This is a genomic window from Sphingobacterium sp. LZ11T8 (assembly GCF_024261425.1).
Lineage (GTDB): Bacteria > Bacteroidota > Bacteroidia > Sphingobacteriales > Sphingobacteriaceae > Sphingobacterium.
This window is the reverse complement of the sequence record NZ_JANBZY010000001.1, coordinates 922,747-1,038,089: the sequence shown is the minus strand read 5'-3', so window position 1 is coordinate 1,038,089 and position 115,343 is coordinate 922,747. Positions and strand designations below refer to the sequence as shown.

Here is a 115,343-nt window from a genome sequence, read left to right as displayed (position 1 = left end):
TATCTGGTAAAATCCAGCAAACATCGGATCGATAAATGTTTTTTCCATTTTGAATATCTTTAGATTATAAAATACAAATTTTCAGCTTGTTACGAAATGCTAAAAGGGCGAAACAACTGTAATCTTAGTTAAAATGACTGTTGTTGGATTAAAGCAGAAATAAATGATGGTTATTAGACTTATGCTATTTTCCTTTTTTCAGCTTCATCATAAATGCGCCTACCGTTTCCGTTAAATCTTTTAATACAGGATTAGGTGTTTTCCGGTTTCTGAGCAAAACTTCACTGAATAATTTCAGTCCGATGAAAAATTCGGTGTTGTCATTCGGGTTTTCAAAAATGGCGCTGCTTTTAGCTATTTCGAGTATTTTAAACAGATCATCGTGATTTTGAAACTCTAAAATCAAGGGCTCGTTTTCAAACGTCTGACCCTGCAGATCTGTCAACCCCTTTATTGTAAGTTGGTAATTGTATGCTTTCTTGTCCATTGTAATTTATTAAAGTGAAACTGCAATAATTTATAGTGCAAAGTTTCAGCATATCGTGATGAAGTAAAAGGGCAGTTCGACCCTAAACTTAGTCGAAGTGTCTGTTCGGGAATGATGCTCTCAAAATGGAATATCTAAATATCATTAAGCCTTGGGATACCGTCTATAAACAAAAACGAGAAAATATTTTGATATATTTGGGGCTTGCAATGAACCTGGAATCTTTGCTTAAATCTTCTTTCGGAATAGTGAAAGCTCCGATGTTTAACAAGGTAAAATCCCCGATGAAGTTATTTAAAGGATATATATGAAATCATACGAAAATTTAAAGGAAACCCTTGCATTTTATGGGGTTAATTGCAACGAGCCTTATTATATTTCCTCAGGTAATTCAATTCTTAAATTCCCAAAGAAATCATTCCGAATAGATTTTTATGCATTTTGTATCTGTCTTGCCGGTAATATTGAACTTGAAATAGATAACAATACATATAATATCAATCAGAATGGCTTCCTCATTTCCGCACCTTCTACTATCATAAAATTTAAAAAAGTAAGCAAGGATTTCAGGATGAAGCTGCTATTTTTTTCAAAAGACTTTCTGCTTAAAAATATTGCCAACCCCTTCATTATTGACAAGATGAATCTGTTTCGGTACGGCTCGTACAATATTCTGGAAGCCGACATACAACAAGCGGTTCCATTGTATGCGTTTTTGGACTATCTGCAAATAAAAACTTCCGTAAAAGGTAAATTTACAGAAGAGATAATTCGCACGATTATCTTTAATCTTTTGCTGGAAATTGCGGAGATAGTTAGTTTAGAAGGAGGCGATTCGAAAGAGAATAAAAAGAAGAAAAAGGAATTGTTTTTGAAGTTTGATGAATTGGTAAAGGAAAATATCCTGCTTTATAAAGATGTCGGTTTTTATGCAAAACAGCTGTGCATATCTGACAAATACCTGATAGAAGTGGTAAAGAAAGCCACCGGCAAAACACCTCATCAAATCATCGATGAAGCGCTGCTGAAAGAAGCGTATGTTATGCTTGGCAATCCTGGATTCAATATTTCCCAGATTGCAGATCTGCTTCAATTCAGTTCCGTTTCAGCTTTCGGTAGGTTTTTCAAAAAATATGCTTCCATTTCTCCTACCGAATATCGTAGGCAGCAGAATATCTCCTAACCCGAATTTCAGAACGACATAACTGAATTTCGGGTTGAAAAAGAATTTGAATATATTTGAATATATACGTCACTTTATTAAAGAGCAAGTATGCAAGAATAGATTTCAAAACGTTTTCTATTAGCATAACAAAAACATTCTTAAAAAGGAAATTATGTATTACAGCAATGGAAATTATGAAGCATTTGCAAATCCCAAAAAACCCGCAAATGTAGACCAAAAATCAGCGTATCTGATTGGTTCAGGATTGGCATCTCTTTCTGCTGCGGCTTTTATGATCCGCGACGGGCAGATGAACGGCAGTAAGATTCATATTTTAGAAGAACTGGCACTTCCAGGCGGCAGTATGGACGGTATCCTGGATGAACAAAAGGGATATATCATTCGCGGCGGCCGTGAGATGGAAGTCCATTTCGAAACCTTGTGGGATCTTTTCCGCAGTATCCCTTCCCTTGATACCGAAGGAGCATCTGTACTGGACGAATTTTACTGGCTGAACAAAGAAGACCCTTCCTTCTCTCATACAAGGGTGATCGTCGATAAAGGAGAACGTCTCTCTACCGATGGACTGCTTACCTTGACACCAAAAGCCATACAGGAATTAATAAAACTGGTTTTGATTCCCGAAGAAAAATTGCAGGATTTGCGGATAGACCAGGTATTCACCGAAGATTTCTTCAATTCCAACTTTTGGTTATACTGGGCAACGATGTTCGCTTTCGAACCCTGGGCCAGTGCATTGGAGATGCGCCGCTATGTGTTGCGTTTCATACCTCACGTAGGCAAAATTGCCGATATGTCTTCGCTTCGTTTTACCAAGTACAACCAGTACGAGTCGTTGATTCTACCGCTTGTCAATTATCTTAAAGAACAGGGGGTTGATTTTCAATACAATACCCAGGTTCAAAATATTATAGTTGATACAAAAGACCATAAGAAAGTAGCACAGCGTATAGAATTGATTCAGGACGGTCAAGAAAAGCAAATCCAATTAACAGAAAATGATTTGGTATTTGTAACGAATGGCTCCATCACGGAAAGCACCACTTATGGCGATAACAATACGCCGGCTCCCGTAACGTCAGATATCGGTGGCAGCTGGAAGCTTTGGAAAAAGCTGGCACGACAAGATGCCAGTTTCGGAAAACCAGAGAAATTCTGCGAAAATATTCCAGAAGCCAACTGGGTCATTTCCGGAACCATTACGTTGACGGACGATAAAGTATTGCCTTATATTGAAAAAATCACGAAAAAAGACCCGAAGAGTGGCAGTATTGTAACCAGCGGGCCTGTAACCATCAAAGATTCCAGCTGGTTATATGGTTTTTCCATCAGCCGCCAGCCCCACTTTAAAAAACAGAAAGACAATGAGGTGATTGTTTGGGTGTATGGATTGTTCTCCGATAAGCCCGGTGATTATGTCAAGAAAAAAATAACCGAATGTTCCGGAGCCGAATTGTGCGAGGAGTTATTATATCATATCGGTGTTCCCGAAAGTGAAATCGCAGCTATTGCCCAAAATTCGGCTAATACCATCCCTTGTCGTATGCCCTATATTACTTCTTATTTTATGCCTCGTGCATTGGGCGACCGTCCTTTGGTCGTTCCGGAAGGTTCGGTCAACCTCGCGTTTATCGGCAATTTTGCTGAGACTGAAAAAGATACGGTATTTACGACAGAATATTCCGTACGTACAGCAATGGAAGCGGTTTATACGTTGTTAGATGTAGACCGGGGCGTTCCTGAAGTTTTTGCTTCCTCTTTCGACATCAGGGTTCTATTAGAATCCATTTATTTTCTGAATGATAAAAAGAACCTCAAAGAACTGGATCTTCCCTGGCTTTTATCCATTGTAGAAAAATATGGGCTTAAAAAAATTGAAGGAACATACGCTGAAGAAATATTGCGTGAAGCAAAGCTTTTGTAACCAACCAATTCCGGCAACCGAGTACAATAATTTTTCAACCGGCTGCCGGTTTTCAATTTTTATATAATTATAAAATACAACTAGGAAATACTTGTTGTTGATCTAAAATTTATTAAAAATATGAGCACAAACAATTCAGAAAAACACGCCTATTTCGTCGGAGGCGGATTGGCCAGCCTGGCAGGAGCCGTTTATCTATTGGAAGACGGTGGATTCAAAGGAGAAAACATCCACATTATAGAAGCCTTGCCCATTTTGGGCGGAAGCAACGACGGGGCAGGCAGCAAGGAAAAAGGCTTCATCTGCCGTGGCGGAAGGATGCTAAACGAAGAAACTTACGAGAATTTCTGGGATCTTTCCAGCCGCATTCCCTCTCTGGAAGTTCCTAATATTTCTGTTAAGGATGAAATATTGGCTTTCGACCACGCCAATCCTACGAATGCCCAAGCCCGTCTGATTGATAAGGACGGTAATAGATTGCCCGTTACCGATATGCAGTTCGATACCAAGGATCGTATGAAAATGGTAAAGCTGTTTTTTACCGATGAAGATGAACTGGATAATGTAACGATCCGCGATTGGTTCGATGACCATTTCTTCACCACCAATTTCTGGTATATGTGGCAGACCACCTTCGCCTGGCAGGAATGGAGCAGCATCTTCGAATTTCAACGCTATATGAAAAGGATGCTGTTGGAATTTTCCCGTATAAATACATTGGAAGGCGTGACTAGAACGCCCTATAACCAATATGAATCGGTCATTTTACCCATCAAAAAATACCTGGACAAATACAATGTGGACTTTTCACTTCGTAAAACGGTTACAGACCTTCATTTTAAGGACAACGATAACATCACCGTTTCTGAAGTAGAATGTGTCAATGCTGAAGGAAATACGGAAATAATTGCCGTAAACGAAGATGATTTGGTCTTCTTTACGAATGGATGTATCACCGATAATTCCAACAATGGCGATTATAAAACGCCTGCCAGATATTTACCCGGCAATCCGCCAAGTTTTGCCCTATGGCGCAAAATAGCAGATAAGAAACCGGGAAGATTGGGCAATCCCGATCCTTTCTTTACCAAACCGGACGAAACCAAATGGTATTCTTTCACGCCGACCTTCAAGGGCAACAAGATGCTGAAGCTCATTGAGGAATATTCCGGAAATAAACCAGGAAGCGGAGCCCTGATGACTTTCAAGGACTCTTCGTGGCGGATGTCCATCGTTGTGGCGGCACAACCGCATTTCAAGGCACAAGGTGATGATACCACCATACTTTGGGGTTATGGATTATACCCTGATGCTATCGGCGATTTTGTCAAAAAACCGATGATAGACTGTACAGGCGAAGAATTGCTCACTGAATTAATTCACCACCTGCATTTTGAGCAGCACGAAGCCGACATCAAGGAAAGCGTCATCAACGTTATCCCTTGTATGATGCCTTATATCGATGCCCTTTTCCAGCCGAGAGCCAAGGCCGATCGCCCTGCCGTGGTACCTGAAGGTTCTACCAATCTCGCCCTGATCAGCCAGTTCGTGGAAATACCGGAAGATATGGTGTTTACCGAAGAGTATTCCGTTCGCGCGGCAAGGTGGGCAGTATATACGTTGCTTGGATTGGACAAAAAAGTAGCACCTGTAACCGAATACTGGAAACGACCTGATGTATTGGCTAAAGCCATTCATACTTCGTACAGATCATAAAAACAAAAAGATTATGAATTTTAAAAATGTAACAGTCGCCGGAAGTGGCGTATTAGGATATCAGATTGCTTTTCAAACCGCATTTCACGGATTCAATGTAACCGTGTACGACATTAATGATGAAGTTTTGGAAAAAGCAAAAACTAAGTTCCAAATCCTGAGCGAAGCCTTTAAAAAAGATTTAGGAGCTACGCAGGAACAATTAGATGCTACCAAAAGCCGGTTGTCTTACCACTCGGATTTGGCGGAAGCAGTAAAGGATGCCGACCTGTTGATAGAAGCAGTACCGGAAAATCCGCAGATTAAAATTGACTTCTACCAGAAACTAGCCAAGGTAGCACCTGAAAAAACGGTCTTTGCGACCAACTCGTCTACACTCTTGCCAAGCCAATTTGCCGAGTTTACTGGAAGACCGGAAAAATTTGTTGCCCTGCATTTTGCGAATGAAATCTGGAAACACAATACCGGAGAAGTGATGAGGCACCCGGGCACTTCGGATGAGGTTTTTGAAAGCCTTCTCGTATTCGCAAAAGAGATTGGGATGGTACCGTTGGCTATTCATAAAGAGCAGCCGGGGTATATTGTCAATTCCCTATTGGTACCTTTATTAGGAGCTGGTCTGGGATTGTTGGTAAATGGTATCGCGGACGTGGAAACCATAGACAAAACCTGGATGGTGGCTACCGGAGCACCGGTGGGTCCGTTTGGGATATTGGATGTAGTTGGGGTTACTACTGCTTACAACATCAACAAAATGGCAGCTGAAGCTACAAAAGACCCCGTTAAGCAAAAAGTGGTGGAATACCTGAAAGAAAATTTCATCGACAAGGGTAAACTGGGGATTGCAACCGGCGAAGGATTTTATACATATCCTGATCCGGCTTATAAGGACAAAGACTTTTTGAAGTAAAAATATCCCTTACCATTTAGTACTTTCTCCCGATGAAATAGAAATTTCATCGGGAGGAGTTTTTACAATATTGTGCCGGAAATAAAAATTGAAATGACAGACCAGCTAAAATTAACAAATCAGGGATGTTTTCCGGTCTATGCATTGGCCAAAGAAATCGTAAACCACTACAGGCCCTATCTGGAAAAGCTGGATTTGACCTATCCTCAATATTTGGTGATGTTGGTATTGTTGGAAGAAAATGAACAGACCGTTACCCAATTGGGAGAAAAACTGAAACTGGACAGCGGTACTCTGACCCCGCTGCTGAAAAGAATGCAGCAAAAGGAACTGATTTTCAGAAAACGGAGCCATGCGGACGAACGTGTCGTAAATATATCCGTAACCGAAAAGGGGCAGCAACTAAAAATGTAAGCTCCCCCGAAAACAAGACTGTTAGAGAATAGAAAAAAGAGTGCTAACTTTAACAGTTAATTATGAAAGGGAAACGATTCAAACCGGAGCAGATCAGTAAGATCTTAAAAGAATTTGAAGCAGGCAAAAGTGTTCAGGAGCTCACACGGGAATACGGGGTGAGTTCAGCCACGTTTTATAAATGGCGTCAGCGGTATGGGGGTATGGAGAGCAGTGAACTGAAGCGGATGAAGGAGCTGGAGGAAGAGAACCGGAAGCTGAAGCGTATGTATGCTGATCTGGCATTAGACCTGGAGGCGGCAAAGGAGGTGATAAAAAAGCTTTGAAGCCCTGCCAGCGCAGACAGGTTGCTCAGGAATTGGTGGATTTGGGCAAAGGCATCAGCAGGGCGTGCCGCACAGTGGGATTGAGCAAGACCTGTTATTATTATGTATCGGATCGCGATGATAGTGAGGTGGAGAAAGCCTTGCGCATCAAGGCCGAACAGTTCCCCCGGGAGGGTTTCTGGAAAGCCTACGGCCGCTTGCGCCGGGAAGGTCATTTATGGAACCATAAGCGGGTACACCGCGTTTATAAGCTGATCGGGCTGAATATCCGCAGGAAAATGAAAAGACGTCTGCCCCAGCGAGTAAAACAACCATGGATCATTCCGCTCTCGGCCAACGACACCTGGAGCATGGATTTTATGAGTGACGCGCTCAGCAATGGGCGCAAATTCCGTTCCTTCAATGTGATGGACGATTTCAACAGGGAGGCGCTGCATATCGAGGTGGATTATTCCATGCGCAGCTCACGGGTGGTGTGGGTGCTGAACCACCTGATCAAACGTAGGGGAAAACCCAAGAAAATCTGGATGGATAACGGTCCGGAGTTTATTTCACAGATATTGACCGAATGGAGCCAGGTTAATGGTATCGAGTTTCTGTACATCCAGCCAGGAAGGCCTATGCAGAACGGACTGGTGGAAAGATTGAACGGTACTTACCGCGATCATGTGCTGGACAGCTACCTTTTCGACACGATAGACGAAGTCAGGGAAGTGACATGGAAATGGATGGACGATTACAATAATTACCGACCCCATGATAGTCTCGGTGATCTTGCTCCTGTAGAGTATGCCGCTTCCACGATTGCCTACAATCACTTATTAAAGAACGGGGATAAATACAAAGTACAGCCAAAATTTTATGTGATAAATTTTGACGACCCTCGCAAGAGCCACCGTTGCAACCCACTCAATCCCGACTTTATGACCTACATCAGCGACGCCTATGAAGCAGCATAAACCATAATGTTAAACCTCAACAGGTCGTGGATACAGAAGCAAGGAGATTTCTTCGTGGAAAGCCCGATTATTCTATTAGCAGCTATTATTTGGTATTTAAAAATCTATGATAACGGAAAGTATTGTACCTTTCCACACGGCATTGAGTTACTGAATAAAAAGTACGCAGACGTATTTACGATTTTAACTTCTTATCCTGATTTAGAGAACTATTTATCTCCCTTTATGGATGCTTGGCAGGGAGGCGCACAAGACCAATTACAGGGACAGATTGCATCAGCTAAAATACCTTTGTCAAGAATGATTAGCCCACAGTTGTATTGGGTAATGACAGGCGATGATTTTTCATTAGACATAAATAACCCACGTGAGCCTAAAATCCTTTGTGTAGGAAACAACCCCGACAGGCAAAATATTTATTCGGCGGCTTTGGGTTTGTACAATTCCCGAATTGTCAAACTCATTAATAAAAAAGGACAATTAAAGAGTTCTGTCATTATAGACGAGTTACCGACAATTTATTTTAGAGGCTTGGACAATCTTATTGCAACGGCGAGAAGTAATAAGGTAGCGGTTTGCTTAGGCTTTCAGGATTTTTCCCAATTAATTCGTGACTATGGAGATAAGGAAGCTAAGGTAATTCAGAACACGGTCGGTAATATTTTTAGCGGTCAGGTCGTGGGCGAAACGGCAAAGAGCCTGTCAGAACGCTTTGGGAAAGTATTACAGAAACGCCAAAGTATGACGATTAACCGAAATGACAAATCAACTTCAATTTCTACCCAATTAGACAGTCTTATTCCAGCTTCAAAAATCAGTACACTTACACAAGGTATGTTTGTCGGTTCAGTGTCCGATAACTTTGACGAACGTATAGAACAAAAGATATTTCACGCAGAAATTGTAGTAGATAACGAGAAAGTTGCTGCCGAAACAAAAGCGTACCAGAAGATACCGGAAATTTTATCCTTTGTCGATGAAAGCGGAGAAGATAATATGAAACGGGATATTGAGAACAATTATCGTCAGATAAAATTAGACATTGTTCATATCGTGGAAAGTGAAATGGAGCGTATAAAGAACGACCCGAATTTACAGCATTTGATACAGGAGGGATAATATTGAATTTTTAAATCATTTATTTTGAAATATTTTAAATTACAGCGTCTTATAAAAGAGAGCAGACTTTTTTATTAACTTTGTTAAGTGAAAAAAATGTTTTCAATATTATTATTGTCTGTGTATTTAATTTCGACAACTGAATTAGGTCAGTTATTGAAGTTTCCTATACTTATAGAGCATTATTTCGATCACAAAGAAAAAAATCCGGAGGTTACTGTTTTGCAATTTTTGGAAGTTCATTACGCCGGGAGCCATCTGGAAAACCATCCACACGATGACGATTATGAACAAGACAAACAATTACCGTTTATCGTACATATCGATGTTTTGAATATCAGTTTTGTACTTGTCCCCCCTTTTAGTTTTGATATAGAAACCAAAAAACTTGTAGGCAAAGAACCCAAAACCTTGCCTTTGGACGATACATTTTCTGATAACAATTACCGTTCTGCCATCTGGCAACCTCCGAAATTCTGTTAATCTTTTTTGATTTCCACGATGAATCCTTTCATCGTGCATTTGCTGTTTGATAATACTTTCATTCGGGCAGTCGGTGTATTTTGTGTCCGCCTGTAGGATTGATCATGTATTGGAAACGTCAAATCTCTTTATTTATCATTTACGATTAACAGAATAAATTATGCTTACAAAAATCATTGAGTTTTCTGTAAAGAACAAACTCATTATAGCATTATTGGTTCTTGGTTTAATCGGCATTGGCTCTTATCAGGTAAGCAAATTACCGATTGATGCTGTGCCGGACATTACCAATAATCAGGTGCAGGTTATTACAATCGCTCCGTCTTTTGGGGCAACCGATATCGAACGTCTGGTTACTTTCCCAATTGAACAGGCGAACTCCAATATTTCCGGACTCAAAGAAATCCGCAGTTTCTCCCGTTTCGGATTGTCCTTGGTTACCATTGTTTTTGATGATGGTATTGATGTGTATTGGGCAAGACAACAAGTGGCAGAGCGGCTGCAACAGGTTCAGAATGAAATTCCGCAAGGTATCGGAACACCGCAATTAGGGCCGATTTCTACCGGTTTGGGCGAAATCTATCAATATGTCGTTCGTCCTAAAGAAGGTTTTGAACAAAAATACGACGTTACGGAACTCCGTACCATTCAGGATTGGATTGTGCGTCGACAGCTACTTCAGGTCAAAGGCGTAGCGGAAGTCAGCAGTTTTGGCGGTAAATTGAAGCAATACGAGATTGCCGTGAATCCCGACCGACTTAATGCTTACGGCATTACCATCAATGATGTTTTTGATGCACTGAATGCCAATAACCAGAACACCGGCGGTGCTTATATCGAAAAAGGGCCAACCGTTCTCTACATTCGGAGCGAAGGTTTGGTGGGCAATATTGAGGATATTCAAAACATTTCCATTACCAATAAAAACAACGATGTACCGCTGTTTATCCAAGATGTAGCTGATGTCAAAATTGGTTTTGCCACCCGTTACGGAGCGATGACTTACAACGATCAGGGCGAAGTTTCGGGTGCGGTGGTGATGATGCTGAAAGGTGCCAACAGTAGTCAGGTCATCAGAGATGTAAAAGCCAAAGTGGCTCAAATCCAGAAAACCCTGCCCGAAGGCGTGGTGATAGAACCCTTTCTTGACCGTACCAAAATGGTGAATAATGCCATCAGCACGGTAGAGAGAAACCTTATGGAAGGTGCTTTAATCGTGGTATTTGTCCTCGTTTTATTTCTCGGAAATTTCAGAGCCGGCTTACTCGTGGCTTCGGTGATTCCACTAGCAATGCTTTTTGCCATTTGTATGATGAACCTTTTCGGGGTGAGCGGCAATCTGATGAGTTTGGGTGCACTGGATTTTGGATTAATCATCGACGGAGCGGTCATTATTGTAGAAGCCGTCCTGCATCAGTTATCCCTCAATCCTAAGTTCAAGAGCCTGCTGAAAATTCCGTCCAATGATATGGATAGTGTAGTTACAGAATCTGCCGGAAGAATGATGAACAGTGCAGTTTTCGGACAAATTATCATCTTCATTGTGTACATTCCGATCCTAACATTGCAGGGGATTGAAGGGAAAATGTTCCGCCCGATGGCAGAAACGGTGGCGTTTGCATTATTAGGTGCATTTCTGCTTTCCCTAACCTACATTCCGATGATGAGTTCGGTTTTGTTGAAGAAAAGAAGTTTAAAACCTTCGTGGTCGGACAGGGTAATGAAGAAAGTAGAAGCGCTTTATTTGAAAACCTTGCTGAAAGTTTTACGCATTCCGAAAACCATTTTTACCATAATCGGGATATTGTTCATCACGGCAATAATTCTGCTAAGCAGAATGGGCGGCGAATTTATTCCGTCTTTGGAAGAAGGTGATTTTGCGGTGGATACCCGCGTTTTACCGGGCAGCAACCTTACCACCACGATTGAAAGTACGCAAAAAGCAGCCCATATCTTAAAAACCCGTTTCCCCGAAGTGGAAAAAGTGGTCACCAAGATAGGAAGTGGAGAAGTGCCTACCGATCCGATGCCAATGGATGCTTCGGATATGATGGTCATTCTGAAAGACAAAAAAGAATGGACTTCCGCCAAAACGTTTTCCGAATTATCAGAAAAAATGAGCAAAGCACTGGAAGATGTGCCCGGTATTACAGTTGGTTTTCAGTATCCGGTAGCGATGCGTTTTAATGAACTGATGACTGGTGCAAGACAGGATGTGGTCATCAAAATCTTTGGCGATAATCTGGATTCTTTGGTGCAAAATGCCAACCAACTCGGTAAAATCATTGAAACGGTAAAAGGTACACAAAACCTTTATATAGAACCGGTTTCCGGGCTTCCGCAGGTGGTGGTAAAATACAATCGTCCCGTGATTGCTCAGTATCATCTTTCTGTTGCAGATGTCAATCGGGTGATTAATACCGCATTTGCCGGACAGAGTACAGGTTTGGTTTTTGAAGGCGAAAAACGCTTTGATATGGTAGTACGCCTGAATGCCAGTGACCGAAAAAACATCAATGATATTCAAAATCTATTGGTTCCAACACCTGCAGGCAATCAGATCCCGCTCAATCAGCTGGCAACCGTAGATGTGGTGGAAGGTCCCAATCAAATTCAACGTGAAAATGCACAACGCCGTATTGTCGTCGGCTTCAACATCAAAGACCGTGATGTGCAAAGCATTGTGGAAGAATTGCAGGGTAAAGTGGACAAACAGATTAAACTTCCGGCCGGCTATTCTATTACGTATGGCGGTTCTTTTGAAAATCTGAACAACGCCAAACAACGGTTGATGATTGCCGTTCCGCTGGCATTGGCATTGATATTTGTCCTGTTGTTTATGGCGTTCAAGTCGATTAAAGAAAGTCTTCTGATTTACACCGCCATTCCGTTGTCGGTCATCGGAGGTGTATTTATGTTGAATTTACGCGGAATGCCTTTCAGCATCAGTGCTGCCGTTGGTTTTATCGCTCTTTTTGGCGTAGCGGTTTTGAACGGTATTGTATTGATTTCAGAATTTAACCGACTGCATAAAAACGGCATTAGAAATATCGTCAGAATTGTGATTGATGGCGGCGAAAGCCGATTGCGTCCGGTATTGATGACCGCAGCCGTTGCCTCCCTCGGCTTTATCCCGATGGCAATAAGCACAGGTGCTGGAGCAGAAGTGCAGCGACCTTTGGCGACCGTGGTAATTGGCGGACTGATATTGGCCACTTTGCTCACCCTTTTTGTCCTACCGCTTTTATATGTCAATATCGAAAATGGATTTAAAATGAAAAAACCAAAATCCAAACATGTCGCCTCTGTTCTGTTGATTTTTATGCTGTTTTCAGGAATAAAAATGAAGGCACAAACCATAATTTCTTTAGATGAAGCCGTGCAAACAGCGTTGCAAAACAATCGCAACCTGAAAAATGAAAAACTGCGTTCGGATTATGCCAAAGCATTGATTAAAACTTCTAATGCCGATATTCCGCAAACCGCAGTTACAGCAGATTACGGACAAATAAATAGTGCATACAACGATATGAAATTCGGGATTTCACAGAGCATCGCTTTTCCAACTGTGTATCAGAAACAGAAAAATTTGCATTCCGAAGAATGGAAAAAAAGCCAGTTGAATGTTTCGCTTAAAGAATTTGAACTGAAAAAAGCCGTCAGCCAAAGTTATTTCCAGATAGTGTATTGGAAAGATAAGGAAAAATTGCTGAATGAAACGTTGCAACTGTACACCCAATTTTTAGACAAAGCCAGTTTGCGTTTAAAAGCTGGAGAAAGCAATATTCTGGAAAAAACAACGGCTTCCAACCAAAAATCGGCGATTGAGATTCAGTTGAAACAAGTGCAGCAGGAAATAAAAACCTTGCAGTTGCAGTTCAGTTGGTTGCTCAATTCCGAAACGGAATATCTTCCTTTGGAAAATTCCAGACCGGTTCTTTTGCTTCAGGAAAATGCTTCGCATCCCTTGTTACATGTATTGGAACAGCAAAAAACGGTTGCCGGCAAACAAACCGAAGTGGAAAAATCCAGACTTCTTCCGGGTTTGCAAATCGGTTATAATCTCAATTCGTTCAAAGGTATGGGACCTGATGATAAACTGTATTCTGCTACACCACAGTTTCATTCGGTGATGGTAGGTGTTGGCATTCCAATATTTTCAGGCGGACAAAAGGCAAGAATTCACGCTTCTAAAGTGGCGGAAAGCATTGCGGAAAACGATTGGCATAATACGGAATTTGCATTAGAGAAAAAACAGAAACAGCTCAAGCAAATGTATCAAACGAATCTCGAAATCATCAACCGTTACGAAACTGATGAACTGAAAAATGCAGACATCATTACCAAAACAGCACAGCAACAATTCATTAACGGAGAAATCAATTATCTGGAATTTGTAATGCTCGTCAATCAGGCAGTTTTGCTCAAAAGCAATTATGCAGATGCCCTATTGAAACTAAACGAAAGCGTGGTTGAACTGAATTATATCACGATTCAGTAGTTGATGAACAGGATATTTTAAACAGTAAACAGAATTTTTCAAATCAATATATAATTAGACAAGAAAATGAAAATATTAAAATTATACGGTTCTTATTTTTTGGTCTTGATAGTACTGCTTTCCGCAGTTCAATGTCAACAAAAACAAGAAACCACCGCCACCAAAACTGCAAATCCGAAAGACGAAAACACGGTTATTTTCACCGATGCACAGTTACACAATACCCCCATTGAAACCGCGGAACTGTCGATGCAGCATATTTCCACCGTATTGAAACTCAACGGTAAAATTGATGTACCACCGCAAAATCTGGTTTCCGTAAGTACACCGCTGGGCGGCTATCTGAAAAGCACCCGCCTTTTGCCAGGGATGAAAGTAGTTAAAGGTCAGGTAATTGCCGTTATTGAAAATCCGCAGTTTGTACAGTTGCAGCAGGATTATCTGATGGCAAAATCCAAATACCACTTTGCCCAACTGGATTATAACCGACAAACTAAGCTCAACCAAAGCCAGGCAAGTAGTGATAAAGTGATGCAGCAGGCACAATCCATTATGAGCGATCAGAAAATTCTGATGAATTCCATTGCCCAGCAACTGAAGTTGGTCAACATAAATCCGGCTAAGATATCTGCCGGAAATATTCAGCAGAGCGTACCTGTCTATAGTACCATCAACGGTTTTGTGAGCAAGGTGAATGTGAATGTAGGCAAATATGTAACGTCTTCGGATGTGCTGTTTAAACTCATCAATCCTTCTGATATTCACCTCAATTTAAAAGTGTATGAAAAGGATTTGGAAATGCTGAAAACCGGGCAACAGATTGTGGCTTATACCAATGTAGATCCTTCAAAAAAATATGCCGGTGAAATTTTGCTGACGAGTAAAGACGTGGACGGAAGCGGCATGGCTGAGGTTAATTGTCATTTTGAAAAATACGATCCTGCACTCATTCCCGGAATGTATATGAATGCCGAAGTGAAAACAGAAAATTCTTTTGCCAATGCTATTCCGGAAGAAAGCGTGGTGGATTTTGAAGGGAAAAGTTATGTCTTTACAGAAACCGGGAAACAGACCTGGAAGATGGTCCCGGTCACATTGGGAATTTCCGAAAATGGCTTTGTTGAAATCCTCAACTTTGCTGATTTTCAAGGTAAGAAAATCGTGGTCAAAAACGCCTATACCATATTGATGAAGTTGAAAAATACCAGTGAAGATGAAGATTAATAGTCAGATAAAATCTCATATAAATATTTAAAAAAATGGAAATTATAAAAACAATCATTCCCCTATTACTGATTTTGCTGATTGGCATCCAGTTCTTTGGGGTAACGCCCAATACTTCTGCAATAGTGCCTGAAAGTGCCATAGAAAACCATTACAGCATTCCCTCAAATGTGCAGCAAATCCTGAAAACCAGTTGTTACGACTGCCATTCCAATAACACGGTTTATCCATCTTACAACAAGTTGCAACCCATCAAATGGTGGCTGGCAGAACATATCGCGGATGGAAAAAAACATCTGAATTTTGATGAATTTAATGCATATGCTACAGATCAGAAATTACGTAAGCTGGCTGAGATTGAGGAAACCGTAAATGCAGGAGAAATGCCATTGAAAAGTTATACCCTTATCCATAACAATGCAAAATTGTCGGATGAGCAGAAGCAGCAACTCCGGGATTGGGTCATTGCCACAAAAAAGGTAATCAATCGTAAAGCTATTAACCGATGAAGAGGGTTATTGTATTAATCCTGTTGTGCTTATCCCAATGGAGTGTGGCTCAAAGTGGGTTGCAGAACATTGCCCAAAAGCCGGCATCAGATTCTGTATCGGTATATCAATTCAAATATAAAAAGCTGATAGTACCATCTGTTTTTATTGGATATGGAATCCTAAGTCTGACTTCTGATGACCTGAAACAGCTGAACCGTTCCACCCAATATGAAATTGGGGAGCATCAGCCGGATAAAATAAAACTGGATAATTATACCCAATACGTACCTGCAATATTGGTTTATGGATTAAATGCTATTGGACTTAAAGGAAAACATAATTTGAAAGACCGAAGTATTATTTTAGGCACATCGTTGCTGATTTCAAGTGCTGTCGTATTACCTACCAAGCATTTGGTGAGAGAAGAACGACCAGATGGTTCTAATAATTTGTCGTTTCCTTCGGGACATACTACAACTGCTTTTACAACAGCACATTTTATGTTCCGTGAATATCAGGATGAAAATATTTGGTTAAGTTTGTCTGGTTATCCAATTGCTGTTTTTACGGGAGTTTATCGCATTTTGAATGATAAACATTGGGTGGGTGATGTGGTTGCAGGTGCCGGTATTGGAATTCTCTCCACAGAAGTTGCCTATTGGTTGTTCCCAAAAGTCAGTCAATTATTTTCAAAAGATCATAGCAAAAATAGTGCTCTTGTATATCCGTTTTATCAAAATAAAACAATGGGATTAGGTTTGTCTTTAAACTTTTAAATTTATAAAAATGAAAAATATATATAAATTCATTATCGTTCTCAGCATTGCCTTAGTGGCACTTGTTCTGGAATTTATCCTGAAAGAACCGCATTATGCTAAAATCTTAATTACGGCAACCGGCATTTTGATGTCCATTGTTCTTCTGAAAGGAATGATCGACGTGCTTCGTTCCGGGAATTTTGGCGTGGATATTTTGGCGATTTCTGCCATTGCTGCAACCTTAGCTGTTGGTAATTATTGGGCGGCACTCATTATCCTCATTATGATTACCGGAGGTGATTCGTTGGAAGATTATGCCCAGAAAAAAGCCCGGAAAGATTTAAAATCATTGCTTGATAATACACCCCGAATTGCTCATAAAAAAACAGGAAACGATTTACATGATGTTCCTGTGGAGGATATTAAAATCGGTGACATCATCATCGTAAAACCCAAGGAAATTATTCCCGTGGACGGAATTTTACTGAGTGCAGAGGTGCTGCTGGACGAATCTTCGCTCACGGGCGAATCCAAACCCGTCAACAAAACCAAAGGCAACAGCTTATGGTCGGGTTCGGTGAATGGTTCGGGAGCCATTACCATTCAGGTTTCCAAACTCGCCAAAGACAGCCAGTACCAGCAACTCGTGCAATTGGTGCATAATTCCGAAAAAGAGCCGGCACATTTTGTGCGAATGGCGGATCGGTACGCTTTGCCTTTTACCATCGTTGCTTTTTTAATTGCCGGAATTGCTTATTTGATTACCAAAGATCCCAACCGCATTGCCGAAGTGTTGGTGGTGGCTTCGCCCTGCCCGCTGATTCTGGCGGCTCCCATTGCCCTGATAGCCGGAATGAGCCGTTCCAGCAGAAATGGGGTGGTGATAAAATCCGGGACTGTCATCGAAAAACTGGACAGAATGAAAGCCATCGCCTTCGATAAAACCGGAACCTTAACCAAAGGCGATCTTACTGTGGACGACATCATCCCGGAAAATTCTTATTCGCAAGACGAACTGATTGATTTTGTAGCCAGCGTAGAACAGCAGTCTTCCCACGTTTTGGCGGTTTCGGTGATGAAATATATCGGGGATAAACCGATTCCTCTGGCAACAGATTTAAAGGAAATAGAAGGAAATGGTATTGAAGGAAAAGTAAACGGCAAACTGGTGAAAGTGGGTAAACTGAATTTTGTAACGACCGAACCCATTTCAATTAAAACGGAAAAAACCTCGTTATTTGTTTCGGTGAATGACAAATATGCAGGGGAAATCACCTTTACCGATGAAGTGCGCCCCGAAGCCCGGCAAACCATTGCCCAATTAATAAAAATGGGTATCCAAAAAATTATGATGATTTCCGGCGACAAGCAAAGTATTTCTGAAAACATTGCCAAAGAAATTGGCATTACGGAAGTGCACGGTGGCTGTTTGCCGGAAGACAAACTGAAAATCCTGAAAAGTATGCCCGACGAATTTCGCCCGGTTGTAATGGTGGGTGATGGCGTGAACGATGCACCGTCGTTAACCGTTGCCGATGTAGGCATTGCGATGGGTGCTAAAGGATCGAGTGCCGCCAGCGATTCGGCAGATGTGGTGATTTTAAGAGACAATCTGCAAAAAGTGAGTGATACTATTCTCATTTCCAAAGAAACGATGAAGATTGCCCGTCAATCCGTTTTCATTGGCATTGCCGTTTGTACCGTGCTGATGCTGATTGCAGCCTTCGGTGTTTTACCGGCATTGATTGGTGCAGGATTGCAGGAAGTGGTGGATCTGATTTCCATTACCTCGGCATTAAGGGCTTTGAAGGACAGAACGTAACCACAACATTTGTTAATTGTCAGGAAAACCTTCAAAGGTCGCTGTTCAAGTAAAATAAAAACGTCCATAAAGACCGAAGGGCAAAACATCTATTATCTGGGTTACATCAGCGTCGATAATGACCTGTTGAAAGGCATAAAGGGTTGTTAAAAAGAATCGCTTCTAATTAAGCAATTTTAAAAGGGGATTGTCTCACAAGGACAGCCCCTTTTGTTTTGGTTTAGCGTGCTGTTTTCATAGCCTTACAGTTTTATCGGAATACCACTGTTACAAACGGCATCCACTAATCCAAGTATAAAATTCCTACTATCAAATGAGAACTTTTCACAGGTAAAACCCAAGCTGTGAAAGATTTATTTCCATTTCTGTTTGCCGGATAAATTTTATTCTTTAATTTTACATAACCAATTATGTAAATAGTTATTTAATCCGTTTATGATATGCAACAAATTGAAAGGAGGAAACTAACACCAGAACACGAACAAAGAATAAGGGTAGGTATTCCAAAACAGGTACTAATGAAAATGTACAATGCAAGTGCTGAAAGCGTTGCAGAGGGCTACGTCCAAATTGCCGTGCCACATCAGGAAAGTTTGGTAAGAAAAGGCGGAATTTTTTACGGTGGTGTACTATCAGCATTGGCAGATACAGCCGCCTATTTTTCGGCTGCATCATTACACGATGCAGATGCTTACTTCCTTACCGTAGAACTCAAAATAAACTATCTAAACCCAGCAATAGGCGAAAAAGTTTTTGCCACGGGGGAAGTAGTGAAAAATGGTAAAACATTGAATATCTGTAAATCTGATATTTATGTAGTTACAGGCAATGAAAGAAAATTAGCTTGTACTTCCCTTGTTACTTTAATGCAGACAAAAAGAAAATAATATGGAAATCACATCTGTAAAATCATTTATTGATTACTACGAAAAAATTAGAGAGCGTACCAATCGTATAATAGCAATCATACTGCCCGAACATATTGACTTTGCTTACAAGCAGGGAAAATACACCATAGGCGACCAAATACGTCACATAGCCACCATTGAAAGGTATATGTATGCCGAAACCATTTCGGGCAGAAAAAGTGCTTATCAAGGTTGGGGAAAAGAACTTGCCGACGGCTACGAAAATATTATAGATTTTTTTAACCGTTTACACAAAGAAACAATAGACATCATTAGTCAGTTTTCCGATGAAGATTTAAACCGAAAATGTTTAACACCTGCCAATTCTGAAATCATTATTTGGAAATGGCTTCGGGCAATGGTGGAACACGAAATACACCACAGAGGCGAATTATACATTTACCTCAATTTGCTTGGAGTGGAAACAAAACCACTTTACGGATTTACAGCAGAAACGGTACAGGAAGTTAGTGTACAATTACCTAAATAGAAAATATTATGTCAATCCATACAGAAGATAGAAAAAAGTGACCACGCTTCAGCTAAAAAAGATGAAGCAGAACAGCGAAAAAATAAGCGTATTAACGGCTTATGATTACACTACGGCAAGGATTTTAGACGGAGCAGGTATTGATGTGATACTTGTAGGCGATAGTGCGTCTAATACAATGGTAGGCAATCCCACAACAGTAGGCATTACGCTTGACCAAATGATTTACTATTCCAAATCAGTAGTAAACGGAACAAAGAAAGCATTGGTTATTGCCGATATGCCATTTGGTACGGTATCCGGCAATCCTATAAAATCCCTCGAAGCCTCAATCCGTATGATGCAGGAAACAGGAGTTGATGCAATCAAAGTAGAGGGTGGAGCAGAAATAAAAGAAGATGTCAAAAAAATAATTGATGCAGGTATTCCCGTTATGGCACATTTGGGCTTAATGCCACAATCCATAAACAAATACGGAACGTATGCCATTCGTGGTAAAGAAGAAGCCGAAGCAAAGAAACTCATTGAAGATTGCCTTTTAATGGAAGAATTGGGAGCATTCGGCATATTGCTTGAAAAAATCCCTGCAAAACTTGCAACCGAGATTTCCGAAAAAATAGCAATCCCTACAATCGGTATCGGTGCAGGTGTCGGAACAGACGGACAAGTATTGGTTATACAGGACGTAATGGGAATGAACAAAGATTTTTCGCCTAAATTTTTAAGATGTTATGCAGACCTGCAAACCATAATGACCGAAGCAACACAGCATTATATCAGTGATGTAAAGTCACAGAATTTCCCGAACGAAAATGAGAGTTATTAAACCGTAAAAAATTAAAAATCAATTTAAAGATATTCAAAGCTATGTTTAAGATTAAATCAGCATTTCTGTTAGCAATGTCCGCAGTTCTTTTAGTTTCGTGCGGCATCAACAAATCAGCCCAAACAAATACTGTTAAGGCAGATTGTAAAGAAATTTCGGGTAAAACCAATATCAGAATAAAAAATAACAGTCAATACACTTTGGAAAATGTTACTGTTACGCCTTCCGAACAAAAAATCAATTTCGGTAAGTTGGAAAAAGGCACATACTCTTGTTACCACTCATTTGAAAAAGCGTATAGATATGCTTATGTCAAAGTAACGATTGAGGGTAAAGAATACGAATTAACCCCGATTGATTATGTAGGGGAAAAAGAATTGGGAGCAGGTTCATTTACTTACGTTTTAGAAGTAGATAAATCAAATGAATATGCCCCATTAAAAATAAAATTGGAAAACTAAATAAACGTATTACAATGGACATCTTCAACAAAACAGGTAAAATGGCATTAGGTAGCAGGTTGCGTTTGCTAACTGCAAAAGTAACCGATGATGCAGCAAGAATTTACGAACTGTACGATGTGGATTTTTCGCCAAAATGGTTTCCTGTATTTTTTGTGTTGTATGACGAGGGAGCAAAAACCATTACAGAAATAGCCGAACAAATCGGACATTCTCAACCGTCCGTTACCAAGATTGTAAAAGAAATGGCAAATGCAGGATTGGTAAAAGATAACCTTAAATCAAACGACAAACGCAGAAATGTTGTAGGATTGACAGAGCAAGGTGCAGTAGTTGCCGATAAAATGATAAACGTACAATGTGCCGATATTGATATTGCCATAGACGGAATTATTGCAGAAGCCACACACAACCTTTGGGAAGCATTGGCAGAATGGGAGTTTTTATTGGAACAAAAATCAATCTACAAACGAGTAGTAGAACAAAAGAAATTGCGTGAAAGTAAAAATGTTCAGATTGTAGAATATGAACCGCAATACCATTCTGCATTCAAAGCATTAAACGAAGAATGGCTTACTACCTATTTTGAGATAGAAGATAGCGACCGTATTTCATTAGCTGACCCCAAGACATATATTTTAGACAAAGGCGGAAAAATATATGTCGCACTATACAAAGGCGAGCCTTTGGGGGTTTGTGCCTTGATGAAAATGGACGACCCCGATTATGATTTTGAATTAGCTAAAATGGCAGTTTCTCCAAAAGCACAGGGTAAGAATATGGGCTATTTATTAGCCGAAAAAATTATCAGCACAGCCAAAGAATTGGGAGCGACAAAACTGTTTTTAGAAAGCAACACCTCTTTGAAACCTGCAATAAACCTATATCAGAAATTGGGGTTTCAAAAAATCACGGGACGTATCTCGCCTTACAAACGTGCCAATATTCAAATGGAACTTGATTTAACAAAGTAAAACTAAATATGAAAGTAGTCCTTTTAGATAAGAAATATTTCCTGTCAGAATTTCCCGTAAACGAATTAGGTGTTGAATGGGAAGAATACGACAGCACACCAAAAGATAAAATGCTATCACGGTTGCAAGATGCCGATATTGTATTGACACACGGAGTTGTTTTTGACAGAGAAACCATACGACAGTTACCCAAGCTTAAAATGATTTCTGTAAATAGTACAGGATATGAAAGAATAGACATAACAGCTTGCAGAGAATTTGGGATAACGGTTTGCAATGTCAAAGATTGGTGTACCAACTCGGTAGTAGAACATATCATATCCTTTATGTTTTCGCTCAACCGTTCCCTGCCGTCCTATCACGATTTTGTACAAAGCGGAAATTGGAAAGGAACGCCCTACGAAATGGCCTATAAACCTGCAAAAGAAATCAGAGGTTCTGTAGTGGGAATTATCGGTTACGGAACATGAGGAAAACATTTGGCGGAAGTCTGCAAAGCATTAGGCATAGACGTATTGATTGCCGAACACAAGCACAGCACAGACATACGGCAAGGTTACACCCCATTTGATGATGTCATAAAACAAAGTGATTTCATTGTAGTACAAGCCCCGTTAAATGAACAAACCAAGCACATTATTTCTTATCCCGAATTGGAAATGATGAAACCGGATGCTTATCTCATTAACTGCGGACGTGGCGGTTTGGTAAATGAAACAGCGTTATTGGAAGCATTGGAGCAAAAGGAAATTGCAGGTGCAGGGTTAGATGTGATAGAAGCCGAAAGTTTTAAGAATGCTCAACTTCTCAACTATGTAGGACACAATCTAATTCTTTCGCCACACATCGCATTTACAAGTCAGCAATCCATAGCCAACAATACGATGATGGTTGCCGAAAATGTGAAACAGTTCATTAACGAAACCCCCATAAACGTAGTGAGTTAATAATATAACGGATAGAATTTTGAACAATGAAAACAGACCGAATTACCGATTTCAAAATTATCAATACCAATGCACAGGATTGGGAAATGGTCATCGACCTGTTCAATAAAGCCAACGGACAGCAAGGGCAGGACGGATATAAGGTATGGGGCGAGGAAATGGACAGAACCGTAATAGAAAAAGATATATAAAGCGGTCGCCATTACAAAATCGCCACGGGCAATGATGTGCTGTGCATCTTTAGTGTGCAATATACAGACCCCGTGATATGGCGTGAGAAAGACAAAAACGATGCTCTTTACCTCCATAGGGTTGTAGTCAATCCCGTTTACAAAGGACAGAAACAATTTATGAAAGTCCTGAATTGGGCAAAGGAACACGCCCTGCAAAAAGGCTTAAAGTTTATCCGAATGGACACTTGGGCTGAAAACACAAAACTCACAGACTATTACAAGTCTTATGGTTTTGAAGTAGCTGAATATTATACCACCCCTAATGAAGCAGGAATACCCATTCAATATCGAAATGTAGAGGTTGTACTTTTTGAAATGGAATTATAAAACAATAAAACAAGGAATATGAAAAATGTGGTAAAAAAAGAAAACGGCGTACCGAGACAGTTTTTAGGCGTTGATTTCGTCGTGCTGTCAATCGGTAAAGATACAATGGTATCAAAGATGCTTTACAAAGCAACTGATAATGTACCGTTCCACAAGCACCCGACCGAGCAGAGCGGTTATGTAGTTTCGGGAAAGTACAAATTGAAGTTTGACGGGAACGAGTATCTATTATCAGAGGGCGACACCTATTCCATTCCTGCCGATGTGGACCATTCCATTGAGATTTTGGAAGCAGGCGAAGTCGTGGACGTGTTCAGCCCGATAAGACAGGATTACCTTTAAAACACTCCCCATATGTACAGTTTTAAGAATGACTATGCCGAGGGTACACATCCCGATATATTACAGAAATTGCTCGAAACCAATCTGGTGCAACATACGGGATATGGTGAGGACGCCTATTGCTCAGAAGCCAAAGAACTTTTAAAAAGTAAGGTGGCAAACCCTGATGCCAACGTAACAACAAGGTCAAAAATCTTTATTTCCTGCTTGCTAGAGCAATTTATGAACAATTTTTGACTATTCAAAATTTGTAGCTGTGACGTATTTGTGACGGTTTTTTTGTTTAATGGATTTATGATTGGGAAAGTCACTTCCTATATTCCTCCATTTTATTCATATAGATGAGCAGAAAGTAATTGGCATGCAAATATGTTATTGACCAATAACTTCATTATCAGACAAGGCTTGTTGACAGCCCGACATTATTGTCGTTCTCATGTCTCTGGGCAATGATCCTTGTATACAAATCCTTAAGTAGTCTCAAACGGACAGCGGAAAAGACTTCATATTCTGTTTGGCTCAATTCATCCTTATTCTCTTCCAACAAACGATCAATGGTCCGAATATCAACTTGTTGATAAATGGATTGAGCCGTGGAAAAATATTCCGTGTTTATCTGCCCAGATCTCACATTACCCATAGTATCGTTTCTTTAGCCAAAGACTGGCCTTTACAAGTAATATCAATACAGGTACCTCAACTAAGGGCCCGATAACGCCAACAAATGCTTGCGGAGAGTTGATACCAAATACTGCGATGGCGACTGCAATTGCCAGTTCAAAATTGTTTCCTGTGGCCGTGAACGCTATGGATGCGTTTTTATCATATGGAACCTTCATTGATCTGTTTACAAAGAAGCTCACGAAAAACATTAGGACAAAATAGATGACCAGTGGAATTGCTACTTTTACCACATCCATCGGAAGCTCCACTATTTTTTCACCTTTTAAGCTGAACATTAAGACGATCGTAAATAATAAAGCGTACAATGTTATAGGCGATATTGTGGGTACAAATTTTCTATTGTACCATTCTATACCTTTTGATTTAACTAAGATATATCTGCTTAGGAAGCCTGCCAGAAAAGGAATACCCAAATAGATAAGAACACTTTCAGTGACGTCCGTCATTGAAACACTGACATTGAAGTTGGCTAGTCCTAATTTACCGGGCAGTACATTGATAAATAACCATACAAAGAAGCTATAGGTAAATACCTGAAAGATACTGTTTAAGGCGACTAATAAGGCTGCGTATTCTCGGTTTCCTTTAGCGAGATCATTCCATACAATCACCATTGCAATACATCTGGCCAAACCAATAAGAATTAATCCGATCATATAGTCCGGCTCATCTCTTAAAAACAAAATGGCAAGAACAAACATTAAAATTGGTCCTATCACCCAATTTAATAATAATGATATACTGATTACTTTTTTATCCCTAAAAGCAGTAGGTAAAAGAGAATAGTCAACTTTAGCGAGTGGGGGGTACATCATTAAGATTAGTCCAATAGCTAACGGAACGTTAGTTGTACCTACGGATAGGGAATCCATAACTTTTGAAGTCCCGGGAAATAAGAAGCCCAAGCCCACTCCAACTGCCATAGCAAGAAATATCCATAAGGTCAGGTATCTGTCAAGAAATTTTAATTTTGGCTGCATACTATTTTAATTTATTCCTATTGTTTTACTTCTTCTTTCCATAATAATCGTGTCGCGCCAGGTATCTCCCAGTTTTCCTATTTTCTCACGGAAACCGACAATTCTAAAACCAAAGCGTTGATGAAGCGCTACTGTTGCTTCATTTTCAGGAAACATTCCGCTTTGAAGCGTCCAAATTCCATAAGCTTCGCTTTCTTCAATTAGCCTGGCCATCAAGGTCTTTCCGACGCCTTTTCCTTTATGAGAATTAGAAACATAAATACTTACTTCTGTAACACCTCCGTAAACGCAATGGCCGCTCACTGCCGAAAGGGCTGCCCAGCCAACGATGATACCATCAACTACTGCTGCAAACCTACTGTGTTTTAGTTTCCTTTTATCCCAATCTTCCCACTCTGGGGCAGTTGTTTCAAAAGTGGCATGGCCTGTTTCAATGCCTTCTTTGTATATTCTGGAGATATTTGAATAATGCTCCTTACCGCTTGCTGTTATTTCCATTCTATTTGTTTACCAGTGAAAAAACATAAAACATTTCTGCTGAAATCTGCAAGCTTCTTTCCGCATACACCTCTGTTTGCTGTGGGCTATTGTCCGAGGCTTTGGGATCATCGTATTTTATCGGGAATCTTGCCTCAGCTCCAAAAACCAAAGGACAGCCTTCATCTGCATTGTTACAGGTCATGATGGCACCGAATTCATTTTTAGGATTAAATTCGCTGTTATACTCTTTGGAAAAGCAGATAACCGCGGTCTCATTTTCGGCATATTTAATTGCATAGACAGGATTTTCTGTTCCGCTGAGCTTTTGAATCTGAAACCCCTGATCGCTCAATGTTTCTGCAACTTTGGGGAACATTGCAGTTGCCTCAGTACCACCTGAATAGCAAAACACATTAGTAATCCCAAAATGATAGGCCATTGTCTGAGCCCAGATCTGTGATAAATGGCTACGGCGGCTGTTATGCGTACAGATGAAATTTAAGCGAATTGTCTGGTTTTCTCTTACCTTCCTCTATATGTAGTCTGCCAATGGCTGTAAAACTGTTTTTCTTTCTTCTGAAATACTATTTGTTGAAATGGATTCAATGGTCGTTATAATTTTATGGTTCATTTTTATGATTTAAAATTAATAGCCTCTTCTTAGATTTTCTGCATATTCATTAGGCAGGGGGCTTTCTTCTACCGCCTTTGCTGCTTTTTCAATGTCATAATCAAATCGTATAAACTCGACACCGATGCTTTCTTTGTTCAGCACAGAACTATTTTCATTGATTGTCAGCATGACGTAAGCTCCCCTCACATCGTTATCCTTAGGCTTCCCAACGGAACCGATATTGACCGCATGACGAAAATGAGCCGGGTCTTCGGATCCAGAATTTAAAATGCGATGGTAAGGTTTGTGCGTATGCCCGAAACACATGATATCTGCATCAGCCTGCTCCATAATCCTGAGCATACTTTTTTCTTCACGGTCTTCAAAAAGATATTCATTGATCTTCCTTGGGCTGCCGTGCACCAAAAGCAAATTGAGCTTATCTTCATTTAATTGAAACTCAACTTTGATATGTGCAGGGAGCGTGCGCAAATAGGCACGTTCATTGTCCTTCATGATAGAATTTGTAAAAGAAATGGAGATATTGCCATTGTCTTTTTCACTATTGGTTTTATAGGCACAGCCACATTCATTGCTCATACGTCCGATACCGAAGTCGTAATTTCCTGCAATGGTTGGAATTTTCCGCTTACGGATTTCGTTAATCACTTCGTTTGGCCATATATTGTAACCTACCAGGTCACCCAAACAATAGATACTATCTGGATTTCTTTTACCGACATCTTCAAAGAAAGCTTCCAAAGCGGGTAAATTGGCGTGTATATCGCTGAATAATGCAATTTTCATATTATATTAGTTACTATTTTTTAAAAATTCTTCAATCTCAAGTATTGTTTGTTTTGCTGTTTTATTTACACCTATGATTGTGGCGGATGCATAACCGGTCCAATTGCCGTATCCGACGAGCCACAATCCGGGCATTTCTAATGATTTACTTTCACTGGTCTTTGCAACGCCCTTTTCGTCTATGTGTATCAATGATTTCAGATAAGAAGTATCATAACCGAATCCTGTACACCAAATAATAGCATCAAATTCCTCCTTGTCCCCACTATGCCAAATCACCCCCTTATCATATAACTTATCGAATGTGCCGCTTGACACTAATACGCCTCTGCTTTGGGCCTCTTTAACAGATGGAACCATGACGATATTTCCTAGATTATACTGCGATGCATCGAAGGGTTTGCCTTCTTTTTCGGCCTTGTATCGCGCCGAGGCTACGTTAAACAGATAATATCCGTCTACTTCATCAGGCAAAAATTCAGGTTCCTTTTTGGTTGACCACTTTACAGCGGTAACTTTTGAGACCTCTGCGACAATCTGGGCACCGGAGTTACCTTCGCCTACCACCAGCGTTTTCAGTCCAGTAAAGTCTTTTGGATTTTTATACTTTCCTGAATGAATTTGAAGCCCCTTAAAATCTTCTATTCCTGCTAGCTTTGGAATAGCCGGATTGCCCCATGTCCCAGTTGCCGAAATAACTGTTTTAGCTTTTAAAGCCCCCTGATGGGTAAGGACCTTAAAAACAATCCCATCCTTTTTAATTTCAACAACTTCAACACCCCTCCTCACATTCAGTTGATAATGCTCTTCGTACTTACGCAAATAGTCAATTGCTTCTTGTCTGAGCGGAAACCGATGCTCAGATTTTGGCATCAGCCATCCCGGTAAAGAGCTGTAATCTGCTGGAGAAAATAGGGTCAGGCTATCCCAGCTATGGAGCCAGGCACCACCCGAAATATCCTGTTTATCCAGTATAAGATATTTCAGTTTTGCCCGCCTTAGATAATATCCACATGCTAGCGCACTTTGGCCTCCGCCAATAACAATAACATCAAAGATCTCATCCATTGATTTAGCTTTAATACATGTTATTTAAAAGACATCTGACATTCTACAGCGAATTAGCAACATCCTCCACCCGGTGTACACGAATTATTTTCAGTACCTGTAACTACAGAAAGATTTATCTTTTGCTTTTCGGAAGGTATCCCGCATGCATCCTGTGCAAGACAGGCAGTAGTCTTACTTTTCAATATAAAAGTTCTGCCATTGAATTCCAGATCATATTTCCCAATTGTGTCACTTTGATATTCCACTTCGATCTCGGCATCTTCCATGCCTAATTTTTCCTCCGAAAGGCTGATAATATGTAATAATTTTCCGGGTTTTAATCGGTGTTCATAATCATCGGCGTTCCATAGCTGAAAGTTCACGGCCTTTTCATCACGTATTACACCACCACAGTCAATGAATCTTTTATTGATCTGGCCGACTTCGGTCACATGGAAATGCTCTGGTACAAATGTTCCGTTTTCTAATTGAAATTCAACATTCTTCAATGTTGGAAGGATTTCTTTGATTTCTGATAATTTCATTGTTTTATATTTATAGTTATAATGCAATATTGCGATAAATTCAAGCAAATTTTTTAACAGCACTTTAGCTGTAAAAGCTAAAATACTTACTGAATCTGGGAATGTAAAGCAGCACATGTAAGAGGCTTATGATAATCGCTCCCGGCAGTAGATTTTTAGCTATAATTTGGAAAGTATCATAGCCTGCGCTATGGCTAAACTTATTTACTAACGATATACCGCTAGATTGAAAATTGAGTTTGATCACTAAAAATATGGCAATAGCGGCAAAATGTAAGCCGTTCACCAGCAGATGGATAATATATTCCCAACGGGGAAGTCCACCCATAAATTGTCTGCTGTCTTTTTCCACATAAGCATCCAACAGCAATGTAATGATATCCGCAACAATCAAAAGGCATCCGAATACAAACAGGTTGTTGTTTTCGATATTTATAAATAAAGAGACAAGTATACCTGTAAATAAAAAGGCCCGCATCGTATGAATAAGATGTTCAAAACGGCTTTCCTTATGTTCATAGAGGCGATATTTGTAAAGATGCAAAAATACACCATCAAATACTGCCAATAATGAATAGCTGATCAGTAATACCGAAGATACAATGAAAGCAGTTTCCATCATTAACAACATTTTTGATTGGTTACTGTAGAAATTATTTTTGAAAAATACTCTTTCAATATATTGAATGTATTTTCGTCAATACAGTAGCATACAGATGTTCCCTCAATGCTCCCTTGTATTAATCCCGCATTTTTTAATTCTCTCAAATGCTGTGATACGGTTGGCTGTGCTAGTGGCAGCTCATTGACAATATCTCCGGTGATACAGGTATTGACTTTTAGCAGATATTCTATAATAGCAACCCTTGCAGGATGGCCCAATGCTTTAGCAATAACCGCAATCTGGTTTTGGCGGTCCGTAAAATGATCTGTCTTTGTTGCTCCCATTTTTAAATTATTATATTGCAATATTACGATACTATAATGAAACAAAAAAATAATAAATGCAATTTTATTTTGCCATGATCATAAAACTAGGCCGTATAGAGAAAAATGTTAAAAAATGGAAGACACTTTGGGTCAAAAAATTGTATGAGTTGATTCGTGAGTTTTCGAGATATATACTGTTTATTTTCTACTTTTTTTCCGTGAATGTTTTTGTGCCGTTTTCACCATCTTTTAATACAACATTCAACAGGAATCGAAAGCAAGTGCAATTTTGGCAATGTTGTTTATCATGGACCCACAGATTTTGAGTCTATAGGTCTGCATTCATCAACAAGGGCACAAATGTTTGTTTCCTGCTTGCTATAGCATTTTATGAACATTTTTTCAATATTCAAAATTTGTGCTGTGACGTATTTGTGACGAATTTTTTCAAATATAGTTAAGCGTAACTCACGTTAAAATGGGCAAATTTTTCACTAAGGTCTCTTATTTCCTTGTGGTAGCTTTTAAATTGTTTTTCAACCTTACCTTCTAAGAAGTGATTTTTTATTTAATTCGTGAGTTTTTTTTACTGCAAAATTTGTGGCATAAAAGTTTTCCCGACGTGAACATAATAAATCTAAGTATTATTGAATCCGTTTAATTTTTGAGGACAAGCCGTCTCGGAAAGTTCTGAAAGTAAAGGGGGAGGATTCAATAGTGCGAATAGAATCGATAAAAGTCATTTTTATTATTCAGAAAAACAACTTTCAATTTTATGAGTCCAAACTGGGAACCAGAAGATTATGAGTCTTTCGGCCTGTACCTCTTTACACGGTGCAAAATCGTCGTTTCCGACTTGCAGAAGCAATATATGAACTATTTTTGGAACCGTGAAATTTTTCTTCGTAACACATTTGTAACGGTTTTTATTCTTTTGAACATTACAAATCCGAACGACTACCGTACATCCTTAATAAGATAGCCTTTGCTTTCAAGATTGACATTAAATCTCTTTTTAAAAACAAACCTTTTTAATGCATATCTAATGGTCTTCACAACTTCTTTATCTTCTATTTTATATTCTGGCATCCATTCTTGGATATAACCCATATAACGTTCAAGCAACAAGTAGACTTCTTGTTGTTGGTCAGTAGCATTTTTAGGGATTAAAGTTCTTATGTAGTCGAATTTCTCTATAATACTCAAGAGGATGTTTTTTGCAGCAGGGTTCTTATCAAAATTTTTCATAGCATGGTAAGCAATTGCTTTAATTTCATTGATTACATAAGCATTGAGTTTACTAATTCTATATAGATAATCGAATCCTTTCATTTCAATTTGAAAAGGTATCTGGCTTTGAATTCTGTCAATTTCGTAGGTGGTTGCTGTAGAAAAAGGATAAAATTCCCAAGCGATTTCTACGTCTAATTTAGGGGCAAACTTTTCAAAAGATTTTAAGGCCGATGGGCAGTTAAGCTGTAGCAAATAGACTTTAGTATTCCGTGTATTTTTTGAGTCAATAATCGACAGGTTTGTCGTAGTGTAAAAATTGGATATCTCTTGGTACAAAAAGTATTTCTTATATGTAGCAATTTGATCAAATATCTTTGCAAAGTCATAGTAAGCAGTACTTAGAAAAAAAGAAGTTTTATCATTCGGGAAACGTTCTCCTTTGGGATAATCGTAATTTATGGCGGGCAAATAGACTTTAATGATAGTCTCACACCACCATTCACGTAAATTTTGTATAATTCTTTGACTGACAGTATCTTCATTAGATTGAAGACTTTTTGATAAGAATTGCTCCAAAACGACTTTAAACCTTATGCCATCATATAGATGTTCATCCAAGTTATGTACATTAAAGTCTTTAAAATTTTTCACATAAAATTCCTCAACCTCTTTACAGAGATTTACCATTAAAAGAGCAGCGACGTCATTACGTTCCTTAATAGCAATAGAAAAAAGATTGCGTATCAAATCATCTATCTTATCATAAAAGATGATTGGATGTAATTCTTTGTTTTGTTTATAATCTGCGAACATTTTTTGGAAGTGTTCCAAACAACCACTTTTAATTTCAAGTAGGGTTGTTCTATCAAACTCCTTAATAGCTGATGTTCCTATTTCTATAAGGAGCGTAATTGGATCACGATGATAATGTTCATTCCTATTACCTTGTCGCCAAAGCACGTGGATATGATAGCTTAGTGACCAATCCATGTTAAATTGCTTAATAAGTGACTGAATATTGTTACGGCTTTGGGATGAACGTAGCAGCAAAACAAGTGTAGGAATGATAGACACAACCAATAATAAAGAAATTGCTAATGAAAATAAAAAGAAAGCATCTCCATAAGAAGTACGAGATGCCCCCTCTTTCAAATAGCTACAAGTGTATATAAGTAAGATCATATCACTAACAAACAAAGTGAATATGAATTTTATATAGCGATTTGTGAAAAATTTGATAAAGGTGAACCGTCCAAAATACTTATAAAAAATATTAAAAGACAGTATAATAAAGGAAAACACAATACCCACAAAAATACTGACAGTACGAAGCGTATTTTCGGTAATGTAAACTTGCGTTTCAAGGTTAGGCATACCTATATACAAAGGCTCTTGATAAAAAACGAAAAATATGATGATTACAAAAAGAACTAATAAACTTAATAGTCTAAAGTCGATAGAGATAAGTTCATTGACTCTAGGATTAAAAATAAAATACCTAAAACGATAATAAAGTATTTTTACTAATTCCCATGACTTTTTTGGCAAATGATATAAAGCAGATAATACCTTTTGTATTTTACTTTTATTTGTAGTTTTTGTTTGGTTTGGAGACATATTAGTACTTTTTTACAAGAGAAGAAAAAATATGATTTCACTTTATTTATTTCAAATTAGGAAACCATACTTTAGTTTGGACAACCAGCTTCAATGTCACCCACCATAAGTACATCCCGTATTTTTGAATTTCTAAAGGTTCCATGAGTCCGTGTAACAAGTCGTTTCTAAAATTACGGCTATTCCCATCTACTAAGAAACTAATCATTTCATCGATAAGATCGGAATTGTCAATATGTCGGAGTTTTTCCAAACAGCCACCTAATAAATTTTCATGTTGTTTTTCTTTTTCCCAAGTAGTTACGTTAACTCCACTTTGCACGGCGATATGCCTAAGACTATTTTCAACTTGTGGCATGAGAATATGAGCAGCAGTTATAAAGTCATTGTTAAACCCTTTGGTTATTCCGATGACATAGAGGTATTTGCGGCTGTCTGGAATAAAAGGGCTTGCTATTCTATTCAAGAGCTCGTCTATGAACGATTCAGTAACTTCATCATAGACATCCATTTTATTTTTTATTGCATGGATAAATGCCAAAATTCTTTCTCTGTAAATCGTTCGCACGAAATTAGCGTGGCCTTCTTCGACGCTTTGAGTTGCTACGTGTGCGCCTTTATTATTGACTTTAACTTGTTGAGGAAATGCAGTTGCCAAAAAACTATTTGAATCAAATACATTTGGAACCTGTTTTTCAATCAATTCCTGCGGAATAATTGGAATATTCAGTAACTCACGATAACCATCGTTAAAACTATTTATTTCTAATTCAGCCAAAGCGACACGGAGCTCTTGAAAATCAATGTCTTGAAAAAGATTTACACCTACCGTCTGAACCATTTTAAAATCCTCTTGTTGTTCTTCTGCAACCTTTTTTTCTAACCTTTTTCGTAATTCTTCACAGCTTGGAATAGACGTAAGCAACCTAAGACCTTTAAGATAATTCTGTGAGATTGTGGGATAAAATGTGTTGGGTTGTTTATTTGACACTTGGTGATCTGCTTCAAGTTCATAACTTTCTGCTAACTTAATTCGACATTCATGGGCACTCAAAGATTTGATGGAATGGAGTGTTTCAATCGAAATGCGTACGGCATCGAAATCATGATTTTTATAAAAATCAGAAATCTGTTCATTCAATTTTTGAGAAAATTCCTTTTGGCATTTGGTTAGTCCGAATGCCCCAACCATTTCAATTAAAAGCCTCTTTTGTAAGTACGCAGTTTTTGGATTTATTACAGCTTTTTTCGCTTCTTCAAATAAAACATCGCTGTCTTGCTCAAAGATTTTCTTCGCATATCTTACTAAGGCAACTGAACGCATTAGGTAGATATAATCGCCATTAGTATGATAAATATCCGCGTAAGATGTTCTTACTAATTTGATATTTTCTTTTAGGTATTTTTTATCCAGTGTTAATAGTACATCCAACCATCTGGCAATAACTTCTTTATTTTCAATTATGTTTATGTCGATAGATTTTAATGTGGATAGTTCTCCGTCGTTAAAATCACTTTTTAACTTTTTGGTATCGAAATCCAGTAAATCAACTCTCAAAAGTTTCAAGATTAAGTCTAAGATATTGCTTTGACTGGGGTTAGTGTTTCGATAAACATATATCTTTTGCTTTAGGTCGAACCCATAAGTTCCATCTTCGATTTTAATATGTATTTCTTTCGGATTCATAATTCTTGTTAAAAAAGTTTGTTGAGTATGTCATTGACACCAAATCTGATAGAAGACGGTGGAATAGGATTCTTATCGGCTATTAGCTTCCGTATCCCATAACTAATTAGTGCAATATTTAGATTTTTCAATTCCCAGAAAGATTCCAAAATCATTTTCTTTTTCTCCTTTGTCTTCCCGGGCATATAATCATAAAGCCTATAATGCAAACCACCATGTGCTACTTCATTTCGTATTCGAAAGCTGTTAAGAAGAAGTTGGTCAATTTTTTGTGTGTCTTGCCTGTTATTTGCAATGATAATCGAGGTAACTAACCGCATCATTTCCGTAGATGTGTTTTTGTCAAAAAAACTTTCCAAGGCAAAAACTAAGTCTAAAAAGCTATCAATAGTAATATAATTTGATTGTACTGCTTTTAAGAAACGGTGGAAAGACCATATATTTTTATGCCAAACTTGAGCAATCAAACCCAAATTTGTTGCAAGAATATCGAGCCTCTTTTCTTCCAGCAAAATTGGATATGACATTATATCTGAATGTTCATCCATTATATATCTCCCTCCCTCATGTGTAAACGAAAGTAATCCGCTCGATTGTGGTGGCGTAGACTCGTGATAAGTGGAATGAGTAGGATAAGTAAGATGTAGACCTAATAAAAAAAATGCGCAAATATCATTGGCAACGGAAATAATAGCTGACTTTAAATTTTCAAACTCATCGTTCCAACTGAATATTTTCTCTATATCATATTCCTCCTCTAATTTTAGATTGGGAGAATAAGAAATATCGGCATTCAAAGACATTTGGACTATAATCAATCCCTGCATCCTCCTTAGATTCCCTCTCGACACGATATGTTGATAATCTCCAAATGCTCCTATTTCTTTTTCTACTATTGATTCAGCTTCATTAGTGTTGCTCATAGGAGCACTTGTGAACGGATAAATCTTAATCGTAATATTACTGAACTTTTCTACTAACAAACGATCAAATTGGTAGCTTCTATTAAAATGTATTTCTCTTTCGAAATATAGATCGTTACTAAAAAAGGTTTTACAGTATTTTGTAATATCAAATTCAAAATATTTTTGGTTACTACGTATGGAAGTAGGTAAAAACCATCTAAATATATGTTCCACTTTATGTTTTTATTGTCTTAAACAAAGATAAGAATTCGCTATCGCATTGACTCTTAATATTATCCACACACGATAGGATATGCAAGAGTCAAATCTCGTTTAGGCAAAGTTTTATTGGTTTATTATCTTTGTTAATATATGATAATTTGATTTATGGAAAGATTTTCAAAGCGTAATGGACATTCTTCTGCTGAAAAAGAAATCATTATTAGAGAGGATGCACCTATAGGATTGAGACAATTTATCCCGCAACTTCTGTTTGATTTACGGATGTCACCAAATGAAGTTCGAGCGATTGTTTGCCGAGTGTTAAGGGTGGCTCCTGACACACAACATAATTGGGGAGAACCAAACGTAAGCAATGAAATATATGAATTGCTTGAAAATTGTGAATGGTTTTTTGTCTATGATATTATCGAAAGATTCTATCACGTATTAACCCCTATTAATAGACCAGAATTTGCAGAAGAAATCAATGATTATTTTAAAACGAATGGGATAGGTTGGAAGTTGGAAAATGGTCGTATAGAATTTCGTGGAGACGAATTATTTGAAAATGATTTGGAAAAGGTTGTTAAAGATTTAGGAGATGTCAAGCTACATACTGCCCAGAATGAAATCAGGGAAGCGATTAATGATCTTTCGAGAAGACCAGAACCTGACATTACGGGTGCGATTCAACATGGAGTAGCATGTTTAGAATGTGTTTCGAGGGATGTGGTTGGGAACAACAAAATCACATTAGGTGAGCTCATCAAAAGAAATCGTGAAATAGTGCCCCCTACAATTGATACCAGTGTAGAGAAAATATGGGGGTTTTCTTCGGAACAAGGTAGGCATCTGCGTGAACAAAGAGAACCGTCTTATGAAGAAGCGGAATTGATGTTAGGATTATCCGCTTCGATTTCAACTTACTTGGCCAAAAAAAAGAAGTTACTACAACCACCACCTGATGTATGGAATGATTTTTAAAAAATTCTTATGACGATTAATGAAACCAAAAAAATTGTTAGTTCGTATTTTGAAAAAAATACTACTTGCATAGAATGCAAAAGTGATAAGAAACTTATTGTCAATAGTAATAAATACAGAATCCGTCCAGATGACGCTTTTTATTTTGCCAACAAAGTATTTATTATGGAGTATGAAAATAATTTGCGACCTGTCGAAAGTATCTCAAAATATTTTTGGTTATTCCGACAAACAGACTGGCTAAAAGAAAATATCAAAATTTTGATGCTACTAACAATAAATAATAGCAAAGTATAAAAAGAACACCGTATTAGGGTGGAAAGCGTTCGGGAATTAGGGATGGTACTTAAACAGCTCTATCCAAATAATTTTGATTTCATCCTACTTAATTATTCTGAACTTAATAGCACGAATATAATTGAAAGTCTGGATTCGTTAAGAAGCAAATAATGTTATCGTGTCCGAGGGTCAACCGCAATAATATACATATCGTCTTTCAATATTTGTATTTCGTAATTCTCTCTCGTATCTGGATCAAACCAAAGATTATCTTTTACTTTTGTAAACTTCTCATCTAAATCAATTATAAGTTGTTTGTGAAACCAATCTGTATAATGTAACCTTTGACAATATAAAAAGCCTTTACCACCCGAATATTTAGGGTTTGCTCTTTGATAGTCGATAAAATCCGTAAAGCGACCAATGGAATTTGGGGCTCCGATTAGCAAAATATTGACTTTTTCGTATAAGACTTTGACCTGCAAAAAATCGATTTTTTTCTGACGGTCTATGCTGGCTTTGAGAATATTTCCATCTTTATCTATCTTAGTGGCATAGCGATATGTTTCTGCCGACCGATCCAATATTTCAATCAAGTCGATGAGAAAGTCATAATACTTAGTAAACTCTAATTTCTCATCCTTATCCAACCCGAGTTGCTTATGTAGCCGATAATAATAGATTTTAAATTCATCAGCAAGTTTGTCAAGCTCATGGCTTTTTTCTAAATCTACTAATCTTTCAAAATTTGTTAGACTTACAGTTTGGGCATATTCCATGAAGAAATTTATGTTCTCCTTTAGACCAAGTTCGATGCCATGTGAGATTGTATGTAAAAACGGAATGGAGATTTCATCAAAACGGCGTTTAGTAGTTGGATAACTTTCAAAAAGGTAATCTACGAGACGGTTATATTGCCCCCATATACTTCCATTGTTGTCAGCCCAACCAACATAAGCAATCCAACTATCACGTTCTGCTAAATTCATACTTCAAATTTAAGGTAAATTCATCACTTAATTATGTAATACTAAACAACAAAACCCCTGACCCAATTAAGGATCAGGGGTGCGGGATGGGCTGGCTCAGATTAGCCCGTTTATAAAGGATTGGTAGAACGTTTCAAATGGTGCTTTGGGTTTATGGGTTCTGATACCTGCACGTATGCCGGACAATCTTTCAAAACGGTTCAATGAAAAATCACCAACCGGAATACGGTATCTCTTTTTGTTGCAATAAAATTCGCCATGTTCATCAACAAGGCTGAACCTCGCATTCTTACCGAGTTGCCACGTCGCTACTTTGCAATCGGCTACACGGCCACTTATTCCCCCGTCAAATACCATATGTATTTTGGCATTGGTGAAAAGGGCTTTCAGCCAAGTAAACTGTTCTTTGGTTGGCAACAAACCCAATGAAGCAAATGCACTCGGACAGTGTGGAATAATCCAATTGGGGTAATAATGACAGAAGCACATTATATCACCAGCCGAATGACCAATAAAAAGGTCGGTAACGGACAAAGGCAAGTTGTTCGTCGCCAACCATACACCTTTGCTTACCGGAATACGGATACCGTTTTCACTCCAACGTTCATGGTCTATGATCTGGTTTTTCAATGTATAAGGGAATAGAATATTACCCTCGACCATATCCATATAGGGAGCAAAGAAGTTCCTTACTTCGGCTTTTAATCGGAGAAATACCATTACCTCGAAACGGTACGTCCGTACCCTCTACTTTCTTGTTTATCCCGAAGATTTTGCGCAAGGTCTTGAACGGTTTTCTCGTTCCCTTTTTCCCTTATCTTTTTGTCGGCCATCATCATGTCGGACAACGCACGGTTGTATCCGGCGGTATAACCCTCATCCTGCGGTTCGAGCCTACCTCTTAGGTTATTGATACCACGGAATACCAAGTATGAGATACCGCCGTCCAATAGCACGGATAGGATAAGCCGTTTACTGTCTGAACGAATACCCTTATTGTCCGTTGCCGAGTGCTGGATTTTCGTTCCGTCTTTGAGTTCCACCACTTCACCGTTACGGAAAGCCTCCTGTTGCTTTTCAGAAAGTTCTTCGCCATTTACCCTAATGGGGGTCTGCACTTCTTCGGGCTCATACGCCACAAACTCCTTTGTGAGATCGTCGTATTCAATGATGACTTTCTTCTTTTTGTTTCCACCGATCTCCTGTTCTTTGCTCACTACGTGTTTTTCTCCGGCAATCAATGCTTTTTCTTCGTCGTCGCTCAATAGCGGGTGCCATTGTGGTTCACGATAAATAGGATGTACGTTAAGCTGGACAGTACCGTCCTCACCTCGGCTAAGAGATAGCTTTGCATCCAGTTGGCGGATGGCAAACCCATCGATATTCAGATTGGCCATGCTCAACATATCGGTTCTTCTACCTGCAAGCAGGGCATCGATATTCTCCGGGCTTATGCTAAATCCACCGTTTATGTAAAGCCCTAATTTTTCAAGTTCGTTTAGGGGCATTTCATGTTCGTTGATAGGGTATTTCATGATGTAATTGTTTTTTGGGGTTTTAATAATTTTATCTTCTGATACCGTAGGCGGCGACAACCTCCATTTCAGTATGCGCCGGGCGCTTTAGGTCTGCATCTACCTTGACAGCTTCGGGATGCTGTTTGGCTTGGAGCAGGGAATTATATAGCTGGTCTGTCTTGGATAGGGAAAATACATTTCCGGTTGTCAGGTCTTCCACACGCATACGTCCACGTTTCAGATGGCCTTGCACTTTGTACACCGTATTGTTATAGGCGATTTCATCACCCATAGAAAGGGTAGTTTCTTTCACCTTTTGTGATTGTGTTACGGTGAGTTTTTCGACCGCCACATCGGCGGCGGCTTTGATTTCCCTTTTTTGTTCAAATGCCAATAGGTATTTGAATATTTTTTCAGCATCAGCAGCGGCGGCGTGTATTTCAAAAGGTGTATCGCGCAATATCTGAATCCAATTGTCCACGTAGGCAACGTGTTGGCCGGGATCGTGGCCAATGTGGAGTTCTTGACCTATGAGCATGGATGCAATTTCGGCGCGGAGTTCCTCGCGGGCATACCCCTCTGTTCCAAACTTGTTTATAAGGCTTCTGTCCAGACGGTTTTCGTGTCCTGTCCAATGGCCGAGCTCATGGAGCACGGTGGCATAGTATTTATCCGGTGCATCGAATTGTTCACGGAACGGCATGGTAATACTGTCACGGAGTGGGCTATAAAATGCTTTGTCGCCCGCTCTGTGGGTTATGTTAGCTCCCGAAGCCTGAATGAGGTTTTCTGCCCTTTCGATAGGATCCCATTGGAATTGTTTTACATCAGGTTTAACCAAAGGTTCGATACCGTTGATCTGCTCCGCATTGAACACCCAAGCGGTTGTAATGATCGGTCTGTCCAACCTTACCTGAACCTTAACAGGTTTTCCTTTTTCGTCCAAAATCGGTTTGCACTGCTCGTCTTTCTTAGGCAACAATTGGTGTAGTTTGACATACTGGATAAGGGAAGCCTTTTCACCTTTCCGCACTTGCAAGCCTTTTTCCGATGCTTGCTTAAAGGTCATCCATCGGGGGTCATCACGATCAGCCATCAAGAGGGAAAAAATATTAATCCCTTTATAGCGGTTTCCCGTTGTGGCATTGTATGGGATTTCAAAGGCTGGGCCGTTGTGATTCCACGGTTTTTGCCACGGTGCAGTACCCTCTTCGAGTTTCTTGATGATATTTGCGGCTACTATTTCATGCAGGGATTTTGAATTTTTACTGCTCATATTCATCCACCTCCGGGGATTCGTCATCAGGCCATTCGTCGGCGTATTCCACGCCATAAACGGCGGCTTCCTGTGGGGTTAGACCAATATCCTCACCACTGGCCAGGATACTTAGTTTTTGTTGTAGTGATCTTAAATGATAGTCCATATTATTCGATGTTTAAAGGTTTATCCGATTGTTCTCTTAGCCTGTGCAGGAATTTCAATGGGTCAAGGTATTTCCCTTTGAATTTCACCGAGAAATGCAAATGCTCACCCGTCACCCTGCCCGTTGCTCCCGTAATACCAATGGGTTGCCCCACCGTCACCGTATCACCGGGCGAAACGAGTATTCGGGAAAGATGTCCGTAAATGGTTTCCACGTCTCCGTGAAGTACCCGTACATATTTGCCAAGTGCTTTATGCTTTCCGGTTGCTTTGACCCGACCGTCAAGCACATTGAATACAGGGTCGGAACGGGCGGCAAAATCGGCACCGTTATGGTGCGATGCCTTACCATTTATCGGGTGGATACGGTAGCCGAACGGTGATGTAACCTTTAGCTTGTCCAATGGCGGACTGTAATCGATGCCCTGCCCATAAAGCATAAAGGGTACAAGTAGCAACCACCCCAAAACAAGGCTGGGGATAGTTAATATGTTCCGCTGATAGGCAGAACGTTCTGTGTTGTTCATGATGTTTTGGTTTCGGTTGGAGTGGGAATCTGGGGTGTGTCCTGTGTCGGCATTAACTGCTGGACCATTTCCTGCACTTCCTTGTTGATGCGGAAAAAATTGTCCAATAGGATTTCCTCTTTCCGTCCACCGAAGTCGTAATAGGTCGGCAGTTCCCGATAATTTGCTTCTTCCTTTTTAATGGCTTCCATGTCCAGATTGACACGGCAATTGACCGCCGAGGTCTGGTATTTTCCCGTATAGGTTTCCACAGTATCACGTGCAACGATACCGACGATTTCACCTGTCTTTAGTGATGCTATCTTCCCGGCGGGAATCAACGGTTCGAGTTTTTCATTCAACGATAGCGAGGTTCTTGTACGGTCGATGCTTAGGCTTTCACCCGTTTGCTTGACCTTGCCAAACAGGCGTTCCAACCACTCCAAGGTTTCCTTGCTCCTGACAGAGCCAGACAGTACATTTCCCATGATGGACGTGATGACCTCTGCTGTTTCCTTGCCATATTGCTGGAGTAACATAGGTAACTCCTGAAGCCCCAAAACCACTCCGGAAAAATTGGATCGGGCCTGTGCCACGAGTAGGTCGACACGGTGGATATACAGACTTGGAGCCTCATCCACCACTAAACCGATGGGCAGATTGCCCTTTGTATTGATAAGTTTGGTAACCCGATTAAGCACCACGGACAGGCAGGCGGAATTGATGCTCTGCGTACTCGGGTCGTTAGCAAGCACCAAAATACCGGGGTGCTTGGGGTTACTGACCTGTAGCTCGAAATCATCCGCACCGAAAACCCAGAAAGTTTCTTTGGTTGCCATTCGGCTGATAAAGATTTTGAGCGTTCCGACCTGTCCCTCCAATTGGTCAAATGCCTTTGCTTTGTAGGCAGATAAAAATGGTGATAATAGGGAAGCAAGCTCCCCGTTACTGAACAGCACCGTAAAAATCTGTTCATACGAAAGATTAAGAAAGGCAAGTACATGGGGCAGACTGGAATAACGTCCATCTTCGTACCTACTGAAAAAGTAGATACAGGCGGCAAGGAAATTGACGGCGGACTGCGTAAAGAATTGGTCGCTTCCACCGGACTTGTCGCCTTTTTTCAAGGCTTCAACAAGTGCTTCGGCCGTTTCCGAAGCATCGGCAAGTGTACCCAGATAAGCACGTTTCAAAGGGTTTACCCGTCTGCTCTTTGCAGGGTCGTTGAGATTGATAACGTGGAAACGGTAATCCTTGCACCGACCGTTCTGTTTGGCAAGCAGGTAATGATAATATGCAATTTTGCCGAGATCGGGGTATTTCAGATCGTATAGGCACATGGTGAACGAATTGGCAATCATTTGGCGGATAATCGGCATGATGATCCCAAACGATTTTCCACTGCCCGGCACTCCGCAAACCAAACAGCCCCTAAAAATATTTTCGAGCGGTATATACCCCTTTCGGACTTTTCCCTTGTAATAGAACAAGGTCGGGATGTTGATCGAGTACGGTGTTATCACGGGTTCAGTCGGCTGCATAAAGGATTCTTCCTCAATGTTCCAACGATCCTTTCCCAGATTGGAGCTGATAATCTTGGAAACGTTGTCCATTGCAACGTGTACCAAAACGGCACCCGCAAAAGCACTTGTGATATAGGCAAGGTCATACCAATTGACTTGCCCCCATATCGGAGCCGCTCCACGTCCTTGCAACCACAAGCCCGAAAAAAGAATGAGCATCCCCAATGCCAAAGGGTAACCGATCTGGGTCTTGGGATTGAGGTCTTTTTTCTTTCGGCTTAATGTTCCGATGGAGACCAGACAGATCAGTACAAGCGTAAAGAGTTTGCTGTTTATCAATTCGACATAGAACGGCACCCTCGAAAGCCTCTCCGCAAAGAGTAGCAAACTGTTATTTGCTACCCCTGCCAAGAGGAATCTATCTACATAGAAAAACAAAAAGACTTCGAGGACAACGGATAGGTATATGCCAAATTGCAGGGAGCGGTAAAGCCCCTGTTGCTCTTTGGTTTCTTCCATAAATGTTTGTCTTTGTAAGGTTGGAAGGATGGCGTCGCCGTTCTTCCATGATAATTTGATTTTCAAAGAATGGAAGACTGCCTTACGGCAATCTTCCGTAGCAATTAAACTAAGATTGATTCATAAAAAAAGCCAGCGACTTACGCTGGCTTATATGACCATAAAAAATTTAAAAAAATATAATCCGCTATTCCCCTACGATTTTCAAGATATAATCTTCACCTTCTTCAAAGGCGTTACTTTGGGTAAGTACATGATGTATATTATCCATATCCTCACCAGAGACCGTTGCACTAAATTTCCATGCGCGTAAAAGCATACGGATATATATATTAGTTTCATTCCGTCTTGAAATTGCCCGTAAAGCACCCAAATAATCATCTCTAAAGACTGTCGGAATAATAATCTTACTTTGTTCGGCCCTGACCAACTCGGCATTCATCATCACTCTCGCTAACCTCCCATTGCCATCGAGAAAAGGATGTACTTCGCTAATCAGGAACATCATATAGGCAGCTTTGGCGAAAGGTTCATTGAGTGCCTGATAGAACTCAAACCCTTTAATCAATGTACCCCGAACCAGTTCCACCTCAACAAAATCTGTATTACCTGCTCTATTGTTCCTATCCTTAAATTCGCCCGGGTTTTTGGATGGCCGGGCATTGAGCATAATTTTATGTCTATATTGAAGTATTTCGAGCAAATGATCTGGATTTTCCGGCGTGGTACTCATTTCCTTTCGATTACTGACTATCTGGTATGTACCTAATATATCATGAGAATCTTCATCTCTGGCAGGCATAGGCTTTCCGGTTTCGATGATTTTCAGCGCTTCATCTATTTTGAATTTTGTACCCTCGATATAATTGGAGAAATAGGCCTCAAAAAATGCGAAATTACGGAATGCCGTATTGCTTATGTTTGGGTCTGTAACAGGTGTAAACTCCAACTGTTGCAATGTGATGAAAAGGTTCTCAAAAAGTTCTATCCTCTTGAGATCAAACGGTTGTCCAAATGCTCTCGCCAAGGCAACGGGAGACTTTAGGATGTTAGATGGCTTTGTTGAGAGCATTGCCCCAATAAGCCTGTCCAATTTTTCAAACTCCTTTTCCATATTTATCCCGGAAGCAATTTCCCTCGCCCTATCCCGTAGGGCATTCAACCCATCTTCTCCCTTTGATCTTGCAATTTGTTCAAGTTTCCCCTCTATTTCCGGCAAAGCCATGGTCTTAGACGACGGCCCCGGTCTTCGGGAAGATTGCAGGTTTTCCAAAAATGCTCTTGCTTGTTGTGATACATGCAACCCGTCCACAAATAGATTATCTCCCTCGATAGGCGGTGAACCTTCCAACATATTCAGCGTAACACCGGGCAACTTGATTTTCCGCTCATAGTTATAGGTCAAAAAAATATCTCCACTTGAAGTTGGCCGATACTCGAATGCTGAACGATGGCTGAGCAGAGCACCGGCATATAATTGACCTATGATTTTAAATAGATTTCTCTTGATTATCTCTGCTTCGTTATCATCCAGGTTTGAAGTATATATCCGGGGTGCAATTTTTTTTAGCTTGCCATCCTTTACTAACGCTGATATGGTTCGACTAATCTCCGGATTGCTGGAAGAAAATATTATTTCTTGTAGGTGTAGTGGAATACTCTTGTCCATAAATCTGCAAAAATCTCATGTTAAAAAAGTCTATTGTCAATTATTGCACAAATTTTTCACGTCAAAAACCTTTGTTTTACAAATTTTTCATGTTTATGAACAAAACACTTCATACAAAAATTTTTGCTTAACTGACATAAACATCTGCAATTTACAAATTTTTCAAGGTAAAAACGGTTGTTTTTACAAATTTTTCAAGACAAAAGTCACGAATACTAAAAGGTGTCGGCTTTCAGAATATCTCCGTACCTTATCTTTAGGTTGACCGTACGGCCGGAAATCTGCTTTTCGGTGAGCGTTACCCGAAGTACCTTGTTGCCGGGAAAGGTGGCCTTTTTCAGTACGAACACATTGCGGTGTCTTTTCTTAAATTCCGTCAATGGTTGGTATTGCCACAGGGGTTTGATTTCCACGGTCTGCACGTTCGTTGCCTTGGTGATCTTCTTGTCCTCGATGAAAAACCGGAGTTCGTCTACATTGTAGGAAAGGTTTGAGGTATTGGTAAACGACACGTCAAGAAAGATATAATCGCCCAATGTGCTGATGCTGTTCAGCACAATGCCCACGCCGTAATCCCTCGTGCTTCTTACCGGACGGTGAACGCTTTTAGTAAGCAGGCCAAGTGCAAGGTTTTTCATCTGGCTACGGCTCAATCCGATTTCCGAAATTTCCAAAGGGCGGGTATGTTCCAGTTTGATTTCCAGCATGGCCGGAATGCTCGCATCGTTCATCCACAATGGGGCCGTCAGACGGTATTGCGCCACGAAGTTACCGCCGACAATGGTAACCGTTCCAAGTTCATACCCGTGTTGTTCAGTTTCTGTGGTGTCTTCGTGCAATTTGATACGCAATACGTTTTCAAGGGGTAGGTCGCCGGATACATGGTGCGAAGCGATGTCAACGTATTGTATCGGTTCGGGTGAAAGGATATGCACCGTATGGCCACGGTGCAGGGTAAGTTCGGGAAGTGTTCCCAACCGGGTTTCCGTGGCCTGTTGACTGTGGGCAGAATATCCGATAACACATAAAAGGAAAAGGATTAGAAAATGATGTTTCTTTTTCATGATGGAATCTTAAATGGTTTTACTGTTTGTAATTCTGTTGGCTTTGGCGGAGTGCCTGCGGATCGATGAGGTACACCACCGTATTATATTTCAGTTTGGCCCTGTTCTTCCGTATATGCTTTGATACGGCAGTCGTTGTGGATTGGAACATCCGTTGAATGGCACTCATGACCAACTGGCTGTTGTTTTCGGCCTGTTGCTGCAGGGTAATCCCCTGCGTGGTGTTACCGCCGAGCTCCCGGCTAAACTCCCTGAATGCCGAAGCGGGCACGTACAGTCCAGGGGAACCGTCGTTATCATAGACTTCCAACCGGACAGGTAATATGTTGTTCCCGTGCATAATGGACGTGATGGTAAGCAGCACCCGTTGTCCTGAAAAACCTGAAATTTTTGCAAATACGTGAGCGCCTTTTTTTACCACGTACTGGCCGACCAATAGGTCGTCCATAAGCCGTATCCGCAAGCGGGAATCGGCATACCCTGTTATGTTTTCGTCGATAATGGCCTGTATGAAAGTATTATCGCTTTCGGCACGAATGGTATTGAACGTTCCCTGACCTGTACCGTATTTGGAAACGGACAAAAGGGGCTGGTTTTCGAGTTCCCGTTTCGCTTCTTCGATGCGCTCACGTTCCCTGCGGGCTGCCTGTTCGTCGGGATCGTTAGCCCTTGCCATGCTGTCCGCATAGGCCATCTGCTGGCGGAAAAGTTCCATCGGATCGGCCTTGTCGGGTGTCTCCCTGATCGGTTCGGGTCTTCGCTGTAATGACGAAAGGGCCTGTTGCAAGGCTCTGTCTTGGTCGTCGTTTTCCGAATCTCCATTAGTGGAAACAGGTCGCTCGTTTTTGAGCGCCCGCGCGATGGAATCAAGCCTGCGCTTTTCTTCTTCGTTGTACATTTCATCAAAACGGAATTGTTCGGCCCGTTCTTCCTGTAACTGGCCTATTGCCGTATAGCCGTCACCACGGCGGTACTGCTCACGGTAGGCGGCAAGTTTGTCGGATAGGGCGCGGTTCTTGACGTCTTCCGATACATCGGCAATCTGCCCCTGCAAGGGATCGCCCTCTTGCTGGGGTGCTTCATCCTTTGCAAAACCTGTCTGGTAGACGTAAAAAAACAGGCATAGAAAGGGCAACGCTATGAGGGGTAGCACATAGCGTGGCTGTTTGAAATTGATTTTCATGGTTGTTGGATTGTATTAGGGTGAATTATGCTGTTTGTTTGCTTCGGCCAATCGCTTTTCCAGAACCTGCATCCTGTCGATGGCACGCTCCATCAGCAGGCTGTCGGAGCTATCCAGATTGTCCTTTTGCATGAGTGTATCAAGGACGGTACGGATTTCAAGCAGTTCTTTTAAGGCTGAAACGGTGATGACAATACCGCCCATTCCGTCCATTAAGGGTTGTTGCACGGAAAGTTGTAAGGGCTCTTTTTTCGGTGTTTCCTTTGGGAGAAAAAGAAAGCATCCAACGGAAACGAGGATGCTTGCCACCATTGCAAAAAACACCGTGCGTGGCCGGGCTTCAAGGAACCTTTTGGTACGGTGCGCACCTCCATCGATGTACTTGCCAAACTCCCTGTAAAAAGCTGTCCACACCGTCGTGTCGGGCGGGCGGTTAGAAGTTATTTTTTTGAACATAGCTGATGTCTTTGTTTTCGAGTGTCTTCCATCGGGTTATCAGTACGCCGTGGCCATTGTTCTCCGTGCGCATTTCAAGGTCGCGGAGATAACCCTCCGTGACGAGTGTGCGCACCACCGTGGAGCTTCGCCGATCTATGGTCTGTTTGCCATAGTACCGGAAGTATTTGTTCGCCGGATCGAGATGGATGGAATCCGTCTGGATGGTGAGCACGGAGCTGGACGACAGCACGGAATTGAAAAAACCTTTTTCCCGTAGGTTGTTGTACTGCAGTGCCCCGGATTCATCGATCAGGTACATGGCTTTTTTCATCTGGTATTCGATGAATTTATCGTCCGGTGCGAGGGTGAAAAACAACGAATGGAATAGGTTGATATGTGTACGGTACTCGACTGGTCTGTTCACCTCAACGTCTGTCTGTCGGGCGGAAATGGGTACATTGTTGGCATCGAGTATATACACGGATTTACGTGCATTGCCGACCTGTTTATAGGCAAAAAAAGATACCGCCACTACCATGAGCAGGGCGGCGGTCAGACTTGCCCCCGCAATAAAGGTGGCAAGCCTGATCTTGGTCTCGATATTTTTAATTATCATGAAAAATGGGATATAAGGGTTTTAGAATTTGGCGATCATCCTCCTTGCGGCGCGGCCCATGTTGGATGCCCCGCGACCCATCGTGCTTGCGGCCGAGGTGATACCGCTGGTCGATACGATCCAGGTGCTGATGCTCGGTACGGTTAACATGGTCAATCCTCCGATCAGGAACGTCACGATGACGATGCCGAAACTCAACAGTCCATTGCCCGCAAACCGCGACATTTTTTCCAACGTGTCACCCGTGCTTTCAAGGAGCTGCTGGTAACGGGTGATCTCGGCCTCCATAGCATACTGTTGGAACAGGCTTGCTATGTGCATGACCAGATAGGCAATCCCCGAATACAGGTTTACGCTGATAAACCGGGCTATCCACGTACCAAAGGAATCCCGGAATGCGGGCAGGATCGAGGCGGCAACACTAAAAGGGCCCAAAATGATAAGGATGGTCGAATAGATGATCTGGATGATGAATATGATATACACACATATTCGGAGTATCCAGACCGCCAGCGTTTCCAGCACATAGGTGGCCAGTAGCTGCAACCCGACCTGCATCCGGTTTTTGAGTTCTACTATCGGATTCCATACGGTGGCAAACCCCTCTTTTACGGTAGAGGCCACGGCATCCCACGCCTGCCCGTACCATGTATCCGCTTCTTTTTCGGCGATCTCGGTTTCGGCCTGTATGGTGGTGAGCTGATCGGCGACGTCCACCATGAGTTTTGCCCGTTGCAGGCGCAGGTTGTTCACTTCGATCTGCCCGCTGTCAAACAGGCTTTCCGTCTTGGCGGCCACGATGTCCGTAGGATAGGCGAGTACGCGGGTAAACGTTCCCCACCAGACGATGACCATGACCAGCCCGAACGGGCGTAACAACGGCATGATTTCCATTTTTTTGTCGCCCGCCATCATTTCGTATGATTTGATGGCAAAGAAGATGAGCATGAAAATGGCGGAAAGCGCCTGTGCATCGTATATGAACGTGTCAAAATGCTCCCAAACCGTATTCTTCATCCCTTTGAGGAAGTGCATCACACCCTCCTCATACACGCCATTCCCTTGCAGGAAATTGAATGTTTTCTTAAAGGAGTCCGGCACGTCCACCGGATTGGGATTGGCCTGTAAAATAAAACGGGGCATTAGCCCCGTCATGTTAATAAAATCCATATCGTAATTTTCTTTTTGGTTATCGGCTTCTCTTTAGTATGTCCTCCGCGATCTGTATGTCGGAGCGGCCGCCGGAAAATTCCGGCAGATCGGGGTTGTCACTGTTCAAGCGGTCACGGCTTTGGGCCAATAAAATGAATTTGGCGGCATAGTTCTTTTTGGCTTCCCATGCGGCGAGCAGTTTGCGGTGTTCCCCAAGCAGGCGGTGGTAGGCCAGTATGCGGCTGCCCCGGTCAAGGGTGGTCGTCCGGGCGGCTTCCAGTCGTTCTTTCAGTTCCGCGCGTTCTTCGCTGTACCATTCCAATAGCCCTTTGTTCCTTAGATAATCCCCCACCTCCGGCGAAAGTCCGGCGAGCGGATCGGTGTCCGTGCCGCCCGTCAGGCTTCCAAATTCCCTGCGGTAATACAGGAGCCACAAGGGGTCGGCATCCGTGACCAGACCGGAATAATTGAGGGCTTCGGTGACCGCTACGTTTCGGATGGTGTCCGCATGTTTTTTATAGGCTTCGTCCGTTTGTTGCATGGCCAGTACCATGCCCATGCGCAGGGTCTGCGGACCCGTACCGCTCAACGGTCGGCGGTCTGTCTTGGGGTAATCTGGGTGCCACGCCCAGGTAAGCCAATATTGGTAATTGAGACCGAGAAATCCGCTGGTCGGCGTAAACTTCTTGCGGTTCCATTGCTTGTGCACCATACGTTCCTGTTGGTGCACGATGTGTTTGTCTGTCTGGCGCTTCACGTTCTGTGCCATTGTTCCCCCAAAGGGGAGCAGGAACAGCAGCCAGATTAAAGGGTGTGTTTTCATGTTCAGTCCTTGATTAGATAATAATTCCGTATGATCTCGTCCGCTTTGCGTTTGTCCATATTGATAAAGTTTCTGTATGGATTCGCCGTTTTCAGTACGCCATTGATCTTCGCCCAATACATAGACCTTTCCATGCTGAACACCAATGCCCGTATCACTTTCAATTCCAAAATGATCTTGCGCATGAGGTGGTCTCTTTTTTCGTAGTCCATCAGCACGTTTTTTCCCTCTTGGAGCACGAAATCGGAGACTTCGGCGGCAAGGTTTATTCCCCTGTCCTTTAGCTGACGGGCGACATCCTCGGCAAAGAGCAATAACCACGGTTCGCCTTTTGCAGTTTCCAGCATTTTTGTGCTGTGCGTGGCAATGTCCTGAACGAGCCTTGCGATATGCAGTGCGGAGCGGCCGGACTTCAACGCCCGATCCACTTCGGTCAGTGATCGGTGTATCATGTTCTGCACCAGTACCACGGAAGAAAGGTTGACGTTAATATCGTCGATCCGTCCACGGATGTTGCCCAGCATATTGTTATGTGTCTGCTCGGAAACCAACCTGACCGCACCGTTCTCGTTTACGATGGCAAGGTGCTTGGCATCATAGATGATCGTCACGTAGCTTTGTCCGAAAACCGACGTTGAAAGACAGACAAAAAATAGGATAATGAGTTGCTTCTTCATGGCTTAAAGTCCTCCAATTGCCTTAATATATTATCGACTATGCGCTTGTCCTCGTTGATGTAACCCGAAAACGGATTTAGGGAATCGAGCAGCTTTTTGCGTGTCGAATAGTACATGGTAACCGCAAGCCCCCGCGATGCTCCGGCGATTGCCCGGAGCTCCTGCAGGACGTGACCGTACAATATCCTCCTGTCGCTCGCTTTCATCTGGTTCAGGTCGCCGATACTGATAAAAAGTCCGGTCAGGTAGCGTGCCAATTGCACGGCTTTCTCTGCCATATCCTTTTCCGCATCGATGGCGAGCAATAGAAATTCGGGGTGTTCGGACACGATACCCATGATCCTTTTCTGCTGGTTTATGATCTCGGTTACGATTGGCGCGGATTCAAGCCCCATGCTAAGCCCCTGCAATGCCATACCGAGCGTCTGGAAACGGCTGTGCAACTGCCGGTAACGGGTTTTGAGTTTTGAGGTTTCTTCCCGGTTTACTTCCTCGTTAGCCGTGGTAATGGCCTGCCGGTTCCGTGCGGTGATTTGGCGGTCGTACTCATCTTTGCTGTGTTCGACCAATTGATGGAGCAGTTCAACGTTGAGCTGTGCGTTCGCTCTGGTCAGGGCGATGACCAAAAGCAATAGGGTTAATATAAAGTATCTCATCGTTTGAGCAATCTTGAACTAAAGATAATGTCATCGGCAATCTGTTTGTCGATGTTGATAAAACCTGCGTATGGATTAAGGGAGTTAAGGATACCGCGCTGTTTCGCCCAATACATACTTCGGTGCATCCCAAAGGCTACACCTCGCAGGATGGTCAACTCTGTTCTTATTTGGTTGAGCAACTTCGCCCTTTCTCCCGCATCCATCAGGTTATCCTTTCCACCTTTCAGCACAAAGGCACTGACCTCGGCAGACAGGTTCGTCGCCCGTGTCTTAAATTCCCTTGCGCCCGCTTCGGCAAATAGCAGGAGTACCGGATTTCCCCTTGCGATGTTCATTGCCTTTTCTACGTCGTTAACGATGTCAAGGGAAATGCTGGCAATGTCCTTTACGGTGAGCAGGGAACGGACAACGCCGGACACTTCGCTTAACCCTTTATAAATCTTGTCCTGCAAATCGTTCACGATCAGGAGCTGTCCCGTGACGGCCATTTGTCCACGTTGGATAAGCGTGAGATTGTCGTTCACGTTGTTGAGCTGGCTGTTCATCACTCCGGCATGGACGCCCGTTGCGGCTGCCACGGCGGGGTCAATGTAAATCTGTCCCCTTGCGTAGAAAACAGCAAGGGACAGGATCGTTATTGCAATAATTCGTTTCATGTAAAATCAGGTTTAAAATATTCTCTTTGTGTTTCAATTGGCGCATTGTTCTCGTTTACCCTTTGTACAAAATCGCCCAATAAAAGACCGCTCTTTTCCATATCGGACACGAACGCCGTTAGGGCTTTTGGGTAGCTGCCATGATGTTTGGCGTAAATCTCCACGGCGCTTTTTTCCGGTTTTTCGGTGGTGAACGCCAAATGGTGGTAAATACTTACCTCCACGCCGTACACTTCCCCGACATTTCCCCGACGGATATAGAACTCGTTGAAACGGGCACGTCCGTCCTTGTTGTCAAGACGGTTGATCGTGAAAATCTTCTTCTGTTCGGCCTCGGTGATGGAGAGCAATTCGGCAACCTTTCTAAAATCGGCCTCGTTCTGTTGCAGCAGGATAATGGTATCCGAATTGTTTATGATACTGTCCTTGATAATTGGGTTGCCGATGATGTCATTGATTTCCTGTGTTACCTCGATGATTTCCCCCCAGAACTTCCGTACGGTCTTGTTTAGGTATAAAAGGAAATTTGCCATCATTGGCGAGGAAATGGCCCGCCATGCTTCCTCCAAGATCAGTGTTTTCCGGCGGTTCTTCCTGTGGCGCATCTTTTGCACGAACAGATCCATTATTATCAGCGTTACGATTGGCAGGAGCGTCTTATTATTCTGTATATTGTCAATTTCATAGACTATGAACCGTTCGTTGAATAGTGATTGGTCGGCATCTTCGTTCAGTATCGCTTCGTATTCACCCCCTCTGTAAAACTTCTTTAATACAAACCGAAATTCTTCCACGTCAAAAGCGATGCTTTCTTCGTTCCTTATATCGGGGATTTTCTGAACGGCAAATTCATAAAAGGAATTGAAGTCCAGCCTGTCTACACGGTCTTCGATGGCCTTATCGAAATGATGGGCGTAATAGGCGGAAATGACATTAGAAATTACATCGCGCTCGAGGGTGGTTACCGAACCCTCGGCACCTTTCCAAAGCAGGCAGATCAACGTTATCAAAAAATCCTTTTTCTCGATGTTGTATTCTTCCTCGCTGATCGCAAAGGGGTTCATCGTGATGGGCTTTTCTTCTGAATAGGTTATGTACTTTCCTCCGTATGTACTGCAAAGACCGGAATAGGAATGCCCCACGTCCACAATCACCACGTCCATGTTGTATTGCAGGTACTGTTGGACGATATTATTTATACAATAACTCTTACCCGTACCCGATGCTCCTAACACGAAGCGATTGCGATTTTTTATGCGGCCTGTCCTCATAACGAGGTCCGATGGGTCAATCGCCACGGGCACCCCTTGACGGTCTGTAAACCTTAGCAGAAACTCCGACGGTTCGTCGGTCGGCAACCTTTCCTTGAAAAAGAAACATAGGGCGGCATCGGCCGTCGTTAGGAACCAATCGTACTTTTTCAGTTCCACGCTAACGCCCGGCAAAGCACACCGGAACAGTTCCAATTGGTTGTAGGCATTGCGTGATGGAATAATCCCCTGCTGGAACAGGGCGGCTTCGATAAAATTGGCCGTTTTATCGATCTTGTCCGTATCGGCACATACGATCATGGAATAATGCGCATTTACCAATAGCTGGTTGTCACGTGCCACGTCCACCAATAAACGGTCGATGTCCTCCACGCACATGAGGTTTGCCGGATCGGGTATGCTCGAATGCCTTTTGCGTTTTACTTCAAGTTTGCCCAGCGTGATCTGTTGGTTGGGTATCTCCAATAATTGGTTATAGATAATGGTGCGATAACCGGGAACATGGTGCAGGAAAAACAGGTTGTCCACCGGAAAATCACGCATGCCGTTCGTTTCATTTTTGGTCGTAAAGGTTCCGACTTTTTCGGGCAGGTCAACCGAATCGGTGCCCACCATGCTGATACAGCGGACGGCCCGGTCGCCGATCTGCAACTCACGGTCTCCGCAGCGGAGATTGTCCAATGCGATATTAGGGCTCTCAAACTCCATTCCGAGCACCCTGTTTACAAAACGGTTTATTTCCGCTTCGGTAAGGTATGAGGGGGTAAGTGCAGCGCCGGAAAGCAGGTCAAATACTTTGGCCATGTTCTGCCCGAAAGTGGCCAGCACCTTTTTGTCATAGGTGTAGAATGCCCCTTTTTTGACCAGACGGGTCACGGTCAGGTAGGTTCTGATCTCGGTATATTCCCGACCCGCAAAATGTTCTTGGTATTTCTGTTCCAAGAACTCGGTTGCAGGTTTTGGCTGGTATTTCAGTTTGATGAATACGTCGTGCTTTTGGATGATATGCCCCTCGCCAAGTATCTTGATGACGTTAAGCAATACCTGTTGGAAAGCGGTATAGGCTTCGGGATCGGCACCATACTGTAAGACGGGATTGGTAAGTCGCATCACGACTGAAAAATCGCCACGGTCGCCGTACAGTATGGACATGCCTTGATAATGGTCGATACCCACATAGGGTATTTCAAAGGCTGTCTTTCTCTCTGTTCTCATAACTGATCGATAAATGGACGGGGTGGATAAATACGCCTCGGTGGCGGGTTTTGTCATGGAGACCGTTACCCTGTTTCATGAATGTATAGGCAAGTCCTGCACCCATCAGGGCAAGGGTAGCAAAGCCGCCCAGGATCAGGTTGGTTAGTGCGCCGATAAGTCCACCGATGGCCAGACCACCGATAAGGGAACCTATGCCCCAATAGATAAACTTGCCCTTGAAACCGCGGTAAATAAGGGGCTTTTGCAGCCCCTTATAAATTGGATAACGCCCGTGTGTCATACGCCGAAAAACGCTTTGATGACCACTGACACGAGTACCAAGAACAGGCAGGAACCTCCCCACGACATCAACTCTTTATTGATGTCCTGATCTCCGCTGTTCCACTTGATGTACACCCGTATTCCCCCAATGAGCCCGACGACCGCGCCGATGGCCAGAATGAGCGTCGAAATGGGGTCTACGTAGCTGGTGAGTGAAGATGTGGCGGCATCGATACCCACGGTACCACCTTGTGCGAATGTTGATTGGGCCGCGGAAAGGCAAAGCGTGGCCATTGCAAACAGCTTTTTAGTGTTTACTGTCATAGAAATAATGAATAAAAAGTGAATAAAAAATGATTGGATTGTTAGTTTACCCCGAACAGGGCCTTTAGTGCGGCACCGACGAGCGATAGGAAAAGGCAGGAAAAAAAACATCCCATGACCTGTGCATCGATTTGATGCTTACCGGACTGCCAGTTGCTGTACACACGCAATCCGCCGAGCAGCCCGCACACGGCGCCGATGACAAAGGCAAGGTCAGAGAAGTTGTAATACCACGTATTGACCTCCTTGCGCACTTCCTTAAATTCGGCAAGGCCGGGCTGGGCGGTTGCGTACAGGGCAAAAAAAATGACAGTAAGGAATACTGCCAAAAAGCGGATTGGTCGCATAATGGATTTAATAAGGGATGGCTTTGGTGTACTCGATCACGTTGTTTTGCATGAGCGATACGAGTTGCTTTAAGTTTATGCCTCCGGTGGATTGTAGGGGGCCGGACGAGATAACGGGTTTCCCCTCGGTTACCGTAGGTTCGTTTTCTTTTTTGGATGGTTCGGGGATAACCCTTTCGGGCGGCGAATCTTCATCAAATGTCAATTCGTTTCCTACATCGGCCGCACGCGGAGCACGGTGGTGGATAAACAGATCATACAGTACGTTTAGGGCATAGTAAATGCCATAGACGGCGATAACGCCGAGCAGGAATTGTGTCCAATTCATAGATCAAGGGTTTTAATGTGTTCTTTGATGTATCGGGTGAGTTCGGGATGGGTTTTTAGAAATTGGTGCAGGCTGTAAGATATGATCTTGGTCATGTCGATACCTTTGGCAACTTTCAGTTGTTTGAGCAGAAAAAGGGTCTTGTCGTCCAGACGGATCAGTAATCGTTCACGTCCGGTCAGTTCATGGTTCTGGATACTTTCAAACAGGCGTTCCAGCGTTTCCGTTTTTTTCTTTTGCGTGTCCTTTCGTGGTTCTGCCGAGGGAATTTCATTTGCCTGTGGCGGTTTCCCTTTCCGCATGGAATCCCGGAGCTCGTCGGCAAGGCTTTTTATTCCGCTCATAATGGTTCCTCCTTGGCAATGTACTGTTCATAGATCAGGTCTAAGAGCGGCAGGATAACGGGATCTAGGATGATCGGTGTCTGGAACGTATTTATACGTTGGAAGTCTATTCGGTCTGGCAGACCGGGTGCGACCGTGCCGAAACCGCGCAGGACATTTTCGACTTCCGTCCGTGTTTCGTACTTGACGGTGTTCTTGATACGGTTCGGCACGAAAATGAGGGGCGCCCGTTTGTTGATCCTGCCGATGACCATTGCAAACAGCAATGTGGAGTCCACCGAAAATTCGTCAAAGGCAAACGGACAGATCACCGCATCGGCGGCGGCAAATATGGGGATCAACCCATCGTCGTCCATCTTGCCCGGCAGGTCTATCAGGACGATTTCGTTCCGTGACTTCCCCAATTTCCGTTGCATTGCCGGAAAATGGCTGAGGTCTGCGGGTACGATTTCGTACAACGGTTCATTTTCCAATATTTTTGCTTTCTCGGCTTTGGCGGAAAGTGATTGTTGGTAATCCATGTCAAGTATCGTAACCCGCCGTTCCTGTTGTTGGGTCAGGTAGTTGGCGAGCAGCAGGGTGAGCGTACTTTTTCCCGCCCCGCCTTTTTGGTTTCCTATAAGTATGAGCATAGTGCATGGGTTTAATGGTGTTGTTGATAAAGTGATGTCAGCGGGTATTTGTGCGGGCTTTGCGCTTACGTCTCCGGTTGCGTCCGTGGATCGCCTCGTCGTCGATGTCGTCGGAAATGTCGATCTGGATATTGGGTATCCATTGCTCGGATGTTCCCTGTACATGATCGGTATAGGTGGCTGTTTCTTCGGAAGACGTTTTCTGTTCCTTTTCTTTTTGTTCAGTCCTGTCCGCTTTAGTCTCTACTTTGGCCGATATTTCGGGGGTGTCCTCCGATGGTGTGATAAATTCTGCCAACGGCATAAGGTCTTTTCCCTTGTAGACCATTTTCCTCGAATGGTCGATGACGGTATAACCGTATGGCGGTTTTCCGTCCTTACCGTGAAATATGATCTGTACCCCGAATTTGTCCGATAGCATCTGCGCCATTGCAGACGTGTAGCCCGATGGGGCGGACGGCCTGTTACCGGGAAGCGGGGCCGTAACATGGACTACCGCCGGACCGTACTGGCCACGGTACTTGGCAAAGACAGCACGGAGCTGTGCCAACCGATCAATATCTTTGTCAAAAGTGCCGATTTTGGCGTCCACTTGTTCCAAAGAGACCGCGCCTTGTCTTTTGCCGTAACGGCTGATCTGATATATCCCATCGGTCAGTTTAAGCGAATACCCTTGTGCTTCAAGTATCATCATGAATTGCGCCCGTGTGGAGAAACCATAGCTCAACGCTTTTTCGATATTCTTATCGACCTCTTGTTTTTCGTTCACGCCGACTATACGGTTCAATACTTCGTAGGCACGGATTTTCTCGAAGCTGTCGTTTATCTTTTTGCCGTCCCGGTCTACCCGTGTGGAAACGATATGGATATGGTTGTTCGCCGTGTCCTTATGGAATACCAAGAGGTAAGGTTGTTCGCCGTAGCCCATTCCTTTCAGCCACTGTTCGGCGATGGCTGTAAGTTGTTGCTTGCTATGGGAACGCCCCTTGCAGGAAATGACGGCGTGGAGCTGTGGGTACTTCGTCCGTTTACTTGCTGCGGATTGGGCTTCCAGATAATTGACGTAATCTTCCGGGCGGAGATTTTGCAGGGCCAGCAAGGCACCGAAACCCGATACTTTCATCAGCTCGCCTTTGTCCTTGTCCACTTTGTTCGTATTGTAACGCACCCCTTTGAACGTGGTTGAGGGGTCAAGTATCTTGACGATCATGTCTGCCCCCTTATAAGCCTAATGAGCTGCCGGATAGACTGTTCCAATTCCCTTTGCAACCTGACATATTCGGTAAGCAAAGGGATAAGGTCACGCATAATAGCGGAGTGCAACATTCCCTGTTGTTGCAGGGTATTAGCATGCCTTGCCAATTGGTTGATGTTGTTGCCCGATCGGCCGATCTCCGCACCGATACTGTCCAACAGTTTCATGATTTCGGTGGTATTGACCAGCATCTTTTTGGAATGTTGGAGCACACGGATACGCACGATGTCCGCGCGGCTCAGGCCAAGTGCGTTTTCAAGATCAAGAAACTGCGCACGTTCCGCTTCGCTCAACCGGAGTTCAAAGCGTCGGGTACGCTGTTTATGAGCGACGGTTTTTAGATTTCCTTTTCTGTTCTTCATGGTGCTTTATGGTTCAAGGTGACAGATTGTATTGCCCTAAAGATTTCAAGGGCAACCTGCGGAACGATGGCGTTGCCGTAGACTTTTATGCTTTCTGCCCGCCACGCAGGAAAGGTAATTCCGTCCAGTCTTTCGGAAAGCCCATCATCTCGGACACAAAACGGGGGTTCACTTGGCCATCCCGTATATAGGGGAATGTCGTTCCATCGACCTGCTCCGCTGTCGGCAGCACTTTTAGTAAACGCTTCTGTTTTTCGCTGGGCATCCTCTCGGCTATTTTCTCTGCCGGGCTTCATAGGGAGATCAGGGCATGATAGACCAGAAAATCCGTCAGGGAGACCTGAACGCCGTTGCCCCGTTCGTTCTTCCTGTCCTTTAGCCGTCGTCTGTCCTGCGCCTGTTCCATCGTTGTTTATGTTGCTTATCTCGGTGGCGGTCGGTGTGGGCAACAAACCAAACCCGATCCCGCCCCGTGTGGAGCGCCAACGGCAGCAGCCGGAATACACAGAATGACTGGTATGCCGTCTTCGAGTTTCGGAAGTACATATCCTGCTCACCCAATTTCTGAAATGATGTTTCCGATGACCTGTCGCTTGAGTCGGATAATGGTATTTGTTGCAGGTTGTTCACCGTCCTCACAAAAAAGCTCAATCGCTTTGATTTCCATTTCAGAAAGACTATCGGGCTGGAGAATGGTGAACAGTCCAGTAACGTTTTCAAGTACGCTCCACTCCGGCCGTGCTTCCTTAATAATTCGGATAGTCTCCGGGAAGAGGTAACGGTCATCTTTCGCCCCCTTTCTTCGTCCGGCTTGGCTGAACGGCTGGCAGGGGAACCCGCCGCTGATGATGTCGACGTGTCCTCGAAAGTGAGTTGCCTGAAAATCGTAGATGTCTTCATTGTGTGTTGTATTTGGCGGGGTAGTGTTTGAGAACGGTTCGGCAGAACGGGTCTTTCTCGCAGGAGAAAACGTTTAGCCATCCCATCCATGAAGCGGCGATTTCAAAACCGCCGATGCCTGAAAAAAGGCTACCGTGTCTTAGCATGGTGATGGTTTTAAAGGTTTATGGATGTTTCGTCGCTCCGCGGCGGATGTGGTGCGCTTTGCAGGAGAAAAAGGGAGTTGCGACCTTTTTCCTACCCTGGTACAGACACGCTCCACCGGAGCCGGGCTGTTCCGGGGCAAGTTGGTTTTTGTGGGTACGGCGGGAGCCGTACGTACAAAAACACAACTTGCACAATACAAAACAAAAAACAGGGGTTATACCGCAAGGGGCAAAAAAGTGGGTTTTGGGGGTATTTTTCGCATATTGGTGCGGGGATGGCCGATTGATAAAACACGTTTCAATCGGTCGTATATCCATATATACAGCTATCGGTATAGGTGTATATATGGATAGCTGTATATCGGCATGTGCAGTTATCTGAATATTTATATATATGGATATACCTATATCGGGATAAAGGTACATCTATAGGTATTGCTATCTGCATATCGGGATTTATGAATATCTGTATATCGGGATGGCTATATAGAAAGCTATCGGTATATACCTATATCCGGTTATCTATATAGCTGAATAACCGATTTCGACCCCTCAAAAAATCAGCGCTTGGGGCCTGCCCGTTGGTGCTGTATTTCATGCTCGTTTAGGACTGCCCTTAGCATATCGTTGTAATCTTTGTACGCCCCATAAACACCGGAACGGTCTTTGGCCTGTGGCACGGCTTCGATCAGCCTTTGTGTACAGTTGCGGCCGGGATCGTCATTGTCGAAATAGACGTCCACGGTGGGTATGCCCTTGACCCATTCGATGGCATTCTTTAACTGGACAATGGAATTTAGGACGATGGCGGTCGGCGCAGGATCTGGGTGGTTCACTTTAAGCCAACTTAGATAGTCCATATAACCTTCAAAGAGAACGGCATGGTCTGGATTGCCAGGGATCACGGATATACCTTTCTTGCCGATACTGCTCTTGAAACCTTTGGCATTGGTAAACTCCCAGTTGTCCTGATCGTTCTTCCAGCCAATGGCATAGAAAATACTTTTGTTTTCGTTGTCAAGACGGTTTCTGTAATAGATTTCGTGCAGGTGTCCATGTGCAACGTCCAATATCCCACGTGCCTCAAGGTATTTGGTTAGGACAAAGTTTCTGCCGATAGGCTGTGTTCGCACGAGTTCAAAGGTGTATCCTTTCTGCTCTTGTTCTTTAGCGGATTTGACGGGTTTGTAAGCTGGTATCATGGACACCTGCATATCGTAGGTGTCCTTTATTTTATTGAGCACTTCGACAAAGGAAAGCTGTGGCCAATAGGCAAGGCCGAGCTGGACGATACTACCGCCATGTATGCCCGTTGAGTTCGGGCCACCTCGGTCGATCCATTTTCCACCCTCATCCCAAACCGTCAGGGATGGGGTGTCTTGCTTGGTTTCCCGTAGCATACTGTGGTAGAAAAGTTCCTTGCCGGATTTACGTACCGGATGGTGACCGAGCCTGGCCAAAAAATCCGAAATCGGGATTTCCCGGAGATCGTCCACGTTTACATATTTTGACATAAGCAGGGTTGGATGATTAAAGGGGTATAACTTCTATGTGGGGTAGCTTTTGGGTGAATGCTTCCGTCGCCGACTGGTATCCGTCTCTCGTTTCATCGATATAGAGCAGTACCCTTTCAAAATGGCTGGCACGTTTCAGCGATGCGGATATGAAATCGGGATGATTCAATATCAGTACCGATGCGTAGTGCAAATACTTGTCGCTCCGCCTTTTCAGATAGTCCACATATTCGGGGAATATGGCAAGCACGGTTTCAATTGCCGAAATAAAGGTCATTCCTCTTGGGCCAATACAGCCCGTATAATTTTGGGCGCGTACTTCCCAACCTCCGTTTTCGTTCATCCAACCAGCGGCACAGAAATCTTTGCGGTTGCCCTTTTGATCGGTTACATAATAATAGACTTCTTGGATGTTCAGATCGGCGAGTTCCCAAAGACCGCTTTCCATCAGAAAATCGGTTACCTCATTGTTGTATCCCAATGGGCGGGTACGGTCAACACGATAATCGGGTATCTTGGTTGCTTTCCGTTTGCGCAGGGGTCTATCTTTTTTAGCTGATTGGGTTTGTATGCTCCGAAGTTTTTCTTCGATCTGTTCGGTGGATAGATCGGGCCAATAGGTACGGGCAAAGTCCATGAGGTTGCCACCTTTTCCAAGTAGACCAAATGAGCTGTCAAACCAAGTGTTCAATCGGTTATTGACCGTTAGGACTATTTTGTTGTTGGTTCGGTTTCCCAGCACGCTGGCGTACCAAAATTCATCGCCACCCGTTGATACAGGTTCATGCCCCAATGCTTTGAGCAGGGAAACGAGGGCAAACGGTTCATCGTTTGATGTGTTGCTTTTGTAAGATGTCATAAGAAATATTTTTGATGTGATGGATAGGTTTACAGGTAGCGCATGGCTTCACGGGATTTGCTCACGGCTTCAATCTCCATACGGTTGATCCGCCATGCTGCGGAATGGTCGCCGTCCTTTCGGGGGGTGATGATACCGAGCGCAATCCAATGTTCGACGTTCTTTCGTCCATAACGGCGGAATGCTTCCGACTTTTTGAGATATGGCCGGATATGGCCTGTTTTTGTCAAAGCTGATTTCGCGCCCATTTCGGCGGCATAGCAAAGCAATGTCTGCAATTGCAGCGGTGTCAATAGTATGTTCATGGCTTCTTTGGGGTTTGATGGTTTACGGATAAAGGGAATTGGGTATCCCCATGATGGAACCGGCAACGGGCAACGAACCCGAAATGATCCGCTCTTGCCGATTTATGGTAAGTTGTCGGAGCTACTCACGTCAGTCCATACGGACCGGGCTATCGCCTGCCAATGCGCTTTCAGCATATTGGTATTGCCAATCATTGGCTTACCTCACTTTCGCAAAATTTCCCGTTCCTCACGGGATAATGTTTCACTCCTCGATGTCAAAGACCGTTCTTGCTCCGCTATCGCAGCGGATGCGCTTACCTGTCCGCTACGGGCAGGTAGGTGATCCGATTGCTCGAAGCCGCGACGGCTTCGAGTTCCGATCTGTCAAAAAAGATTTGGGAAGTGTCGGTAGGTTGCCCGATGGAGATCAGCCCCTCACGGAGCCATCGATCTACATTGCTACGACCATACAGGCGGTAAGCGTCGGCTTTGGTCAACTGATCTGGAACAGGTTGTTCTTCTTTGATTGCGTTTGCTGTTCCTTGTTCGGCTGCATTTTTTAGCAGCGTTGCCAGTTCCGTGTACTTCATTCTTCCCGATGGATCTATTCTTCCATTCGGGTACAAAGCACGAAAACGACATAGGGCGAAAACAGTGTAAGGGGGTGAAAGAAACGTTTCACCCTTTAATAAAAATCTAGGTTGGGATTAAGATGCAGTGGGTTTTTAGGGGATCTAGAAGAATAGATAAAATTGAAAATAAATCTTGATTAGGATGTTATGTTGCATTCATTTCCTTCAGGGTTTGGAGGTATTATGGTGCTGGTTTAAATGGTTGATCATTTGGATAAGATGGGCCTTCATTTTCTTGGCATTAGAATATTCTACATCTAGTGATTTCTTCTGTAGGCTTTCAGCTGAGATGATCATAGCTCTTGAGGTAGAGAAATTCTTGGAAAAGAATTCAAATGTTTTTGATACCTCCCTTTCCCCGAACCAGCCAACCTGCATGGCAAGTCTTATGAACAGGCCGAATTGGGATACTGGCAGGTTGACTTGAAGCTTCCTATTCCCCTGAAAGTTCAGTTGATCACTTGCTTCTTTTTTATGAAGTTTTATTTTCTTGGATATAATGGAGCCATGGGATCTGTAAAAGGATTCCAGTTTCTTTGCGGTAATTGAAAATTCATTAGCTTGATATTTCCCAATTTGGACGGAAAGAATAGCTGCTTCTTCCTTAAGATTGACCAATTCATTCGCTTGGTCATAGAGGGAATCTTTTTCAAGCAATGAATCCCTGGATTTGTCAATTAAATAGCCTGCTATCTCGGAAGGATCTAGGTCCGATAGAACCAGAACCTTTTCAATATTCCCTTCGCTAATACCTTCCATGATTTTTATTCCGTTTAAAACCTTAACAATTTTGTCAATCTGTCCATAGGTGATTTTCCGGTCCCATAGTTGGTCACCCACCGTTTTCACCATTAGTTCTGTCAATCCTATACTTATACCGGCACGTTTAAGCTTAAAGGTAATCGTGGAAAGTTCAGCCTTGATACGTGGTTTGTAAAGAGATAGAGCGAATCGGGACATCTTTAGGGAGTAGAATATCATTGGGCTCAACTTATCTATTTCACCGAGGATATCCTCAATATTATGGAGTAGCTTTAATATTTGATACCGAAGGCATTCTTTGTTACCCATATTGGAATTTCGTTTGATAGGCAGAAAATTGCCATAGATGCTGTCGCTAAGGGCAATCAGTACCGTGGCTTCCCTTACCATCTCAGTTTCAGAACCGACTGACCTGAACAAAGTTATTGCCAAGTTCATTGGGGACCTATTGTGGACCGTTCTATCACAAATACAGAATATACCCTCTAGTGAATCAAGATCCCCTTGTCTTAAATGCGATTGGATGTTTTGCAAATCAGTAATGAAATCCGTATATGAAGCTTTTTTGTATTCCAATATAGTTTGATGTCCGTAGACCATATTAATGTATCTATAGAAAGAGAAAATTCTGTTTATAAACCTACACTTTCAATTTATTTCTCAATTGATCGATCTTGGACTGAAATCCCTTGAAGAACTGAACTCTTTCACGTTCGGAAGTATGGCTCAAACAGGTAGATTTGGATAGCACTCCCTTAATGACCCTAAGATTGCTTTCCTGGAACCTCAAATCGGAGGTCATGATACTGTTTACGGTATACAGCTTAATGGAAGTAACGGATCTTTCGTTGACCATACTGACCATTTGGCTCGAACCGAAATCCAATGGGGTTATATAAAGTTCAAAAGAAGCGCCCTCAGCTTTTTCCTTTTCTATGGTATATTTTTCAAGTGTTTCTCTTAGACTTTCAAGTTGGTCCAAAAGCTTTCCAAGGGAACCAGGATCTGAAAAACTCCCAATATTTTCGTAATAGTCAAGAAGCCTTAGAAAAGGGTCTATCGTGTTTTCTGTCCAAATTTCTCTTGAGGATACACATTCGTATTCCTTTTTGAGTTCCAAGAACAGGGGTTCTATATAGTTCCTTTTCATCTGGTAGACAAATTCCTCAAACTGCATCTGGTGATCGATATTTCCCATCCATTGAGACCAAACGTACAATTTAAAATATGTAAGATCGGGAAAGGCCATTAAATGGAAAATCGGAATGTCATCCGCACAGAAGATGATTTCCCTTTTCATTGCAGATCTTGTTTCGACCATGGACCTTATGATGCCATTTATATAGTTCCGATAATTTTCAATATCATTCACATCAACATCCAAATAACGAAAATGGACATATTCGCCCTGCCCATGAAATATTTCGCCAATATCGATCCCGAAATGATCTAAAAGCATCCCTACCTGCTCCATATCCAAAGGAACCTCTCCCCGTTCCCTCCTGTAAACTGAAGCATGGCTCATGTGAAGAACACTTGAGACCTCTTCGACCCATTTTTTGGGACCAAAAACTTTTCTCTTGATGGTTTCGAACAATTTGGTCTGTTTTTTCATAATCAGCTATTTTAGTTATTACTGGAAATTTCAATTTATCTGTTCTTGATGTTCTGAACAAAATTTTACGTCTATAGATAGAGTTTAACGAAAAGGCCCCGTTTTTTATGAATATCATAAATAAAAACCAATGGTTTTCCCTAAAGTTACGAAACCCGTAAAAAATAAAACATTCTTTACGGGAATAGAACAATGATTATCCATTTGAGCATCTAGATTTACAATATGGACAAATCATAACATATCATGGAAAAATATTGCACAGAGATTGACAGCTATTTGGGAAACGGAAATTCAAGGTATTTTTCTCAAGGGTTCAAACATTTTGAATTTGATCTGCACACGGTTAGATTAACAGAAGATGGTTTTACTTCAGTGATTGCTGCATCATATAAGGGGCCGGGCAGGCCACGTCAGGAAAATCCCCATTTGGGCAGCATGGAATATTCCGCAATTGCACTTTATTTAGCTGAAGTACATATGGTGAAAATATCCAGATTGACGAGATCCGAACTCGCCAGGGCATTTCCAAGAGATTTCCAGGTCAAGATCAATAAAGAGATCACAATTGCTTCCAATCCTGAAGAGATCTGTGTGGAATGCCATCAATTGAGTTCCAAGTTGACACTGGATTCACTTAACGGGAGGCTTACGGTACTTGTTGTAAAGATCGGAAGGACGACCTGTAGGATCACTTTGGACCACCCGGGCCCTTCCCAGGTAAAGCTCAGGGAAAATGACTGGCCGATCCAAGATGGAACGATGTACAGCAGATCCTATCGAGATAGAAATACGGAAATATCAGAAATTAAAATAGATGAGAGTCAAGAAAAGATTTCCTGTGTCATGCAACCCACACCAACTCTTTTTCAAGAACTGAGCGGTCTGGGAACTTCATTTGACCATATCATATTGACAGATCTTATAGGGACTACTGGACAACTTATGCAGGTCCTGCTCTTTAGGTTATTGAAGACTGAAAGGGAAAAATGTCCGAATATTTGGCTGAGGTCAATGGATATCAAATTTGAAAGACCAGAAAAGAGGGAAAATTACAGGGCTAAGGTCAACCTTTCTGATAGAAAGATGCTCAAAATGGGAGACCATACATACCATTCGTTTTCTGTCATAAGTAAGATTGCAAATATGGATGCGAGGTTCAATGTTTGTCACAAAATTGCCTACTTATGAAGCGGATAGCTATCAGTGGAACCTACTGTACGGGCAAGACCACATTAAGCTTGGCTCTATCCTTCGCAACAGGGATTCCTTCAACACATGCACCAACCATGCGTGAAATCTTACCTGATCTGTTTCCCCGGAAGAATCTTAAACAGTGTTCCTATCCTGAATTATTACGATTGGGCATGGAGCGTTTCAAGAATAGACTGGAAGCGGAAAGTGGATTAACCACAGGTTTCATCAGTGACGGCTGTCCTCTGCAGGAATGGCTCTATGGGAGCACTCGTTTGGTTACTGGAGCTTATCCCAATGAGAACAAGTGGTCGATGTTATGGAAGAAAATAAAGAACTACAGACAGTACAGAGATTTTGAATTGCTGATGAGAGGTTTTGAAGGTTTGGCAAAGACCTATACGAAAAACAATTACGACCTCTTTTTTCATCTTCCCATTGAATTTCCATTTGTTGAAGATGGACACCGTCCGACTTCTGAAAGATTCAGGGAGGAATCTGAAAGGATGCTCATAAATACTTATCGAACCCTTAATATTTCCCCGATATATGTCACCGGAACATTAGAAAATAGACTGAGTATAATTTTAGATCACCTTAATATAGTATCTAAGATAACTGTGGAAGAAGCGATAATGCTTTCATTAAAAGTGAAAAAAGATCAATTCGATCGTATAGCCCTGGAGTAGGGCTGGCCCCCCATCGCTTGGATAATCTGGAAATTAAAATGAACGTATCATGAAGTTTATACTTACCCTGCCAGAAAGAACTTCCAAAGAGCTTCTGCTCAAAGGAATCGTAGACACAGTACTGATGCCCCTGCCGTGTTCAGAGTACATCTACTTAAAAGGAAAACGTTGTCAGATAAAATTGGCAAGCTTTGATAAGGACTGCCTGTTGATAGAACATTATATCATTACCTCAAAAGAAGGTTATTCATTGACAATACAATCGACCACTAATGTATATGTCCTTCTGATGCTCATGAAAGGTTCGATTGCATATTCTGAAAAAAATGGTGCGAATCCAATATACCTTAAGGATGGTGAAACCATATTATTATTTGCACGCCAGGATATCTATAATATCATCTTTCTTGATCAGGAGATGGAGCTGTATACCGTTAGTATACTTGACTCGCTTTCTCCAATGCTCTTTCATAGGAACCGTCTGCTGCTAGATTTTGTTGCAGGTTCCAACAATAAAAAAATCAATGGAATGAAGCCTCAAAAAATGGACAATTATTTCATCATGTCCTTAAAAAGTTTGCTAAAAGTTCCGAAAAACTCCAACTCTCGTTACATACATTATCTTTTGGTCCGTTTCTCCAATTTATTATCAGCTTACAAAGGATTGCACGGTAAATACAATATCCATCGTACAATAAAAAAAATCAATCAGGTTCAAAGTGACCTCTTGAAAAATTTAGCAACGGCCGACACACAATTCGTCCAAAGGTTAGCCAGAAAAAACGGTTTGACCATCTCCAAAATGGAACGTCTGTTCAAAGAAAGGTATGGAACAACCGTCCGAAAGTTTATCCAAGAAAAGAAGCTCGAGTTGATCTCCGGTCTATTGATAGACACTGAAATATCCCTTTTGGAACTATCGATAATGTTTAAGTTCAGTTCCATCAGTGCAATGAACAGAACTTTCAAAAAACATTCAGGAACAACGATGGGCAAGTTCCGTTCCCATCATAGAAATCTACACATTTCGTAAAAGTAAAAAAATATTACGCACCAGATATGGTTAACATCAAATTTTTATCCTGTTTACTTTTGAAATAGAATGAACAAAGGAATAACGAAACATGTTGAGCATACCGACACATACCAGAAAATTTGCAATATTCCCGAGTAAGGGTTTATGCGGATCATTCTGATTTGTGTAGACCCTTCCATTGGAGAAAAAAAAGCCATTATTATATGGCCCTGGAAAACCTTAAACAATTAAAACATGAAATTAAAAAATAAAAATAAGATCACAGTTCTTGGATTGGGACTGTCTCTTTGTGCTTTATTATCAATAGCATTTGCCCATTCAAATAGGATGGATGCAGAAATCTCAACAACTTCGGACGCCTTGCCTTTGGTCTGGTACTTTAATGGAGACGATCCATTAGAGCCTTCAGACTATACCCTGACATCCGGTTCATGTGGCGGAACTCCCCAAACTGTATGCACCATTGAAGCTCCAAATAATGGAGGACAACCTATGTTGGGCACCAGTCAGACTGCGGACATTGAGGACGCCCTGGAATCCATCGAAAACAATAAGCCTACAGCAAACGGCACCGTTAAATCGTTCAGAAGTCATTAAATTTCAAAATTGCCTAATTCTGAGCGGGCTCACACCTTTAAAAGGTTTGAAGTAATCAATTAAAACAGCGGGACTTTGGCCTTCAGGGTTGATCTAAAGGCCAAAGCCCTGCTATTTTTGTTAAGGTGAAGATAGGTTGCCTACGAACATAATAAAAATTTTATCTGGGATTCTGTTCCATCCCTGAGAATTCAATCACCTTCATAGGAATTAAAAATGTATAGCGCAGATCTCTCGGTGGTAACAAATATTCTTCACCGATGTTTGGAAATCTTCTTCTAATGACGGTTTCAAAGCGGGTTTCTTGATTCAATCTTCTCAAATCACCCCAACGGATTCCTCGGAACATCAACTGTTTTCTTCTTTCTGAAAGAACCATCGACAATAATCTTTCCGAAGAGTCGGATTGGATCCTCTGGAATTTTCCTTTCTCCCATCTTTTTTCCAACAGGGTATTCAATGTGGTCAAACATTCATTTGTTTTACCCAACCTGGCTTCGCATTCAGCTTTTATAAGGTAGACCTCATCTGTGGCCAAGCCTGCGAAAAGGTTTCGTTGATTGGCTGAATACTGACCTTTGAATGCCATATATCCGTTCTTTTTAGGTTCAAAAAACAGTTTCTTTCGCAGATCATCCTCTTCAAAAAGATCGTAAAGTAACGTATCGACATTGGCCAGGGCCTGTGTAATTAACCTCCCTGCACTTACATTATGCGCATAATATATCAATTCTTTATTATTCAGGGTGAAAGGATTTGAAGGGCTGGAGTCAAGCTCGTTGTAATCCAGCAGATTGGGATGGATTTCCAGGCTTTGCTCAGCTGCGGTTAGGGCTTTTTCATAGTTCTGCATACTTAAATAAACCTTTGCTTGAAGGGCATACGCAGCATCTAGACCGGGTCGGGTAATGCTGGCTGATTTTTTTGGCAGAAATGAAATAGCCTTGGATAAATTATCCAAGATGTATTGGTATGTTTGTTCCACCGTTACTCGAAAGGAGGTAGCATTGAGATCCGATGACTCACGCAAGGGAAGTCCGGGTCCATCGTTATCGGTACTGGATTCATAAGGCCTGCAGAACAATTGGCTAAGATGGTATAGTCGAATTGCTCGAATAAAATGGGCCTCACCCCTGAGGTCGTTAATGGCGGATCTGTCTTTGCCATCAGACTCCAAGATATCAAGGGATTCCAACGCAACATTCGCTATAAGGATTGCCCCATAAGATTCGTTCCAGGTCAGGGGATCTTCCGTCGTTGCACTTCCATCCCAAATGTAAAGCATTTGGTCATCGACAGGTTTTGATTGCCAAGTCGTAAAATCAACAAAATAATCATCACCCGCCAAATCCATCAATCCAGGGAAATTATCGTTGATTTCAGATTGTTGGTCCAAAATTGCCCTAACATCAGAAATGTTTTCGGGAATAGCGATCGATTGGTCAGGCTTGATATCCAGAAAATGATCGCAGCTACATAATATAATGAGCATGGATGCAAATACTAAAAAATGTGTTTTCATATTCATCGGATTAATACAGTAAACGGACAGAAAGGCCAAAATTTCGTGAAGCCGGAATTGGATAATTTTCTGGGTCGATACCTTTTTTATTTCTTTTCCAAAGCACACCGACATTGTTAACTTGTCCAGTTATGGTCATGTTAGTAATTTTGTTGCCCAGTTTGATATCCAAAGGATACGAAAGGCTGATGTCCTGTAAGCGGATAAAATCAGCTCGAATAATATTAGCTTCCGATTCTGCATAAAATTTATCCCTATTCGTATTGGCCGGATATTTCATGCTCGGAATGGTCGTTTCCGATTCATCCCCAGGCTGTCGCCATCGATCCTCAAAATCCGGATGCCCGACATAGGAATTGAAGAGCGCACTGTAATTAATGGTCTCGCTTTGTTTGAAGTGACCGAATTTATATGAAACCAGAAATGACAGTAGAAACTTTTTGATTCCAAGTGCATTGCGCCAGCTCCCGAAATAGGGTGCCATTGATGATCCAAAATAGTGCAACCTATTGACCGAATCTGCGAGCAGCTTTCGGTAGTCGATTGACGGTTCATTATTCAAAAACCCCTGGGGATCTCCAGTTTGTGCCTCAAGACCCGCAAAACGATAGGCAAAGACCGGATAGGGACTCAGCCCTTCCCGTGGGTTCATCCTTTTTCCTGTGTTCGATGTGTAAAATGAAGCTCTTTCGGATGCCCCCTGATAGTCTGTTACCTTCGAAAGATTTTTTGAAAAATTCAGCGTACTTGACCACGTTAGGACCGAAGAGGCTAACCTTACACCCAGTTCCGCATCATATCCACTTCCTTTCATTCTCCCAATATTCATGGTCGCTCTGGAAAATCCCTTGGTTGGATCCATGTAATTTTCCGAGAGAAGGTCGGTCGAATGCTTTACAAAATATTCGAAGGAACCTTTCAACAAACCCTTGAATATCGAGAACTCCATGCCAATGTTCTTCATTCCCACATCTTCCCACTTCAAATTTGCATTCGGAAGTGAGGTGACCTGTGCCCTGGGGTAGCTATTGATCCATTCCGTGCTGGGGCTTACATATCTTAGGATTGGTCTTGTTGCCGAAATTCCACCGGCGTTTCCACTGTGACCATAGCTTCCTTTGAGTCGCAGCGACTCCAGCCAACTCGCCTCCCCAAACCATGGTTCCCGATGCATGTTCCATGCAAAACCTACTGACCAGAGCGGGTTCCATTTATTATTTGTATTGACACCAAAAACATTGGATGCATCCCTCCTGGCTGAACCGCTCAGGGTGTATTTACTTTGGTAGGTATAGGAGGCATTGGCAAATACAGATACAAATCGATTATTGAATTCTGTGATTGAGTTCCCATATTGGATCCGCTGGCTTCCCAGCAGACCGTCATAGGTCGGGAAAACAGTAACATAATCAACAGGCTGGGAGGTTCGCAAATCTTCATTGTAACCGTACACTCGAGAAGCAATCGTCTCCCGTCTCGTTTGGCTGAATTCCATTCCAATCAGACCATGGATTTCATGGTTTTCGTTCCAGGATTGATCGATTCGGACCATTCCTCTGCCCTTTTGACTTCTCATCGATCCACTGCCCTGATCTAAAATGCTACCCTGAGGAATGGCATTTGTCAATCCCTGACCCATCATGTTACTATAGGTGTTCACCAAGTCCCTCACATAATAGGAATTCGCGCCATAAAGCATATCGCTTCCATCCTTTTGATTTTCCAATCCGTACATCAGTTCGGTCTGCAGCCAAGTAGTTGGTTTCCATTGTATGGATAGATTTCCAAGAAAATGGGAGGAAGGAGTCCTACCAAGTGATCGGTCAAGTTCCATTAAGGGATAATAATTCCAATCCAATAAACCAGTCCCCTGTTGCATACCTAAATAATGTTGGTTGTAGCCTTTGGGAACAGAAAGAAAATTTCCGTTGACGTCAGCCAGCTCAGCATAGGGATATAAATAAGAACGTCCCCCACCAATCCTAAGTGGGAAATCCTCCCCCTGGAGCATGAACTGTTCTGTTGAATGGGTCTGATCCAAGGCTAAACTAACAATCCAATTGGGACTGGGCGCATAATTGAGCTGATTGCTTAGTGTAATCCGATTTGAACTTTCATTTACCTTGTTGCCAATAATTTGATGGTGCCCAATTGACCCGCGATAATTGAGCTTGCTTAGTGATGATGATATCCCAAAGGTAGTTTCCTGAAGAAAAGGATTACGAAAAAGATGCTTATAAAGTTCATCTCTATAATCTTTGGTCCCCAACCTCTTCAATTCTTCCTGTAAGACCTGATCTGTTAGCTTCCCGCTCCGATGTTCAGCCAGTAGATCGACAACAGGTGAAATAATGGTATACTTGTTAGAAAGTGGATCCAATAGACCATCATAGAAGCCTTCATCAAACAACATCCTCTCCACGTTAATAAATTCTGATGATTTTAAGCTAGGATATGCATAGATATCTGGTTTGGATGAAATACGTGTTCTGGATTGCAAGGTCATTTCGGCCTTTCCAGCCCTTCCCTTTTTACGCGTAATGACCAATACCCCATTGCCTGCCCTTGCCCCCCAAATACTAGTAGCAGAGGCATCTCGGAGCAATGTTACCGATTCTATATCATTAGGATTGATGTCTTCAAGATCGCCTTCATACGGAAAATTATCGACCACTACTAGCGGTTTGCTCATCGCCAGATCAAACGAGCTAAGCCCTCGAACATGGAGATCGGTTTCACCATGTCGAGTTTCAACTTGCAAACTGGGCATATACCCCCCAATACTCTCTATCAAATTCGTGCCGATTCTTTGGGTGATATCGTCTGCTGAAATTTTAGCAAAACTTCCGGTAGATCGCTCCTTAGGAAGCGATTCGTATCCGGTATGAACTATTTTGATCTCTTCAACGGCAATTAAAGAATCTGCAAGAACTATTACTATACCTTCCATTCTTCCCTTAAATGATATGAAGGAATTTTTAAACCCTTGTTTGGAAACCATAAGTTTTCCTGACTCGATCGGACTATTGATTGTAAATTGCCCATCTTTTTCCGATTTAACAAGCCTTGGTTTTCCCAATATACTCACTGTAGCACCTTCGATTGCCAATAAGTGCTTATCCAGGACCTGCCCTTGTAAAATCGTCTGGGCTAAAACTTGATTATGTGCCAACACAAGTATTAACCATACTATTAATATTCTCATGATCAGTCGATATAGGGTGAAGAATAATTCCGGTCCAGCAGGTTCCTGAAGGTGATCAATTGTACATATCCAGCCGAGTTGATCCATACATATTGAGGATAGCCCTTTGATGGAAACAGCGATTGAAGATATTCATCTTCAACGATGCTTGTAAAATTGGACTTGGTGATTCCGAAAGACTTAAAAAAAGGCTCTTCAATCTTCTCTTGAAGGATGGAAAGGTTATCGTAGCTTTTTAATGGGTTGACCATAACAACGGCCAACCGGTCTTTGTACTTTTCCTTAAAGTGGGAAATCTCGTTTTGGTGTTTCAGGCAGATGCTGCATGTTGTGGACCAAAAGTCAAGGATCAACAGCTTCCCTTTGAACTCTTTTAAGGTAATTTCTCGCGTTTGTCCATTCTCGAATAGCAGGTGCTTTATTTCCCAGAATTCTGGGGGAACCTTCTCTCCGACTCTCAAGATTGGCAAATACTTTACATCCGTAGACGCAGGCTCTATAGAAGACACCTGCGCCTTGACCGGACAACTAAACAATATATGAAACAATAGTATTACCCCACTTAATAGAATTAATGGGGCTTTGGGAAACCAAAATTCGAGATTAATAGTTTGTTTAGATCGGGTTATGGAACCTAATCTATATAAATTTGGATCTGTCATAATTAATAGGTTAAATCGGAATTACAAATTCAATAATGCGTTTGGAGATTAAAACAGTACAGCTGAAAACCAACAAGATGCATTTCAAGGCATGGAACAATAGTCCTGATCAATACATCACTTTAGCTTCAGTAAAAACAAAAAGAACCGACCTTCACTCCTATTTAAGGAGTAAACCATAACACAGTCCGCTTGGGATAGTGGAAAAGAATAGTTAGATTTATTGTGTCAGAATATAATAAAACTACCGATCCACTTATTTCCTCACAACCATGCGCTGTCAGTTTATAGAAGGTCGGTTAAGAAAAGAGGTAGAAAAGAAAATTTCCCATTGGGATTATTACCACAGGGATTTTTAATCTCTTGCATATTTGGTGTTATGACTTTTATAAGCCATAAGTACCCAAATCCACCCTTTTCCTTAAAGTTATATTCTATTCAGGACTGCAAAAAATGTTCTTTGTTTGTTGTTTACGAGAAAACCGGCAACTATAATTCGGAATCTTATTGGTGCAAATTTTCTTGGTGGTTGTAAATCGTACCATAATTTTTTTGGTTTATGATAACGATGGGCACTCTTGAAACTGAGGAAAATGACTATTGGAACGAAAACCAAAAAGACACTCCAATGCTCAGGTCGAGGTACCGCTAGGACCACCTTGATCAATCAAGGTTCCACAGAGACTGACATGGAGCGCCTTATTGGCTCAAATATATAAATATAATTTGAATCCAATAATAAGGCGACACCAAGTTCAACTCATAAGGAAAATAGCGGTTTTCGACTATGAGTGACATCGTTGCTAAAGGATTTCCTTTAGTAATTGTCGCTTTAATAAATAACTCTTACAAAGATAAGTAATTATTCTGATTTGACCGCTAAAGCGGACAAGTTTTTTTTAAAAATTTTTATTGATGAAATTTAAAGATGAACAAAATGTAGATTTTGAAAATGAATTATTGAATTTTATTAGAATCAAGTTTCTAGAACCAATCAAAATTAACGGGAATAAACCGACTATCCGGCAATATGAAGATCTTACATCTATTGGTAGAACAACAATCACAAAATTAACTAAAAGTCAAGGATATGATGTGCCATTCTCAACTATTTTCAAAATTTGCAAATACGCCGAAATCCCTCTTTCTGATTTTTTTTCACAATTTGAAGAGTATCTACGAACTAAGTATTCTAAGAAATAGCTTTAATTAATGAATCTAACAAATAATATTTTAGGAATTTTTCTTACGTAAGATAATTCTTATCATTATAATGCATCCTATAACTTATCAACGATGAAGTTTGGTCAGAGAGCGTTATTGATATTCCAAAAGCAAAAAGTATATAACTTCCGGCTTTTTAATAAAACCTTCTGAAGGAGGTTTACTACCGTAAGAGTTATATTACCGATATTTTTAATGTCCTGGATAGTGGATTCAATTAACACAGGTATATCTCCGTTTATTATTTGCGAATAGCTAACTTTCTGACCTCTGAATAAATCAATAGCAATTAATTATGCGAAATTAGGTGCGACTAATGCTAAAGAAAAGGAAAAGTATAACAGTCTAATTGGCGATATCAAAAGCTTACCTGTGTAACTTTTTCAAAGGTTAGAGCTTTGATAAATGTAAATAAGTAAGGAACAGATAAGCGGGCGTCAAAATAAATTCGACGCCCGCTCTACCCTTCACCAAAACTATTTGGAATAAAGCACTAACTTATGAAACGTAAATGAAAAAAAATACTGATGAGCATTTTGAAAATAGAATTAATAATTTAAACTTTTAGAATAAAACGGGGAAGTCTACCGATCTCCTCCAGGATACCCTCATGAAGGTCATTCGATATCAGGAAAAATTTGAGGAAAGCACAAATCTTTTGGGCTGGATCTATACGATCATGAAGAATATCTTCATTAATAGGTGCCGTAAAAATGGAGTGGAAAGAAATTACGCATCAACCGTCCTCCCCGCTTCTGACCCCACAAAACAGCAGAGCCAAAACAAAAGTATAGACAATTTTTTGGGTCAAGACATAGATTCAGTTCTAATGTCGATACATGAAAAATATTATCTACCTTTCATAATGTTCTTTGAAGGTTATAAATACTATGAAATAGCAGAGCACTTAGGCATACCGGAAGGTACCGTCAAAACCCGAATACACAGCGCTAGAAAACTTTTGCAGGAAAAACTTAAAAGCTATAGATTTTCTTAACTTATATAGAGTATAGGCCCTAAGATAAAACTTAGGACCTCTTTCCGCTAAAAATATTCTCTATGGGAGGGGTAATTTCTATTAAAATAGAAAAAATTATTAATTGACCGCCATATAAAATACTTTTGATTACCGTAAAATAAATTTAGCACTAGAGAGTCCCAGAGATAGCCAAATAAGACCTGGCTCTTGTCTGCAGTCCCCTTCTATATATTCAATTCGGGATAATAAAAAAAATGTGCCACCTATAGTGGGGATATAGGTGGCATGGGGTTTTGGACTATTAATGCACCTTTACAATATAAACAGTTCATCGGTAATATGTTTGAAGTCGCCTAAAAATATGTCCTTCCCCAATTTATATCTCCAGGATATAATCTTCATTACTTTTATCTAAAACCTACAAAAGCTCGGATAACTCGGTATTTCAGAACGACTATGAGCATCCGATGTTATTTAATCAAACAATCTTAACAATATTTATCATGGCAACAACTACAAAACCTACTCCAAAGGATAATAAAGTTAAAGCTAAGCCAAGCGCGGCTAAAGATTTAAATGAGTTATTCGAGGACGGCCTAAAGGATATTTATTGGGCTAAGAGGAATAGATTGCCAGGTATACTAAATTGCTATGATCTTAATTAAGTACTTGGCGATATCTTAATATTGAAGACAGGAACTTTATACGATAATTCTTTTAATAAAATTTGTTAAAGTTATTGATGAGCGTTAGTGTGATAACCCATTAAACTTTGTCTCGTAAAATATACGAGCTCTTGTTGCATTGATTGCAAGAAGAGCTCTTTACTGGCAAAAAAAACAAAAATGATTTCACCCACCAAGGTCTACGAACGCGGGAATAAAGATATGCTTCCCCACAATGTGGACATAATGGATGTGGTTGGCTCAGTGCAGTGCTTTTTAAACTAATAATCTTCATACAATAGTTCTAAAAAATTTGAATTAATTAAAGACCATTACCTTAGAAAAGATAAGGTTTAGGATTTAGTAAAATAAAACGCCCAAACTATGGAATTATTTTGTCTTTCTAAGTATGATCAAAATACATGTAACAACACGCATAATTAAACGCCATTTTTACAAAGAGTTTAATCGATTGAAAGCTAAATGTTTGTTGTTATATTCCTGTTAAGGAATTGATAAAAATTAATTAATGTTTTAATTGTAAAATATATGTTAAAGTAAAATTTAACAAGAATTACCGCGCTGAAGAAAATGTTTGAACGATCATTGGTAAAATCGCTCCCTAAAATGGAAAAAAATGCTACATCGCAAAAACTGAAAATAGCAATATCTTCTCATCTTGAAGAGACCAAAGAACATGACAGTAGACTGGAAGAAGTTTTTGGATCGATCGGAATTAAGGCGAAGGAAGAGAAATGTGATACTATGTCCGGAATCTTAGAAGAAGGTAAAAGTATTATGGGAGACACAGAACCCGGCACTGTGCGTGATGCGGGAATAATCGCCGCTTCCCAGAAAGTAGAGCATTATGAGATTGCAACCTATGGGACCCTTGCCAATTTTCTGTAATTGGTCAATGTCATCAAGAGTTATTTTTTTAATCTTAATTTCTGTCATTTCTGTCATTTTTGTCTGTTGGTACGTTTCAGCAAGGTTGCCACTAACATCTGGTTATGCGAAAATTATATACAAAAAGTCTCACCAATCCTCCTTATATGCGTATTTGGTTAAAACATGGATTAAAAAACCTACATAGCTAAAAATCAACATACTTAATTAAGGGTGAAAATCGATAAATCGAAATAATATATGGAAATTATTTACCAACTAGTATGAAAGCTTGAATAATCTAAATGCCAAAGTTTCAATAAACCCTACTTGTTCCGAATTGTAGAATTCAGATATTCAAGTGAATCATAATAAAGTCCTTTCCAAATTAAGCTTTTCGTCATAATCAGGAGGTTTTCGTCGTAACCTTGCTGATATATTAAACAATTAATTGATGAATTGTTTGATATCTATACTTATATCTAAATTAACATTTATCAATACTATGAATCTTAATTTGGATTAGAGTTTCATTTTACTAGAAATCAGAGCAGAATTATAAACAATTAACTTTAGCAAACTAACTATTTTACCCTCCGTCCGTAGTCCAAATATTTATGTCCATCGATTTCGCTAAACTTCAATTCAACTGTATAATTCTTTTCTTTATTCTGTGCGGTTTCGATATACTGCTTTACCTTATTTGCATCTACATTTTTATTTTTAAAAAATTCAGCAAGCACTCTTCCTTGCATAGGGTGTTTATTTTTAACTCCTAAAACGGAAAACAAGGTAGGCATAATATCAATATAAGATGTAGGGGCCGTGGATTGATACGCTTTTTTGAATGAAGGACCATAAAGCACGAGGTTAGTATTAATTTCAAACGAACTAATACCACCATGTCCTGCAGCTCCTCCGCTCTTATTGTATGCCGAGCCTTTATATCCAAATTCATTTGGAGCGTCATCCCAACTATACGTTACTAGGATATCCGCGGCGCGATCCGGGTGGTTCCAATGAATGCTTGCAAATGAAAAAGTGCCATCTACACTTCCTTTTAAATCAGTATCATTTTTAGATTTCGTAAAGATTGGACCAATCCAGGGCTGCTTTTGCAATAACTTTACTATCCTTTCCACTTTTGCTTGGTCTTTATCTTTCACAAAGATCGCCCCATCTGCCATTACTATTTTTCCATTACTAAGGTCGTCTCCAAAGCCTTCTTCCTCTAGCATGCTTTTAACGGTATGTTCGCCCGCGTATGTTATAAATCCATGATCGGCACTGACTAAGACATTAACTTTGTCTTCCAATCCCTTTTCTTTAATAGCAAGAAGAATGCGTCCTAGCTGCTCATCCATAAATTTTATCGCCTCCAAAGCTTCTGGTGATCCAATTCCAAATCCATGTTGCTTTGAATCCGGTTCTGAAAGCCATACGGTCGTGATATCCGCAGGCTTCTTATCTAAACCAAAAGTCAAAAAAGCATCTACCACCCATTTATGATTCGCAAATTTAGGTTGCTTTTGTGATTCAATAGAAGCTATCGTTTGGAAAACGGAATCTCGGAAAGAAAGCGGAAAAATAAACTCCGGATTAACTGTCCAGCCTTTTTCCTGAGGGTCCTGTAAGAAAGCCTGGCCCGAAGATCCAGAGCTGTACACTGCGAGTGTCTTATTTTCCTGTCTGAGTAATTCAGCGGCCGTCAAATTAGATAACAACCCCAATTTGGACTGCTTTTTCACTATTTCCAAATCGCTTTTGTTTCCGGTATTATAATTTTTTCGCGCATCAACATCTGCAATATGAATCGTATTCCCGAGAATACCGTGTTTTTCAGGATAAGATCCCGTCGAAAGCGATGCAGAATTCAATCTCGTCACTGTTGGGAAAACGCTATGGCTATTTAAGGCAACACTCCCTTTATTTGCCAGATCAAATAGATTCGGCATATGCTCCTGATTGATAAAATCGGGTCTCAGACCATCAAAAATGATAACAATAGACTTCGTTTGAGCGAACAAAGTCGAAAAAGCTGACGCTAAACCTAGGGTACCGCAAATTAAAAACTTGATGATATTTTTTTTCATATGGATAATGTTAGTTTACTTGTTGTCCCACCAAACTTTAATAGTGCAATCGTCACCCCCCATTTGTTGCACCGCGGCTTTTAAGTTCTCGGCGTTCAAAGATTGCAAGTAAGTTGGATAAGGTATTCGCGTGGGGAAAGTCCTAGAAGATGGTATGCCGGGACCCTTTTCAAGTTTAGGGTATCCGGTTCTTCTGTATTCGAACCATGACTGATAATCTACAAAAAAGCTAGCATAGTACTTTTGCAAAAAGATTTGATCCATCTTTTCATCGACAGTTCCGCCACTCTTATATTTAATAATGGAATGCTTCAGAAAATCTTCAGGAATGTCAACTTTCCATTGTTTTAAAGAAGCTAGAATGGCATTATTGTAATGGTTCTCCTCCGTATCATTGGTTTTATAGTTCTTCAGTGCAAGCTCCGCTTTCATAAACTCCACCTCCGCATAGGTTTGTAAAATACCCATATTCGAGAAAGTTTTAAGTACATCGCTGAGATTGGAATTTGCATTTACATCAAACTCCTGTTCTAAGGGATATGCACTCGGGATACCTTGAAATACTGCTTTGTCACCTTTTTTTACAGTCCGAGCCCATAGCTTTAACCGTGGGTCGTTGGTTTCATTTAAAGTTTTTATGAAAAAGGTCGTGAAGTAATCATTGTCTCTCCAGTCGAATGTTCTGGAATTATAATATGGATTAAAATAAGGAAAATTACCTGGGAAAGCCAAGATGGCTTCGTCGGCATTGGATTCAAATACTGGAAAATCTTTCGGTTTATTTAATATTTCTTCAATTTTAGATCTCACCTTCATTTCCGCTTCCCGACCTTGAATCCTAACTAACAACCTTAATTTTAACGAATTAGCAAACTTCTTCCATTTCAACATGTTCGCTGCTGAACTTTGGGCGTCGAAAATCAAATCTCCCCCATATGCTAAAGGCTTATCCGTTTCAAAGAGTGTGTTAGCTTCCGTTAACCAATTCAACATTTGCTCATAAACAACTTGTTGTTTATCAAATTTCGGAAGGAAATTCTTATCCATCCCTTTCGTCGCCTCCAAACATGGAATATCACCATATGCATCAGTTAGAATGGAATACATATAAGCTTTCAACACAAGTGCAATTCCCATATAATTAGGCTGTTCCAACCTTTTCGATATCCCATACAAATCCTCCGTATCTAAGAGCGCTGCATAATAACTTTCCCAAATATTATCTCTACTACGAACATCCCATCGCATAACGCTATTGATATTTGGATTTGCTCGGGGCGCCTGTACTTGCATCAAAATATGGGTGAAGTTCTTCGCTTCATTCATTTTTGAAGTCACAATTCTGTATTGTAATTGACTTAACAATACACCCGGAGTAGCCTCTTTCGGCCGATTTGGATCGGTGTTGAGGTCATTAAAGGTTTTATCGCACGCACTGAAAAGACAAAGTGCAAACATCAAAACGGAAATAAATCTTCTTCTTATGTTCATCATCGTAAATACTAAAATCCTATGCTTAAATTAACTCCCATACTTCTAGCCGATGGGAATTGGGCCAGCTCGACGCCCGGCGTAACAGTTCCATTATTTAAATTTCCACCCTCGGGATCAAATGCCGGAAAGGAGGTGAAATTGAAAAGATCTCTTCCCCAAAGTGATACCGAAGCGTTTGAAAGTTTGAATTGCTTTAATAGATTAACCGGAAATGTATAGGATAGCCTAACTTCTCTTATTTTTAGGAAGCTGGCATCAAATATATTGGTCTCCAAATTACTCATCGAATAATAAGTCGGATAATAAACCAACGCACTCACCGACTTATCATTTGGCTTATACGTCCCATCGGCCTGTGGAACAACGCCATCGCCTACGATTCCCCCTTCGCGTCCCGGAAGAGAAGTCTTCACTTTTCCTAATTCATTAGTTTTATAATTTGTCAAGGAATAAATACTTCCGCCTTTTTGCATGTCCAAAAGGATGTGTAAACCTATAGACTTATAGGTAAAGTCATTACTAAACCCCATTTTCCAATCTGCAAATGCATTTCCCCATTTCTTTACTTCGGTGTCGAGTTCCGGTAATCCGGCTTCATTATAAATAATCTGTCCAATTTCATTTCTTAGAAATCCACGTCCATACATATCCCCCATTCGCGCTCCTGGGCGTGCTTCGATGGTCACGACACCAGCATTATTGTAGATAATTTGAGTATTGATTCCTGGGGCCAATTCCTTAACATAACTCCGATTAAGAGCCCAATTGACAGCAGATTTCCATTTAAATTGATCGTTCAAGATGGGTTGCCCATTCAAGACCAGCTCAATACCTTTACTATTTATAAGTCCGGCATTAATCAGGGCACTGTTATAGCCTGAAACGGGATCGACGGGCGTAGCAAGGATTTGGTTCCTACTGTTGTTCATATAGATCGACATATCAGCGCCTACTCTTCCATCTAGGAACCTTAAATCCAAGCCTGCCTCATAACTTGTTGTAATTTCTGGTTTCAAGTTAGGATTAAATAATACCCGTTGGTTGGTTAGGTTGTTACCATATATTTGATTGTAATATCGAGCCGTTTGATAGGGGCTGGTATCATTTCCCACCTGTGCCCAAGAGAGTCGAGCTTTAGCAAAAGAAATAACGTCCGGCATTTTAAAAAGCTGGCTTAAGATAAAACTGCTGTTCACAGATGGATAAAAAAACGATCGCTCTCCTGAAGGCAACGTACTGGACCAGTCATTCCGTCCCGTAACATCTAAAAATATCATTTCCTTATACGACAACTGACCAAAAGCATATAAGCTAGCAATAGCTTTTTCCTGTCTATCGCTTTGCGGTACAACTGGGTCTAAACTGTTGGACAGCTGGTAAATTCCCGGTTGTGCTAATTGGTCGGCATTCATTGATTTCAAATTATAATACTGCGACATATAATTTCCACCTAAGGAAATATTATACTTAAAATCGGATTCTAACTTAGGAACATAAGAAAGTAGAAAATCACTATTCGACTCGTAATTATTAAGACCCTGTTCACGGTACATTCCTTTCGGAAATTTCGTCATATTAAAAGGCCGCTGTTGAGATCGCTCTTCATTCGAAAAATCTAAACCACTTCTAAGCATCAGGTTTACTGTTGGGGAGAATTCATAAGTTGCAGAAATATTTCCTACAAGATTATGCTTCTTCATTTTATTCAACATTTCATAAAGAATAACATAGGGATTGTCAGGACCAGAATTGAAAGGCCTATATTGCTCTACTCCTTCTTTCCCAGGAACCCAATAGGGTTTAAACCATTCCGGTTTAATATTAGGCGCTGTACCTAATATTAAGAAATACATCAAAGTCTGGTTATTATATCCTGCGGAAGGGAGATTGTCACTTTTATTATTGCTGTAGTTAAATCTACCAGAAACTTTTAGCCGTTTGGATAATTGTTGATTGGCATTAAATAACACATTCATTCTCTCAAATCCGGTATTCGGAAGAATCCACGTATTCTTAAGGTAAGTAAATGACGCTCTAGCACCATTGATTTCATTTCCACCTTCAACGGATATATTATTGCTGCTTGTTAAACCGCGTTGAAAGAAGCCCGAAATATAATCTTTTTGGGCGACCCATGGGGTTCTTACTGTCGCTATTCCATCGGGCGTACTCGGGTCGTATTGAAAATACTCTTGCCCATTGAATTTAGGTCCGAAACCTCGTCCTGCACCAACAGTTGTACTTGTGTTAGCTCCATCCACGGTATTCCCATAAGAGTAATATTTGTCTTGTCTACCTTCTCCATACTCAAATTGATAATCAGGCCAGCGGTTCACTTCCTCCAAGCTCGTATTCGAATTGAGACTAACGCCTATTCCTCTCTCTTTTCGCTTCGCAGATTTTGTCGTAATAATTAGTGCGCCTGCTGCGGCCCGACTTCCGTATAATGCCGTTGCAGCCGGCCCTTTTAACACGGTCACATTATCAATGTCATCAGCATTTACGTTGCTGATATTTGATCCAAAGTCGACAGGGCTATCCTGAGATAAATAAGAATTAAAACCCGTGCCCGTAATCTTACTGCTGAGGGGAACCCCATCTATGACAACGAGCGCTTGATTGTTATTTAAATTTAGAGAGGATTCTCCTCGAAGCGTTATCCTATTGGAACCCATCGGCCCGGCACCAACCCCTTGGATAGTTAATCCCGCAACTTTTCCAGATAAAGCGCTGGTCCAGTTATTCGTCTTCGTTTCTGTTAGTGCTGCATTATCGACCGTTTGGGTAGAATATCCTAGCGATTTATCTTCTCTTTTTATCCCCAAGGCAGTTACCACAACAGCGTCAATATTTTGTATCTCTTCTTGATCAAGCTTGATGACAAGGTTGGTCCGATTTGCTGGCTTCACAATAATATCACATTGTCTTTTTCCTGTATAACCCGTGAAAGACACCTTCACACAATATTTTCCATGAGGCTGAAGTCCTTCAAATACGACTAAGCCATGCTCGTCGGTTGATCGAGTTGTATTAATTTGCAGGTCTGCATTACTTAATAAAACAGAGGAATTACTTAAAGGATTTCCTTGTCTATCGTGGACAAGCACACTCATAACTGCTTTATTTTGCGCATAAATTGGCGCGCAACAACAGAGCAACAAAAGAAGCAAAACGAAGGCTTGATTTCCATGTTTCATTAAAGGTCTAATTTTCATTTTTTTGATAAAATTTGGCATAACATTTCCTCACGGCTATTTCTAGCCGTTCATTAAACAGTTTCTTTAATAATTATTTTATTTTGAGTACCCGTATTTGGCCGGGATGACCTTGATCTTCAAACTTCAAATCATTAGCCAAGCTTATAATTTCCAATATATCGACTAATTGTTCGTCTTCGCCAAAAGTACCATAGAACGTCATGTCAACTTCCACGTCTGCATCAATCTGAAATTTCACATGGAAGTTACTTTCCAATTCCTTAAATACTTTGCTCAACGCAGCATTTTCAAAGCGAAGAGCCGACTTTAAATGCTTTAAATCTGTTTCAGGCTCAGACTTAATTTCTTTTGCAGACCTTTTCTTCTTCATTGACCATTTTTCCCCAGGTTTTAAAGTACCAATGGTACTTAATGCTCCTGCATGATTCTTTCGTTGTAACAAAACAGAACCGCTTATCAACTTGACACTCGTGTTTTTCCCATATTCGCTCACCCAAAATTCCGTCCCTAATGCGGTCGTTAAAATTGAATTCGAGAGCACTGAAAATGGGCGGAGGGTATCCTTCTTCACTTTAAAAAATGCAGTCCCATGCAATTCCAAAGCTCGATCTGTTGTATTGTATTTGGAATTCCATGACAATGTACTCCCTGCAAGTAGGTGCGCCAGTGAACCATCACTTAAGTAAAAACTGCTATCCTTCTGAACCCTAATTTGAAAGTCTTCTGCCTGCTGAATAGCGAGCTGCGGAGATCCTAAGTCGGAAGCTTTCTTCAGAAAATGAAATGACCCTACTCCGAGCAACAGTAAAAATACCGCCGCGACACTGATCCATCTTAAACCGATCTTGCTAATAAATGCTGTTGTCGATTTTTCGGTACCAAATAGCTGCTCATCAATTCGAGCTTTCAACTCGGCCTTCAATCCTGGATGAATCAGTCCCTCACTGTTTGAAACTTCTAATTGCTCCATCCATAACAAAAGCTTTTCTCGCTCCTGTTGATCAATCGTTCCATTGATATAGCCTGATATTAACCGATTTAATTCCTTTTCTTCTCGCTTCATACATTAGAGTAGTTGCATTAAAGACGAAAAGTACCACGCTATTTAAGTTAAGAAATTATGAATAAATTATTTTTAAAAAAATTAAGCTTGGTGGACGTACAGTACGAAAAGTATACCGGACAGGAATTCCATATTTTTATGAGAGATTTTTTTCCGAAGAAACTGTAGTGATTTTTGTAATTGGTTTTTGACAGTTTGGGATGATATGTCCAGCTTTTTAGCTATTTCATTAATCTTAAGGCTATCGCGAAATCGTAAATTAAAAACGACCTGCATCCGCTCGGGCATTTGAGTAACAGATTGATCGATTGCAAGCATCAATTCAGCATATTGTTTTTCTATATCTTGTTCAAAGTCAATCTGTTCAACTGTCTCTTCTTGAATCATTTGTTTAAACAGCATGACATGGGATTCCGCTATGCCTTTCTTACGGAAGTACATAAAGATCTTAAAGTACAAAGCCGAGGTTAGATACGGCTTTAGCGCGACTTCTATTTTTAGCTCTGTCCGCCTCTCCCATAAATCAACAAAAAGGTCCTGCAGCAAATCCATAGAGATTTCGACATCCCCGGTTTTCCTTATTGCAAGAGATAATAAATACTCCCAATATAATTCATATAATCTATCAAAGGCACCTTTGTCGGTATTATTAATTTGAGAAACTAACTTTTTGTCGATACAGATTTCCATAATTCGTTAATAATTTTAACTAAGCCCATTCAAATCTCCGTGTTTAATGTAACCGAAAGGTTAAGAAAATATGATTAAAATATTAAGGTATGTCTACGGCGAAACACTATTTGAAGATTTCCCTGCTGCAGTTCGATCCGGTAGTTTTATTTCTAAAAATCACTGTTCCCCTTCACCACTCTTCCTCCCAACCATATTCAACAACGCCAACTCACTCCCCTTTCAAACCAATGTAAACCCCTATCAAACCCATCTTGAATCCGGTTTGATAGGGGTTTAAATTGGTTCCACAAGGTACCCTACTCAAACAGTTCAAGGTCTAGTACATACTAGCAACGCCCTCGAAGAAAAGTCATCCGCATTAAAACAAATAGAAACGATAATTGCAGAAGCGGTAGAAAGCCTGCTTACTAAGATTCGACAGGTATTTGAATTAAGTCGCAAACAAGAATTGAGGTAATGAGAGTATCACAAACATTCTTAAAACTCTAACAACTCATGACAGCAACCATCATTTGTCTTGTATGAACATGCCCATGTCGAATTATACACCAGAAATGTCACCAAGAACAATATTATAGATAGAATGAAAAAAAGAACATTCAGGTAATATCAGCAAAATTGTTTACCTAGCAGAAACATAGCAAAAGGAATAGATGACAATAACTAATGCGGTAGACATTGACATATACGGCAAAATTCAATGTTCATTTGATAAAATGACAGACTTCTTTAAGGAAAATTTGAAATAACAATAATAAAGTAAAATGCAAAATTTCAGACATGCCTGGTTACAGGGGATGTACGGACTTATATTATACCAGTTCATTATAAAATAATTAATATTTTCTACGTGTCTTCGTTGTTAACCAAAGAAATAAAAACCAAGTTCCAAAAGCTACACAGAATCCTATCCAAGGAGTTTTCATACTTAGAGCAGCAAAGAAACCAATCGTTGATAAGAAACACGTTAAAAAGAATAAAAGTAAATTTTTCATGAATAAAATTTTAAGTTTTAAAAAATTAACTCTGTATCCAACGAATGGTAATCGTTGCATACAAATCAAGTTAAGCAGCTTTTTGCCTACTTATTTCTTTCTTCCTAATCATTTCCAAAATTTTAGGCTCTGATTTTCTGAAGAACTGCATTACTTTATTTTGGACGTCATCTATAATTCTCCAATCCTTGGCGATATAAATATCGGTGACACGATTCCCATTTTCGACATGGTTGAGTGCTAAAGCAACATCATCTTTACTCATCCTACAATCATTCCTAGCTGTATTTGCGAAGGTATGGCGCGCACGATAAAGAGTGACCCCCTCTACACCCGAAAGTTCTCTGAGTTTCTTCATTCCATGCTTTAATGCGGAATTGAAAGTGGTCCGGCTTGAATATCTTTGGGATAACTTGCCAATATATTTCTCCAATAAAGGTTTTGCTTCATCAATTATCTTTATACTAATAAATGCTCTGTCTTTTCGTTTCCCCTTAGTTTTTGATCGATTGTAGTCAACCCGGCCATTTCGAATATCGTCAGTAGATATTTTAAATAAATCAACAGCATTCATCCCGCACAAATAGAATGAGAGCATATATAAGTCCCGAGCGAGTTCAGCTCTAGTTTTAGGTAACACTTTACAATCTCGAATTCTAATAACCTCTTCAAGATTATTATTTCTATTTTCGGTAAGAGGAGCTGAGCCTACCTTATATTTTTTGAAGGGATAGTGTTTAATCAATATAATGCCCAGATCTTCATTATTGTAATGGTTCAACGCTTCATTAAATAATGTGCGAAGATCTCTCATATAATTATATAAACTAGTATCTGAAACAGGCTTTGAAACAGTAGTGACGGGCTTTCCTAACTGGTTTATTCGTGTTATTGTACGTTCAGATTTCAAGTAACGTTCAAACTGAACGAGCATATTAAAATGTATTTCATTTATTGAGACAGTTTCCCGATTAAAAAAATCAATGAGATGGTTACGTACTGATCGATGGTTGGCTGCCGAACCATCACGACCGTCATCCTTCTCTTGTTTAATATAGTTCGCACAGAACTTGATAAAATCAATTTCTTCATCTTTATTTTTGAGATAATCCCTTAATGAATCCGCGGTGAAAAAGTCAAGCTTCTCCTCGAGTTCACTAATCGTTTTACGGTAGTCCTTTAGTTTCTTGTCAACTATTTCAAGGACAAAAGAATCTTTAATACTAAATTCTTTTTTTCCTTTCACCTTGGTGAGTTGTTTTAGGGAAAGGAAATGAGGAGTGTCTATAAATTTTTTCTCCTCTTTGTGATAGACTCTAATTTTTACATTGTAGGTTCCATCTGCTTTTTTGTGGTGTTCATAAACCTTTGCGCTTACGGTTGCCATAATCTTTTCATTACCACGAAAACCTTTGTGACGTATTTGTGACGGTTTTACGTGAAGTTCAACAAAATACTATGCAAAACACACCGCTTTGAGGATTTTCAAAACGTGTAGGGAGGAAGTTTCAAACCACCCTAAGGAAAGCAAAAAAGCCGTTTTACGCAAGTAAAAACAGCTTTTTTTGAAAGTGACCCCGCTGAGGCTCGAACTCAGGACCCACAGATTAAGAGTCTGTTGCTCTACCAACTGAGCTACGAAGTCTTTTGATGAATCAAAGGTACAAGTCATCACAAAAAAATCAAATAAATTCTATAGTTTTTTGCGATTTTATGACAACTGTCTTTAATTATGGGTTTTCATTATGTATTAAATTACCTTAATAGTTACATTTTCCTTATCAATATTATTTATTGAATTTTCAAGTTAAATAGCTTTAATCTATTGCGAGAACGGTGCGAGAACAGAAAAATGAAAAACGTAAAGATTACTGCAAAGAAGGCATTAACACTATCAGAGAGATCTTATATCTATATAAAACTAGGAAACAAGAAGTTCAAGGAATACACTGGACAGAAATTAGGGATTGATATAAGACCGAACTCTTGCAGGACGTTAATAGAAAGAGATGAACAATTAAGTTTATTAGAATATGAATTTAGAAAGGCTATTGATTTTGGGAAATATCCGATTAGTAAGAATTCCCCTCTAATAATAGAGAAATCAAAAACTTTATCTGAGCTGTTAGACCAAGCAATTGAAAACAAAACCAAGGCGAATCTATCGAAGATGTATCTGGCGAATTTACGATCCCTAAAAATCAATTTTCAAACATTTCTTACCGAAGAGGAATTAGCCAGTGATATAAATCATTTGAAAAGATATAGAATTCAAGAGTTCCTCAATCAATTTAATTCAAGCGGAACCTATTATATGCACACAAGAAGGCACTTAAGAGCAATATTTTCGGAAATTGATAAAGATTATGAATTTAACACATCGATCATTACACGTACGGACAGAAGGAAATCAGTACCTATACTTCATAAGATCTACACAGAAGACCAAATTCATAAAGTTTTGGATTTTATTAAGGTTTTGCACCCTGATTTGTACCTCTGCTGTCTTATGAGCTATGGTTGTTTATTAAGACCACATAACGAAATTCGAATTCTCAAAAGAAGTCATTTCAAAAATGATTTTTCAGAGATACACCTTTCTGGGACAGAAAATAAAGGGGGGAAGATTAGAATAGTTCCCATCCCAAATTATGTTCGCCAAATTCTATTACCTAAAATTGAAAATCTGAATCCAGATGATAATATTTTTAGCAGGAACTCCATTCCAAGAAATAGATGTTATTTTGGAACTGCTTGGACTAGAATCTTTAATCAAATGAAGAAATCCAAAATTGTTGAATCCAATCAAACTATTTATTCCTTTAGACATAGTGCAGCGGTAAACGTTTATAAAAAAACCAAGGATTTACATATTGTTCAACAATTAATGGGACATTCAGACATGATTGTCACTTTAAAATACCTTCGTGGATTAGGAGTACATAATACTGATGAACTCAGGGATGTATTACCCGATCTATAACATTTGTCCCTTTTTTGCTTTTCCACATTATTATAGTTTAATACCCCTCAATAATAAATTGTAACTTTAAAAGCCCAAGATCATTGATTTGATCGGGCTTTTATTGCTATTTGGATTAACACTATGAAAAATGAAATTATTACGGAATACATAAATGTACCTACAGAAATAAACAAAGAAATTTTAAAGGATTATGTAAACTTTGAAACGGACGATAAAGAACATGTATTTCAGAAAATTTCAAGCATTTCAGTTCCATATATAATAGGATTCGATGAAAGTGATATAATCTTGGATGATTTCAATTCAATCAAAATTTATGATATAATTTTCAAAGATAATCAAGAAATCAGAGATTTAATTTTAGGAAATATTTTGACTTTAACGGCAATTTATAGACAATTGCTATGGGAAGGTAAATTATCATATTACCATGATATGAATTATGATGAATACTATTTAATTGATCAGGTAAAAAGAATCGATGAACTTATAGATCTTTTATTGATTAAAGAGAATTTAGAAAATGCCAAATTAAAAATCACATATTCAGATAATCCTAATTACAAACCGAAATCTGTCATTGATTTTCCATTAAAGACCAATCCGCTAATCTTTGATAAATTAGCAGAAGAGTTATACAATGATTGGGCAAGAACTTTTAATTTAAACACAGCAAATAGTAACATAAAATCGGAGTATTTACATGAATTGTATTTCCCCACAGCTACTTCTCAATCAGCTTTATATCTAACATTAAAAAAGGGATGGAAATGTGAGTTTTCCATCGAATCATTGAACACTCTGAAGGAAGAGGTAATGGCATGGAAAAGAAATAATAAAACGAAACCATACGACAAATTCCTAAAAGAAACTGCAAAAATCCTTTATCGATTTATCTCTGATCAAAGCCAGACTTACCACCTTAATGAAAAAAATAAACATCTCCTTATTTATAACGCTTTATTAGTTGGGGGTAATATACTTCATTATAAGGATTTTGATTTCTCACATCCATTCAATGATCAAAAAGAAGATTTTGTTAAAGCATTGATAAGATAATATCAAGTCATTGCTATTTATTATCAAAGGGGTACAATAAGTTCCCTTTTTTTGTTATTGTCCCCCTTAGGCATTTTTTCAATTTTATGGCACAATTCAGTAATTAAGCTGATTGTTTAAAACATAATAATATGAAAAAAACATTTTCAATAAATGAATTTATTTTTGGAACTGAAAAGGTAAAACCTATCGCCACTTTTAAACAATTTCTAATTTTCTTTAGATCTCTTGATGATAAATCTGGAAAGAAACTTTTCTCATTCTTTAAGGGACTGAAACATTTAGATACCTTTCAGATAGCTTTTGAGAATGGAAAAAAAATATATTTTTTAAAATTTAAACAAGACGAAAAAATATACCGCTTCTCCCCTCCTAATTCCCCAATCCTTGACAGTTTATTAGAGATTTCAAAGCAATATATCATTGAGATTGATTTAATGGAACTAATTTCAACGGCTGAACATTTTGAACTAGGTCAGGAGATAAATTCTTTAATTGAAACCAACGACGAAGAAGAAAATATTGAGGTTGATATTAATGTTATAAATTCCTTAAGAATAGCTTCACCAAATAGACTCAGAAATGCCTTAAGAAACCCTTTGGATGAGGAGGATCAAGATGGATATTAATAATATTGTTTTCGATAATTCTGATGGAAATTATTTGGATAAGGCATTTTCCGATGGATTACTCCCTTGCAACTCGATCATTTCTAAGAATATTACTGGTATAGGTGCAACAACAACAGAATTAAACTGTAATCGAAATTCAATTATAGTTGTTGATTCTCGAGCTATAATAGACAATAAGGGCGCTAAAAACCCTAATTTACTGATTGTTAGAGAGGGGATAAAGAATACTAGCATCATACAATACTTAATATCAGTAAAAATAAATCGAAAAATTATGATTACACCGGAGTCATTTTTCAAATTGATTGATGCATGTGAAACTCTTAACATTGATCTTTATACTGAATTCTTTATTTTGCTTGATGAGTGTGACAAAATAATTAAAGGCGCAAGTTTCAGAAAGGAATTTCCAATATTTATGGATACCTTCTTTAAGTTCAAGAATAAATCAATGATTACTGCCACATACATTCCACCTTCTGATCCAAGATTTGGCAATTTCAAAGTATACAATATTATCCCAAAACATCATACCCCAAAGACAATAAATCTAGTATTGACAAATAACACAATATTTGCTGCTAAATCTATTATCGAAAAAGAACCGGATAAGAATTGGCTAATTTTTGTAAACTCAAATTATATTATCAAGCAGATAATAAATTATACGAACAAACCAAGTGATTGTACTGCTTTTTGTGGAAAAGATTACATCAGATCTTATAGGGGTTATACATTAAATCATATTGGAACCGAAATAGACACTTCCAAATTTAAAAAGTATAATTTTTTTACTGGCCGTTATTTTGCTGGCTTGGATATTAATGTGAAAGACAACTACAGCATACTAATCATTAGTGACCCAGAAATTGTCAAGCATTCTACCCTAGATCCATTGACTGATGTTGTTCAAATTATTGGGAGGGTTAGAAATAAGAATGCAATTAAAAGCATCCAAGTGATTTGCAACCAAGATCCTAATATTGATTTCTTCACTGAAGATGAGTTGAAGGACTTTTTCAAATCAAGTGAGGATGATTACAATAGGTTATTTGAAAAGTTTGAAAAGGCGGATAATCCCAATTCAAAATTAGCTTATCATGGAATTTTAAAGCAAATGCCTTATTATTATTTTATCGATTCTAATAAAAAGAGAAGTTACTTCTTATTGGATTGCTACACATACTTTAATAAAATCAAATCCTATTATAAGTCGTATAATTCCATTAAAGAAGCTTTTATTGAATGCAAGTTGTACAACTCCAATTTGAAATATTTTGAAGTTAAAACGAGAAGTAAAATATGGGAATTCTCTATAACCTCACGAATGTTAAGTGCACCTAGTAAAATAGCATTTAGAGAAAAGTTAGTTGATCTAATAGAAGTTATTGACGCTTTTAAAAAAGGAAATATAGAAATCTCAATTGATGAGTTGGAAAAGAATATAACATTGTTCAAAATGATTTATCAACTTTATACAGAATCGGTAAGCATATCGACACTTAAGAAATGCGCAAGTGAAGGTGAACTAAAGGAACTCTATTTGAAACATACAAAAGATAAAGATCTGATGAATAAAGATTTTGTTGGGGATCTTTATAAACATATCGTTCCCGAAAATTGGTATTCTAGCGAAGAATTAAAAGAAATATACAACATCCAATTAAACAAAAGGAAAGTCAAGAATGTAAAAGCAACTCCTAGGGTGTACAAAATGCATTTTAAAATAGAAGAAAAATCAAAAAAAGTTAATGGAAAGACTATTAGGGGGTACGAAATTAAAGGTTATGCATAAGGTTACAAATTAATACTTTAAAACACCCCTCCAAAAAAATGTAACCTAAATTCTAAACATCACACCACTCTCATTACAGGGGAAATCTTACATTTAAGACTTCCCCTGTAAAGGCTGTGGATTGATCGGACATTTGTAATAACAACAAATCCTTTTGATATTTTATTGATTTTCAATTGGTTATTACCTTTCAATTTCAAACAAATAAGTTAAACCTTTTATTTACAGTTATTTATTAAATATAAGCCCCCCTATAAAGGCTGTGGATATGTCTCTTTCATATCTTAGGATTCGTTCAAATTAACCTCAATATGAATTAATAAAAACTGGAAATACATTTTAAATCATTAATTTTTAAAAGAATTAAACCTTTTCAGCTTTAATTACTACATTTTACTAGAAGAATTAAACAGGAAATCATTGCAAAAATTGTAACTATTTCAAAGAGATAAAAAACCGTTCTAATTAGCCTATTTTCTGGTTCAATATGTGCGCCCTCTTTTAGAAGCTTTTCCTTAATCATTTTAATTAATTCCTTAACCCTCGTAAAGAAATCAATAATTGGTTTGGTACTCATAACTTTATTTCTGCCTATGACAATAACAATGCTAAAATCATTAACATCAGCGTAAATGATATTTTAAAAAAATCAATTATTATTAATGTCATCGGATCCTTATAATCCTCCTCCTCAGTCTCATAGATATATATCTTTTCAAATTTTTTGTAAGACGTTTTTAATTCTTCGATTTTCTTTTTTAAATACAAAGCTTCCACAATCAATTTTTAACGCAAATTTTAACTATTGTTTAAAACATGGTAACTTAACATCACTAAGCCGTCGTATTAAATAAGTGTTTTACAAAAACACTTTTAATCAATCGATATTGGTTAATATCCTGTAAATCTTAACGTTAGTTTGGTTGAACAAAATTTTGTGCAATATCGGATAAAAAACTCTTTTTATTAGAATAAATTATAAAAAAACATCAATTTACTGTGAAATAATATATATTTTCGCTTTTGTAAAACAATTATTTTAAGTAATATTTGCAGTTAGTTTAAAGTGAATTAGGAATATCCTGGATTTTTGTTCAGGATATTTCTAAATATTTTGAGGCTTTTAAAATGAGCCATTCAACTTTTGTTGATACCATAAAATCCACCAAACCGTAAAATGTATTTCTATTTAATTTTGACTTTCAATGAAGAATGAAGAACTATTAATAAATCAAGCGAATTCCTTGATATTAGATCTTACGATTGCATTCGGTAAAGACCTACCTCCCATTGAAAATTTAAATCATCTGCATAAATCTGTAAGAAAAATAATTACCCCAGATTCTATGGAAGATACCAATGAACAATTAAACATATCTCTCGGAAGTATGTTTACTATTTTTCTTGAAAATGACACTACCATAATTGTGGATTCATCATATTTTGAACTATCCCAATATTTCAAAAAACCATAATAAAATAGCCATCTACCTTGAGATGGCTATCAGTTACCAAATTTTACAAATCTAAAATATATGGGATAAATATCTTTCTATTATTTGTCTTAGTAAATACCTAAGTCTAGGTATTTATTCAAAAATTCACTTTCATCATGGAATTTAAATAACCTTTTCCAACATAAACGAGTAAGAACCCCTTGGAAGTCACTCACCAAGGGACTCTTACTTTAGGCTAGATTGAAGAACAGAACCTCAAACTAAAAAAAATTAGTGAGGCAATTATGAAAAACAATTTACAATCTAACTATTAAAAAATTATTTTGTTTTATTAATAATTATAAATCACTATTGATAATGGTTAAAAGTGCGATTTAAGACGTTTACGTAATTAAAATTAAATTTTTATTTATCAGGCATTATTTAAACTTACTTTTTCATTTATAATCTTTATATTTATGCGTCCAAAACGTTAATTTTTAAATTACTTTTAATAATTAGGTGTTTTAGGGTTAACATTTATCCCTCGATCCATTCGGGGGATATTTTTTATTCCAATAGTTTGTTCCTTTTTATAAGGTTTAAATTTAATTCTTGATATCTTCGGATTCAGAAAAAAGCCCCCTCCCTCACATTATAGGGGGTATCTTTCCCTTGAAAGGTGTCTATAAACATCCCCCACGACTGTGCTGATATAAAATCCATATTCATTTTAACAACATCAGCATGAAAAATCTATTAAACGTATCAGAAATCAAAGTCGAATTTAAACCTAAATTCAAGCTTTCTCAATGTCCCACGGTTTCAAAATCGAATGAAGCCTATGACGTTTTGATCCAAGTCTGGGACAAAGGCCTAATGTCATTCCTTGAAGAGTTCAAGATCATATTGCTAAACAACGCAAACAGGGTTCTGGGAGTTGTTGACATAGCAATGGGAGGTAAGGACTTTGTACCAGTTGACATGAAGGTCATCTTCTCCATAGCTCTGAAAGCTTCTGCTTCAAAGATTATTTTGGCGCATAACCATCCTTCGGAAAAGTTAAAAGCAAGCTCACATGATATTGCAATCACAAAAAAAGCGGTCGAATGCGGAAAGCTTTTGGATATAGAGGTCTGCGATCATCTCCTGATGTCATCGGATTCCTACATGAGTTTAAGAGATGAAGGATATTTCTAAACGAATATGAATAATTCTTATCTTTGAAAAAGTAAAAATATTAAAGAAATTAAGCGTTAGCTTGAAGTTCTTGTGAAAGAGAAAACCTAGGAAATTTTCAATTTGCACAACAAGGACGGATAGGGTAACGTTCTACGCTATATATGAGCGTGGGACGTGCCTATCTGTTTGTTTGTGCAGGGTTCTCCTAGGTACCTCTCTCAGCAACAGCTCTAGGTTACGTCCCACGCTTTCTATTTATTAACCCGTTGATCTTTGGAACTTGATTGACACATAACAACTTTATTTGTTTAATTACGGTTTACCGTATTTGTTTATTATTAACTCGTTTTACTTTTGAAAGCGTTAACTGTTGTTTTGTCCCACGCTTTCTATTTATTAACCTTTCGAATTTGGACTATTCGATATTTAAATTAATTTAAGATATGATATTTTCTACAAACTCTGTTACTGGAATTATTTTCAATGATTTCATATTTAAAGGTCCTTCTTTTATAATAAAGAAGTTGAATGATATCGGCGGGAATATTATCGATGATATTTACGAAGGAAAAAAAATTAAATCAGGATATATTAGTCACTCAATGTTTGTTTCTAATGGGGAATTAATAAATGAATTATTAACGGCATCTGGTATTCAGCCTAATAATAGTCATTTCACGTTTGTTCCCAACAATCTTTTGGATGGACAAAATTTAGTTTCTTTAATTTTACTTATGGATCCAAGCATGTCTCCTGAATTTGGATTATTTGCGATGAAGCTCAAAGAGAATAAATTTGATATAGTTGTTGATCAAGAAAATAAATTTGTTGCATTAACAGATAAATATATTGAAAATGTTGGTAGAATTCAATTTCAAGCCATAGAGCTTCCAAATTCTTGGTTTAAATTTGTTTTACATATTAAACCTACTACTTCATTTAGAAATAAAATTTAAATACTATGGGTTTTTTTGACAATTTTTTCAAAGGTGACCAATTGAGTCATTATCAACAAGAGTTAGCAGAGCGATTAAATAAGATTATGCTAGTAACTTTCGAATGGGAACAAAAAGGAGAAAGTTTTAAAAGTAATGATTTAATTGAATTAGGGAATGTTATTAGGAATAATTTTGAACCATCTTTAGATTTATACATTAAATGTAAAAAATTAGGTGCTCATAGAAATTTTACATTTAAAAATAGGTCTCTTCCAATACCACCATATCCATTAGATTTTATTGTTTTTAACACTCTGCATACAACTTTGAATATTGCAAGTGAGATTGCTTCTAGGAATAGTAATTTTCCTGAATTGATTCATCCTAGTTCAATTCAAAAATTCATGAAACAAGTTTATTAGCAATCTTTTATCAATTGAAAGGATTATGAGGTGAATAATAATTTAAGGTTTGTTGATGTTTTACTCACGCTTATAACCAGGTTTACTGCCTAATCTTAACTTAATTAAGTTCTAGCTGTATAATTACAGGGGAATATGTTAAATAACAGATTGATTATAATCTCAGTCAATCTGTTATTGTTTTTTTTAATTGAACTATCAATATGGATACTATAGATTTTGATTTCAAAACATCTGGTTATGAATTAACAGGTGAGCCAGAAGATGAATTTTTATACAATGGAAAATCCTATGGTTGTATAGCAGGGTGTCCTGCAATTAAAATACCAGAGGATAAACCCGTGGAATTCAAAAATTCAATGGTTTATATCGATTCTGCATACCATGCACCATATACATGTAAATGGAAAATTGAAAATGGCAAACTCTATTTAATAGGGCTTAACGGCACAATTGTAAATTCTTGTTCAGATAAACCAAATGATATTGATGATTATAAATCAATTGACCTAAATTATTTGTATCCAGAGCATAAGGAAGTTTTTGTGGATTGGTATTCTGGAAAGATCAGCTTAGTATCGGGCTTCTATGAGATTATCAGATATAGTAAGGATGGAAAACGAGTATTCCCTAAGGTTCTTCAGTTAAGCTTTGAAAGTGGAAAATTAATAAAGGAAGAAATGGAATATACTGCTGTACCAATTCGAGATAAAATATTTGAATTTATGAAGATCCTAAGTGTACCACTGGTTTTAATTTTTATGATTATATATCTCCCTTTTGATTGGCTTTATGGAAAATTAAAGATTATTATAATAAAATACCTTTGAATAATGTTTTTGAATTTAAGTATGAATATTTATTTATAATAATTTTCAATTTTCCTAATTTATTTTTCCAAACCAACTAAGCATTAATTAAATTCTTTTCTTTAAACCTTTTCTCCCATACTTCGTTATGTTTATTTACAAAGGTTTCTAATCTATCATCTGAGTAAAAGTCATATGAAAAAATATAATCATTATGACTGTTTTTGTTTAAATTACTAAATAAATGATATTGATATTGATAAAAGTATTTTTTGCTTAAATCCAATCCTTCACTTAAATATTTTAAATATTCCATATTTTCTGAATTTTTTAAAAAAATACAATAAAAGTATAGTGCTTCTAAATAATAGTATTTAATGTGGAATAAATTTTTTAATGCGCTTTTGTAAAGTTTATTCTTCTCCTCTTCTGACCCTGAAATTGAAGCTAACATTAAATCCTTCAAGCCTCTTGTATAAGGATTGGTTACAACAAGTTTTTTAATAGCATTTTTATCTAATTCAATAACTTTTGAGAGGGTATAAGTAGATTGCATAATTTCCAAATGTTGTTCAAGAAATAATGAATCAATATAATCAGTTAGGCTTTTTATATCCAATTGATTAAACATTAGTTCGTATTCAAAATAGTAAAATCCATCTCTTTTTCTAGAAATAATGGTTGGAATACCTAAATAGAAAAAACTGGAGTCTGAATAGTGAGAATAATTTTCATTTTTAATAAATGCCTTAATTAAACTTAAAGTGTATCCCTCCATATCATGTATATTTGCAATAATATCTTTATAATTCTCTTCAATCAAATCTTCATCTTTATTATTTCTAGATTCTAATTCGTTGGGATTGTAATAATTACATAATTCGGAATATGAATTCTCGAATTCCTCAAAATAATAAATCTTTGCAAGTTTTATCACTTCAATTAATGTTCCTGCATAAGGCAAATCACTAAAGTAGTCTTGAATAGAATCAATTTTGTGGTAGAATTCTTTGATTTGTCTATCATTAACAATAAATTGTTGAATTTCATCGATATAATTAAGTAAATATTTTTTTCCTGGAACTGGTCCGTTTTCCTCTAAAGGAATATTAGGTATATATGTAAATACATTTAACATGTTGTTTTTAAAATGATTATAAATTTTTAATGCTTCTGAGGTGCTTTTTCTTTTTTCAATAAACCTAAGGACATCTAGTAAATAACAATTAAATAAATATGCATCCATACAATATTTTTGTTTCGTCTCCTTCGATCTTTTAGAAAATTGATATTCTGCAAATCTTCTAATAATTGGCTGAAGTTGTAATGTGCCATTATAATCTTCTACAAGGGATTTATCTCTTAAGACTCTTAACTCTTTATCACTAATATTATTAGTTGAATTACTTTTCTCAAAGCACTTTTTAAAATTTGTCAAACTGATTCCGTCAGGAAAAATACTTAAAAGTTCAAATGCAATCTTTTCTTTAGCATTTAAGGTTGCATAGGAATAGTTTATTGATTGGTAAATAGATTTTGTTCTTTCGATATTTAAATCTTCTTTATTTTTAAATACTAAGGTGAAATCTTCATTCAAAGATTCAAAAAAATGCTCCTTAATTTGAACACTGAGCTCCTCAATATGTTTAAATCTTGTTCTTGATTTTGTTACTAATTTTATTGCTAGTGGATTATTATTTAATAAATCCTCTAAAATTTCAGTTCGTAAAATTCTAATTTCTTCTTCACTAATAATTTTTCCGTAATCACGTTCAAATAAAGATAGAGCATCATCTGTTGATAATGGGGCTAAAGAATATAGGTCTTCAAAATCATCTAATTTTGAAATTTTTTCTCTTGAAGTAATTACAATGTTTGCAAAATCAGTAACAAATTTTAATAAATCAATACTTTGATCATATGCTTTATCTTGTAAAGAATTTGCAACAGTTTCAAAATTGTCTAAAATAACAAGAGAATCAATCTTTCTTGAACTATAATTTTCTATTAAATATTCTTTAAAATTTATTATGTTTCTTAAATTGAAAGCTTCAATAATCAATTCTTCAAAATCTTCAAAACTTTTTATATTTTCACAAGAATTAAACGAAACCCCTTCTTTAAAATAGCCCCTATTGTACATTTCATAAGCAACTTTTTTGATAAGAGTGGTTTTTCCAGTTCCACCTGAAGCTTTAATATTTAAAACTTTATTACTTCTTTTTATTCCTTGTATTTTTGAGATAATTGAAGATTGTTCTTCGATTCTACCAATGATATTTTTTAACGATTTTTCTCCAATGTCTAAAACTCTATTTGCTGAATAAATCGATGATTTTTTAGAATTTCCTTTGTTGAATTCTAAAATCGATAGAAACGATAAACCTATGGTTATATGTTCGTCTGATGTGAAGTCCAAATTTTTACTCCTTAAACCTTTGAAAATAAACCGTTTTATTACAGATCTTTTATATGTCGATATATTAATCGTATTGAAACCAGGAACTAAATCAATTTTATCATTTGTAATAAATATTATGGGAATTCTATCATTTGGAACATGATAACAAATTTCTTCTGATGATATTAAATCACTTTTTTGATTGTCATCCTCTATATAAAGTTTGTCTTTAAAAACTTTAGTAATGATGATTAAAATATCATAGTCATCAATTGATTCTAATGTTCTTGCATCTAAAAAGCCTGTATGGAGCTCAATATCTAATTCTTCTAAGCAATTTTCAATTGAATATATCTCTGGATCAAAAATTATATCTAAGGGCTCTGGTCTTAATAAAGCGATTTTTGGTTTTTTTACTATTTCACTTGATAATTTGTTAATGGGAGAGTTCTTCTGCTGGTTTTTTATTTCTAAACATTTATCAAAAAAGGAGTCGATATCATTGTCGTAATCCATAATTGGAATAGCTGTTAGATATTTATATTTCTCAAATTCATGTTCATCTTTAGTTAAAACAAAATGACGGTTGTTATTCTGAAAAACATTATCAAGATTGGAAAATATATAATTAATATCGGGGTCATTAAAACTAAATCCAACAAATATTATAGTTTTATCAATAAAAATTGCCTTTAGTTTTTCTTTAATTGAAGAATCTGAGTCGTAAATCTTTAAATAATCTTTACTAAAAATCAAACAATTATCTGGCTCTGTATAGCAACCATGAATTTTAAAAATATAAGGTTTTTCTGATTGGCTAATATTGCTAATATTAAAATCAGATGTACTTTTAGCTGGTATAATGCTATTTAATGAAGCTTGTTCAAATGCATTATCATAGTTTGTTGTTATTATTGAACCGGTAAGGTTTAAGATTTTCTTATGTAATGTTAAATTTTCCTGTATATCAATATTGAAATTTTTTTGTATATATGATCGAACTATTTTATGCTCACCTTGGATTTTGTCTAAAACTTCTATAGGTTTTAATAACCCACTCTCTAAAACCGGTATCAAATCACTGAATGTTTTGTTATCAATTTCATTTATTACATTCTTTACCAAATCCTTCCATGAAGGAAGAGCAAATTTTGCTGATAGACCAGATCCAGCAAAAATTACAAGTTTATTTTTACTAATTGCATTTTGAATCTGAGAAGGTATGTTCATATTTTACACTAAATTTTTGGTTAATATAAATTTGGTTGGTAATAAGGCATTCCACTCACCATTATAGGGGAATAAGATACGCCAAACCAAGATATAAATAAATTGTGTACTTACACAATCTATTTATATTGCTTCGCAGTTTGTCATACTTATTTCTTCTATAATGATTCGTTTCATAAAAGTTTCTTTGTCTTTTAACTAGGTATTGCATACCTGGTTAAAATCCAACAACTTTTCGAGTTTGGCTCGCCTGCTGATCACTCAGGCTTCGATGTTGTCACTATTTTTGATATTCCCATCGCACAATCCGTTCTCAAAAATACCGCCAACAGTCTTCGTATACTTCGTATATATCGTTGAATCATGCTTGCGCATTTCTCTTCAACGACCTTCGTTCAACTCGCAGTCGGCGAGCTTATGAGGTTACAAAAAATCTAATGGGGTACTTACATAAATATTTTGTATCTGAAACAACACCTATTCTATAAATAGGAAATACAATTTTTGATCTGTAAATTGTACTAAATGAAAGGAGGTAAATTAAAAACAAATTGCGAGAACAACAGCGAGAACAGGAGGCTTTTTAAAGCTATTTAAACACAGATTTATTAACAAATTTAAAATTTACCGAACAAGCAATATTTGAAACTAAAAATTTGATAATCAGTAATATATTAGAAAGAAATAATGGAAATAAATGTCGATTAAGAGTCTGTTGCTCTACCAACTGAGCTACGAAGTCTTTTGATGAATCAAAGGTACAAGTCATCACAAAAAAATCAAATAAATTCTATAGTTTTTTGAACTTTTCTGACATTCTACACATTTTCCCTCCTTAAATGCTTAACAGTAATTTTTGATGTTTCTTGCGAGGCAAATTCTGGACTTGCAAATTCTCAAAGGGGAGTCAATTGAAAATTTTAATGTCCGGCTTCGTTTATATTTTAACTTTTGCTAGAACTGAAAGAATTTGATTTTGATGTTTGCAATCACTTGATTGTTTGAAATATATTGCGGTATAGTTTGAAGGATTAAATGAATTATTAATTTCATCCCTCAAACTTAATAATTTTACCTTGTTAAGTCTCTAAAATATAGATATTTTTGAGACTATTGATCAGGGAACCATTATTGACTATAATATGAAACTAAAACACATCTCAGATTATTTATCCATCAAAAAGTTTAATGATATAGAAATAAGTGATTTTACTGTTATTACAGGGATTAACGGTGCTGGAAAATCTCATTTCTTAAACGCAATTGATAAAGGAAATATTACGATTGAAGGTATAGATTCAGAAAATATAATCTTATATAATTATAATGATTTTAATGTTTATAACATTGATTTAAATTATAGAGATTCCCAAACATCAAGTATAAAACAAAGACAACAAGCTTATATAGATAAATCAAATTCATCAAATGTAAAATTCCAAGAAAAAAGAAATAATATAATAAGTTCTTTCAAAGTTAACAGAAATTACGGTTCTATATATTTAGATGAAGATTTGATTTATAATATGCAAAATTTAGGTCTTCTTGATTGGTCAGATGAAGATAAAGATTATTATCTAACTTTTGATATGAATAATCCAGATACTTCAAAAGTTGATTATTATAAATTTGTAAATTTTCAATCTCTAATTTCAAGGTATGAAGTACATAATATTGAGGATTTAGATAAATTTATTGAATTCTTTAAAGATACAACTTCAAAAGTACAAGCACTTACTATAATTAGAAATTATGGCTATAGTAAGGAATTAAAATCTCTTAATGAAACTAAATTTCAAGAAGTATTTGACGTTATTAGATTAACTCCTCCATTTGATTTCGGGGATGTAGAAATTAGAAATAAATACCCTCATTTCATTTTAGATATTATTTATTATTTAAGGGATTCAACACAATTTTTTAATAGTATTAATCCAACACAATTTGTTAAGGATTTAAAAGAAGTTTATAAGGAAGTTGAAGAATATTATAAATCTCAATTAGATGAATATACATTAAAACAAATTCAAAGTGTTAATGGAGATAATGTACTTGATTCCATATCATTTGATAATGGTTTTTTTAATTTACATGATATTGCCCAGGAAGAGAAAAGCTTTCAACTCATTATAAAACAAAATGATATAAACAAATTTCTTAAATCTGAAGGTCAATATGTTCATACATTTACTAATGAGGAATTGAAAGATAATTTTGGAGAATCACCAATTAAAATTTTAAATGATATTTTAAATGAATATGATGTAAATGGTTATGAATTTAGAAATTCTGAATTACATTTAGATATCCACAATGGCATGCTAAACCAAAATATCCATGTGTATTTATTTAATAAGACTGAAAATTTTCAAACTCATTTAGACGCCCTTTCTTCAGGGGAAAAAACACTGCTCGCTTTAGCTTTCTCTGTATATAAATTAACAAAAAAGAAAGTTATTGCAAAGGTCTTATTGTTGGACGAATTAGATTCTGCCTTGCATCCTTCAATGTCAAAAAGGTTGATTAATGTTTTACATAATTATTTTCATAAAGTACTTGGTATTAAAATCATTATCTCAAGTCATTCACCTTCTACAATAGCGTTTTCACCTGATGATAGTTTATATATTATAAAAAAAGGAGATTCAGAAAAATTATTACATCATGTAAGTAAAGATGAGGCATTAAAAGAATTAACAATTGGAGTTCCTTCTTTCAGTATTAATTATGAAAATAGAAAACAAGTATTTGTTGAAAGCAAATATGATGTCGAATATTATAGTGCTATCAATGATATTTTTAAAGACTATTTAAACAAGGAAATTTCACTGAACTTTATTGCTTCTGGCGATGTCCAAAAAGATAAAAATGGTCAACCAAAATCAAACTGTGATGTTGTAAAAGAGATAGCAAAAACCTTAAGAAAAGCAGGTAATAATTCCATTTATGGTATTATTGATTGGGATTTAGCTAAATCAAAAGATGAAAATTCATATATCATTACCCTTGGTTATAATTCTAGATATAGTATAGAAAATTATATTTTTGATCCATTATTTGTAGGAGTTTTTCTTTTGAAAGAAAAAATAATAAAACCTGATTATTTTGGTTTTGACGATAAATTTAGTCTTCAATCTCTTCTTAATTTAACAAAGGATCAATGTCAAACTATTATTAATAAAATATGTGAAAGAATCAAAGATGAAATTACGCAAGAAAAGATAATAAGTGTCATTAATGACAGTTATCCGGGAACAATTATGGATACTAATTTTTCAGAATTAAATTCATATAAGACTATTCATGGGCTTGAATTACAAATTCCATATTTTATTAAAGTATTACAAGGACATAAATTAGAAGAATATTTAACAGAAATTTTCCCGAAATTTAAAGCATATTCTAAAGGAAGAGAAGATTTATTAAAAAAGGAATTTATCAAAATTGTGATGGAAGATTTTATTAACTATACTCCTTCAGATTTATTAGATGTGCTTTTAGAAGCTCAAAAATAGATTAAATAGTTTGGTTATAAGGAATTCCTCTCCCACAGTCCTTTTTCAAAAACACCTCATACAATCTTCGTATCATAGTATATATCATTGAATCACGCCTTTTAATTTCATTCATCCTAAATAAGTCTAATCAAACTACATGATCTTGTTCAATATCAGCATTCATTTCGAAGGCCATTGAACCGATCTACTTAAGTAAAAATCTCATCCATTAAAATAAATCAATTCCGAATCCACTTCCCTTACGAAAATTGAGAAATCGCTCTGATCTTAATCTCTGAAACATCCAAACCAGCTCCCCTAAGCTTTTCTTCTGCTTCCTGCTCGATTAAGTCTTTCAACATCGCAAAGGTTTCATCAAACTGCACATGCTTACCTATTACAAATGACAGATCATATTCAATCTCTTCCCAAGTAGTAATATCGGCATGATTATGTTGAAGTTGAACTTCTAGCTTATCTATTGCATTGGCCACTTTTGCTTCAAAGGTCTCTTTCTCCTCGAATTCATAGAACAAATGGTATATCTCTTCACCATTGCTAGCAGCTAGTTTTTTACGGAGATTATTGATGGCTAATTCCTCTTTGTGTTGCTTTATTTTTCTGATTTCAGGATTACGGATTTGGTCGAGCACAGAGACATCACCAGCTTCAGCTTCCACTAGATCATGGATTATGATCATTTTCAATAAACGAGCCATATCGACCTGTTGATCCAACAATGGTTCAAGCAAAACCGCCATTAAGGACATGCGCCAAGTATGCTCGGCAACACTCTCTTGTCTACCATTAGACAACCAGCTGTGCCTAAGTTCAAACTTTAACTTTTCTGCTAACTTCAGGACTTCCAAAATTGCAACCAATTGCTCTTTTTTCATATTGTTTGTTGTTTCATTAAATTTAATAAATCAAGACGAAACAAAAAACAACTTTTCTGAGGCAATAATTCCCCTACCCAAAACCTTTCACTTCCCAACCTTTCCTATATTTCCTCTTCAAAAACTTATCCGCTTCCGGAGCATTTGGGAATTTCAAATTCACTGCATCCCATTCCAAGACCTTTCCAGGCACTCTTATCGCTACGGTACCCAATAATATCGCTTCGGTCATCGGACCGGTCTGCGCAAAATGGGATTCCGTTTTCCCCTTTTTCAGACAGGCATCCACATAATGGTGATAATGATTTCTTTCTTCCAACTTAGGGTACTGATGGTCCTTAAACTTGCTCTGCGGCAATAATACCGGTGTTCCGCCATGCGGAATCAACAGGGCCCCTTCCGTACCGACCAACATTGCGGCCTCTTCGGGGTACTTCTCGCCATTATTGAAAAGCGCCTGAACCTCCTTTGGAGGGTAGAACTCACCATCAAACCATTCCAATGGCAGCACTCCTGCGGCTGTTTTCTCATTTCCCGGAAATTGCCAGCTGATATGGTTCCCTTGGGACCAAGTATCTGCCCTGCGTTCAGAGGAATCCTTCCAAGACTCCTGCACTTCGGCGACTACGGAAAGCGGAGCTTTCAAGTCCAAACCTTTCCAGACCGCATCGAAGATATGGCAACCAATATCTCCGGACCAACCTGTTCCGAAATCCTGCCAGGTACGCCAGATTCCAGGATGATAGATGCTCGGCGCAAAAGGGCGCATAGGAGCTGTTCCAATCCACTTATCCCAGTCCAAGGTCGCTGGAACATCATAGGTTTCCTTTGGCCTTGGTCCTTCCAAGCGATAGCCCGCGATCCCCGAACGGTTGGAACATAAATAGGCATGTTTCACCTTTCCGATCAGACCTTCCTTGATCCATTGCACTGCCGTCCGATCGCCGATGGATGAAGCAATCTGTGTCCCTAATTGAGTAACCACTCCTGCCTTTACGGCATGCTTGGTCAGAACCCTGACCTCAGCAACATCATGGCACATCGGCTTTTGGCAATACACATGCTTGCCTGCATCGATGGCGGCCATGGCAATGATAAAATGGTTATGGTCAGGAACCGTTACGTTCACCGAGTCGATGTTCTTTTTCTCCTTTTCGAGCATTTCTCGCCAATCGGTATATAATCTCGCACCGGGAATCTGCTGTCCCGCCTGCTTCAGGTGGTTTTCATCCACATCACATAGGGCAACGATCTCAATATCGGGGTGCGATTTAAACTGCTGCAGGTCATGCCCGCCCATTCCGCCAACGCCAATACAGGCATGTCTCAGTTTCTTGGCAGGAGCATTTGCAAAAGCTTGATCTAGGAAAAATGGTGCAGAGACCGCAACACCCGCCACGGTACGGATAAAATTCCTTCTGGAAGTTAGGTTCTTGTTGTTCATAATTAGAGGCTTAGCTGTTGGTTAGTTTGGAAGTACTTTCACCCGGATATTCTTGAACATGGCCTTGCTTCCCGGATCATGTCCCTGCAGGGCAAAGGTTCCGTGCGAGATAAACTGACCACGTTCAGCATCCTGTTTTAGGTTTGGCTCCACATATTCATATAGCAATTGCCCATTGATCAGGATCCTTACCGTTTTGCCCTTTACGATGATATGTTGGGTGTACCATTGATTGTCCACTGCCGGGGCCTTATCCACATTTACCACATTGTAAAGGCTACCAGACTTCTTCCAATCCGTATGGGTCAGGTTTACCTGTACCTCATGACCTACAGCTGGAAAGCCTTTTTCCTGAAAGTCAGTATGGAAATAGATCCCCGAATTGGAATTCGGGAAAGTCATGACATCGATCTTCAGTTCGAAATTCTTGAAGTCATGGTTATTGACATCCCCATCATAGAATAAGTGCGACACATTACCGTTCACCACAATGGCACCATCTTTCACAGAAAAAGTCTCGGGGTTCTCATTCACCCTCCAGCCGTTCAGGGTCTTCCCGTCAAACAGCGAAATCCAACCTTCATCCTTCTCAGCCGGCGTCTGCGCAGCAGCAGAACCAACACCAAAACATCCAAAAAAACACAGCAAAATCAATGCACAGCATTGATTGGCACTAAATCTCAATATGTTCATATACAATAAATTTTAATTCTTAGGTCTATAAGATAATGCGACGCAAGCCTTTAGCTATCAGGTTTATAGACCCTAATATAAAAAATTAATGAACAGATTGTATATACATGTAGGGTTATTAATTGTAAAAATTGTGGTATAAGGGGGGTATGGGGGTTTGAACCACCCTCCCTGTCATCCTCTATCTTCGGTAGAGGAACTGTACGCTAATATAGACATGGCATCAACATTTGTTTTTTGATTTCCGACTAACCTATAATTAATGCTTTTGTGCCACAGTAGGATTTTCCAAAATGGACTCGGAAAAATGCCAATCTTTCCAATCAAAAACATCATGGATTCCATTGGCGCACTTTCCTGAACCTTCGGTCCAGGATGACAAGAGCCAAGGGAGAAGAAACGTACAGATTCTTCACGAATTGTTCAGAATAAATAATATAAAGGATTCCATTGGCGTACAGTTCCTGAACCTGCGGTCCAGGATGACAAGACCTGAGGGAGAAGAAACGTACGGATTCTTCACTAATTGTTCAGAATCAAAATGCACAAAAGCGGTATTCTTGCTTGTTGCAAAAATTCCGCTTTTGTTATTTTCTTAAAATATTGAATTTATCCTCTGCGGGTAGATCTTGGCCTATCCTCCCATCCCATTAATCCTGGTTCAAAACCCAGATCTTGGCCCATCCTCTCATCCTCGTTGGGCGAGCGGAGTCGAGCCCCATCCTGGTTCAAATCCCCTCACGCTCCCCGTGAAACATTTTTCACAAAAACCTACACCACAGATATTTACATCAAAACCGCTTACTCAACGACCTCAATTTCTTTCTTCGCTGCATGTGTTCTACCGAACATATCTACGGCTTCCACTTCGATGGTATGTTTACCAGCTTTAAGCTTTGGAAGCTTCAATTTCCAAAGGTGGGCTGACTGAACCGGATCGCTAGGTCTTCTGCCGGCAACCAAGGTATTGGCTCCATCATAAGCCAACAGTTCCTTCATATATGCGGGGTCTTCACCTTGAACCCTGTCCATCACGATCCAGTCTGCATTGTCGATCCTATAACGGACCTGATCATTTGCTGAACCTAAGAAGAAGTTGGCATATACATTATAGCGACCTGCATATTTCGCCTTTACCACTGCCGGGCCAAAAAGACCGATGGTATAGCTGTCATCTTTTCCCACAATCTTATAGTCGAATTTATATTGATTTCCATCTACAGATAGGATGGCATACCCTTTAGGCGTACCGTCACGCATGGTCGAAGCGGGGATACCCTGTTCATTTGGAAGACCAGAGTACCAGTCGCCAGAGGTCGTTCCCACATTGTATTCATGGTAAGGTTTGCTACCTGACCAGCCGTGCTCAGTCGTTAAGAAGTTTTGTTGTTGATAATGCGTGTGAGCAGATAGTCCCAAGGTATTCGGGTAGTCCTTTAGGATATCGAAAAGTTGTTTTCTATCTTCCGGACGGAATGATTTGGCATTCTCCGGAAACAATGGGATATGATAAGCAAGGACGATCAGTTTATCCTTAGGGACAAACTTCAGGTCATTGGCTACGAAATCGATCTGATCTTGTCTCAACCCGCCTTGGTATCCTTTTCCTGTTTCTGGATGCGGATAAATAATATCGTCTAGCACGATAAAGTGTGCATTGCCCACATTGAAGGAGTAATTTGCCGGTCCAAAGGATTTCTCAAAACCTTCATCCGCATACTTATCTTCCTTCACATCATAGTTCATATCGTGGTTACCCATCACATTGAACCATGGTAAGCCCATCTGACCGATCGTCTGTTTATAGCTTGGGTGCAAGGTTAGGTCATCACCTACCAAGTCGCCAAGGCTGATCCCAAAAAGAGGACCTTTTCTGGTCTTTGCTTCATTTACCACGCCATTTTTGAAGAACTCCATTTCTTCAGCTGTATAGGCTTGAGGATCGCCAAATACGAAAGCCGTAAAGTTCGCCGGTTCTTCCTTCACCTTTAAGGCAAAGTCTATTGACTTTGGAAGCGGACCGGTTGCCGTTACGCCAGGGTATTTCAAAGCTGGGGCACCGTTTGGTTTATGGATATAATAGAACTTAGGCTGATTGTCGGCATCTACTGGCAATTCATAACCAGAAGGTTTGATCACAAAGATGATGTTGTCGTTATCAACTGGGATCTGATATTTACCGTTCTTGTCCGTTTGTACGACTTCCTTGCCATTACTGACACTTACCCCTGCTAAGCCAGCCTCTTTTTTGTCCAGACGACCGTTTGCATTTGCATCAATAAAGACAGTTCCCTTTGCCATGTCCTGACCGAAAGCTGTTCCTGTCAATAAACATGCTAGCAAAGACCAATATAATTTTTTCATGTGTTTATGGTTGTTTGTCCCAAACATAGGGTATGTAATTAAATAAAAGGTTAAGCCACTGTTAAGTTAATCTTATATTAAAATTCCTCTGTTATTTTCTAAAATACGGAATTATCACCTATTCTGAACTTGGTCTTATTCGGGACATATTCCGAATTTTCGCAATATGTCCCGAATATGGGTCGAACAAGACTAAGCGCACATGGTCAAATTTTTTTCGAATTTTTTATGCTGACGAAGAAAAATTGAAGATGTATTTAATGTTAATAAATGGTATATCCCAAGAATTCAAGCTGGCTATGTCGGGAAGATCCATGCATGAACAGCATCGACAGCGGAGTTATGCACTACGCCTAACCCACAACAAAAAAGGCTGCCTGATCAACAGGCAACCTTCTCAAACAAATATAAATTACAACCTACAAAACGCTTACAGTTTGCTGCAACTGAAGCTGTATGTTTCTCTTTTACTTCAATTTTGAAGTTTTGTCTTTTTCATTCTGGGAGAGTTTTATCGCAAACGTGGTCAAAACCAATGGAATAAGGATTCTCGTTCTTTAAATATTTTAATAATTGCACAAATGTAACCCAGTAATATTTAGAGAATATTAACGAATTATTACCTATTAATTAATATTTGTTCGTTAATGTGGTTTTTTAGCCTTTAACCTCTGGAATTCTGAGATATTTTTCCGATATTAAAATTAACGGATATGAAAAACAACAGACTTGGATTATTGCTGAATTTGGTACTGGCATCCTTTAGCTTCTATATCCTCCTTGATTCTTTGGATAAGGAGATATGGCGGATAATCTGCGCCGGGACTGGCTTCATGGTCTTTGCTACCTTGACCATTCTCCTCATCAGGCAGAATAGGCAACTAAAAAACACCTAATCCAAGCCAAGGATACTAAACTACAAAAGCCCTGAACTCAAGTTTGAATTCAGGGCTTTTGTAGTTTATGTAGATTCGATTAGTTCAGGTCCTTTAAGATTTCCTGTACTGCTCTTTCCAGTTGCGGGTCTTTATCCGCAACGCGATCCGCTACGGTATTCTTGATGGCGATATCCGGAGCGACACCGGTCAGTTCCAGATCCTGTCCGTCCAGGGTATAACATCCCCACGACGGCAAGCGGTAGAACGAACCATCGACCAAACCCTTACCTGAGGTAAAGATGATCCACCTATAGGTTTCCGTACCGATGATCTTACCCAACTTGAGCGCTTTGAAACCTGCTGCAGTCATTTCCGCATCCGAAAGGGACTGTTCATTGATCAATAGCACGATTGGCTTTCCTGCCGGTGCAAAATTACTCTGCGGAGATAACTTACCGCCACGATATTGCCATTTTAGATAAGGTCGTTGGGAAAGGAACCTAAGCACCTCGTCATGCACATTACCACCGGTATTATAGCGAAGGTCAAGGATAACAGCATCCTTGTTGTTTTCCTGCTCTGCCATATCGATCAAAAAGGATTGCAGTTCATCCCCGCTCATGTTCTTCATGTGCGAATAGGCAATCCTATTCTTGCTCAACTGATCCACTTTATTTCTATTTCCCTTGATCCACTCATCGTACAATAGGTCCTTGAAAGCAGCATTGCTCTGCGGACGGATATTGATGATCTCTTCCTTACCTCCACGGTTTACGGTCAATTGTACTTCATTGGCAAGTGATGGCCAGGTAAAATAGGAGTCGCGGTCACGCGATTTATCGATCTTGTTTCCGTTTACCGCAACCAGGACATCCCCAACCTTCAGGTTGACATCTTTCTTGGAAGCAGGGCCCTTGGCAACGATATGCGCGATCTTATAGGGATCCTTGGCGTCATAGGTGACCCCGAGTTCGTTCGTGATGAAATTATATTGCTTCCGCTCGTCGGTACCAAAGGTACTGAAGCCCATGTGCGAGGAGTTCAGTTCACCCAGCATATCGTTCAGTAGGATTCGAAGGTCCATACGGTTGTTGATGCCCGAAAGGTAGTTTCCATATTTCTTTTTCATCCCTTCCCAGTCAATGCCATGGAACTTCTCGTCATAGTAGTTCTCTTCCACATTGGCCCAGGTTTCATAGAACATCTGCTTGAATTCCTTGTCCAGATCACGGTTGAACTTGAAATTGATATCTACATTTTCAAGCTTGTTCTGGTCAATATTGTATTTCTGTATGTTACCATTGCTGATGGCAAAGAATTTACCATCCACTTCCTGAAGGGCTTGCAGACCACCGTCCAATACCTTTTCGGTTTTGCTGTTGGTAAAAGGTTCAAAGGTAATGCGGTAAGTTGCCCATTTGCCCTCATGGTTGGATTGGTAGAATAGGTATGTTTTATCCCCTTTTGCAAACAAAATAGGGTTGTATTGGGTACCAGCCTGCGGACTGACTTGGGTTATCCGGTCAGAAAGGCCTTGTACGTCAATGCTTACGATAACCTTTTTATCATCTTTCTTTTCCTCCTTTGCGGCTGGTTTTGCTTTGCTGTCCTTGCTTTTCTTTTCGTTTTTGGTCGCTGTGCTATCTTTCTTTACCGTCTCCTTTTCGGTTTCCTTGAACATTTCGTCGAATTTGCTGATGCGGTAGGGTTCATCATAATTCTCAAGGGCCATCCGGTAGAGACTGGCATTTTCCATTCCCGTTGGATAGGATGGTTTGGTTCGGTTGCTGGAGAAGTAGATATATTTACCATCAGGCGACCATGCCGGTGAAGCTTCCGTTACGCCGGTATTCGTTAGGTTCAGCGTTTTCTTATCTGCGAGATTGTACACGAAGATATCCTGTTCAAAATTGCGGATGGCCGTAAAGAGCACATACTTTCCATCAGGAGAGAAAGACGGGGAAGAGTTCTGGAAGGCCCAGATCTCGTCTTTGACGATGGTTTCACTCTTCAGGGACCCCAAGTCCAATAAACGGACTTCATCGCGTCCACTCAGGTAAACCGCCTTGGTATTCTCTTTATTGAAGTTAATATCACGGTTGTTCCTGTTGTCCTGGGTCAGTTGCTTTGCTTCGCCTTTCCCATCTGCTGAGCGGGAATACCAATTGAGATAGCCGTTCAGGGTCTGGTTGTAGACCAAGGTTTTATTGTCCTTCAGCCACATGACCTCAGAAATCCGTTCGCCTTGGCTAGGCATCTGCCGTATAAACTTGCCATCCACATCCGAGACAAACAGTTCGCCCCTCGACACAAAGGCCATTTTCTCTCCGTCGGGAGAGACATCAAAATTGCTGATATTGCTCTTGACATCAAATTCCTTGGACTTGCCCAATACCTGGTTTCGGCTCAGGCTAATGGCGGGTTGCGTGGTTTTCTTGCTGGCCACGTCATAGACAAATAGCTGATATCCTTTTTCAAAGACTACCGCAGCACCATTCGCCGCAACCTGCGGGCTACGGATAGACTCAGGAAACTGGGTCAGGCCTTGTTTTTGCCCATTGCTTATACTGTAAAGATTGTATTCGTCATTACCTTCATCGGAGGCAAAGAAGATCGTGCCTTTGCTGTCCACGGTTGGCCAAAGGTCCTTGCCTTCATAGGTCGTGTACTCCTTATAGGCTTTTGTTTTAGGGTTGTAACCCTTGATATCGGGGTTAAATGCGCCCTTATATCGCTTTCTATTGGCTGCGCTATAGCTTTCCCAAGAGTCGGTAAAAAGCAATTCTCCGCTTGGTGTCTCCACCATATTATGGATATAGTTGAAGAAATGTGGGAAGATACGCTCTGCGGTACCACCATCCTTGCTTACCTTATAGCTGCTGAGGCGGTTCTCGCGTCCAGAGGTAAAATATAGCTGTTTACTGTCCCAGCTCCAGGAATCGACCTCATCGCTAGCTTCGTGGAAGGTAATCTGTTTGATGTTTCCACCGGCCATCGGCATGATGTAGACATCCATATTCCCATTTTGGTTGGAAGAGAAGGCCAGCCATTGCCCATCTGGAGAGATCCTTGGCATGACTTCATTGCCCTCCATTGCCGTTAGGCGCAGAGCCGGTCCGCCAGCTGTTGCTACTTTCCATAGATCGCCC

At 39.5% G+C, this 115,343-nt stretch carries 105 protein-coding genes, 1 tRNA gene and 4 pseudogenes (2 of these 110 only partly in view); 46 read left to right on the top strand and 64 right to left on the bottom strand.

The window, feature by feature from the left end; translation table 11 throughout:
• Window positions 1–48 carry the beginning of a VOC family protein gene (locus NLF99_RS04490; protein ID WP_254526889.1) on the bottom strand. It extends 456 nt beyond the left edge of the window, so only the first 48 of its 504 coding nucleotides appear in the window; its start codon is at window positions 46–48; its stop codon lies off the left edge, out of view.
• Between the two features lie 136 nt (window positions 49–184).
• On the bottom strand, window positions 185–487 hold the full coding sequence (locus tag NLF99_RS04485; RefSeq protein ID WP_089765587.1) for a DUF3861 family protein: 303 nt from the start codon (window positions 485–487) through the stop codon (window positions 185–187).
• Between the two features lie 571 nt (window positions 488–1,058).
• Between NLF99_RS04485 and NLF99_RS04480 the strand changes: the two genes are divergently transcribed.
• The 24 genes and pseudogenes from NLF99_RS04480 to NLF99_RS04365 all read left to right on the top strand — a co-directional run bounded on the left by NLF99_RS04480 (window position 1,059) and on the right by NLF99_RS04365 (window position 24,065).
• On the top strand, window positions 1,059–1,670 hold the full coding sequence (locus tag NLF99_RS04480; RefSeq protein ID WP_254526888.1) for an AraC family transcriptional regulator: 612 nt from the start codon (window positions 1,059–1,061) through the stop codon (window positions 1,668–1,670).
• A gap of 154 nt (window positions 1,671–1,824) precedes the next feature.
• Window positions 1,825–3,597, top strand: a complete 1,773-nt coding sequence (locus NLF99_RS04475) for an oleate hydratase (RefSeq protein WP_254526887.1) — start codon at window positions 1,825–1,827, stop codon at window positions 3,595–3,597.
• A gap of 120 nt (window positions 3,598–3,717) precedes the next feature.
• Complete coding sequence (locus NLF99_RS04470; RefSeq protein ID WP_089765578.1) at window positions 3,718–5,313, top strand: oleate hydratase; 1,596 nt, start codon at window positions 3,718–3,720, stop codon at window positions 5,311–5,313.
• A 13-nt stretch (window positions 5,314–5,326) separates the two neighbouring features.
• The gene (locus tag NLF99_RS04465) at window positions 5,327–6,223 is read left to right on the top strand and encodes a 3-hydroxyacyl-CoA dehydrogenase (RefSeq protein WP_089765576.1); all 897 of its coding nucleotides are present in this window, start codon (window positions 5,327–5,329) and stop codon (window positions 6,221–6,223) included.
• Window positions 6,224–6,316: 93 nt separating this feature from the next.
• Complete coding sequence (locus tag NLF99_RS04460; protein ID WP_254526886.1) at window positions 6,317–6,637, top strand: MarR family winged helix-turn-helix transcriptional regulator; 321 nt, start codon at window positions 6,317–6,319, stop codon at window positions 6,635–6,637.
• Between the two features lie 62 nt (window positions 6,638–6,699).
• Window positions 6,700–7,757, top strand: a pseudogene (locus NLF99_RS04455) (IS3 family transposase); the annotation flags it as partial.
• 3 nt (window positions 7,758–7,760) lie between these two features.
• Window positions 7,761–9,041: pseudogene (locus tag NLF99_RS04450) on the top strand (TraM recognition domain-containing protein); the annotation flags it as partial.
• A 96-nt stretch (window positions 9,042–9,137) separates the two neighbouring features.
• The gene (locus NLF99_RS04445; RefSeq protein WP_045754278.1) at window positions 9,138–9,524 is read left to right on the top strand and encodes a hypothetical protein; all 387 of its coding nucleotides are present in this window, start codon (window positions 9,138–9,140) and stop codon (window positions 9,522–9,524) included.
• A gap of 160 nt (window positions 9,525–9,684) precedes the next feature.
• Window positions 9,685–14,025: a CusA/CzcA family heavy metal efflux RND transporter gene (locus NLF99_RS04440; protein ID WP_254526885.1), complete on the top strand. Its 4,341-nt coding sequence runs from the start codon at window positions 9,685–9,687 to the stop codon at window positions 14,023–14,025.
• A 66-nt stretch (window positions 14,026–14,091) separates the two neighbouring features.
• Complete coding sequence (locus NLF99_RS04435) at window positions 14,092–15,249, top strand: efflux RND transporter periplasmic adaptor subunit (protein ID WP_254526884.1); 1,158 nt, start codon at window positions 14,092–14,094, stop codon at window positions 15,247–15,249.
• Window positions 15,250–15,284: 35 nt separating this feature from the next.
• On the top strand, window positions 15,285–15,758 hold the full coding sequence (locus NLF99_RS04430) for a heme-binding domain-containing protein (protein ID WP_254526883.1): 474 nt from the start codon (window positions 15,285–15,287) through the stop codon (window positions 15,756–15,758).
• A complete protein-coding gene (locus tag NLF99_RS04425) occupies window positions 15,755–16,516 on the top strand; it encodes a phosphatase PAP2 family protein (protein ID WP_254526882.1) in 762 nt (253 codons plus the stop codon). Before NLF99_RS04430 ends, NLF99_RS04425 begins: the two co-directional genes overlap by 4 nt.
• Before the next feature lie 10 nt (window positions 16,517–16,526).
• On the top strand, window positions 16,527–18,320 hold the full coding sequence (locus NLF99_RS04420; RefSeq protein ID WP_093099843.1) for a heavy metal translocating P-type ATPase: 1,794 nt from the start codon (window positions 16,527–16,529) through the stop codon (window positions 18,318–18,320).
• Window positions 18,321–18,760: 440 nt separating this feature from the next.
• A complete protein-coding gene (locus tag NLF99_RS04415; protein ID WP_254526881.1) occupies window positions 18,761–19,207 on the top strand; it encodes a PaaI family thioesterase in 447 nt (148 codons plus the stop codon).
• A gap of 1 nt (window position 19,208) precedes the next feature.
• Window positions 19,209–19,718 (top strand): DinB family protein, encoded by a 510-nt coding sequence (locus NLF99_RS04410; RefSeq protein WP_254526880.1) that lies wholly within the window; start codon window positions 19,209–19,211, stop codon window positions 19,716–19,718.
• A gap of 37 nt (window positions 19,719–19,755) precedes the next feature.
• Entirely contained in the window at window positions 19,756–20,544 is a 789-nt protein-coding gene (gene panB / locus NLF99_RS04405) for a 3-methyl-2-oxobutanoate hydroxymethyltransferase (protein ID WP_302910784.1), read from the top strand.
• 41 nt (window positions 20,545–20,585) lie between these two features.
• Window positions 20,586–21,005 carry a hypothetical protein gene (locus NLF99_RS04400; protein WP_254526878.1) on the top strand — a complete coding sequence of 140 codons (420 nt, stop codon included), beginning with the start codon at window positions 20,586–20,588 and terminating at the stop codon, window positions 21,003–21,005.
• 14 nt (window positions 21,006–21,019) lie between these two features.
• Complete coding sequence (locus NLF99_RS04395) at window positions 21,020–21,979, top strand: bifunctional helix-turn-helix transcriptional regulator/GNAT family N-acetyltransferase (RefSeq protein ID WP_254526877.1); 960 nt, start codon at window positions 21,020–21,022, stop codon at window positions 21,977–21,979.
• An 8-nt stretch (window positions 21,980–21,987) separates the two neighbouring features.
• Window positions 21,988–22,449: a hypothetical protein gene (locus NLF99_RS04390; protein ID WP_254526876.1), complete on the top strand. Its 462-nt coding sequence runs from the start codon at window positions 21,988–21,990 to the stop codon at window positions 22,447–22,449.
• Between the two features lie 9 nt (window positions 22,450–22,458).
• Complete coding sequence (locus tag NLF99_RS04385; protein ID WP_254526875.1) at window positions 22,459–22,926, top strand: 2-hydroxyacid dehydrogenase; 468 nt, start codon at window positions 22,459–22,461, stop codon at window positions 22,924–22,926.
• A gap of 26 nt (window positions 22,927–22,952) precedes the next feature.
• On the top strand, window positions 22,953–23,117 hold the full coding sequence (locus tag NLF99_RS04380; protein WP_254526874.1) for a hypothetical protein: 165 nt from the start codon (window positions 22,953–22,955) through the stop codon (window positions 23,115–23,117).
• Between the two features lie 54 nt (window positions 23,118–23,171).
• The gene (locus NLF99_RS04375; protein WP_254526873.1) at window positions 23,172–23,486 is read left to right on the top strand and encodes an N-acetyltransferase; all 315 of its coding nucleotides are present in this window, start codon (window positions 23,172–23,174) and stop codon (window positions 23,484–23,486) included.
• Window positions 23,487–23,504: 18 nt separating this feature from the next.
• On the top strand, window positions 23,505–23,828 hold the full coding sequence (locus tag NLF99_RS04370) for a cupin domain-containing protein (RefSeq protein ID WP_254526872.1): 324 nt from the start codon (window positions 23,505–23,507) through the stop codon (window positions 23,826–23,828).
• 12 nt (window positions 23,829–23,840) lie between these two features.
• Window positions 23,841–24,065, top strand: coding sequence for a hypothetical protein (locus NLF99_RS04365; RefSeq protein ID WP_254526871.1), 225 nt, complete (start codon window positions 23,841–23,843; stop codon window positions 24,063–24,065).
• A gap of 157 nt (window positions 24,066–24,222) precedes the next feature.
• Here the strand turns inward: NLF99_RS04365 and NLF99_RS04360 are convergent, their stop codons facing one another.
• From NLF99_RS04360 to NLF99_RS19775, 12 genes are all read right to left on the bottom strand, one after another.
• Window positions 24,223–24,468 (bottom strand): hypothetical protein, encoded by a 246-nt coding sequence (locus tag NLF99_RS04360; protein ID WP_254526870.1) that lies wholly within the window; start codon window positions 24,466–24,468, stop codon window positions 24,223–24,225.
• Window positions 24,461–25,492, bottom strand: coding sequence for an ACR3 family arsenite efflux transporter (gene arsB / locus NLF99_RS04355; protein ID WP_254526869.1), 1,032 nt, complete (start codon window positions 25,490–25,492; stop codon window positions 24,461–24,463). The genes NLF99_RS04360 and arsB overlap by 8 nt, the downstream gene beginning before the upstream one ends.
• A gap of 6 nt (window positions 25,493–25,498) precedes the next feature.
• On the bottom strand, window positions 25,499–25,990 hold the full coding sequence (locus NLF99_RS04350; RefSeq protein ID WP_254526868.1) for a GNAT family N-acetyltransferase: 492 nt from the start codon (window positions 25,988–25,990) through the stop codon (window positions 25,499–25,501).
• 1 nt (window position 25,991) lies between these two features.
• On the bottom strand, window positions 25,992–26,411 hold the full coding sequence (locus NLF99_RS04345) for a hypothetical protein (RefSeq protein WP_254526867.1): 420 nt from the start codon (window positions 26,409–26,411) through the stop codon (window positions 25,992–25,994).
• Between the two features lie 207 nt (window positions 26,412–26,618).
• A complete protein-coding gene (locus NLF99_RS04340; RefSeq protein ID WP_254526866.1) occupies window positions 26,619–27,392 on the bottom strand; it encodes a metallophosphoesterase in 774 nt (257 codons plus the stop codon).
• A 6-nt stretch (window positions 27,393–27,398) separates the two neighbouring features.
• Entirely contained in the window at window positions 27,399–28,460 is a 1,062-nt protein-coding gene (locus tag NLF99_RS04335; RefSeq protein ID WP_254526865.1) for an ArsO family NAD(P)H-dependent flavin-containing monooxygenase, read from the bottom strand.
• 53 nt (window positions 28,461–28,513) lie between these two features.
• The gene (locus NLF99_RS04330; protein ID WP_254526864.1) at window positions 28,514–28,987 is read right to left on the bottom strand and encodes a DUF6428 family protein; all 474 of its coding nucleotides are present in this window, start codon (window positions 28,985–28,987) and stop codon (window positions 28,514–28,516) included.
• A 64-nt stretch (window positions 28,988–29,051) separates the two neighbouring features.
• Window positions 29,052–29,609, bottom strand: coding sequence for a hypothetical protein (locus tag NLF99_RS04325; RefSeq protein WP_254526863.1), 558 nt, complete (start codon window positions 29,607–29,609; stop codon window positions 29,052–29,054).
• Window positions 29,609–29,935 carry a helix-turn-helix transcriptional regulator gene (locus NLF99_RS04320; RefSeq protein ID WP_093099816.1) on the bottom strand — a complete coding sequence of 109 codons (327 nt, stop codon included), beginning with the start codon at window positions 29,933–29,935 and terminating at the stop codon, window positions 29,609–29,611. Before NLF99_RS04320 ends, NLF99_RS04325 begins: the two co-directional genes overlap by 1 nt.
• A gap of 939 nt (window positions 29,936–30,874) precedes the next feature.
• Entirely contained in the window at window positions 30,875–32,767 is a 1,893-nt protein-coding gene (locus NLF99_RS04315) for a hypothetical protein (RefSeq protein WP_254526862.1), read from the bottom strand.
• Window positions 32,768–32,813: 46 nt separating this feature from the next.
• Window positions 32,814–34,454, bottom strand: coding sequence for a DUF4209 domain-containing protein (locus tag NLF99_RS04310; RefSeq protein ID WP_254526861.1), 1,641 nt, complete (start codon window positions 34,452–34,454; stop codon window positions 32,814–32,816).
• Between the two features lie 8 nt (window positions 34,455–34,462).
• Complete coding sequence (locus tag NLF99_RS19775; protein WP_254526860.1) at window positions 34,463–35,593, bottom strand: HEPN domain-containing protein; 1,131 nt, start codon at window positions 35,591–35,593, stop codon at window positions 34,463–34,465.
• A gap of 153 nt (window positions 35,594–35,746) precedes the next feature.
• Between NLF99_RS19775 and NLF99_RS04300 the strand changes: the two genes are divergently transcribed.
• Both NLF99_RS04300 and NLF99_RS04295 read left to right on the top strand, forming a co-directional pair.
• Window positions 35,747–36,565 (top strand): AbiJ-NTD4 domain-containing protein, encoded by an 819-nt coding sequence (locus NLF99_RS04300; RefSeq protein ID WP_254526859.1) that lies wholly within the window; start codon window positions 35,747–35,749, stop codon window positions 36,563–36,565.
• A 9-nt stretch (window positions 36,566–36,574) separates the two neighbouring features.
• A complete protein-coding gene (locus NLF99_RS04295) occupies window positions 36,575–36,862 on the top strand; it encodes a hypothetical protein (RefSeq protein ID WP_254526858.1) in 288 nt (95 codons plus the stop codon).
• Between the two features lie 155 nt (window positions 36,863–37,017).
• On the opposite strand, the gene NLF99_RS04290 is transcribed toward NLF99_RS04295, so the two are convergent.
• The 34 genes and pseudogenes from NLF99_RS04290 to NLF99_RS04130 all read right to left on the bottom strand — a co-directional run bounded on the left by NLF99_RS04290 (window position 37,018) and on the right by NLF99_RS04130 (window position 65,315).
• Window positions 37,018–37,833, bottom strand: a complete 816-nt coding sequence (locus NLF99_RS04290) for a hypothetical protein (RefSeq protein ID WP_254526857.1) — start codon at window positions 37,831–37,833, stop codon at window positions 37,018–37,020.
• Between the two features lie 96 nt (window positions 37,834–37,929).
• Complete coding sequence (locus NLF99_RS04285; RefSeq protein WP_254526856.1) at window positions 37,930–38,553, bottom strand: hypothetical protein; 624 nt, start codon at window positions 38,551–38,553, stop codon at window positions 37,930–37,932.
• A complete protein-coding gene (locus NLF99_RS04280) occupies window positions 38,553–39,368 on the bottom strand; it encodes a DUF4099 domain-containing protein (protein ID WP_254526855.1) in 816 nt (271 codons plus the stop codon). The genes NLF99_RS04285 and NLF99_RS04280 overlap by 1 nt, the downstream gene beginning before the upstream one ends.
• 31 nt (window positions 39,369–39,399) lie before the next feature.
• A complete protein-coding gene (locus NLF99_RS04275; RefSeq protein WP_254526854.1) occupies window positions 39,400–40,626 on the bottom strand; it encodes an ArdC family protein in 1,227 nt (408 codons plus the stop codon).
• Window positions 40,616–40,774 carry a hypothetical protein gene (locus NLF99_RS04270; RefSeq protein WP_254526853.1) on the bottom strand — a complete coding sequence of 53 codons (159 nt, stop codon included), beginning with the start codon at window positions 40,772–40,774 and terminating at the stop codon, window positions 40,616–40,618. The genes NLF99_RS04275 and NLF99_RS04270 overlap by 11 nt, the downstream gene beginning before the upstream one ends.
• 1 nt (window position 40,775) lies before the next feature.
• A complete protein-coding gene (locus tag NLF99_RS04265) occupies window positions 40,776–41,240 on the bottom strand; it encodes a M23 family metallopeptidase (RefSeq protein ID WP_254526852.1) in 465 nt (154 codons plus the stop codon).
• 56 nt (window positions 41,241–41,296) lie between these two features.
• Window positions 41,297–43,387: a TraM recognition domain-containing protein gene (locus NLF99_RS04260; RefSeq protein WP_254526851.1), complete on the bottom strand. Its 2,091-nt coding sequence runs from the start codon at window positions 43,385–43,387 to the stop codon at window positions 41,297–41,299.
• Window positions 43,388–43,508: 121 nt separating this feature from the next.
• A complete protein-coding gene (locus NLF99_RS04255; RefSeq protein ID WP_254526850.1) occupies window positions 43,509–44,990 on the bottom strand; it encodes a Fic family protein in 1,482 nt (493 codons plus the stop codon).
• Window positions 44,991–45,205: 215 nt separating this feature from the next.
• Window positions 45,206–46,054, bottom strand: coding sequence for a conjugative transposon protein TraN (traN, locus tag NLF99_RS04250; protein ID WP_254526849.1), 849 nt, complete (start codon window positions 46,052–46,054; stop codon window positions 45,206–45,208).
• A gap of 19 nt (window positions 46,055–46,073) precedes the next feature.
• Entirely contained in the window at window positions 46,074–47,237 is a 1,164-nt protein-coding gene (gene traM / locus NLF99_RS04245; protein ID WP_254526848.1) for a conjugative transposon protein TraM, read from the bottom strand.
• 15 nt (window positions 47,238–47,252) lie between these two features.
• Window positions 47,253–47,693 carry a hypothetical protein gene (locus NLF99_RS04240; RefSeq protein ID WP_254526847.1) on the bottom strand — a complete coding sequence of 147 codons (441 nt, stop codon included), beginning with the start codon at window positions 47,691–47,693 and terminating at the stop codon, window positions 47,253–47,255.
• Window positions 47,671–48,291, bottom strand: coding sequence for a conjugative transposon protein TraK (gene traK / locus NLF99_RS04235; RefSeq protein ID WP_254526846.1), 621 nt, complete (start codon window positions 48,289–48,291; stop codon window positions 47,671–47,673). The genes NLF99_RS04240 and traK overlap by 23 nt, the downstream gene beginning before the upstream one ends.
• A gap of 21 nt (window positions 48,292–48,312) precedes the next feature.
• Window positions 48,313–49,461: a plasmid transfer protein gene (locus NLF99_RS04230; RefSeq protein WP_308214524.1), complete on the bottom strand. Its 1,149-nt coding sequence runs from the start codon at window positions 49,459–49,461 to the stop codon at window positions 48,313–48,315.
• A 19-nt stretch (window positions 49,462–49,480) separates the two neighbouring features.
• Entirely contained in the window at window positions 49,481–50,266 is a 786-nt protein-coding gene (locus NLF99_RS04225; protein ID WP_254526845.1) for a hypothetical protein, read from the bottom strand.
• A 2-nt stretch (window positions 50,267–50,268) separates the two neighbouring features.
• The gene (locus NLF99_RS04220; RefSeq protein WP_254526844.1) at window positions 50,269–50,718 is read right to left on the bottom strand and encodes a hypothetical protein; all 450 of its coding nucleotides are present in this window, start codon (window positions 50,716–50,718) and stop codon (window positions 50,269–50,271) included.
• 221 nt (window positions 50,719–50,939) lie between these two features.
• Complete coding sequence (locus NLF99_RS04215) at window positions 50,940–51,338, bottom strand: hypothetical protein (protein ID WP_254526843.1); 399 nt, start codon at window positions 51,336–51,338, stop codon at window positions 50,940–50,942.
• 257 nt (window positions 51,339–51,595) lie between these two features.
• On the bottom strand, window positions 51,596–52,126 hold the full coding sequence (locus NLF99_RS04210) for a hypothetical protein (protein WP_254526842.1): 531 nt from the start codon (window positions 52,124–52,126) through the stop codon (window positions 51,596–51,598).
• Between the two features lie 128 nt (window positions 52,127–52,254).
• The gene (locus NLF99_RS04205) at window positions 52,255–54,744 is read right to left on the bottom strand and encodes a TraG family conjugative transposon ATPase (RefSeq protein ID WP_254526841.1); all 2,490 of its coding nucleotides are present in this window, start codon (window positions 54,742–54,744) and stop codon (window positions 52,255–52,257) included.
• Complete coding sequence (locus tag NLF99_RS04200; protein WP_254526840.1) at window positions 54,716–55,027, bottom strand: DUF4133 domain-containing protein; 312 nt, start codon at window positions 55,025–55,027, stop codon at window positions 54,716–54,718. The genes NLF99_RS04205 and NLF99_RS04200 overlap by 29 nt, the downstream gene beginning before the upstream one ends.
• Window positions 55,024–55,332 carry a DUF4134 domain-containing protein gene (locus NLF99_RS04195; protein WP_254526839.1) on the bottom strand — a complete coding sequence of 103 codons (309 nt, stop codon included), beginning with the start codon at window positions 55,330–55,332 and terminating at the stop codon, window positions 55,024–55,026. The genes NLF99_RS04200 and NLF99_RS04195 overlap by 4 nt, the downstream gene beginning before the upstream one ends.
• Window positions 55,333–55,373: 41 nt before the next feature.
• The gene (locus NLF99_RS04190) at window positions 55,374–55,679 is read right to left on the bottom strand and encodes a DUF4134 family protein (protein ID WP_254526838.1); all 306 of its coding nucleotides are present in this window, start codon (window positions 55,677–55,679) and stop codon (window positions 55,374–55,376) included.
• 7 nt (window positions 55,680–55,686) lie between these two features.
• Window positions 55,687–56,007, bottom strand: coding sequence for a hypothetical protein (locus NLF99_RS04185; RefSeq protein ID WP_254526837.1), 321 nt, complete (start codon window positions 56,005–56,007; stop codon window positions 55,687–55,689).
• Entirely contained in the window at window positions 56,004–56,351 is a 348-nt protein-coding gene (locus NLF99_RS04180) for a hypothetical protein (protein WP_254526836.1), read from the bottom strand. The genes NLF99_RS04185 and NLF99_RS04180 overlap by 4 nt, the downstream gene beginning before the upstream one ends.
• The gene (locus tag NLF99_RS04175) at window positions 56,348–56,983 is read right to left on the bottom strand and encodes a ParA family protein (protein WP_254526835.1); all 636 of its coding nucleotides are present in this window, start codon (window positions 56,981–56,983) and stop codon (window positions 56,348–56,350) included. Before NLF99_RS04175 ends, NLF99_RS04180 begins: the two co-directional genes overlap by 4 nt.
• Before the next feature lie 37 nt (window positions 56,984–57,020).
• Window positions 57,021–58,193: a relaxase/mobilization nuclease domain-containing protein gene (locus NLF99_RS04170; RefSeq protein ID WP_254526834.1), complete on the bottom strand. Its 1,173-nt coding sequence runs from the start codon at window positions 58,191–58,193 to the stop codon at window positions 57,021–57,023.
• Window positions 58,190–58,600 carry a plasmid mobilization relaxosome protein MobC gene (mobC, locus tag NLF99_RS04165; RefSeq protein ID WP_254526833.1) on the bottom strand — a complete coding sequence of 137 codons (411 nt, stop codon included), beginning with the start codon at window positions 58,598–58,600 and terminating at the stop codon, window positions 58,190–58,192. The genes NLF99_RS04170 and mobC overlap by 4 nt, the downstream gene beginning before the upstream one ends.
• Window positions 58,597–58,896, bottom strand: a complete 300-nt coding sequence (locus NLF99_RS04160) for a hypothetical protein (protein ID WP_254526832.1) — start codon at window positions 58,894–58,896, stop codon at window positions 58,597–58,599. The genes mobC and NLF99_RS04160 overlap by 4 nt, the downstream gene beginning before the upstream one ends.
• 458 nt (window positions 58,897–59,354) lie before the next feature.
• Window positions 59,355–59,450, bottom strand: a pseudogene (locus tag NLF99_RS19770) (DNA cytosine methyltransferase); the annotation flags it as partial.
• Window positions 59,451–60,206: 756 nt separating this feature from the next.
• Window positions 60,207–61,142: a toprim domain-containing protein gene (locus tag NLF99_RS04155; RefSeq protein ID WP_254526830.1), complete on the bottom strand. Its 936-nt coding sequence runs from the start codon at window positions 61,140–61,142 to the stop codon at window positions 60,207–60,209.
• 34 nt (window positions 61,143–61,176) lie between these two features.
• Window positions 61,177–62,019 carry a hypothetical protein gene (locus NLF99_RS04150; RefSeq protein WP_254526829.1) on the bottom strand — a complete coding sequence of 281 codons (843 nt, stop codon included), beginning with the start codon at window positions 62,017–62,019 and terminating at the stop codon, window positions 61,177–61,179.
• Between the two features lie 29 nt (window positions 62,020–62,048).
• Window positions 62,049–62,324, bottom strand: a complete 276-nt coding sequence (locus tag NLF99_RS04145) for a hypothetical protein (RefSeq protein WP_254526827.1) — start codon at window positions 62,322–62,324, stop codon at window positions 62,049–62,051.
• 296 nt (window positions 62,325–62,620) lie between these two features.
• Complete coding sequence (locus tag NLF99_RS04140) at window positions 62,621–62,932, bottom strand: hypothetical protein (protein ID WP_254526826.1); 312 nt, start codon at window positions 62,930–62,932, stop codon at window positions 62,621–62,623.
• Window positions 62,933–63,103: 171 nt separating this feature from the next.
• The gene (locus tag NLF99_RS04135) at window positions 63,104–64,138 is read right to left on the bottom strand and encodes a hypothetical protein (RefSeq protein ID WP_254526824.1); all 1,035 of its coding nucleotides are present in this window, start codon (window positions 64,136–64,138) and stop codon (window positions 63,104–63,106) included.
• 202 nt (window positions 64,139–64,340) lie between these two features.
• Window positions 64,341–65,315: a hypothetical protein gene (locus NLF99_RS04130; RefSeq protein WP_254526822.1), complete on the bottom strand. Its 975-nt coding sequence runs from the start codon at window positions 65,313–65,315 to the stop codon at window positions 64,341–64,343.
• A gap of 246 nt (window positions 65,316–65,561) precedes the next feature.
• Between NLF99_RS04130 and NLF99_RS04125 the strand changes: the two genes are divergently transcribed.
• The 4 genes from NLF99_RS04125 (at window position 65,562) to NLF99_RS04110 (ending at window position 68,831) form a co-directional block, all read left to right on the top strand.
• Entirely contained in the window at window positions 65,562–66,506 is a 945-nt protein-coding gene (locus tag NLF99_RS04125) for an AvrD family protein (RefSeq protein WP_254526820.1), read from the top strand.
• On the top strand, window positions 66,503–67,198 hold the full coding sequence (locus tag NLF99_RS04120; protein ID WP_254526818.1) for an ATP-binding protein: 696 nt from the start codon (window positions 66,503–66,505) through the stop codon (window positions 67,196–67,198). Before NLF99_RS04125 ends, NLF99_RS04120 begins: the two co-directional genes overlap by 4 nt.
• Before the next feature lie 49 nt (window positions 67,199–67,247).
• Window positions 67,248–68,231 (top strand): AraC family transcriptional regulator, encoded by a 984-nt coding sequence (locus NLF99_RS04115; RefSeq protein WP_254526816.1) that lies wholly within the window; start codon window positions 67,248–67,250, stop codon window positions 68,229–68,231.
• Window positions 68,232–68,468: 237 nt separating this feature from the next.
• Window positions 68,469–68,831 (top strand): hypothetical protein, encoded by a 363-nt coding sequence (locus tag NLF99_RS04110; RefSeq protein ID WP_254526814.1) that lies wholly within the window; start codon window positions 68,469–68,471, stop codon window positions 68,829–68,831.
• Between the two features lie 160 nt (window positions 68,832–68,991).
• Here the strand turns inward: NLF99_RS04110 and NLF99_RS04105 are convergent, their stop codons facing one another.
• The 3 genes from NLF99_RS04105 to NLF99_RS04095 are packed head-to-tail and all read right to left on the bottom strand — an operon-like array spanning window position 68,992 to window position 74,067.
• A complete protein-coding gene (locus NLF99_RS04105; protein WP_254526812.1) occupies window positions 68,992–70,353 on the bottom strand; it encodes a RagB/SusD family nutrient uptake outer membrane protein in 1,362 nt (453 codons plus the stop codon).
• Window positions 70,354–70,363: 10 nt separating this feature from the next.
• The gene (locus NLF99_RS04100) at window positions 70,364–73,558 is read right to left on the bottom strand and encodes a SusC/RagA family TonB-linked outer membrane protein (RefSeq protein ID WP_254526811.1); all 3,195 of its coding nucleotides are present in this window, start codon (window positions 73,556–73,558) and stop codon (window positions 70,364–70,366) included.
• A gap of 2 nt (window positions 73,559–73,560) precedes the next feature.
• Entirely contained in the window at window positions 73,561–74,067 is a 507-nt protein-coding gene (locus NLF99_RS04095; RefSeq protein ID WP_254526809.1) for a redoxin family protein, read from the bottom strand.
• Between the two features lie 1,068 nt (window positions 74,068–75,135).
• Here NLF99_RS04095 and NLF99_RS04090 point away from each other — a divergent pair.
• The 4 genes and pseudogenes from NLF99_RS04090 (at window position 75,136) to NLF99_RS04075 (ending at window position 77,997) form a co-directional block, all read left to right on the top strand.
• Window positions 75,136–75,423 carry a hypothetical protein gene (locus tag NLF99_RS04090; RefSeq protein WP_138089460.1) on the top strand — a complete coding sequence of 96 codons (288 nt, stop codon included), beginning with the start codon at window positions 75,136–75,138 and terminating at the stop codon, window positions 75,421–75,423.
• A gap of 613 nt (window positions 75,424–76,036) precedes the next feature.
• A pseudogene (locus tag NLF99_RS04085) lies at window positions 76,037–76,441 on the top strand (RNA polymerase sigma factor); the annotation flags it as partial.
• Window positions 76,442–76,926: 485 nt separating this feature from the next.
• Window positions 76,927–77,088, top strand: coding sequence for a hypothetical protein (locus NLF99_RS04080; protein ID WP_254526807.1), 162 nt, complete (start codon window positions 76,927–76,929; stop codon window positions 77,086–77,088).
• A gap of 591 nt (window positions 77,089–77,679) precedes the next feature.
• Window positions 77,680–77,997 carry a DUF892 family protein gene (locus tag NLF99_RS04075; RefSeq protein WP_254526805.1) on the top strand — a complete coding sequence of 106 codons (318 nt, stop codon included), beginning with the start codon at window positions 77,680–77,682 and terminating at the stop codon, window positions 77,995–77,997.
• A gap of 563 nt (window positions 77,998–78,560) precedes the next feature.
• Here the strand turns inward: NLF99_RS04075 and NLF99_RS04070 are convergent.
• From NLF99_RS04070 to NLF99_RS04040, 7 genes are all read right to left on the bottom strand, one after another.
• A complete protein-coding gene (locus NLF99_RS04070) occupies window positions 78,561–80,069 on the bottom strand; it encodes an alkaline phosphatase family protein (protein ID WP_254526804.1) in 1,509 nt (502 codons plus the stop codon).
• A gap of 15 nt (window positions 80,070–80,084) precedes the next feature.
• The gene (locus tag NLF99_RS04065; RefSeq protein WP_254526802.1) at window positions 80,085–81,563 is read right to left on the bottom strand and encodes a SusD/RagB family nutrient-binding outer membrane lipoprotein; all 1,479 of its coding nucleotides are present in this window, start codon (window positions 81,561–81,563) and stop codon (window positions 80,085–80,087) included.
• An 8-nt stretch (window positions 81,564–81,571) separates the two neighbouring features.
• Window positions 81,572–84,676 (bottom strand): SusC/RagA family TonB-linked outer membrane protein, encoded by a 3,105-nt coding sequence (locus NLF99_RS04060; protein WP_254526801.1) that lies wholly within the window; start codon window positions 84,674–84,676, stop codon window positions 81,572–81,574.
• A gap of 175 nt (window positions 84,677–84,851) precedes the next feature.
• The gene (locus tag NLF99_RS04055; RefSeq protein WP_254526799.1) at window positions 84,852–85,844 is read right to left on the bottom strand and encodes a FecR family protein; all 993 of its coding nucleotides are present in this window, start codon (window positions 85,842–85,844) and stop codon (window positions 84,852–84,854) included.
• An 81-nt stretch (window positions 85,845–85,925) separates the two neighbouring features.
• A complete protein-coding gene (locus tag NLF99_RS04050; protein ID WP_254526798.1) occupies window positions 85,926–86,534 on the bottom strand; it encodes an RNA polymerase sigma factor in 609 nt (202 codons plus the stop codon).
• A gap of 1,068 nt (window positions 86,535–87,602) precedes the next feature.
• Window positions 87,603–88,919: a site-specific integrase gene (locus NLF99_RS04045; RefSeq protein WP_254526797.1), complete on the bottom strand. Its 1,317-nt coding sequence runs from the start codon at window positions 88,917–88,919 to the stop codon at window positions 87,603–87,605.
• Window positions 88,920–89,104: 185 nt separating this feature from the next.
• A tRNA-Lys gene (locus NLF99_RS04040) sits at window positions 89,105–89,177 on the bottom strand.
• Window positions 89,178–89,384: 207 nt separating this feature from the next.
• Here NLF99_RS04040 and NLF99_RS04035 point away from each other — a divergent pair.
• The 9 genes from NLF99_RS04035 to NLF99_RS03995 all read left to right on the top strand — a co-directional run bounded on the left by NLF99_RS04035 (window position 89,385) and on the right by NLF99_RS03995 (window position 98,812).
• Window positions 89,385–90,515 carry a site-specific integrase gene (locus NLF99_RS04035; RefSeq protein ID WP_185218142.1) on the top strand — a complete coding sequence of 377 codons (1,131 nt, stop codon included), beginning with the start codon at window positions 89,385–89,387 and terminating at the stop codon, window positions 90,513–90,515.
• A 123-nt stretch (window positions 90,516–90,638) separates the two neighbouring features.
• Window positions 90,639–91,577: a hypothetical protein gene (locus NLF99_RS04030; protein WP_185212695.1), complete on the top strand. Its 939-nt coding sequence runs from the start codon at window positions 90,639–90,641 to the stop codon at window positions 91,575–91,577.
• Between the two features lie 131 nt (window positions 91,578–91,708).
• Window positions 91,709–92,206 (top strand): hypothetical protein, encoded by a 498-nt coding sequence (locus NLF99_RS04025; RefSeq protein ID WP_185212696.1) that lies wholly within the window; start codon window positions 91,709–91,711, stop codon window positions 92,204–92,206.
• Window positions 92,181–94,004: a hypothetical protein gene (locus NLF99_RS04020; protein ID WP_185218143.1), complete on the top strand. Its 1,824-nt coding sequence runs from the start codon at window positions 92,181–92,183 to the stop codon at window positions 94,002–94,004. The genes NLF99_RS04025 and NLF99_RS04020 overlap by 26 nt, the downstream gene beginning before the upstream one ends.
• Window positions 94,005–95,209: 1,205 nt before the next feature.
• Complete coding sequence (locus NLF99_RS04015) at window positions 95,210–95,479, top strand: hypothetical protein (RefSeq protein WP_254526795.1); 270 nt, start codon at window positions 95,210–95,212, stop codon at window positions 95,477–95,479.
• Between the two features lie 708 nt (window positions 95,480–96,187).
• Window positions 96,188–96,640, top strand: coding sequence for a JAB domain-containing protein (locus NLF99_RS04010; protein ID WP_099367470.1), 453 nt, complete (start codon window positions 96,188–96,190; stop codon window positions 96,638–96,640).
• A 425-nt stretch (window positions 96,641–97,065) separates the two neighbouring features.
• On the top strand, window positions 97,066–97,578 hold the full coding sequence (locus tag NLF99_RS04005) for a hypothetical protein (RefSeq protein WP_185212118.1): 513 nt from the start codon (window positions 97,066–97,068) through the stop codon (window positions 97,576–97,578).
• Between the two features lie 5 nt (window positions 97,579–97,583).
• Window positions 97,584–97,982 carry a hypothetical protein gene (locus tag NLF99_RS04000; protein WP_185212119.1) on the top strand — a complete coding sequence of 133 codons (399 nt, stop codon included), beginning with the start codon at window positions 97,584–97,586 and terminating at the stop codon, window positions 97,980–97,982.
• Between the two features lie 203 nt (window positions 97,983–98,185).
• Entirely contained in the window at window positions 98,186–98,812 is a 627-nt protein-coding gene (locus NLF99_RS03995) for a hypothetical protein (RefSeq protein WP_254526794.1), read from the top strand.
• A gap of 76 nt (window positions 98,813–98,888) precedes the next feature.
• On the opposite strand, the gene NLF99_RS03990 is transcribed toward NLF99_RS03995, so the two are convergent.
• Window positions 98,889–102,422 carry an SIR2 family protein gene (locus NLF99_RS03990; protein WP_254526792.1) on the bottom strand — a complete coding sequence of 1,178 codons (3,534 nt, stop codon included), beginning with the start codon at window positions 102,420–102,422 and terminating at the stop codon, window positions 98,889–98,891.
• Window positions 102,423–103,564: 1,142 nt separating this feature from the next.
• Between NLF99_RS03990 and NLF99_RS03985 the strand changes: the two genes are divergently transcribed.
• Window positions 103,565–105,937 carry an AAA family ATPase gene (locus NLF99_RS03985; RefSeq protein ID WP_254526791.1) on the top strand — a complete coding sequence of 791 codons (2,373 nt, stop codon included), beginning with the start codon at window positions 103,565–103,567 and terminating at the stop codon, window positions 105,935–105,937.
• 242 nt (window positions 105,938–106,179) lie between these two features.
• On the opposite strand, the gene NLF99_RS03980 is transcribed toward NLF99_RS03985, so the two are convergent.
• From NLF99_RS03980 to NLF99_RS03970, 3 genes are all read right to left on the bottom strand, one after another.
• Complete coding sequence (locus NLF99_RS03980) at window positions 106,180–106,815, bottom strand: HD domain-containing protein (RefSeq protein ID WP_254526789.1); 636 nt, start codon at window positions 106,813–106,815, stop codon at window positions 106,180–106,182.
• 73 nt (window positions 106,816–106,888) lie between these two features.
• Window positions 106,889–108,259 (bottom strand): Gfo/Idh/MocA family protein, encoded by a 1,371-nt coding sequence (locus NLF99_RS03975; protein WP_254526788.1) that lies wholly within the window; start codon window positions 108,257–108,259, stop codon window positions 106,889–106,891.
• Window positions 108,260–108,280: 21 nt separating this feature from the next.
• A complete protein-coding gene (locus NLF99_RS03970; RefSeq protein WP_254526787.1) occupies window positions 108,281–108,952 on the bottom strand; it encodes a DUF1080 domain-containing protein in 672 nt (223 codons plus the stop codon).
• Between the two features lie 293 nt (window positions 108,953–109,245).
• On the opposite strand from NLF99_RS03970, the gene NLF99_RS03965 reads away from it, so the two are divergent.
• Window positions 109,246–109,551 carry a hypothetical protein gene (locus NLF99_RS03965; protein ID WP_254526785.1) on the top strand — a complete coding sequence of 102 codons (306 nt, stop codon included), beginning with the start codon at window positions 109,246–109,248 and terminating at the stop codon, window positions 109,549–109,551.
• Window positions 109,552–109,753: 202 nt separating this feature from the next.
• Here the strand turns inward: NLF99_RS03965 and NLF99_RS03960 are convergent, their stop codons facing one another.
• Window positions 109,754–111,316: a calcineurin-like phosphoesterase C-terminal domain-containing protein gene (locus NLF99_RS03960; RefSeq protein ID WP_254526784.1), complete on the bottom strand. Its 1,563-nt coding sequence runs from the start codon at window positions 111,314–111,316 to the stop codon at window positions 109,754–109,756.
• Window positions 111,317–112,029: 713 nt separating this feature from the next.
• Here NLF99_RS03960 and NLF99_RS03955 point away from each other — a divergent pair.
• A complete protein-coding gene (locus NLF99_RS03955) occupies window positions 112,030–112,212 on the top strand; it encodes a hypothetical protein (protein WP_185212709.1) in 183 nt (60 codons plus the stop codon).
• Between the two features lie 79 nt (window positions 112,213–112,291).
• Here the strand turns inward: NLF99_RS03955 and NLF99_RS03950 are convergent, their stop codons facing one another.
• Window positions 112,292–115,343: the 3' portion of a S41 family peptidase gene (locus NLF99_RS03950; protein WP_254526782.1), read on the bottom strand. Its footprint extends 131 nt past the window's final position; 3,052 of the gene's 3,183 nt are visible here — the last part of the coding sequence; its start codon lies beyond the right edge, outside the window; its stop codon occupies window positions 112,292–112,294.

What these genes read in the sequence shown, in the direction of transcription:
- NLF99_RS04485 (WP_089765587.1), bottom strand. Translation starts at nt 487, where the DNA reads ATGGACAAGAAAGCATACAATTACCAACTTACAATAAAGGGGTTGACA.
- NLF99_RS04480 (WP_254526888.1), top strand. Translation starts at nt 1,059, where the DNA reads ATGAAGCTGCTATTTTTTTCAAAAGACTTTCTGCTTAAAAATATTGCC.
- NLF99_RS04475 (WP_254526887.1), top strand. Translation starts at nt 1,825, where the DNA reads ATGTATTACAGCAATGGAAATTATGAAGCATTTGCAAATCCCAAAAAA.
- NLF99_RS04470 (WP_089765578.1), top strand. Translation starts at nt 3,718, where the DNA reads ATGAGCACAAACAATTCAGAAAAACACGCCTATTTCGTCGGAGGCGGA.
- NLF99_RS04465 (WP_089765576.1), top strand. Translation starts at nt 5,327, where the DNA reads ATGAATTTTAAAAATGTAACAGTCGCCGGAAGTGGCGTATTAGGATAT.
- NLF99_RS04460 (WP_254526886.1), top strand. Translation starts at nt 6,317, where the DNA reads ATGACAGACCAGCTAAAATTAACAAATCAGGGATGTTTTCCGGTCTAT.
- NLF99_RS04445 (WP_045754278.1), top strand. Translation starts at nt 9,138, where the DNA reads ATGTTTTCAATATTATTATTGTCTGTGTATTTAATTTCGACAACTGAA.
- NLF99_RS04440 (WP_254526885.1), top strand. Translation starts at nt 9,685, where the DNA reads ATGCTTACAAAAATCATTGAGTTTTCTGTAAAGAACAAACTCATTATA.
- NLF99_RS04435 (WP_254526884.1), top strand. Translation starts at nt 14,092, where the DNA reads ATGAAAATATTAAAATTATACGGTTCTTATTTTTTGGTCTTGATAGTA.
- NLF99_RS04430 (WP_254526883.1), top strand. Translation starts at nt 15,285, where the DNA reads ATGGAAATTATAAAAACAATCATTCCCCTATTACTGATTTTGCTGATT.
- NLF99_RS04425 (WP_254526882.1), top strand. Translation starts at nt 15,755, where the DNA reads ATGAAGAGGGTTATTGTATTAATCCTGTTGTGCTTATCCCAATGGAGT.
- NLF99_RS04420 (WP_093099843.1), top strand. Translation starts at nt 16,527, where the DNA reads ATGAAAAATATATATAAATTCATTATCGTTCTCAGCATTGCCTTAGTG.
- NLF99_RS04415 (WP_254526881.1), top strand. Translation starts at nt 18,761, where the DNA reads ATGCAACAAATTGAAAGGAGGAAACTAACACCAGAACACGAACAAAGA.
- NLF99_RS04410 (WP_254526880.1), top strand. Translation starts at nt 19,209, where the DNA reads ATGGAAATCACATCTGTAAAATCATTTATTGATTACTACGAAAAAATT.
- NLF99_RS04400 (WP_254526878.1), top strand. Translation starts at nt 20,586, where the DNA reads ATGTTTAAGATTAAATCAGCATTTCTGTTAGCAATGTCCGCAGTTCTT.
- NLF99_RS04395 (WP_254526877.1), top strand. Translation starts at nt 21,020, where the DNA reads ATGGACATCTTCAACAAAACAGGTAAAATGGCATTAGGTAGCAGGTTG.
- NLF99_RS04390 (WP_254526876.1), top strand. Translation starts at nt 21,988, where the DNA reads ATGAAAGTAGTCCTTTTAGATAAGAAATATTTCCTGTCAGAATTTCCC.
- NLF99_RS04380 (WP_254526874.1), top strand. Translation starts at nt 22,953, where the DNA reads ATGAAAACAGACCGAATTACCGATTTCAAAATTATCAATACCAATGCA.
- NLF99_RS04370 (WP_254526872.1), top strand. Translation starts at nt 23,505, where the DNA reads ATGAAAAATGTGGTAAAAAAAGAAAACGGCGTACCGAGACAGTTTTTA.
- NLF99_RS04365 (WP_254526871.1), top strand. Translation starts at nt 23,841, where the DNA reads ATGTACAGTTTTAAGAATGACTATGCCGAGGGTACACATCCCGATATA.
- NLF99_RS04360 (WP_254526870.1), bottom strand. Translation starts at nt 24,468, where the DNA reads ATGGGTAATGTGAGATCTGGGCAGATAAACACGGAATATTTTTCCACG.
- arsB (WP_254526869.1), bottom strand. Translation starts at nt 25,492, where the DNA reads ATGCAGCCAAAATTAAAATTTCTTGACAGATACCTGACCTTATGGATA.
- NLF99_RS04350 (WP_254526868.1), bottom strand. Translation starts at nt 25,990, where the DNA reads ATGGAAATAACAGCAAGCGGTAAGGAGCATTATTCAAATATCTCCAGA.
- NLF99_RS04345 (WP_254526867.1), bottom strand. Translation starts at nt 26,411, where the DNA reads ATGGCCTATCATTTTGGGATTACTAATGTGTTTTGCTATTCAGGTGGT.
- NLF99_RS04340 (WP_254526866.1), bottom strand. Translation starts at nt 27,392, where the DNA reads ATGAAAATTGCATTATTCAGCGATATACACGCCAATTTACCCGCTTTG.
- NLF99_RS04335 (WP_254526865.1), bottom strand. Translation starts at nt 28,460, where the DNA reads ATGGATGAGATCTTTGATGTTATTGTTATTGGCGGAGGCCAAAGTGCG.
- NLF99_RS04330 (WP_254526864.1), bottom strand. Translation starts at nt 28,987, where the DNA reads ATGAAATTATCAGAAATCAAAGAAATCCTTCCAACATTGAAGAATGTT.
- NLF99_RS04325 (WP_254526863.1), bottom strand. Translation starts at nt 29,609, where the DNA reads ATGATGGAAACTGCTTTCATTGTATCTTCGGTATTACTGATCAGCTAT.
- NLF99_RS04320 (WP_093099816.1), bottom strand. Translation starts at nt 29,935, where the DNA reads ATGGGAGCAACAAAGACAGATCATTTTACGGACCGCCAAAACCAGATT.
- NLF99_RS04315 (WP_254526862.1), bottom strand. Translation starts at nt 32,767, where the DNA reads ATGTCTCCAAACCAAACAAAAACTACAAATAAAAGTAAAATACAAAAG.
- NLF99_RS04310 (WP_254526861.1), bottom strand. Translation starts at nt 34,454, where the DNA reads ATGAATCCGAAAGAAATACATATTAAAATCGAAGATGGAACTTATGGG.
- NLF99_RS04300 (WP_254526859.1), top strand. Translation starts at nt 35,747, where the DNA reads ATGGAAAGATTTTCAAAGCGTAATGGACATTCTTCTGCTGAAAAAGAA.
- NLF99_RS04295 (WP_254526858.1), top strand. Translation starts at nt 36,575, where the DNA reads ATGACGATTAATGAAACCAAAAAAATTGTTAGTTCGTATTTTGAAAAA.
- NLF99_RS04290 (WP_254526857.1), bottom strand. Translation starts at nt 37,833, where the DNA reads ATGAATTTAGCAGAACGTGATAGTTGGATTGCTTATGTTGGTTGGGCT.
- NLF99_RS04285 (WP_254526856.1), bottom strand. Translation starts at nt 38,553, where the DNA reads ATGGTATTTCTCCGATTAAAAGCCGAAGTAAGGAACTTCTTTGCTCCC.
- NLF99_RS04280 (WP_254526855.1), bottom strand. Translation starts at nt 39,368, where the DNA reads ATGAAATACCCTATCAACGAACATGAAATGCCCCTAAACGAACTTGAA.
- NLF99_RS04275 (WP_254526854.1), bottom strand. Translation starts at nt 40,626, where the DNA reads ATGAGCAGTAAAAATTCAAAATCCCTGCATGAAATAGTAGCCGCAAAT.
- NLF99_RS04270 (WP_254526853.1), bottom strand. Translation starts at nt 40,774, where the DNA reads ATGGACTATCATTTAAGATCACTACAACAAAAACTAAGTATCCTGGCC.
- NLF99_RS04255 (WP_254526850.1), bottom strand. Translation starts at nt 44,990, where the DNA reads ATGGACAAGAGTATTCCACTACACCTACAAGAAATAATATTTTCTTCC.
- traN (WP_254526849.1), bottom strand. Translation starts at nt 46,054, where the DNA reads ATGAAAAAGAAACATCATTTTCTAATCCTTTTCCTTTTATGTGTTATC.
- traM (WP_254526848.1), bottom strand. Translation starts at nt 47,237, where the DNA reads ATGAAAATCAATTTCAAACAGCCACGCTATGTGCTACCCCTCATAGCG.
- NLF99_RS04240 (WP_254526847.1), bottom strand. Translation starts at nt 47,693, where the DNA reads ATGTTCAAAAAAATAACTTCTAACCGCCCGCCCGACACGACGGTGTGG.
- traK (WP_254526846.1), bottom strand. Translation starts at nt 48,291, where the DNA reads ATGATAATTAAAAATATCGAGACCAAGATCAGGCTTGCCACCTTTATT.
- NLF99_RS04230 (WP_308214524.1), bottom strand. Translation starts at nt 49,461, where the DNA reads ATGGATTTTATTAACATGACGGGGCTAATGCCCCGTTTTATTTTACAG.
- NLF99_RS04225 (WP_254526845.1), bottom strand. Translation starts at nt 50,266, where the DNA reads ATGAAAACACACCCTTTAATCTGGCTGCTGTTCCTGCTCCCCTTTGGG.
- NLF99_RS04220 (WP_254526844.1), bottom strand. Translation starts at nt 50,718, where the DNA reads ATGATACACCGATCACTGACCGAAGTGGATCGGGCGTTGAAGTCCGGC.
- NLF99_RS04215 (WP_254526843.1), bottom strand. Translation starts at nt 51,338, where the DNA reads ATGGGGCTTGAATCCGCGCCAATCGTAACCGAGATCATAAACCAGCAG.
- NLF99_RS04205 (WP_254526841.1), bottom strand. Translation starts at nt 54,744, where the DNA reads ATGAGAACAGAGAGAAAGACAGCCTTTGAAATACCCTATGTGGGTATC.
- NLF99_RS04200 (WP_254526840.1), bottom strand. Translation starts at nt 55,027, where the DNA reads ATGACACACGGGCGTTATCCAATTTATAAGGGGCTGCAAAAGCCCCTT.
- NLF99_RS04195 (WP_254526839.1), bottom strand. Translation starts at nt 55,332, where the DNA reads ATGACAGTAAACACTAAAAAGCTGTTTGCAATGGCCACGCTTTGCCTT.
- NLF99_RS04190 (WP_254526838.1), bottom strand. Translation starts at nt 55,679, where the DNA reads ATGCGACCAATCCGCTTTTTGGCAGTATTCCTTACTGTCATTTTTTTT.
- NLF99_RS04185 (WP_254526837.1), bottom strand. Translation starts at nt 56,007, where the DNA reads ATGAATTGGACACAATTCCTGCTCGGCGTTATCGCCGTCTATGGCATT.
- NLF99_RS04180 (WP_254526836.1), bottom strand. Translation starts at nt 56,351, where the DNA reads ATGAGCGGAATAAAAAGCCTTGCCGACGAGCTCCGGGATTCCATGCGG.
- NLF99_RS04175 (WP_254526835.1), bottom strand. Translation starts at nt 56,983, where the DNA reads ATGCTCATACTTATAGGAAACCAAAAAGGCGGGGCGGGAAAAAGTACG.
- NLF99_RS04170 (WP_254526834.1), bottom strand. Translation starts at nt 58,193, where the DNA reads ATGATCGTCAAGATACTTGACCCCTCAACCACGTTCAAAGGGGTGCGT.
- mobC (WP_254526833.1), bottom strand. Translation starts at nt 58,600, where the DNA reads ATGAAGAACAGAAAAGGAAATCTAAAAACCGTCGCTCATAAACAGCGT.
- NLF99_RS04160 (WP_254526832.1), bottom strand. Translation starts at nt 58,896, where the DNA reads ATGAAGCCCGGCAGAGAAAATAGCCGAGAGGATGCCCAGCGAAAAACA.
- NLF99_RS04150 (WP_254526829.1), bottom strand. Translation starts at nt 62,019, where the DNA reads ATGACATCTTACAAAAGCAACACATCAAACGATGAACCGTTTGCCCTC.
- NLF99_RS04145 (WP_254526827.1), bottom strand. Translation starts at nt 62,324, where the DNA reads ATGAACATACTATTGACACCGCTGCAATTGCAGACATTGCTTTGCTAT.
- NLF99_RS04135 (WP_254526824.1), bottom strand. Translation starts at nt 64,138, where the DNA reads ATGAACTTGGCAATAACTTTGTTCAGGTCAGTCGGTTCTGAAACTGAG.
- NLF99_RS04130 (WP_254526822.1), bottom strand. Translation starts at nt 65,315, where the DNA reads ATGAAAAAACAGACCAAATTGTTCGAAACCATCAAGAGAAAAGTTTTT.
- NLF99_RS04125 (WP_254526820.1), top strand. Translation starts at nt 65,562, where the DNA reads ATGGAAAAATATTGCACAGAGATTGACAGCTATTTGGGAAACGGAAAT.
- NLF99_RS04120 (WP_254526818.1), top strand. Translation starts at nt 66,503, where the DNA reads ATGAAGCGGATAGCTATCAGTGGAACCTACTGTACGGGCAAGACCACA.
- NLF99_RS04115 (WP_254526816.1), top strand. Translation starts at nt 67,248, where the DNA reads ATGAAGTTTATACTTACCCTGCCAGAAAGAACTTCCAAAGAGCTTCTG.
- NLF99_RS04110 (WP_254526814.1), top strand. Translation starts at nt 68,469, where the DNA reads ATGAAATTAAAAAATAAAAATAAGATCACAGTTCTTGGATTGGGACTG.
- NLF99_RS04105 (WP_254526812.1), bottom strand. Translation starts at nt 70,353, where the DNA reads ATGAAAACACATTTTTTAGTATTTGCATCCATGCTCATTATATTATGT.
- NLF99_RS04100 (WP_254526811.1), bottom strand. Translation starts at nt 73,558, where the DNA reads ATGAGAATATTAATAGTATGGTTAATACTTGTGTTGGCACATAATCAA.
- NLF99_RS04090 (WP_138089460.1), top strand. Translation starts at nt 75,136, where the DNA reads ATGAAATTTAAAGATGAACAAAATGTAGATTTTGAAAATGAATTATTG.
- NLF99_RS04080 (WP_254526807.1), top strand. Translation starts at nt 76,927, where the DNA reads ATGGCAACAACTACAAAACCTACTCCAAAGGATAATAAAGTTAAAGCT.
- NLF99_RS04075 (WP_254526805.1), top strand. Translation starts at nt 77,680, where the DNA reads ATGTTTGAACGATCATTGGTAAAATCGCTCCCTAAAATGGAAAAAAAT.
- NLF99_RS04070 (WP_254526804.1), bottom strand. Translation starts at nt 80,069, where the DNA reads ATGAAAAAAAATATCATCAAGTTTTTAATTTGCGGTACCCTAGGTTTA.
- NLF99_RS04065 (WP_254526802.1), bottom strand. Translation starts at nt 81,563, where the DNA reads ATGATGAACATAAGAAGAAGATTTATTTCCGTTTTGATGTTTGCACTT.
- NLF99_RS04060 (WP_254526801.1), bottom strand. Translation starts at nt 84,676, where the DNA reads ATGAGTGTGCTTGTCCACGATAGACAAGGAAATCCTTTAAGTAATTCC.
- NLF99_RS04055 (WP_254526799.1), bottom strand. Translation starts at nt 85,844, where the DNA reads ATGAAGCGAGAAGAAAAGGAATTAAATCGGTTAATATCAGGCTATATC.
- NLF99_RS04050 (WP_254526798.1), bottom strand. Translation starts at nt 86,534, where the DNA reads ATGGAAATCTGTATCGACAAAAAGTTAGTTTCTCAAATTAATAATACC.
- NLF99_RS04045 (WP_254526797.1), bottom strand. Translation starts at nt 88,919, where the DNA reads ATGGCAACCGTAAGCGCAAAGGTTTATGAACACCACAAAAAAGCAGAT.
- NLF99_RS04035 (WP_185218142.1), top strand. Translation starts at nt 89,385, where the DNA reads ATGAAAAACGTAAAGATTACTGCAAAGAAGGCATTAACACTATCAGAG.
- NLF99_RS04030 (WP_185212695.1), top strand. Translation starts at nt 90,639, where the DNA reads ATGAAAAATGAAATTATTACGGAATACATAAATGTACCTACAGAAATA.
- NLF99_RS04025 (WP_185212696.1), top strand. Translation starts at nt 91,709, where the DNA reads ATGAAAAAAACATTTTCAATAAATGAATTTATTTTTGGAACTGAAAAG.
- NLF99_RS04020 (WP_185218143.1), top strand. Translation starts at nt 92,181, where the DNA reads ATGAGGAGGATCAAGATGGATATTAATAATATTGTTTTCGATAATTCT.
- NLF99_RS04015 (WP_254526795.1), top strand. Translation starts at nt 95,210, where the DNA reads ATGAAGAATGAAGAACTATTAATAAATCAAGCGAATTCCTTGATATTA.
- NLF99_RS04010 (WP_099367470.1), top strand. Translation starts at nt 96,188, where the DNA reads ATGAAAAATCTATTAAACGTATCAGAAATCAAAGTCGAATTTAAACCT.
- NLF99_RS04005 (WP_185212118.1), top strand. Translation starts at nt 97,066, where the DNA reads ATGATATTTTCTACAAACTCTGTTACTGGAATTATTTTCAATGATTTC.
- NLF99_RS04000 (WP_185212119.1), top strand. Translation starts at nt 97,584, where the DNA reads ATGGGTTTTTTTGACAATTTTTTCAAAGGTGACCAATTGAGTCATTAT.
- NLF99_RS03995 (WP_254526794.1), top strand. Translation starts at nt 98,186, where the DNA reads ATGGATACTATAGATTTTGATTTCAAAACATCTGGTTATGAATTAACA.
- NLF99_RS03990 (WP_254526792.1), bottom strand. Translation starts at nt 102,422, where the DNA reads ATGAACATACCTTCTCAGATTCAAAATGCAATTAGTAAAAATAAACTT.
- NLF99_RS03985 (WP_254526791.1), top strand. Translation starts at nt 103,565, where the DNA reads ATGAAACTAAAACACATCTCAGATTATTTATCCATCAAAAAGTTTAAT.
- NLF99_RS03980 (WP_254526789.1), bottom strand. Translation starts at nt 106,815, where the DNA reads ATGAAAAAAGAGCAATTGGTTGCAATTTTGGAAGTCCTGAAGTTAGCA.
- NLF99_RS03975 (WP_254526788.1), bottom strand. Translation starts at nt 108,259, where the DNA reads ATGAACAACAAGAACCTAACTTCCAGAAGGAATTTTATCCGTACCGTG.
- NLF99_RS03970 (WP_254526787.1), bottom strand. Translation starts at nt 108,952, where the DNA reads ATGAACATATTGAGATTTAGTGCCAATCAATGCTGTGCATTGATTTTG.
- NLF99_RS03965 (WP_254526785.1), top strand. Translation starts at nt 109,246, where the DNA reads ATGGACTCGGAAAAATGCCAATCTTTCCAATCAAAAACATCATGGATT.
- NLF99_RS03960 (WP_254526784.1), bottom strand. Translation starts at nt 111,316, where the DNA reads ATGAAAAAATTATATTGGTCTTTGCTAGCATGTTTATTGACAGGAACA.
- NLF99_RS03955 (WP_185212709.1), top strand. Translation starts at nt 112,030, where the DNA reads ATGAAAAACAACAGACTTGGATTATTGCTGAATTTGGTACTGGCATCC.